At 66.1% G+C, this 115343-nt stretch carries 104 protein-coding genes, 3 tRNA genes, 1 pseudogene and 1 riboswitch (2 of these 109 only partly in view); of the genes and pseudogenes, 47 read left to right on the top strand and 61 right to left on the bottom strand.

All coding sequences use genetic code 11. The features are described from left to right. Positions 1 to 111 carry the 3' portion of a metallophosphoesterase family protein gene (locus tag O6Y00_RS04260; RefSeq protein WP_353441344.1) on the top strand. The gene continues 675 nt to the left of window position 1, outside the view, so only the last 111 of its 786 coding nucleotides appear in the window; its start codon lies off the left edge, out of view; the stop codon is at positions 109 to 111. 194 nt (positions 112 to 305) lie between these two features. Continuing rightward, a complete protein-coding gene (locus O6Y00_RS04255; protein ID WP_353441343.1) occupies positions 306 to 539 on the top strand; it encodes a hypothetical protein in 234 nt (77 codons plus the stop codon). Between the two features lie 347 nt (positions 540 to 886). Here the strand turns inward: O6Y00_RS04255 and O6Y00_RS04250 are convergent, their stop codons facing one another. Together O6Y00_RS04250 and rpsU are read right to left on the bottom strand one after the other, a co-directional pair. After that, on the bottom strand, positions 887 to 1459 hold the full coding sequence (locus O6Y00_RS04250; protein ID WP_353441342.1) for an FKBP-type peptidyl-prolyl cis-trans isomerase: 573 nt from the start codon (positions 1457 to 1459) through the stop codon (positions 887 to 889). A gap of 135 nt (positions 1460 to 1594) precedes the next feature. Continuing rightward, positions 1595 to 1801, bottom strand: a complete 207-nt coding sequence (gene rpsU, locus O6Y00_RS04245; RefSeq protein WP_055878578.1) for a 30S ribosomal protein S21 — start codon at positions 1799 to 1801, stop codon at positions 1595 to 1597. Between the two features lie 232 nt (positions 1802 to 2033). Here rpsU and O6Y00_RS04240 point away from each other — a divergent pair, with 232 nt between their 5' ends. The 5 genes from O6Y00_RS04240 (at position 2034) to O6Y00_RS04220 (ending at position 6913) form a co-directional block, all read left to right on the top strand. Then, the gene (locus tag O6Y00_RS04240; protein ID WP_353441341.1) at positions 2034 to 2504 is read left to right on the top strand and encodes a hypothetical protein; all 471 of its coding nucleotides are present in this window, start codon (positions 2034 to 2036) and stop codon (positions 2502 to 2504) included. A gap of 180 nt (positions 2505 to 2684) precedes the next feature. Then, a complete protein-coding gene (gene cysS / locus O6Y00_RS04235; protein WP_353441340.1) occupies positions 2685 to 4115 on the top strand; it encodes a cysteine--tRNA ligase in 1431 nt (476 codons plus the stop codon). Between the two features lie 230 nt (positions 4116 to 4345). Continuing rightward, on the top strand, positions 4346 to 5284 hold the full coding sequence (locus O6Y00_RS04230) for a D-2-hydroxyacid dehydrogenase (protein WP_353441339.1): 939 nt from the start codon (positions 4346 to 4348) through the stop codon (positions 5282 to 5284). A gap of 97 nt (positions 5285 to 5381) precedes the next feature. Next, positions 5382 to 6755, top strand: coding sequence for a class II 3-deoxy-7-phosphoheptulonate synthase (locus tag O6Y00_RS04225; protein ID WP_353441338.1), 1374 nt, complete (start codon positions 5382 to 5384; stop codon positions 6753 to 6755). A gap of 83 nt (positions 6756 to 6838) precedes the next feature. Continuing rightward, positions 6839 to 6913, top strand: a tRNA-Glu gene (locus tag O6Y00_RS04220). 613 nt (positions 6914 to 7526) lie between these two features. On the opposite strand, the gene O6Y00_RS04215 is transcribed toward O6Y00_RS04220, so the two are convergent. From O6Y00_RS04215 to O6Y00_RS04195, 5 genes and pseudogenes are all read right to left on the bottom strand, one after another. Further along, positions 7527 to 7784, bottom strand: coding sequence for a hypothetical protein (locus O6Y00_RS04215; RefSeq protein WP_353441337.1), 258 nt, complete (start codon positions 7782 to 7784; stop codon positions 7527 to 7529). 116 nt (positions 7785 to 7900) lie between these two features. After that, entirely contained in the window at positions 7901 to 8605 is a 705-nt protein-coding gene (locus tag O6Y00_RS04210; RefSeq protein WP_353441336.1) for a hypothetical protein, read from the bottom strand. A gap of 14 nt (positions 8606 to 8619) precedes the next feature. After that, positions 8620 to 9555, bottom strand: a complete 936-nt coding sequence (locus tag O6Y00_RS04205; RefSeq protein WP_353441335.1) for a hypothetical protein — start codon at positions 9553 to 9555, stop codon at positions 8620 to 8622. Positions 9556 to 9852: 297 nt separating this feature from the next. After that, positions 9853 to 11262, bottom strand: a pseudogene (locus O6Y00_RS04200) (Hsp70 family protein). A 248-nt stretch (positions 11263 to 11510) separates the two neighbouring features. After that, positions 11511 to 12176 (bottom strand): PAS domain S-box protein, encoded by a 666-nt coding sequence (locus tag O6Y00_RS04195; protein WP_353441334.1) that lies wholly within the window; start codon positions 12174 to 12176, stop codon positions 11511 to 11513. Between the two features lie 261 nt (positions 12177 to 12437). Here O6Y00_RS04195 and O6Y00_RS04190 point away from each other — a divergent pair, with 261 nt between their 5' ends. Beyond that, the gene (locus O6Y00_RS04190) at positions 12438 to 13019 is read left to right on the top strand and encodes an RrF2 family transcriptional regulator (RefSeq protein WP_353441333.1); all 582 of its coding nucleotides are present in this window, start codon (positions 12438 to 12440) and stop codon (positions 13017 to 13019) included. Then, positions 13007 to 13180 carry a hypothetical protein gene (locus O6Y00_RS04185; protein WP_353441332.1) on the top strand — a complete coding sequence of 58 codons (174 nt, stop codon included), beginning with the start codon at positions 13007 to 13009 and terminating at the stop codon, positions 13178 to 13180. Before O6Y00_RS04190 ends, O6Y00_RS04185 begins: the two co-directional genes overlap by 13 nt. A gap of 156 nt (positions 13181 to 13336) precedes the next feature. On the opposite strand, the gene O6Y00_RS04180 is transcribed toward O6Y00_RS04185, so the two are convergent. Together O6Y00_RS04180 and O6Y00_RS04175 are read right to left on the bottom strand one after the other, a co-directional pair. Beyond that, the gene (locus O6Y00_RS04180) at positions 13337 to 14587 is read right to left on the bottom strand and encodes a histidine-type phosphatase (protein ID WP_353441331.1); all 1251 of its coding nucleotides are present in this window, start codon (positions 14585 to 14587) and stop codon (positions 13337 to 13339) included. A gap of 8 nt (positions 14588 to 14595) precedes the next feature. Beyond that, positions 14596 to 17172: a TonB-dependent receptor gene (locus tag O6Y00_RS04175; protein WP_353441330.1), complete on the bottom strand. Its 2577-nt coding sequence runs from the start codon at positions 17170 to 17172 to the stop codon at positions 14596 to 14598. Positions 17173 to 17372: 200 nt separating this feature from the next. Here O6Y00_RS04175 and O6Y00_RS04170 point away from each other — a divergent pair, with 200 nt between their 5' ends. From O6Y00_RS04170 to O6Y00_RS04155, 4 genes are read left to right on the top strand one after another with little or no spacing between them, the layout of a single operon-like run. Continuing rightward, on the top strand, positions 17373 to 17672 hold the full coding sequence (locus O6Y00_RS04170; protein ID WP_353441329.1) for a hypothetical protein: 300 nt from the start codon (positions 17373 to 17375) through the stop codon (positions 17670 to 17672). A 55-nt stretch (positions 17673 to 17727) separates the two neighbouring features. Further along, the gene (locus O6Y00_RS04165) at positions 17728 to 18990 is read left to right on the top strand and encodes a TolC family protein (RefSeq protein WP_353441328.1); all 1263 of its coding nucleotides are present in this window, start codon (positions 17728 to 17730) and stop codon (positions 18988 to 18990) included. Next, complete coding sequence (locus O6Y00_RS04160) at positions 18987 to 20141, top strand: efflux RND transporter periplasmic adaptor subunit (protein WP_353441327.1); 1155 nt, start codon at positions 18987 to 18989, stop codon at positions 20139 to 20141. The genes O6Y00_RS04165 and O6Y00_RS04160 overlap by 4 nt, the downstream gene beginning before the upstream one ends. A 3-nt stretch (positions 20142 to 20144) precedes the next feature. Further along, positions 20145 to 23357 carry an efflux RND transporter permease subunit gene (locus O6Y00_RS04155; RefSeq protein ID WP_353441326.1) on the top strand — a complete coding sequence of 1071 codons (3213 nt, stop codon included), beginning with the start codon at positions 20145 to 20147 and terminating at the stop codon, positions 23355 to 23357. Positions 23358 to 23576: 219 nt separating this feature from the next. Here O6Y00_RS04155 and katG read toward each other — a convergent pair whose 3' ends face one another. The 4 genes from katG to O6Y00_RS04135 form a co-directional block, all read right to left on the bottom strand. Beyond that, on the bottom strand, positions 23577 to 25871 hold the full coding sequence (gene katG / locus O6Y00_RS04150; protein ID WP_353441325.1) for a catalase/peroxidase HPI: 2295 nt from the start codon (positions 25869 to 25871) through the stop codon (positions 23577 to 23579). 317 nt (positions 25872 to 26188) lie between these two features. Continuing rightward, positions 26189 to 26773, bottom strand: a complete 585-nt coding sequence (gene pnuC / locus O6Y00_RS04145) for a nicotinamide riboside transporter PnuC (RefSeq protein WP_353441324.1) — start codon at positions 26771 to 26773, stop codon at positions 26189 to 26191. Then, positions 26773 to 27882 carry a phosphotransferase enzyme family protein gene (locus tag O6Y00_RS04140; protein WP_353441405.1) on the bottom strand — a complete coding sequence of 370 codons (1110 nt, stop codon included), beginning with the start codon at positions 27880 to 27882 and terminating at the stop codon, positions 26773 to 26775. The genes pnuC and O6Y00_RS04140 overlap by 1 nt, the downstream gene beginning before the upstream one ends. Before the next feature lie 47 nt (positions 27883 to 27929). Continuing rightward, the gene (locus tag O6Y00_RS04135; RefSeq protein ID WP_353441404.1) at positions 27930 to 30233 is read right to left on the bottom strand and encodes a TonB-dependent receptor; all 2304 of its coding nucleotides are present in this window, start codon (positions 30231 to 30233) and stop codon (positions 27930 to 27932) included. A gap of 62 nt (positions 30234 to 30295) precedes the next feature. Next, positions 30296 to 30405: riboswitch (TPP riboswitch) on the bottom strand. A gap of 148 nt (positions 30406 to 30553) precedes the next feature. Between O6Y00_RS04135 and O6Y00_RS04130 the strand changes: the two genes are divergently transcribed. From O6Y00_RS04130 to crtI, 5 genes are all read left to right on the top strand, one after another. Beyond that, positions 30554 to 30820 (top strand): YrhB domain-containing protein, encoded by a 267-nt coding sequence (locus O6Y00_RS04130; RefSeq protein WP_353441323.1) that lies wholly within the window; start codon positions 30554 to 30556, stop codon positions 30818 to 30820. 240 nt (positions 30821 to 31060) lie between these two features. Further along, positions 31061 to 32584, top strand: coding sequence for an FAD-dependent oxidoreductase (locus tag O6Y00_RS04125; RefSeq protein ID WP_353441322.1), 1524 nt, complete (start codon positions 31061 to 31063; stop codon positions 32582 to 32584). Continuing rightward, positions 32569 to 33912 (top strand): alpha/beta hydrolase, encoded by a 1344-nt coding sequence (locus O6Y00_RS04120; RefSeq protein WP_353441321.1) that lies wholly within the window; start codon positions 32569 to 32571, stop codon positions 33910 to 33912. Before O6Y00_RS04125 ends, O6Y00_RS04120 begins: the two co-directional genes overlap by 16 nt. Next, positions 33909 to 35456: a GMC family oxidoreductase gene (locus O6Y00_RS04115; RefSeq protein WP_353441320.1), complete on the top strand. Its 1548-nt coding sequence runs from the start codon at positions 33909 to 33911 to the stop codon at positions 35454 to 35456. The genes O6Y00_RS04120 and O6Y00_RS04115 overlap by 4 nt, the downstream gene beginning before the upstream one ends. Before the next feature lie 680 nt (positions 35457 to 36136). Continuing rightward, a complete protein-coding gene (gene crtI / locus O6Y00_RS04110; RefSeq protein WP_353441319.1) occupies positions 36137 to 37801 on the top strand; it encodes a phytoene desaturase family protein in 1665 nt (554 codons plus the stop codon). Between the two features lie 23 nt (positions 37802 to 37824). Here crtI and O6Y00_RS04105 read toward each other — a convergent pair whose 3' ends face one another. Then, positions 37825 to 38814 carry an NAD(P)/FAD-dependent oxidoreductase gene (locus O6Y00_RS04105; protein ID WP_353441318.1) on the bottom strand — a complete coding sequence of 330 codons (990 nt, stop codon included), beginning with the start codon at positions 38812 to 38814 and terminating at the stop codon, positions 37825 to 37827. Between the two features lie 555 nt (positions 38815 to 39369). Between O6Y00_RS04105 and O6Y00_RS04100 the strand changes: the two genes are divergently transcribed. After that, positions 39370 to 41586, top strand: coding sequence for an ATP-binding protein (locus O6Y00_RS04100; protein ID WP_353441317.1), 2217 nt, complete (start codon positions 39370 to 39372; stop codon positions 41584 to 41586). Positions 41587 to 41804: 218 nt separating this feature from the next. Here the strand turns inward: O6Y00_RS04100 and O6Y00_RS04095 are convergent, their stop codons facing one another. The 5 genes from O6Y00_RS04095 to O6Y00_RS04075 form a co-directional block, all read right to left on the bottom strand. Continuing rightward, positions 41805 to 42452: an alpha/beta fold hydrolase gene (locus O6Y00_RS04095; RefSeq protein ID WP_353441316.1), complete on the bottom strand. Its 648-nt coding sequence runs from the start codon at positions 42450 to 42452 to the stop codon at positions 41805 to 41807. 14 nt (positions 42453 to 42466) lie between these two features. Then, positions 42467 to 43501, bottom strand: coding sequence for an AbrB family transcriptional regulator (locus O6Y00_RS04090; protein ID WP_353441315.1), 1035 nt, complete (start codon positions 43499 to 43501; stop codon positions 42467 to 42469). Position 43502: 1 nt separating this feature from the next. Beyond that, a complete protein-coding gene (locus O6Y00_RS04085; RefSeq protein ID WP_056064457.1) occupies positions 43503 to 44804 on the bottom strand; it encodes a CitMHS family transporter in 1302 nt (433 codons plus the stop codon). 229 nt (positions 44805 to 45033) lie between these two features. Beyond that, complete coding sequence (locus tag O6Y00_RS04080; RefSeq protein ID WP_353441314.1) at positions 45034 to 46515, bottom strand: OprO/OprP family phosphate-selective porin; 1482 nt, start codon at positions 46513 to 46515, stop codon at positions 45034 to 45036. Next, complete coding sequence (locus O6Y00_RS04075; RefSeq protein ID WP_353441313.1) at positions 46512 to 47594, bottom strand: ABC transporter substrate-binding protein; 1083 nt, start codon at positions 47592 to 47594, stop codon at positions 46512 to 46514. Before O6Y00_RS04075 ends, O6Y00_RS04080 begins: the two co-directional genes overlap by 4 nt. 110 nt (positions 47595 to 47704) lie before the next feature. Between O6Y00_RS04075 and O6Y00_RS04070 the strand changes: the two genes are divergently transcribed. Further along, positions 47705 to 48370 carry a response regulator transcription factor gene (locus tag O6Y00_RS04070; RefSeq protein WP_353441312.1) on the top strand — a complete coding sequence of 222 codons (666 nt, stop codon included), beginning with the start codon at positions 47705 to 47707 and terminating at the stop codon, positions 48368 to 48370. Continuing rightward, complete coding sequence (locus tag O6Y00_RS04065) at positions 48360 to 49742, top strand: sensor histidine kinase (RefSeq protein WP_353441311.1); 1383 nt, start codon at positions 48360 to 48362, stop codon at positions 49740 to 49742. Before O6Y00_RS04070 ends, O6Y00_RS04065 begins: the two co-directional genes overlap by 11 nt. A 12-nt stretch (positions 49743 to 49754) precedes the next feature. Here the strand turns inward: O6Y00_RS04065 and O6Y00_RS04060 are convergent, their stop codons facing one another. The 4 genes from O6Y00_RS04060 to O6Y00_RS04045 are packed head-to-tail and all read right to left on the bottom strand — an operon-like array spanning position 49755 to position 51259. After that, complete coding sequence (locus tag O6Y00_RS04060) at positions 49755 to 50108, bottom strand: hypothetical protein (protein WP_353441310.1); 354 nt, start codon at positions 50106 to 50108, stop codon at positions 49755 to 49757. Further along, positions 50105 to 50677, bottom strand: coding sequence for a 3'-5' exonuclease (locus O6Y00_RS04055; protein WP_353441309.1), 573 nt, complete (start codon positions 50675 to 50677; stop codon positions 50105 to 50107). Before O6Y00_RS04055 ends, O6Y00_RS04060 begins: the two co-directional genes overlap by 4 nt. Then, positions 50677 to 50967 (bottom strand): DUF1488 family protein, encoded by a 291-nt coding sequence (locus tag O6Y00_RS04050; RefSeq protein ID WP_353441308.1) that lies wholly within the window; start codon positions 50965 to 50967, stop codon positions 50677 to 50679. The genes O6Y00_RS04055 and O6Y00_RS04050 overlap by 1 nt, the downstream gene beginning before the upstream one ends. Positions 50968 to 50971: 4 nt before the next feature. Further along, on the bottom strand, positions 50972 to 51259 hold the full coding sequence (locus O6Y00_RS04045) for a hypothetical protein (RefSeq protein ID WP_353441307.1): 288 nt from the start codon (positions 51257 to 51259) through the stop codon (positions 50972 to 50974). A gap of 197 nt (positions 51260 to 51456) precedes the next feature. On the opposite strand from O6Y00_RS04045, the gene O6Y00_RS04040 reads away from it, so the two are divergent. Then, on the top strand, positions 51457 to 52245 hold the full coding sequence (locus O6Y00_RS04040) for a hypothetical protein (RefSeq protein WP_353441306.1): 789 nt from the start codon (positions 51457 to 51459) through the stop codon (positions 52243 to 52245). Between the two features lie 165 nt (positions 52246 to 52410). Here the strand turns inward: O6Y00_RS04040 and O6Y00_RS04035 are convergent, their stop codons facing one another. Both O6Y00_RS04035 and O6Y00_RS04030 read right to left on the bottom strand, forming a co-directional pair. Continuing rightward, complete coding sequence (locus O6Y00_RS04035) at positions 52411 to 53196, bottom strand: metallophosphoesterase family protein (RefSeq protein ID WP_353441305.1); 786 nt, start codon at positions 53194 to 53196, stop codon at positions 52411 to 52413. Between the two features lies 1 nt (position 53197). Next, positions 53198 to 54292, bottom strand: coding sequence for a catalase family protein (locus tag O6Y00_RS04030; RefSeq protein ID WP_353441304.1), 1095 nt, complete (start codon positions 54290 to 54292; stop codon positions 53198 to 53200). A gap of 106 nt (positions 54293 to 54398) precedes the next feature. Here O6Y00_RS04030 and O6Y00_RS04025 point away from each other — a divergent pair, with 106 nt between their 5' ends. The 5 genes from O6Y00_RS04025 (at position 54399) to O6Y00_RS04005 (ending at position 59176) form a co-directional block, all read left to right on the top strand. Further along, positions 54399 to 55073, top strand: coding sequence for a fumarylacetoacetate hydrolase family protein (locus O6Y00_RS04025; RefSeq protein WP_353441303.1), 675 nt, complete (start codon positions 54399 to 54401; stop codon positions 55071 to 55073). A 50-nt stretch (positions 55074 to 55123) separates the two neighbouring features. After that, positions 55124 to 56725, top strand: a complete 1602-nt coding sequence (locus tag O6Y00_RS04020; protein WP_353441302.1) for an OFA family MFS transporter — start codon at positions 55124 to 55126, stop codon at positions 56723 to 56725. Between the two features lie 58 nt (positions 56726 to 56783). Then, positions 56784 to 57677 carry an SDR family oxidoreductase gene (locus O6Y00_RS04015; protein ID WP_353441301.1) on the top strand — a complete coding sequence of 298 codons (894 nt, stop codon included), beginning with the start codon at positions 56784 to 56786 and terminating at the stop codon, positions 57675 to 57677. A 147-nt stretch (positions 57678 to 57824) separates the two neighbouring features. Further along, positions 57825 to 58955, top strand: coding sequence for a PepSY-associated TM helix domain-containing protein (locus O6Y00_RS04010; protein ID WP_353441300.1), 1131 nt, complete (start codon positions 57825 to 57827; stop codon positions 58953 to 58955). Next, positions 58952 to 59176, top strand: coding sequence for a hypothetical protein (locus O6Y00_RS04005; protein ID WP_353441299.1), 225 nt, complete (start codon positions 58952 to 58954; stop codon positions 59174 to 59176). Before O6Y00_RS04010 ends, O6Y00_RS04005 begins: the two co-directional genes overlap by 4 nt. Before the next feature lie 3 nt (positions 59177 to 59179). Here O6Y00_RS04005 and O6Y00_RS04000 read toward each other — a convergent pair whose 3' ends face one another. After that, a complete protein-coding gene (locus O6Y00_RS04000) occupies positions 59180 to 59782 on the bottom strand; it encodes a hypothetical protein (protein ID WP_353441298.1) in 603 nt (200 codons plus the stop codon). A gap of 141 nt (positions 59783 to 59923) precedes the next feature. Here O6Y00_RS04000 and O6Y00_RS03995 point away from each other — a divergent pair, with 141 nt between their 5' ends. Both O6Y00_RS03995 and O6Y00_RS03990 read left to right on the top strand, forming a co-directional pair. After that, the gene (locus O6Y00_RS03995) at positions 59924 to 60592 is read left to right on the top strand and encodes a response regulator transcription factor (RefSeq protein WP_353441297.1); all 669 of its coding nucleotides are present in this window, start codon (positions 59924 to 59926) and stop codon (positions 60590 to 60592) included. Continuing rightward, the gene (locus O6Y00_RS03990) at positions 60589 to 62022 is read left to right on the top strand and encodes a sensor histidine kinase (protein ID WP_353441296.1); all 1434 of its coding nucleotides are present in this window, start codon (positions 60589 to 60591) and stop codon (positions 62020 to 62022) included. The genes O6Y00_RS03995 and O6Y00_RS03990 overlap by 4 nt, the downstream gene beginning before the upstream one ends. Before the next feature lie 13 nt (positions 62023 to 62035). Here the strand turns inward: O6Y00_RS03990 and O6Y00_RS03985 are convergent, their stop codons facing one another. Then, positions 62036 to 63451, bottom strand: a complete 1416-nt coding sequence (locus O6Y00_RS03985) for a sugar MFS transporter (protein ID WP_353441295.1) — start codon at positions 63449 to 63451, stop codon at positions 62036 to 62038. Between the two features lie 159 nt (positions 63452 to 63610). On the opposite strand from O6Y00_RS03985, the gene O6Y00_RS03980 reads away from it, so the two are divergent. Then, a complete protein-coding gene (locus tag O6Y00_RS03980) occupies positions 63611 to 64759 on the top strand; it encodes an aldose epimerase family protein (protein WP_353441294.1) in 1149 nt (382 codons plus the stop codon). A gap of 37 nt (positions 64760 to 64796) precedes the next feature. After that, a complete protein-coding gene (locus O6Y00_RS03975; RefSeq protein ID WP_353441293.1) occupies positions 64797 to 66599 on the top strand; it encodes an IlvD/Edd family dehydratase in 1803 nt (600 codons plus the stop codon). Here O6Y00_RS03975 and O6Y00_RS03970 read toward each other — a convergent pair. The 5 genes from O6Y00_RS03970 to O6Y00_RS03950 all read right to left on the bottom strand — a co-directional run bounded on the left by O6Y00_RS03970 (position 66593) and on the right by O6Y00_RS03950 (position 72295). Continuing rightward, entirely contained in the window at positions 66593 to 67054 is a 462-nt protein-coding gene (locus tag O6Y00_RS03970; RefSeq protein ID WP_353441292.1) for a MaoC family dehydratase, read from the bottom strand. The two genes, O6Y00_RS03975 and O6Y00_RS03970, sit on opposite strands and share 7 nt — an antisense overlap. Beyond that, entirely contained in the window at positions 67054 to 68892 is a 1839-nt protein-coding gene (locus O6Y00_RS03965) for an acetyl/propionyl/methylcrotonyl-CoA carboxylase subunit alpha (protein ID WP_353441291.1), read from the bottom strand. Before O6Y00_RS03965 ends, O6Y00_RS03970 begins: the two co-directional genes overlap by 1 nt. Continuing rightward, complete coding sequence (locus tag O6Y00_RS03960) at positions 68889 to 69374, bottom strand: nuclear transport factor 2 family protein (protein WP_353441290.1); 486 nt, start codon at positions 69372 to 69374, stop codon at positions 68889 to 68891. Before O6Y00_RS03960 ends, O6Y00_RS03965 begins: the two co-directional genes overlap by 4 nt. A gap of 4 nt (positions 69375 to 69378) precedes the next feature. Beyond that, positions 69379 to 70980, bottom strand: a complete 1602-nt coding sequence (locus O6Y00_RS03955) for a carboxyl transferase domain-containing protein (RefSeq protein ID WP_353441289.1) — start codon at positions 70978 to 70980, stop codon at positions 69379 to 69381. Between the two features lie 148 nt (positions 70981 to 71128). After that, a complete protein-coding gene (locus tag O6Y00_RS03950; protein WP_353441288.1) occupies positions 71129 to 72295 on the bottom strand; it encodes an isovaleryl-CoA dehydrogenase in 1167 nt (388 codons plus the stop codon). A 94-nt stretch (positions 72296 to 72389) separates the two neighbouring features. Here O6Y00_RS03950 and O6Y00_RS03945 point away from each other — a divergent pair, with 94 nt between their 5' ends. Then, positions 72390 to 73286: a LysR family transcriptional regulator gene (locus O6Y00_RS03945; RefSeq protein WP_353441287.1), complete on the top strand. Its 897-nt coding sequence runs from the start codon at positions 72390 to 72392 to the stop codon at positions 73284 to 73286. Between the two features lie 37 nt (positions 73287 to 73323). Here the strand turns inward: O6Y00_RS03945 and O6Y00_RS03940 are convergent, their stop codons facing one another. Beyond that, positions 73324 to 73602 (bottom strand): helix-turn-helix domain-containing protein, encoded by a 279-nt coding sequence (locus tag O6Y00_RS03940; protein ID WP_353441286.1) that lies wholly within the window; start codon positions 73600 to 73602, stop codon positions 73324 to 73326. Between the two features lie 297 nt (positions 73603 to 73899). Here O6Y00_RS03940 and O6Y00_RS03935 point away from each other — a divergent pair, with 297 nt between their 5' ends. Both O6Y00_RS03935 and O6Y00_RS03930 read left to right on the top strand, forming a co-directional pair. Further along, positions 73900 to 75246 carry a gluconate:H+ symporter gene (locus tag O6Y00_RS03935; RefSeq protein WP_353441285.1) on the top strand — a complete coding sequence of 449 codons (1347 nt, stop codon included), beginning with the start codon at positions 73900 to 73902 and terminating at the stop codon, positions 75244 to 75246. Then, entirely contained in the window at positions 75236 to 75970 is a 735-nt protein-coding gene (locus O6Y00_RS03930; RefSeq protein ID WP_353441284.1) for a FadR/GntR family transcriptional regulator, read from the top strand. The genes O6Y00_RS03935 and O6Y00_RS03930 overlap by 11 nt, the downstream gene beginning before the upstream one ends. A 24-nt stretch (positions 75971 to 75994) precedes the next feature. On the opposite strand, the gene O6Y00_RS03925 is transcribed toward O6Y00_RS03930, so the two are convergent. The 8 genes from O6Y00_RS03925 to O6Y00_RS03890 form a co-directional block, all read right to left on the bottom strand. After that, complete coding sequence (locus O6Y00_RS03925) at positions 75995 to 77044, bottom strand: SMP-30/gluconolactonase/LRE family protein (protein WP_353441283.1); 1050 nt, start codon at positions 77042 to 77044, stop codon at positions 75995 to 75997. Further along, complete coding sequence (locus tag O6Y00_RS03920) at positions 77037 to 78554, bottom strand: tryptophan halogenase family protein (protein WP_353441282.1); 1518 nt, start codon at positions 78552 to 78554, stop codon at positions 77037 to 77039. The genes O6Y00_RS03925 and O6Y00_RS03920 overlap by 8 nt, the downstream gene beginning before the upstream one ends. A 7-nt stretch (positions 78555 to 78561) precedes the next feature. Next, positions 78562 to 79599 (bottom strand): cupin-like domain-containing protein, encoded by a 1038-nt coding sequence (locus tag O6Y00_RS03915; protein WP_435368579.1) that lies wholly within the window; start codon positions 79597 to 79599, stop codon positions 78562 to 78564. Further along, positions 79596 to 80330 (bottom strand): SapC family protein, encoded by a 735-nt coding sequence (locus O6Y00_RS03910; protein WP_353441281.1) that lies wholly within the window; start codon positions 80328 to 80330, stop codon positions 79596 to 79598. Before O6Y00_RS03910 ends, O6Y00_RS03915 begins: the two co-directional genes overlap by 4 nt. Positions 80331 to 80524: 194 nt before the next feature. Beyond that, positions 80525 to 83728 carry a TonB-dependent receptor gene (locus tag O6Y00_RS03905; protein ID WP_353441280.1) on the bottom strand — a complete coding sequence of 1068 codons (3204 nt, stop codon included), beginning with the start codon at positions 83726 to 83728 and terminating at the stop codon, positions 80525 to 80527. Between the two features lie 532 nt (positions 83729 to 84260). Further along, positions 84261 to 85550 carry an MFS transporter gene (locus O6Y00_RS03900; RefSeq protein ID WP_353441279.1) on the bottom strand — a complete coding sequence of 430 codons (1290 nt, stop codon included), beginning with the start codon at positions 85548 to 85550 and terminating at the stop codon, positions 84261 to 84263. Continuing rightward, complete coding sequence (gene manD, locus O6Y00_RS03895; protein ID WP_353441278.1) at positions 85538 to 86749, bottom strand: D-mannonate dehydratase ManD; 1212 nt, start codon at positions 86747 to 86749, stop codon at positions 85538 to 85540. Before manD ends, O6Y00_RS03900 begins: the two co-directional genes overlap by 13 nt. Before the next feature lie 10 nt (positions 86750 to 86759). Then, a complete protein-coding gene (locus O6Y00_RS03890) occupies positions 86760 to 89132 on the bottom strand; it encodes a glycoside hydrolase family 3 N-terminal domain-containing protein (protein ID WP_435368587.1) in 2373 nt (790 codons plus the stop codon). Between the two features lie 176 nt (positions 89133 to 89308). On the opposite strand from O6Y00_RS03890, the gene O6Y00_RS03885 reads away from it, so the two are divergent. The 4 genes from O6Y00_RS03885 (at position 89309) to O6Y00_RS03870 (ending at position 94373) form a co-directional block, all read left to right on the top strand. Continuing rightward, entirely contained in the window at positions 89309 to 91417 is a 2109-nt protein-coding gene (locus O6Y00_RS03885) for an alpha-glucuronidase family glycosyl hydrolase (protein ID WP_353441276.1), read from the top strand. Positions 91418 to 91572: 155 nt separating this feature from the next. Further along, the gene (locus tag O6Y00_RS03880) at positions 91573 to 92871 is read left to right on the top strand and encodes an SGNH/GDSL hydrolase family protein (protein WP_353441275.1); all 1299 of its coding nucleotides are present in this window, start codon (positions 91573 to 91575) and stop codon (positions 92869 to 92871) included. Next, complete coding sequence (locus O6Y00_RS03875) at positions 92868 to 93080, top strand: hypothetical protein (RefSeq protein ID WP_353441274.1); 213 nt, start codon at positions 92868 to 92870, stop codon at positions 93078 to 93080. The genes O6Y00_RS03880 and O6Y00_RS03875 overlap by 4 nt, the downstream gene beginning before the upstream one ends. A gap of 162 nt (positions 93081 to 93242) precedes the next feature. Next, a complete protein-coding gene (locus O6Y00_RS03870; protein ID WP_353441273.1) occupies positions 93243 to 94373 on the top strand; it encodes a glycoside hydrolase family 43 protein in 1131 nt (376 codons plus the stop codon). Between the two features lie 241 nt (positions 94374 to 94614). Here O6Y00_RS03870 and O6Y00_RS03865 read toward each other — a convergent pair. Together O6Y00_RS03865 and O6Y00_RS03860 are read right to left on the bottom strand one after the other, a co-directional pair. Further along, positions 94615 to 94690, bottom strand: a tRNA-Ala gene (locus O6Y00_RS03865). A gap of 83 nt (positions 94691 to 94773) precedes the next feature. Further along, entirely contained in the window at positions 94774 to 95100 is a 327-nt protein-coding gene (locus tag O6Y00_RS03860; RefSeq protein WP_031395784.1) for a TIGR02300 family protein, read from the bottom strand. Positions 95101 to 95199: 99 nt separating this feature from the next. Between O6Y00_RS03860 and aroA the strand changes: the two genes are divergently transcribed. Next, positions 95200 to 96534, top strand: coding sequence for a 3-phosphoshikimate 1-carboxyvinyltransferase (gene aroA, locus O6Y00_RS03855; protein ID WP_353441272.1), 1335 nt, complete (start codon positions 95200 to 95202; stop codon positions 96532 to 96534). Position 96535: 1 nt separating this feature from the next. Further along, positions 96536 to 97174, top strand: a complete 639-nt coding sequence (gene cmk / locus O6Y00_RS03850) for a (d)CMP kinase (protein WP_056051420.1) — start codon at positions 96536 to 96538, stop codon at positions 97172 to 97174. Between the two features lie 281 nt (positions 97175 to 97455). On the opposite strand, the gene O6Y00_RS03845 is transcribed toward cmk, so the two are convergent. After that, the gene (locus O6Y00_RS03845; RefSeq protein WP_254686751.1) at positions 97456 to 97713 is read right to left on the bottom strand and encodes an SWEET family sugar transporter; all 258 of its coding nucleotides are present in this window, start codon (positions 97711 to 97713) and stop codon (positions 97456 to 97458) included. 275 nt (positions 97714 to 97988) lie between these two features. Between O6Y00_RS03845 and rpsA the strand changes: the two genes are divergently transcribed. The 5 genes from rpsA (at position 97989) to O6Y00_RS03820 (ending at position 102176) form a co-directional block, all read left to right on the top strand. Beyond that, positions 97989 to 99707, top strand: a complete 1719-nt coding sequence (gene rpsA, locus O6Y00_RS03840) for a 30S ribosomal protein S1 (RefSeq protein WP_176501356.1) — start codon at positions 97989 to 97991, stop codon at positions 99705 to 99707. A gap of 160 nt (positions 99708 to 99867) precedes the next feature. Then, complete coding sequence (locus O6Y00_RS03835; RefSeq protein WP_176501355.1) at positions 99868 to 100146, top strand: integration host factor subunit beta; 279 nt, start codon at positions 99868 to 99870, stop codon at positions 100144 to 100146. Positions 100147 to 100213: 67 nt separating this feature from the next. Then, positions 100214 to 100297: transfer RNA gene (locus O6Y00_RS03830), tRNA-Leu, on the top strand. A gap of 68 nt (positions 100298 to 100365) precedes the next feature. Further along, positions 100366 to 101745, top strand: a complete 1380-nt coding sequence (locus O6Y00_RS03825) for an ABC transporter substrate-binding protein (protein WP_353441271.1) — start codon at positions 100366 to 100368, stop codon at positions 101743 to 101745. A 5-nt stretch (positions 101746 to 101750) separates the two neighbouring features. Further along, positions 101751 to 102176, top strand: a complete 426-nt coding sequence (locus O6Y00_RS03820; RefSeq protein WP_353441270.1) for a DUF4112 domain-containing protein — start codon at positions 101751 to 101753, stop codon at positions 102174 to 102176. A 146-nt stretch (positions 102177 to 102322) separates the two neighbouring features. On the opposite strand, the gene O6Y00_RS03815 is transcribed toward O6Y00_RS03820, so the two are convergent. Together O6Y00_RS03815 and nadC are read right to left on the bottom strand one after the other, a co-directional pair. Further along, positions 102323 to 103036, bottom strand: coding sequence for a ribonuclease T2 family protein (locus tag O6Y00_RS03815; protein WP_353441269.1), 714 nt, complete (start codon positions 103034 to 103036; stop codon positions 102323 to 102325). Between the two features lie 90 nt (positions 103037 to 103126). Next, a complete protein-coding gene (gene nadC / locus O6Y00_RS03810) occupies positions 103127 to 104035 on the bottom strand; it encodes a carboxylating nicotinate-nucleotide diphosphorylase (RefSeq protein ID WP_353441268.1) in 909 nt (302 codons plus the stop codon). 126 nt (positions 104036 to 104161) lie between these two features. On the opposite strand from nadC, the gene O6Y00_RS03805 reads away from it, so the two are divergent. After that, positions 104162 to 104311: a hypothetical protein gene (locus O6Y00_RS03805; RefSeq protein ID WP_353441267.1), complete on the top strand. Its 150-nt coding sequence runs from the start codon at positions 104162 to 104164 to the stop codon at positions 104309 to 104311. Positions 104312 to 104339: 28 nt separating this feature from the next. On the opposite strand, the gene nadA is transcribed toward O6Y00_RS03805, so the two are convergent. The 6 genes from nadA to O6Y00_RS03775 form a co-directional block, all read right to left on the bottom strand. Beyond that, positions 104340 to 105326: a quinolinate synthase NadA gene (nadA, locus tag O6Y00_RS03800; protein WP_353441266.1), complete on the bottom strand. Its 987-nt coding sequence runs from the start codon at positions 105324 to 105326 to the stop codon at positions 104340 to 104342. 15 nt (positions 105327 to 105341) lie between these two features. Next, positions 105342 to 106067, bottom strand: coding sequence for a DUF4230 domain-containing protein (locus tag O6Y00_RS03795; RefSeq protein WP_353441265.1), 726 nt, complete (start codon positions 106065 to 106067; stop codon positions 105342 to 105344). Next, a complete protein-coding gene (locus O6Y00_RS03790; protein ID WP_353441264.1) occupies positions 106049 to 106906 on the bottom strand; it encodes an MBL fold metallo-hydrolase in 858 nt (285 codons plus the stop codon). The genes O6Y00_RS03795 and O6Y00_RS03790 overlap by 19 nt, the downstream gene beginning before the upstream one ends. Positions 106907 to 107172: 266 nt before the next feature. Beyond that, on the bottom strand, positions 107173 to 107496 hold the full coding sequence (gene grxD, locus O6Y00_RS03785; protein ID WP_353441263.1) for a Grx4 family monothiol glutaredoxin: 324 nt from the start codon (positions 107494 to 107496) through the stop codon (positions 107173 to 107175). A gap of 10 nt (positions 107497 to 107506) precedes the next feature. Then, a complete protein-coding gene (locus O6Y00_RS03780) occupies positions 107507 to 107737 on the bottom strand; it encodes a BolA/IbaG family iron-sulfur metabolism protein (protein ID WP_353441262.1) in 231 nt (76 codons plus the stop codon). A gap of 1 nt (position 107738) precedes the next feature. Then, on the bottom strand, positions 107739 to 108062 hold the full coding sequence (locus tag O6Y00_RS03775; RefSeq protein ID WP_353441261.1) for a DUF1476 domain-containing protein: 324 nt from the start codon (positions 108060 to 108062) through the stop codon (positions 107739 to 107741). Between the two features lie 163 nt (positions 108063 to 108225). Here O6Y00_RS03775 and O6Y00_RS03770 point away from each other — a divergent pair, with 163 nt between their 5' ends. Further along, the gene (locus O6Y00_RS03770) at positions 108226 to 108363 is read left to right on the top strand and encodes a hypothetical protein (protein WP_353441260.1); all 138 of its coding nucleotides are present in this window, start codon (positions 108226 to 108228) and stop codon (positions 108361 to 108363) included. On the opposite strand, the gene O6Y00_RS03765 is transcribed toward O6Y00_RS03770, so the two are convergent. From O6Y00_RS03765 to O6Y00_RS03725, 9 genes are all read right to left on the bottom strand, one after another. After that, on the bottom strand, positions 108348 to 109388 hold the full coding sequence (locus tag O6Y00_RS03765) for an NADPH:quinone oxidoreductase family protein (RefSeq protein ID WP_353441259.1): 1041 nt from the start codon (positions 109386 to 109388) through the stop codon (positions 108348 to 108350). The genes O6Y00_RS03770 and O6Y00_RS03765 overlap by 16 nt on opposite strands. After that, the gene (leuD, locus tag O6Y00_RS03760; protein WP_132897718.1) at positions 109351 to 109980 is read right to left on the bottom strand and encodes a 3-isopropylmalate dehydratase small subunit; all 630 of its coding nucleotides are present in this window, start codon (positions 109978 to 109980) and stop codon (positions 109351 to 109353) included. The genes O6Y00_RS03765 and leuD overlap by 38 nt, the downstream gene beginning before the upstream one ends. Before the next feature lie 97 nt (positions 109981 to 110077). Continuing rightward, positions 110078 to 111529 carry a 3-isopropylmalate dehydratase large subunit gene (leuC, locus tag O6Y00_RS03755; RefSeq protein ID WP_435368578.1) on the bottom strand — a complete coding sequence of 484 codons (1452 nt, stop codon included), beginning with the start codon at positions 111527 to 111529 and terminating at the stop codon, positions 110078 to 110080. 170 nt (positions 111530 to 111699) lie between these two features. Next, positions 111700 to 112590: an alpha/beta hydrolase gene (locus tag O6Y00_RS03750; RefSeq protein WP_353441258.1), complete on the bottom strand. Its 891-nt coding sequence runs from the start codon at positions 112588 to 112590 to the stop codon at positions 111700 to 111702. Further along, a complete protein-coding gene (locus tag O6Y00_RS03745) occupies positions 112590 to 113273 on the bottom strand; it encodes a glutathione S-transferase family protein (RefSeq protein WP_353441257.1) in 684 nt (227 codons plus the stop codon). The genes O6Y00_RS03750 and O6Y00_RS03745 overlap by 1 nt, the downstream gene beginning before the upstream one ends. Next, the gene (locus O6Y00_RS03740) at positions 113273 to 113908 is read right to left on the bottom strand and encodes a 3-oxoacid CoA-transferase subunit B (RefSeq protein WP_120299824.1); all 636 of its coding nucleotides are present in this window, start codon (positions 113906 to 113908) and stop codon (positions 113273 to 113275) included. The genes O6Y00_RS03745 and O6Y00_RS03740 overlap by 1 nt, the downstream gene beginning before the upstream one ends. Further along, positions 113908 to 114228: a DUF5076 domain-containing protein gene (locus tag O6Y00_RS03735; RefSeq protein ID WP_353441256.1), complete on the bottom strand. Its 321-nt coding sequence runs from the start codon at positions 114226 to 114228 to the stop codon at positions 113908 to 113910. Before O6Y00_RS03735 ends, O6Y00_RS03740 begins: the two co-directional genes overlap by 1 nt. Beyond that, positions 114228 to 115106, bottom strand: a complete 879-nt coding sequence (locus tag O6Y00_RS03730; RefSeq protein WP_435368577.1) for a 5'-nucleotidase, lipoprotein e(P4) family — start codon at positions 115104 to 115106, stop codon at positions 114228 to 114230. Before O6Y00_RS03730 ends, O6Y00_RS03735 begins: the two co-directional genes overlap by 1 nt. A gap of 77 nt (positions 115107 to 115183) precedes the next feature. Further along, on the bottom strand, positions 115184 to 115343 hold the 3' portion of the coding sequence (locus tag O6Y00_RS03725; RefSeq protein WP_353441255.1) for a CoA transferase subunit A. It continues 551 nt past the right edge of the window; the window shows 160 of its 711 coding nt (coding positions 552-711); its start codon lies beyond the right edge, outside the window; it ends in the stop codon at positions 115184 to 115186.

Raw genomic sequence — 115343 nt, 5'->3', positions numbered from 1 at the left:
GGTATCGACACGGGCGCCTATTCGTCCGGCCGGCTGACCGCGTTGGGACTGGAAGGCGAGACGAGCTGGCACCTGCAAACCAAGCCTGGAACGGCCCCCAAAGCATCCTAGCCAAGTCCGCAACTTTGATCGGCGGACAAACTGACGCTTCCCGTAATGGCCGGGGTCGCTATAGTGACGGCGCGGTGGGTGCGTGTTGCACTGCCGCAACAGTGCGAAACGCTTCGCACTGAAATACATAGCTCGGTTGCCTTGCAGATGGTTTCGTGCCATTGGCGAGCTGACGAGCACAAAGGGAGTTCATCATGCGTCTTGGGAAGTATCTCCTGACCGCAGCAGCAGCCACGATGGCAGTTGCTCCGGCCATGGCAGCACCGGCTAATCTGTCGGTTGCTAAGTCGGTTCGTTCGGGTTCGGTTTCGGCTGACAAGAACGAGCTCGCTGGCGGCGGCATCATCGTTGCGATCCTCGCAGCAGCTGCTGTTGTCGCAGGCATCGTTATCGTTGCTGACAGCGATGACAATTCCGACAGCAACTAAGTCTTAGGACCTAGTTCGAGAAATAGCGGTCTTCGGGCCGCTATTTTTTTGCCTGCCGGACAGGCCGGGATGCGTGCCGCACCGAGTGAAGATACCCTGCACGGCACCGCAGGGCACGACCCTACCCCTAGCGGGTCGTCGAACCTCAGCATGCCTGACGATGATGATTCTCCCCTCGAATCCGCAAGGCTAAGTGCCGATGTGCAGCGGCAACGAACGCGTCGAGCCGGGCGGGCATCGCCACAAACGCCCTACACGCAAAATGCGCCCGGCGATGAATCGCGGGCGCATCCTACGCATCCAGAAAGACCGGGCCGAGCCGCCTGGCCCAGTAACGCCCGCTCCGCTTAGGGTTGGGGCTGGCCCGGCGTTGCACCAGGAGCGCCGCCCGGTGCGCCGCGACCCATCTGCGCCTGAGCCTGCATCTGCTGCACGACGCTCTGCGGCAGGAAGTCGAGCAGTTCGACGTCGAACACCAAAGCCGAATTCGGCGGAATAGGACCGGCGGCTTTATCGCCGTAGCCAAGGGAAGGCTTCAACCAGAAGCGGTACTTCGCACCCTTTGGCATCAGCTTCAGAGCCTCGGAGAAGCCGGGGACAACGCCACTCACCGGCATCGGCATCGGTTGCTGCGACTTGTCGAAGGTGGTGCCGTTGAGCAGCTTGCCCTCGTAGTTCACCAGCGCCACGTCGGTGTCGGTCGGCTTGGCAGCGCCCGCCTTCCCCGGCGTGATGACCTTGTACTGCAAGCCCGACGCGGTCACGACGACGCCCTTCGCGCGCGCATTCCGCGCCAGCGGATCGTCACCCTGACGCGCAAGTGCGACTGCGGCGATCAGCGCGAGCGCGATGCCGACCCAGAGATAGACGAGATAGCTGCGCTTGGTCGGCTGCAGCGGCACTGCGGTCACGGTCGACATCGGATCAGGGCCCCGGTCATCTGGTCACGCCGGAGCGCCGGGCGTGCCGTTGGAAAGCAAACGGGGGCGTCGTGATCGACAGCCCCCGCGAACATCGACCCTACCCGTCAGCCGGATACGGGCCGATCATTGATCTTAGCGTGCGCCGTCGCGCTCGGCGCGCTTGCGGTCGAGCTTGCGCGAGCGACGAATAGCCGCCGCACGTTCGCGAGCGCGCTTCTCCGAAGGCTTCTCATAGTGCCGGCGCAGCTTCATCTCGCGGTACACGCCCTCGCGCTGCAGCTTCTTCTTGAGCGCGCGAAGGGCCTGGTCGACGTTATTGTCGCGGACGATGATCTGCATAAACCCGTAAAGCTCCGGTCGAATAGATTTTTGCCGTCGCGAATAGGTCCGCGCCGCATGAACCGTGGCCTCTATCAGGGCTCCGCCAGGGTTTCAAGCCAAACCCGCCGCCGCGTCAGGCGGTGCTTGGAACTCGCTCGCGCCGTATAACAGCGGACACATTCGGCAAATTCGCGACGGAACCGCGAAACACGAGGGCCGCATCCTAGTGCCCCCCCTTGCTCGCTTAACCGTGAAACCATCATGCGACACGAGCAGGACGATCGCTGGCGCAGGCACGGCCGCGCTCGTCGCCAACGCCCGCGGAAGCGGGCCCGAGTCGGCGAATGCCGTCACTACGGTAGCCGCCAGCCCGGCGCGCGCCGCTACACCGACCAGGATCGAGACTCCCGCGCCGACGCCAATGACAACCGGCTGCGTCGCGGATCCAACCGATACCGCCGGTCCCTACCCAAACGACGGTACCAACACGGCAAGCGGGTCAGCTTCGAACGCACTGATCGTCGCCGGCATGATCCGCAGCGACATCCATTCGAGCTTCACCGGTACGACGACGGTGGCGACGGGAATTAAGCTATCAATCACGCTGATCGTGGTCGACGTCACCTCATTATGCGCGCCGCTGGTCAACTTTGCGGTTTATCTCTGGCAATGCGATCGGAATGGCGAGCGCCCCTCGATTCGCAAAGATCACGACCACTAGCGACAAAGTCTTCGGCGACAACACCGCTGCGTAGAGCGCGCAGCAGACCCCAACCTTCGCGGGATCGGTCGCCGACGGATACACAGCCAATGTCCTGATCAGCGTCGCGCGCTGACCACCGCGGGAAAAGCGGCGCGTGTGGGCTTTGCCGCCGCTTGCGCGCGTCGCTAAGAGGCACGCATGACACGCTCCCCCACGACCCTGTATAACAGCCTCTCGCGACTGCTCGAGACGTTCACGCCGATCGATCCCACGAACGTCGGCATCTACTCCTGCGGCCCTACGGTTTATAATTACGCCCATATCGGCAATCTGCGCGCATACGTCTTCACCGACACGCTGAGCCGCGTGCTGACGTGGAAGGGGTATCCGCTCACCCACATCATCAACATCACGGATGTCGGCCATCTGACCTCCGATGCCGACGTCGGCGACGACAAGATGGAAGCGGCGGCGCGCGCCAGCGGCCAGGACATCTGGGCGATCGCAAAGCATTATACCGATGCGTTCAAACAGAACCTCGTCGATCTCAACATCCGTCCACCCAGCAAATTCCCGCTCGCAACCGATCATATCGACGGTATGATCGCGTTCGGCGAGGCGATCGCCGAGAAGCATTGCTATCAGTTGCCGGACGGGCTGTATTTCGACACCTCGACCGTACCCGATTACGGCCGCCTCGCACGGTCTCAGGACGATGCGGGCGAGAGCCGGATCGATCCGGTCGCGGGCAAGCGCCATCCTCAGGACTTCGCAATCTGGCGGACGTCCGCCCCTGGCGAGAACCGCCAGATGGAGTGGGATTCGCCTTGGGGGCGCGGCGCGCCAGGCTGGCATCTCGAATGCTCGGTGATGAGCAAGCAGTATCTCGGCGAGACGTTCGACATCCACACCGGCGGGATCGATCACCGCGAGATCCATCACCCCAACGAGATCGCGCAGAACCAGGCGCATTGCGACTGCGGCGATACCGGCGCGACACTGTGGATGCACAACAACTTCCTGGTCGAGCGCTCGGGCAAGATGTCGAAGTCGGGCGGCGCGTTCACCACGTTGCAGACGCTCGTCGATCGCGGCTTCCATCCGCTCGCCTATCGGCTGATGTGTCTCCAGGCGCACTATCGCAGCGAGCTGGAATTCTCGTGGGAGAACCTCGCGGCGGCGCAGACGCGGTTGAAGCGGCTTGCGATGACCGTCGAGACGCTGGCCGCACGCGGGCCCGGCGGCCCGTCTGGCAGCCCGCGCGACTACTACGCTCGGCTCGACGCTGCGGTGTCCGATGACCTCGCCACCCCGCGCGCGCTGCCGATCCTCGACGAACTGCTCGCGGACAAGCGTATCGCACCCGCGGACCGCCTCGACACGCTGGTCGATTTCGACGCCGTGCTCGGCCTCGATCTCGGAACGATCCGCCGCGAGGACCTGCGTATCCGGCCGGTAACCGCAACGATCGACGAGGCCACCATCGCCGCGCGGCTTTCGGACCGCCGCGCCGCCCGCGCTGCAAAGGATTTCGGCACGTCGGACGCGATCCGCGACGAGCTGGCCGCCGCGGGGGTCGAGGTCATGGACGGCGACTCGCTAGGCTGGGACTGGAAGATCGCTCTCTGAGACGATCGATCCACCAGCGTCGCAACAAGCCGACGCCGCGTTCGGATCCTCCCCCGCCAGGGGGAGGTGGCAGGCCCTTGCCTGACGGAGGGGGAGGACGCGATAACCACCGTTGCGTGTCCGCCCCCTCGGTCGCCTACGGCGCCACCTCCCCCTCGCGGGGGAGGATCGTGAAGTCGCACGCCCCTCCGAAACTTGACATGCCCCGCGTCCGGCCGATGCTGCTATAAATGAAAGCCGTACTCCCAGCCGCCGCCCGCCTCCTCCTCGAACCGCACCTCCCCGCAGACCTCGACACCGCCTGGTTCACCAAACCCGAGGACGCGAACGCGATGATCGCTGATGCCGACATCGCTTGGGTCGACATGCAGCCGACGGAACTCGTCGCCGACGCGATCCGCCACGCCGGGCCAAACCTCAAATGGGTCTCGACGATCTACGCCGGGCTCGACGCGTTCCCGCTCGATATCCTGCGCGACGCTAACGTCACGCTGACCAACGGTGCCGGCATCAATGCCGTCGCAGTCGCCGAATACGCCGTGATGGCCGTACTCGTCGCTGCCAAGCGCTTCGACACGGTGTTGCGCGCGCAGGACCGCCACGAATGGCTGAAGGACGCGCCCGGCAAGATCGAACTCGCCGGCACCAGCGCGCTCGTCATCGGCTACGGCACGATCGGCAAGATGATCGGTGACCGCCTGACCGCGTTCGGCGTCGCCGTGACCGGCGTCACGCGCACCGGCCGCGACGGCACGATCACGCCCGACGCCTGGCGCGACCAACTCGGCGACTTCGACTGGGTCGTGCTCGCCGCCCCATCGACCGGTGCCACGCACGCAATGATCGGCCACAACGAACTCGCGGCGATGAAGCCGTCGGCCTGGTTGATCAACATCGCGCGCGGCGACATGATCGATGACGATGCGCTGATCTGGGCGTTGACCGAAGGCAGCATCGCCGGCGCAGTGCTCGATCCCACCCATCCTGAACCGCTGCCGAGCGATCACCCGCTCTGGTCGACGCCAAACACCATCGTGACGATGCACCTGTCGGGCCGCAGCCAGACGACGATGTTTGCACGCGGCGCCGCGCTGTTCCTCGAAAACCTCGCCGCTTTCATGGCTGGCACGCCGATGAAGAACGTCGCCGACCTCGATGCGGGCTATTGAACCGGCGCTTCCAACCGCCCCAAAGCTTTACTTCGTTGCGCAAAAAGCGGTTTTCCCGCATGGCCAGCGCCACATTTCACCAATCGGACGACATATCATGGCCGCGAACTGGGCCCCCGACAGCTGGACGCGTCACGAAGCACGACAGCTCCCCACCTATCCCGACGCGGCCGCATTGACCGCCGCGACCGATCAGCTGGCGACCTTCCCGCCGCTCGTCTTCGCCGGCGAGGCACGCAACCTGACCGCGAGCCTCGCCGAGGTCGCGGCCGGCAAGGCGTTTCTGCTCCAGGGCGGCGATTGCGCCGAGAGCTTTGCCGAGCATAGCGCGAACAACATCCGCGACACGTTCCGCGTCATCCTCCAGATGGCAGTGGTTCTGACCTTCGCGTCGAAGCTCCCGGTCGTGAAGCTCGGCCGGATGGCCGGCCAGTTCGCCAAGCCGCGCTCGACCGATACCGAGACGATCGGCGGCGTCGAGCTGCCCTCGTACCGCGGCGACAACGTCAACGACATCGCCTTCACCGCGGAATCGCGCGCGCCCGACCCGCAGCGGATGATCCGCGCCTATTCGCAGTCGGCGGCGACGCTCAACCTGCTGCGTGCGTTCGCGCAGGGCGGCTACGCGAACCTGCATCAGGTCCATCGCTGGACGCATGACTTCATGGGCCGCAGCCCCTGGTCGAAGAAATATGCCGAGACCGCGGACCGGATCGGCGAGGCGCTCGAGTTCATGGCCGCATGCGGGATCGATCCCGAAACCGTGCCGCAGCTCGCGCAGACGCATTTCTACACCAGCCACGAGGCACTGCTGCTCCAGTACGAGCAGGCACTGACCCGACAGGATTCGCTGACCGGCGACTGGTACGACACCAGCGCGCATTTCCTGTGGATCGGCGATCGCACGCGGTTCGAAGGCTCGAGCCACGTCGAATACCTCCGCGGCATCGGCAACCCGATCGGCATCAAGTGCGGCCCGAGCCTCGAGCCCGATGCGTTGCTGCGGATGCTCGACACGCTCAACCCCGGCCGCATCCCCGGCCGGATGACGCTGATCACGCGCTATGGCTATGACAAGATCGAGGCGAACCTGCCCCGCCTCGTCCGTGCCGTCACGCGCGAAGGCCATCCGGTGGTGTGGAGCTGCGACCCGATGCACGGCAACGTCGTCAAGGCCGCCAACGGCTACAAGACGCGGCCGTTCGACCGCATCCTCGCCGAGGTCCGCGGCTTCTTCGCGGTCCACCGCGCGGAAGGTACGCACGCTGGTGGCATCCATGCCGAGATGACCGGGCAGAACGTGACGGAGTGCACCGGCGGCGCGGTCGACGTGACCGAGCAATCGCTTGCTGACCGCTACCACACGCACTGCGACCCGCGCCTTAATGCCAGCCAAAGCCTCGAACTCGCCTTCTTGCTGGCCGAGATGCTCAACGAGGAAATGGCCGAGCGCAAAAAGGTCGCCGCCTGATAAAATGCGCGGGCGTCTCAGGAATGTGCGGCAACCGTCTTGACGCCTGCCACCCCATTCCGTAGACGCCCGCATCTGCTAACGGCCCCTTCGTCTAGCGGTTAGGACGACGCCCTCTCACGGCGTAAGCACGAGTTCGATTCTCGTAGGGGTCACCAGGCATCAATTCAGCGGCGTAAGCGTTTTGCTAAGCCACGTTATGTGCGTGAGATGCCCTCCCCTAAGTCTCGCCCCCGCATCCGTCGTGTATGACGTGATCTATGACTGTCGCGTCTTGTTCAAATCACCGACGCCTTGGTGGGCAGGGATATCGACGATCTGTCGATACCGATCGGGGCGGTGATCGGCGGGGCCAATCGCCAAGCCGAGCGACGATTACTCGAATCGAAGAGATCGGCCTACGCTCGGCCATGGAAAACACTGCATCTCCGCTCGACCTCTTTACCCTTCTCGAGATTGTGATCGAGGAACGTAGCGAGGCGCCAACGCGTTCGACATAGTCAAGCAGGACGCGATCATTGCCCTGCCCCGGCGCCAAATGATAAGCCTGCCGTAACCAGCGACGACGCCGCCGACGCGGCAGGCGAGGAAGTCGACTCCTTCAGCGCCGAAGTTCGCGCCCTATTGCGGGACGCGTCCGACACCGATCTGAACGACGCTTGTGAGCAATCGGGCGGCGAAGTTGGTCATCCGGTGGCGGAAGCCGTGCTCGGCGAGATGAAGCGCAGGGGTTTCAGCCTCTAATCGATGCCGCGATCGCGTGATGATCAGTCATGAACCGGAAGCGCCTCGCATGCGGATCGCTGAAGAATGGCTGACCGATATGTCGGACGCAAACCGGTGCCTGGTCGGGACAATGTGCATCGGAATCGTCCACTTCTCGATGTTTGGCGTTGCCGCGTCATGCGCCCGATATTCTTCCGCGCGTTCGGCCGGAACGACAGAGCGGTTGAGGCTGGCTTGGTCGGCGATCTGACGGACATCCGTTACCGCCTGCGCGGCCGGACAGCTTACAGCCTGTCCAGCCATGCGTCGCTCGTGCCGGAAATGGCAGTGCATCGACGCCCTGCGAAGTCGATTCTGCTTGCGGATACCGCCCGCGGAACACTCCGCTCGGGTTACGTATCCACCCGCCGGCCAGAGTGCTAAAAGTGCCGCAGTATCTCGTCCCCCTCCTTGGCTGGTAGTGTCAGCGCGGTTTCACCCAACGCGATCGTCGCCTTGCACCGGTCCTTCGTTGTGTTGCCCTCAAGGACCGCCTTGACGAATCCGGCGCGCGGAAGCCGGGCGCGCCTTGCCGCCTTGTCGACCACCGTACCGTTGACCTTGAAGGTATTCCCCAACGGCTTTGCAGGAGGATCGCCATCGGTTTCCAGCAGCACCCGGGCGACAAGCGCCCTGTTACGAGTCGCGAGATCCGGGGTCATCCAGAGCGGTTTTTCGGTACCCAGTACGAAGAAGTCGGCGCATGCGCCCGGATCGGGCACACGGATCGCCCGCGCCTTGTCTAGCCGCAGGGTCGCGAGATCGACCAACAGTGCGTGTGGCGCGCGGTTCGAACCCGCGACATAGCGATCGGATAACAGTTTGAGCATGCTCTCGGCGAACGTCCTCGGATCGGTCGCGCTGTCGCGGGTCAGCGTCCAATTGCTCGCCAACTGTCCGTACAGCTTGGCATTGCCCTCGCGGATGCTCGCCATAGTCAGGTCGGTTCCACCGAGCGTGGCGAGAACCGGATCGAGCGTCTTCGCCGGACTGACATAGGATGCCTCCTGAGAGTTCGGCGGCGTCGCGGAGCGCGTATTGGTGTCGGTAGAAAAGACCGCGCGCAGGATGAGCATACCCACCACGAAGATGGCCCACATCACACGCCAATTGATCGCGGAGCGAGCAGGACGCTCCCATAGCGCGACGCGGTACCAGTCCAGCTCCCGCTCCAAGGTCGGATGGTCGGTGCGGATGGTACCAAGCAATTGCCGTATTTTCGCGCGTCGGATGCCCAGCCGCGGCGGCTGGTTTCGGTCGCCGGCTTGCGCAACTCGCGCCAGGCTTGGTGCAGCGGATGCTTCCGGTTCTGCAGTTCGGTCACGTACACAAGCGCATCCCGGCGTGCGACGGCGGCGCCGACCGTTGGAGACTGATCGATCCGCCCGCGACCGGTCAACCAGCCGAAATGCTGGATCACCTGCGTCAGGATCGGGTCCGACCGCGGTGAAGACGCCGCGATCACCTCGGCGAACCAGCGTTCCGCGTCGGTGTAGAACTTCAGTTCCTGCAGCCTCTCATCCGCAAGCAGAACGTCGACATGGTCAGTAAGGTCGGCGGCGGTCTCGCGGTCGAGGACCTGTCGCTGCCGTTCGTCGCCGGGAAACAGGATCGTGACCACCGCATCGTAATGCTCCTGAATCGACGCGTCGTGCGCATTGGCGGCGTCGGACATCGGATGATCGTCCCGATCGTCCCCATCGACTGCGGAACGGGACGGGGTTTCGGGGGGCGCATGGGGAAACTCGGTATCGTCGTCGTCGGACCAGAGATCGAAGTCATCCGCGAATTCCAGGTCGGTCGCGAACTCGAACGAAGACACGGGATCGCCATCGTTCTTCCGCACGACATCGCCGTCCGAGCTCCGGGCTCGCGAGATCGCGGCATCACGTGCGTCGCGGAGCGCGATGTAGCGGTCGGGCTCGTCGTCGATGTCGAACGACTTCAGCCTGCGAGCATAGGCCCTGCGGATCGCCGCGGTATCGACGGTCGGTGCCAGGTCCAGCGTTTGCCAGATGCCCCGCAGATCGCCCACAGGTAGCGGTCGCCTTCGAGTTCCTTCAGCGCGGCATCGAACTGCGCGCGGGCGGGGTCAATGATGCGCGGATCCTGGGTCGTCAGCGCCGCCTCGAACTGCGTGATCCAGGTGCCGACAGGTCGCGCCGGTCGCCGATGAAGCCCTTGTAACAGCGCGCCGCGCGGGCGACCACCGCCCGATTGTGGCTCTCGTCACAGGGATGACGTTTCAGCGCCGCGAGTATTTCGCGACGCGCCGCGCCGCGATCGCCGCCTTGTCCGGCGCGTCCTCGTCGTCGACGATCACCAGATTGCGTTACGTACCCGCCTGCGGCACGCTGACATCGACCTCGAGCAGACCGCTGGTGTCGTAGCTGAAGCGCACCTCGATCCCGACCTCGCCGGCGCGCCCGGCCGGCACCGGCATGCGTACCGTGCCGAGCTTGACGTTGCCCTGCACCTCGCGCGCCTCACCCTGATAGATCTCGATCTCGAGATGGCGCTGGTTGTCGGCGATGGTCTGATACGCGCCGACCCGGCTAGCCGGGATCGGCGTGTTGCGCTCGATGATCGGCGAGAAGATGCCGTGGCGAAAGCCGCCGCGCCCGTCCGCAACGCTATGGTTGATGCCAAGCGTGTAGGGGCAGACGTCGGTCATGCGGATCTCGTCGAGCGCGGCGTCGCGCGCCTTGAGACCGGCCTGCACCGCCGCGCCGAGCGCGACCGCATGATCGGGATGGACCGCAGCACTCGGAAACCGCGCGAACATCCGCGTGATCGTCCGCCGCACCGCCGGCATCCGCGTCGACCCGCCGACCAGGATCACTTCGCTGAGAGAGTCGACGCGGATATCGCTGTCGCGCAACGATCGCAGCACGGGCTCGCGCAGCCGGGCGAGCAGCGGTGCGGCCTGCGTCTCGAATTCGCTGGTGGTGATCGTCGTCGAGAAATCCTGGCCCAGCGCGGTGACGGTGAACGGCGCCTCGTCCGAGTCGGTGAGTGCCCGGCCACACCGTTCGGCGGCGGCGCGGAGCAATTCGCGCAGCAAGACCGGGTCGACGACGGCAAGCGCGTCCTCGGGGTCGATCCGCGGTTTCGCCAGATCGATCACCGTCTCGTTGAAGTCCTCACCACCCAGCCGGTTGTCGCCGGCGGAGGCGCGGACCTCCATCACCCCGTCGAACATCTCGACGATCGAGACGTCGAACGTCCCGCCGCCGAGATCGAAGACAAGGAACGGCTCCTTCTCCTCGCGGGTCTGGATTCCTTAGGCGAGCGCGGCGGCAGTCGGCTCGTTGATCAGCCGCTCGACCTTCAGCCCCGCGAGCTCGCCCGCCCGCCGCGTCGCCTTGCGCTGGCGATCGTTGAAATAGGCCGGGACGGTGATCACGGCGCCGGTCAAGGGCTCGCCCAGGAACGTCTCGGCATCGACCTTGAGGCTCGCCAGCACGACCGCCGACAGATCCTCCGCCGTGAACGTCGTCGTGCCGAGCTTCACGGTCTGCCGCGTTCCCATGTACAGCTTGAACGCGGTTGCGGTGTCGGCCGGATGCGTCGACTGCCGATCGCGCGCCGCCATCCCGACGATCACCGATCCGTCGTCGGCGACGCTGACCGCGGACGGGGTCAGCGTATCGCCCAGCGCATTGGGAATGAACTCGGCCTGGCCATCGCGCCAGATCGCGATCGCACTGTTGGTCGTCCCCAGATCGATCCCGACGATCATCGTGCGCAAGCTCCCGCTAATGTCAGACATCCCGATATGTGCTGGACCCGAGCGCCGTCAAATATCGACGGAACGACACCGCGCCGGCTCTGCCCCCTTTCGTTAGCGGCAGGGCTAGGCTTTCTGGATCGGTCGAAGCAGCAGGTCGGCGGGCCGAGCGCATATAGAACGGCCTGTCGAAGAGCGTTACACTGAACAACCGGACGAAGCATCAGTTTCAACGCCGCCGGCCTGACATGTGGGGTTCGTCAGACGGTTCCTACGGCCAAGGCTTCGGGTGCTAACGTCGCGGCAAACAAGCGTTCCAGTCGCGAAACCCCGTTGGCGCTGAGCTGAACGTATTCGTCGGCATCATCCAAGGTCTCGAGAAGGCCACGTTGCGCCAGTACCTTGACCCAGCGGCTCATCGATTGGGCGGAGAGATCGACCGACTGGGCGATCTGCGACGTGGCAGCGACGCGCCCCTCCGCCTCCGTCAAATAGACGTGGACCAGGATAAGCCCGACATGATCGCCGAAGAGGTCGCGTCCGAACTCGATGATCCGCAGATCGTATATGTGCTTGATCCGCAACGCGGCCTGCCAGAGTCGTGACGGTGAGGTGTCTTGATGGCCCTCAGTCCAAGACAATGTTGATATGAGGCGCCCCTCGTCGCTGAACTTGGATACGAGCAGATCGGCCTCGATCAAACTACCGTCAGGACGCACGTATGTCTTCCGAAGGTAGGTTGGGACGGCCTTATCGATCAATCCGCTGAGCATCTCACTGCTCTTATGCAGGTCGGAGGCCGCGGTGATCGCCTTGTAGGACAGACCGATCAGTTCATCTGGCCGACGTTGAACGAGCTGACAGAACCCCTCGTCGAAATCCAGAATGATGCCTGCCATACTGGATACACAATGCGCGACGGGCATTTAGCACCCTCCAAAATCTGTTCGCTTCGGCTCGGCAGCAACCCGATTGCCCGAGACAATGTACCTTCCCGGTTGCCGCCTGCGAATGAAGCACGGGTACCAATATCGTTAGGACCCTCAAAATGATAGATATTTTGCAGAGCGATTATGCCGAGAATCCGTGCGCTCGACCTCCTTCATCGCTTTGATTGATCATTGCTGCGACGGTTGCGGCCGCCCTGTACCGAGCTATAACTACCACTACCTGGGTCGGAGTTTCGCTTGAGTCATATCAGCACGGCAGTCGAATATGCGCTACATACCCTTCTCTACATCATCGACTTGCCTGACGAAGCTGCCGCGCCCAGCTCGAAGGACTTGGCGACGCTTCGGGCGCTGCCGGTCAAGTTCATGGCCGGCGTGATGACCAAACTGAACAAGGCGGGTATCGTCGTTGCAACGGAGGGCGTGCGGGGCGGCGTTCGACTTGCTCGCCGCCCCGAAGAAATATCCTTTTTCGACGTCGTGATTGCAGTCGATGGCCGGAAGGCGCTCTTCGACTGTCGCAACGTACGGCACGCCTGCCCGCTATACGGCCCGGCACCACCCGCGTGGGCGACATCGGGCGTATGCGGCATTCACGCGGTTATGCTGGAAGCCGATGCGCGCATGAAGGACGTCCTCAAGGCGAGAACCCTTCGCGACATGGCGGACCACGCCGCGACGCGCATTCCCGGCGAATTCCGCGCTGAAACCCGGATCTGGTTGGAGGACCGGTCTCAAAAGAGACTGCAAAGGTCCCGTCCACCAAAAGCAATCGCAGAGTCCGCTGAAACGACGGAGACACTGACATGCCCGAAGTAAAATTGCGCTTGCAGCAACTCGCTTCCATCGAGCAAGCGGCCAAGAATGCTTTGGATCTTGCGGATCAATGCGATGAGCTTTTGATAGGCATCAAAGCCGACGAATGCCTCCAAACCATTCGTGAACGGATCGAAGAGATATCGCAGCACGGCCGGATCTAACTATTGGCAAGCGACGGCGTCGGGTCTGCGAGAGCGAAGGATAAACATGCACGCGCAGTGTTTCACGGTGCTGCCGTCATCCCCCGCAGAATGGGCGTGAAGCCTCGGGTGTCGTCGTTCTTCGCGAGCCACGACCGATCACGCGGATCGGCTCTGCTATTCCTGTTTTCCGACTAGGCGGGCGGTCATCAAGGCCTTGAACGCCGCCAGCGTGCACAGGCCGCGGACGCCGCGCGCAGAGCAGGTCGCGATCGGCATGACGAAGCGATAGGGTTTGATAGCGCCTCCGAATGTAGTCAGCGCGCGGATCTGGTCGAGCGTTTGCGAGCGATACACCGCGCGGACATAGCGCTGCCCGGCGGCGTCAACCAGCCGCTCGAACACGATCGCACCGCCGGGGGACGGGTCATCGGCGGCGAGACCCGGGACGTGCCAGTGCAAGTCGAGCAGACCGGCGAGGCTTGCCACGTTGGTGTCGTGGCCGGAGAGCATCGTGACCGCCGGCGCGTTGGCGGACATGTCGCCCAGCGCGTCGCGCACGACCGGTCCAATCCCCGCCATGTTGGCGGCAGCGACGTAGCGCGGGCGTGCCAGCAGGCGGAACTCGACGGCGTGAAACTCGGACGCCCGGGCGATGTCGGTAGCGCTGGCGCGTCCCCAACCAACCTCGCGCATGGGCTTGCCGTCGGCATATTCGAGCAAAAGGATCTGCGCGACGGTCGATGCACGATCGAGCGCGCCGCTGAGCTTCGGCCGGCTGCCGGGCTTGATTGGCGCGAGCGCAGACGGCACGCCCACGACACCGCATGCCGTTCGCGCCGGCCCGCACAGGATCTGATCGAGCCGCGACAGCACGGGACGCAGGCGACGCTCCTCGCCAGCCACGCCGTTCGGTCCGGCGCCCGCCAACACCGCGGCACGGGCCACGTCTGCGTCGAACGCGACCGCATGTTCGTCGATCGGCGAGAAGATCGGATCGCCGACATCCTGTGGTTGATGCGTCATGGCCACCGCGCAGCCGGGCGACACGGCAGCGCCCCAGACGCCAGCGGTTGCGATCGTCCGCTGATCACTATCGGCGACGATCCTGATCTTCGCGCATCCGCGGCGCGGGATCAGGCCGGCCATCATCAGATTCGCACGGTCGGCGGCCCCGAGGCGACGTAACGCGTCGGCGCCGTGCGGCGTCAGATAGCCGGGCTTGACGGGCCATGCGGGCCACGCTTCCGCCGCCGTTCCTGCAGGCATCGGCGGCGCTTTGGTCGGCGGGCGGACACCGTGCCGCATCAGCATCACGACGCGGTCGACGCGCAGCCCCGCGAGTGTACGCGTCTGGCCGAGCGCGACCGATCCGCTGGAGGCCAGGACGATCGCGCCGGCGACCGAAAGCAGTGGGACTGATCGCATGGCCATTCCTAGAAGTGGAGCTGCGCGCCCCAACGCACCGTCATATCGTAACGCTCGCGCTCGACTAGCAGAGTCTTCGTGCCGATATACCGCCGCCACGGCGCATCGGTAAGGTTGGTCGCGCTCGCGAAAAAGGTCAGCTCGGGCGTGACCTGATAGCTCGCGTTCACGTCGAGCTGCCCATTATTGCCGGTGTATTGATCGAGCGCCTCGGTCGCGCCCAGCGTATCGAGATAGGCAGAGCGATAGGAATAGGCCGCGCGGACCGCAAAACCGTATTTCTCGTAGAAGATCTGCGCGGTGCCGACATGCTTGGATTGCAGGAACAACGGGATGTCGCCGACCCGCGGCGTCGTGCCGAGGATCGTGCCGTTTCCGTTACCCCAGATCCGCGTGTAGTTGGCGCTGACGCCGAAACCGTCGAGCGGCGAAGGGAGGAAGGTGAACCGCGTCTGGAGATTGATCTCCACGCCATAGACCTTCGCCTTGTCGATGTTGAGCGCCGTCGAAACCGTCGCGTTGGTCAGCGCCTGACCCGCAAACGTGCCTGTCTGGCCAAGCAACGCCTGCTGATAGATCGGGTCGTCCAGCCTCTTGTAGAAGCCGCCGAGCGACAACAGCCCCTGGCCGGGAAGATAATATTCGATCGCGCCGTCGAAATTGAGCGCCTTGTAAGGCTTGAGGTTCGGATTCCCTTGCGCGACCGAGTTCGGCGACGTCGTCTGGTCCACCGACACGAACGGCGCGAGCTGCGCGTAATTGGGGCGCCCGATCGAAGTCGTCGCGGCGGCGCGCACAACCAGATTGTCGGTCAGGTCGTAGCGGGCGTTGAGGCCGGGGAAAACGTCCGTGTACTGCCGAGACCCGAAGCTGTTGAACCCCGAAGCGATCGATGACGTCGCGGTGATCAGCTTGGCCTTGCTTCGGTCGCGGGTCTGTTCGACGCGGACGCCAGGGACCAGCGTCAGTTTATCGAACTTAAGCGTCGCCATCGCGTACCCGGCGATGATGCGCTCCTTCACATCGTAATCATTGGCCAGGCTGTTGTTGATCGAGCCTGCGGTGTTCGGCGTGATCGTGCCGGGATTGGCGGCGAGAAAGGCCTGAGCGCGATCATAATCTATGCGCGGCCCGAACGTGTAGTCGCCGTCGTAGAAGCTCGTATCGCCAATATAGGACACATTCGCGAGCGTGAATGCACGCCCCGACGTCAGGCCATAAGTGACGTAATCGCGATTGTTCGTCTTGTGTCGATCGAGATATTTTCCACCGACCTTGATCGACGACCCGCCGTCGCCGAAGCCAAGCGGGATCGTGTAGTCGATCCGACCCTGCGCCAGCCGTTCGATCGCCAGCCGACGGTCGTAGTTCACGCTGTTGAGCGAATAGGCTGTCTGCGCGACGCTATTGGTCGGCACGAATTCATAGGGCGTATCGGACACGTCGTAATTGACCGTGAATGCCGCACCGCCGGTACGGAAATTGTATTCCGAGCGCAGCGGATCGCGTTTTTGCGCACGCGCATAGCCGCCGGTGATCGCGAGATGCCCCGGTCCTACGTCGAACTCGCCGCCGCCTTGCACCGACTTGGTGTTGTCGGACTCTTCGCGCCGCCGCACGCGGACGCTGCCGCGACCGCGAAATGTGCCCGTCGTCGCGGTCTGGTTGGTGAAGGCGGACTGGTTGTCGATGATGAACTGGTCGCGCGTCTCGTTGTCGTCGAACGCCGAATACGTCCCGCGCAGGAAGAGCGTAGTCGTGTCGCTCGGCCGCCAGTCGAGGTTGAGCACCGCGCCTTTCCGTGTCCGGGCCAGGTTATAGTCGCGCAGGCCATACTGGTCGGGCACGAGGAAGCCGTTCGCAGCGACCGGGACCCGGTAATTTGTCGAGCCCTGGAAGTTCTCCGACTCGATCGGACGTTTCGAATAGTTGACCGACAGCACCGCACCGAATTGCCGGTCGGGGCCGAACAGCCCGCCGACCTGGATGTCGCCCTCGTACGGGTGGCCGCCGTTGAGCTTCGACCAGCCATAGGCCAGCCGGGCGTCGGCGAAATACGGCTTGTTGCGGTCGAACGCCGACAGCGTGCGCACGTCGACCGACCCGCCGATCGCGTTGGCGTCCTGGTCCGCGGTCAGCGACTTGGTGACCACCACCGCGTTGATCAGCGCGGAAGGGATGTCGTCGAGCTTAACCTGCCGGCCCTCGGGCTCGGGCGCTGGCAGTGTCATGCCGTTAAGAGTCACGTTGACCAGATCGGGATTGATCCCGCGGATGATGACGTAGCGCCCCTCGCCCTGATCGTTGGCCACCGAAAGGCCGGGAATGCGGCGCACGGCTTCGGCGACGTTCTGGTCGGGCAGCTTGCCGACGTCGTTGGCATAGATGGCCTCGACGAAGTTGTCGGCGTTGCGCTTTTCCTCGATCGCCTTGCGCTCACCAGCCCGCGTCCCGGTGACGACGATGTCCGCGGATGCGGCCGTGTCCGCCGGTGCGGCAGGCGCGCTTTGCGCTTGCGCGTTAGCCGCGCAGAATGCGCCTGCCGCGACGCCGACCGCCAGGGCAGCCTTTGAAATACTGATCATATATGGTGCCCCAGGCCGTGCCTTCGCCTCGCCTAGGACGCTTCCGCGACACCGGAGCGACAAGGCGATGACAGTTCCGCGTCACGGCGCCGTTCCATTCCGTACCGGATTCGATCGTCCCGCGGTGACCGGTTACAGCGACGCCATTCTCTGCTATCCGAGGACCGATGCGTAGTCTCGTGCCCTTCCTTGCCTGTCTGATGCTCGTGCTGACCACTTGGGTCGGCGTGGCGCATGCGGCCGAGGTTGGTGGTTGCATCGAGACCAGCCAGTACGAAGCTGCCCTGCATATCGATAGCGATGGCGATCAGGTCGCGGCCGATGCCGACAAGGGCTATCCGCATCATCACGGCAGTTGCCACGCGCACCATATGAGCGCGCCGGACTCCGACGCATTGGACGGCATAACCGGTCCAACCGGCGCCACGCTCGTGTCCTTCGACGGCGCGGCGCTGGTCGGGCGGAACGCCGATACTGCGCTGAGACCGCCCCGGGCCTGACACGTCGATCGGGTGCGCCGAGCGCGCCTGAATCTACTTCGTCAGGAGCATTCCCATGCATCGTATTTTCGCGGCTATCGTGGCCGCAGGCGCCTGCGCATCGTCGCTGCAGGCCCAGACCCGTCCGCCGGTTTTGGCGGAACCAGTCCTGACGCTCGCAGAAGCGCTTGGCCGCGCCGGCGCGTCGTCGCCCTTCCAGGATGTCGCGTCCGCGGGCGTTCGCGCGGCCGAGGCGCAGCGCCGGGTCGCGGCGCTTCGGCCGAACCCGTCGATCGTCGCCGAGACCGAGAACGTCGCGGGGTCCGGGATCTATCGGGGCCTGCGCTCGTCCGAAACGACGCTGGGGTTGGCGCTGCCCCTGGAACGCGGCGGCAAGCGGCAGGCCCGGATGGCACTCGCCGACGCGCAGATCGGCCGCGCAGGTATCGCAGCAGCGATCGCGCGCGCCGACCTCCGACTGCGGGTCACGCAGGCATACGTCGTCGGGGTGGCCGCGCAACGTCGTGCAGCGGTCGCGCGCGATCAGGTCGGGATTGCCGCCGAAGTGCTCCGCGCCGCCAAGGTTCGGGTGCAGGCGGGACGCGCCTCACCGCTTGAGGAACAGCGTGCAGACGTTGCGCGTCTTGCGGCCGAGGGCGCCTTGGAACGTGCGGACCGTTCAGCCGCCGTCGCCGCGACGAACCTTGCCCGGCTTATTGGAATGCCGGTCGGCGCGCTCGACAACTCCTGGTTCCAGCAGGTGGACGCGCTCGGCCCCCTCCATACATCCGGTTCGACGGGCACACTTATCGCCGCGGCAGCCCGCGCGGATCTCGACACCGCGACCGCGCAGGTGCGGCTTGCGCGAAGCCAGCGGGTGCCGGACCTGACGCTCAGCGCCAGCGCCCGACGGCTCGAACAGACCAACGACACCGCCGCCGTCTTTGGCGTCTCGATCCCGCTGACCGTCTTCAACGGCGGCCGATCGGCGGTTGCCGTCGCCGATGCGCAGCGCGACCAGTCGGACGCACTGCAGCGCGTGGCCTTGCTCGATGCCGAGCAGGACATCGCGACCACGCAGGCCGAGGCGGCGAATGCCGCGACGACGGCGCGCAACGCGACCGGGCCTGCACTCGCCGCCGCCGCGGAAGCCGCGCGGATCGCGCGGATCGGCTATCGCGAAGGCAAGTTCGGGCAGCTCGACCTGCTCGATGCGGAACGGACGCTTCTCGACACACGGACGGCCGCGATCGACGCGCTTGCCGCCTATCACGACGCACGTGCGCGCCTCGAACGGCTGACTGCCGAAGCGCCGATTGCCAAGGACACCGACCGATGAATCGCACGTTCCTGCGCGCGATCGCGCCTGCCGCTGCAGCTCTGGTTCTCGGAGCCTGTGGCCCCTCGCCCGACCCGACGGCCGCAGCCAACGCTACGGCGAACGAGGACCGAGAGAAGGCTTCCGGCGATCCCACGGTCGCGACGCTGTCGGCACAGCAGATCGCCGATGCCGGTATCGAGGTCACGCGTCCGACCGTCGGCGGCGTCGCCGGCGCGATCGAACTGCCCGCGACGATCGAGGGCGATCCGCAGGGCGTCCAGGTCGTGGCCGCGCCGATCGGCGGCCGGCTGGTCTCGCTCACCCGCAACCTCGGCCAGTCCATCGGCCGCGGCGAGACGCTGGCGATCATCGAGAGCCGCGAGGCAGCCTCGCTCAACGCTGAGGTCGAGGCTGCCGGTGCGCGGTCCGCGCTTGCCCAGTCGAACCTACGCCGCGAGCAACGGCTGTTCGCCGAACGCGTGTCGCCCGAGCAGGACCTCGTCGCAGCTCGGACCGCCGCAACGGAAGCGAGCATTGCGCTCCGTCTCGCGCGGCAGCAGCTGTCGGCCACGGGAGGCGGGGGCGGCGCGCTGAACCGCATGGCGGTACGCGCGCCGATCGCGGGCCAGGTGATCGCCCGGTCGGCTACGCTGGGGCAACAGGTCGCGGCTGACGCCGAAATCTTCCGCGTCGCCAACCTCGCCAAGGTGTCGGTGACGATGTCGCTCGTGCCCACCGACGCCGGCCGCGTGAAGCCGGGTGCACGCGTGGAAGTCACGTCCGCCGGCCGCCGCCAGGACGGCCGCGTGACCTTCGTCTCGCCGATCCTCGACGAAACCACGCGCCTCGTCCCCGTGATCGCGACGATCGACAATGCGGGCGGCGTCTGGCGCGTCGGCGAGAATGTCGGCGTGTCGGTGCTGCTCCCGGCGAGCGGGGACCGCAGCGTCGCAGTGCCCTCGGCTGCCGTGCAGATGATCGGTGACCGGCCGCACGTATTTGTGCGCACCGCGACCGGCTTCCGGGTGACGGCGGTGACGCTCGGCCGTACCAATGGCGGCGCCGTCACCGTGACAGCCGGCCTGACCGGCGAGGAGCGCATCGCCTCGACCAACTCGTTCACGCTCAAGGCCGAACTCGGCAAGGGCGCGGCGAAGGACGAGGACTAGGCCATGCCCGCGTCCTCCCCACTCGCCCGCATCGTAACGCTCGCCGTCGAGAAGCGCTGGCTCGTCCTGCTGCTGACGCTCGCCGCGGCGCTTGCCGGCGTGTTCGTCATCCAGCGGCTGCCGATCGACGCCGTCCCCGACATCACCAACAACCAGGTCCAGATCAACGTCCGCGCCCCCGCGCTCTCGCCCGACCAGATCGAGAAGCAGGTCGCCTTCACCGTCGAGACCGCGCTCGCCGGCATCCCCGGTCTAGACTACACGCGGTCGCTCAGCCGCAACGGCTTCGCGCAGGTCACTGCGGTGTTCGACGAGAAGACCGATATCTACTTCGCGCGGTCGCAAGTGGCGGAGCGGCTGCGGACCGCGGAGGAGGACCTGCCGGATGACGTGGTGCCCGAGATGGGACCGATCGCCACGGGTCTCGGCGACATCTTCATGTGGACGGTCGAATACCGCGAGCTTGACCAGGTCCGCCACCGCAACGGTGAGCCCGGCTTGCAGAAGGATGGCAGCTACATCACGCCGGAAGGCGACCACCTCGTCAGCGAACCCGACAAGGCGACGTATCTGCGCACCGTGCAGGACTGGATCGTCACGCCGCAGCTGAAGAGCAGCGCGGGCCTTGCGGGGGTCGACAGCCTTGGCGGCTATACCAAGCAGTATCTCGTCGTCCCCGATATCCAGCGGATGGCGGCGATGAAGATCACGCTGAACGACCTCGCCACGGCGCTCGAACGCAACAATACCAGTGCGGGTGCGGGTATCGTCGACCGCAACGGCGAAGGCCTCGCGGTCCGCGCCGACGGCCGGATCCGCAACGCCGACGAGCTCTCGCGCACCGTGATCGCGACGCGCGAGAGCGTGCCGATCCTGCTCAGCCAGATCGCCACCGTCCGCACCGGCCAGGCATTGCGGATGGGCTCGGCGTCGGAAAACGGCCACGAGGTGGTCGTCGGCACCGCGGTGATGCGGATCGGCGAGAACAGCCGCACCGTCTCTACCGGGGTCGGCACGCGGCTTGAGGAAATCGGCCGCGCCCTCCCGGTCGACGTCGTGGTGAAGCCGGTGCTCAACCGCACCGAACTCGTCAATTCGACAATCGCGACGGTCGCCCGCAATCTCGCCGAAGGCGCGGTGCTGGTCATCGTCGTGCTGTTCGTGCTGCTCGGCAATTTGCGCGCCGCGCTGATCGCCGCGCTGGTGATCCCGATCACGATGCTGCTGACGAGCATCGGCATGCTGAAGGCCGACGTGTCCGCGAACCTGATGAGTCTGGGCGCGCTCGATTTCGGGCTGATCGTCGACGGCGCCGTCATCATCGTCGAGAACGCGCTCCGCCGCCTGGGTGATGCGCAACATGATCGCAGCGAGCCACTGCCTCAGCGACAAAGGCTCGACCTGGTCGCGGCATCGGCGCGCGAGATGATCCGCCCTTCGGTATACGGCCAGGCGATCATCATCCTCGTCTACGCACCACTGCTCACCTTCACCGGTGTCGAGGGCAAGATGTTCGAGCCGATGGCGCTGACCGTCATCATCGCGCTTGTCTTCGCGTTCGTCATGTCGATGACGTTCGTCCCCGCGGCGATCGCCGTCACGCTCAGCCGGCCCGTCGACGAGAAAGAGAGCCGGATTATTGACTGGCTGCGCCGACGCTACGAACCGGGTCTCGGCAAGGCGATGCACCGCCCGAGCGTCACGCTGGGCATCGCCGTCGGCGCGCTGGCGCTGGCGGGTGTCGCCTTCACCACGCTCGGCCAGGAATTCCTGCCGCAGCTCGACGAGGGCAACATCCTCGTCCAGGCGGTCCGCATCCCCGGCACCTCGGTCGACCAGAGCCAGGTGATGCAGTTCCAGGTCGAGAAGATGCTCGCGCGCCAACCCGAGGTCCGTTTCGCCTTCTCGCGCACCGGTACTTCGGAGATCGCCAGCGATCCGATGCCGCCGAACGCTACCGACACCTTCGTCATCCTGAAGCCGAGGGCCGAATGGCCCGACCCGAGCCTCGCTAAGGAAGCGCTGGTCGAGCGGATCGAAAACCGGCTCTCGACGCTGCCCGGCAACGCGTATGAGATCACGCAGCCGATCCAGATGCGCTTCAACGAACTGATCGCCGGCGTGCGCGGCGACATCGCGGTCAAGGTGTTCGGCGACGAATTCGGCGGCATGAACGCCGCCGCCGACCGCATCGCCGACATCCTCCGCAAGACCCGCGGCGCCGTCGACGTCCGCGTCGAACAGACCGAGGGCTTGCCGATGCTCGACATCCGCCCGAACCGCATGGCGATGTCGCGCATTGGCGTTACCGCGGGCGACGTGCAGGATACCGTGGCTGCTGCGATCGGCGGACGCGAGGCCGGCATGATCTTCGAGGGCGACCGCCGCTTCCCCGTCGTGATCCGCCTGTCGGAGGCGTCGCGCTCGGACCTTACCCAGGTGGCGCAAATCCCCGTCCCGACGTCGGCTGGCGGGTTCGTGCCGCTGTCGACCGTCGCCGACATTGCGGTCGTCGATGGACCCAACCAGATCAGCCGCGAGAACGGCAAGCGCCGCGTGGTCGTCCAAGCCAACGTCCGCGACCGCGACGTCGCCGGCGTGGTCGCCGACGCGCGTGCGGCGATCGATACGCAGGTGACGATGCCGCCCGGCACCTATGTCGAGTGGGGCGGGCAGTTCGAGAACCTCGCCTCCGCACGCGACCGCCTGATGCTCGTCGTGCCGGTCTGCTTTGCGGTCATCATGCTGCTGCTCTACGGCGCGCTTGGCTCGGGTCGCGACGCGGCGATCGTGTTCACCGGCGTGCCGCTCGCACTCGTCGGCGGCGTCCTCGCGCTCGTGGTTCGCGGCATGCCGTTCTCGGTCTCGGCCGCGGTCGGCTTCATCGCGCTGTCGGGGATCGCGGTGCTCAACGGACTGGTGATGGTCTCGTCGATCCACGACCTGATGGCACGCGGCATGGACCGGGTGCGGGCCGCGCATGACGGCGCACTCGCCCGACTGCGCCCCGTCGCGATGACAGCGCTCGTCGCCAGTCTCGGTTTCGTGCCCATGGCGCTCGGTCACGGCGCGGGCGCCGAGGTGCAGAAGCCGCTGGCGACCGTCGTCATCGGCGGGCTGATCTCGGCGACTCTGCTGACGCTCTTCGTCCTGCCGACGCTGTACGCACGGTTTGGGGGATGGCGGGAGTCGGAGGATTGTTCATCGAGAACATGACCGGTTGGGGGAGCGCGCGATAAGCGAAGATGATGAGAGCCTACTTCCGGACATTCAGGCGCCGTTTCCCGCAACTTCGAACGCTCGTTCATCACGGAGCGCTCCAAAGCCAATCAAGACGATCTGCGGTGCACGCCGGACGGATCGATCGGCTCGGGTAGAGGTCGTCTCAACCGGATCCGACCTCTACCGAAATATGACTGTACTGGCGGCGCTTAATCAGCGTCGAACATCGAACCTGTCGAGCATCATGACCTTGTCCCATACCTTGACGAAGTCCTTGACGAACCGTGTGTGCCCGTCGCCGCTCGCATACACCTCGGCGACGGCGCGAAGTTGACTGTTCGAACCAAAGATCAGATCGCTCCGCGTAGCCTGGAACCGCGACTGTCCGGTATTCCGATCGTCGAGCGAGAACGTCATTCCCGTCGCGTCGGTCTTCTTCCACTCATAGTCCATGCTCGTCAGCACGGTGAAGAAGTCGTTGGTCAGCACACCGACGCGATCGGTGAAGACCCCCTTTGCCGAATTGTCGTAATTCGCTCCCATCGCGCGCAGGCCGCCGACCAGCGCAACCCACTCGGGGGCCGTCAGCGCGAGCAGTTGCGCCTTGTCGAGGAACAGTTCCTCGGGGGCGACGTCGCGTGCGATCGTCTCGAACTGATCATCGACATAGTTGCGGAACCCGTCAACGACCGGCTTGAGCCAGGTAAACATCTCAATATCGGTCAGGTCCTGTGTTGTGTCGCGGCGACCTGGGGTGAACGGGACCGTCACGTCGACACCCGCATCCGCGGCCGCCTGCTCGACCGCGGCACACCCGCCCAGCACGATCAGATCGGCCAGGGAGACCCTGGCCGAGCCACCCTGCGCAGCGTTGAAATCCGCCATGACGCCGCGCAGCGCCGCGACGACGGGGACCGTCCGCTGGTTGACCACCCAATCCTTCTGCGGCGCCAGCGCCAGCCGCGCACCGTTCGCCCCGCCGCGCTTGTCGCTGTTGCGATAGGTGGCCGCCGCGGAAAAGGCGGTGAACACGAGATCGGACACCGACAGGCCGGTAGCCATGATCGCCTGCTTGAGCACGGCGATATCCGCGTCGCCGACCGGATCGTGATCGAGCGGCGGGATCGGATCCTGCCACAACAGATCGTTCTCCAGCGTCCGCTCAGGCCCGAGATAGCGTTCGCGCGGGCCCATGTCGCGGTGCGTCAGCTTGTACCACGCCTTCGAAAACGCCTGCGTGAAGGCATCGAAGTCGCCGAGGAACTTTTCGCACACAGCGCGATAGTCCGGGTCGAGCTTCAATGCGATATCGCTGGTCATCATCATCAGCGGGTTCATCTTGCCCTGCACGTGCGCATCGGGAGTCCTGGGCGCCGACGGATCGATCGGCGTCCACTGGCTCGCGCCGGCCGGGCTCTTGGTCTGCTCCCACTCGAACTTGAACAGGTTCTCGAGATAGCTGTTGTCCCACTGCGTCGGGTCTGGCGTCCAGCTGCCCTCGATGCCGTTGGTCATCGTGAACTCGCCCGATCCGGTACCGACCGGGTTGTGCCAGCCAAGGCCCATCGCCTCGATCGGCGCGATCTCGGGTGGCGCGCCGATCTGGTCGGCCGGCACCATGCCGTGGCTCTTGCCGAAGGCGTGACCACCGGCGATCAGCGCGACGGTCTCCTCGTCGTTCATCGCCATCCGCGTGAAGGCGATCCGGATGTCGCGCGCCGACCCGAGCGGATCGCCATTCGCATACGGACCTTCGGGATTGACGTAGATCAGTGCCTGATGCGTCGCGGCGAGCGGGTTCTCGAGATCATAGTCGGCATCGCCGTTCTGACCGTGCCAGCGCTTGTCGCGATTCACCATGCTGTCGGGCGACTGGACCTTGGTCGGATCCCAGACTTCCGGCCCCCAATAGGTTGCGGAATCGGCCTCCCAGGCGTCGTGGCGACCGCCGGCGAAACCATAGGTTGGAAAGCCCATGATCTCGAGCGCGCAATTGCCGGTCAACACCATGAGGTCGCCCCACGACAGCGCGCTGCCGTATTTCTGCTTGATCGGCCAGATCAGGCGACGCGACTTGTCGGTGTTGCCATTGTCCCACCAGCTGCTGATCGGCGCGAAACGCTGCAACGCCTCGCCCGCGCCGCCGCGGCCGTCGGCGATGCGATACGTCCCCGCCGCGTGCCACGCCATGCGGATCATCTGCGGCCCGTAATTGCCATAGTCCGACGGCCACCACGCGACCGACGACGTCAGGAACGTCTTGATCTCCTGTTTCAGCGCGGCGAGATCGATCCGGTCGAAGGCTGCGGCATAGTCGAAATCATCGCCCAGCGGATTGGCCTGCGGCCCGTTCTGGTGAAGCATCTCGACCTTGAGGCGATCCGGATACCAGTCCGATAGCGCTGGCGGCGTGCCGATCGCACCGCCGATCCGGTCACCGCCGAACGGGCATTTCCCTTCCATCTCATGGGTCCGCGTGTTGGTCTTGTCGTTCTGGATATCGAGCATCGATGGGAGTCCTCCGGGAACCGAACCGCCAACGCGGCGGGACGGTAAAAGCGTGGTGCTACCGGGAGAACGCAGCAGGAGCGGATAAAGTCGCGGTATTTTCTTTAACGATTACAGCGAAGTACGCAGCGCGATCAGGACCATCACAATTCCGGTCGTCAGGACCTTGTTGATAGCACGCGCCACGGCTTCGTTTGCCCACTGCCGATACGGGCCCGCCCCGCGCGTGTACGAGATCAGGTTTGCCGGTCTCGCGACGTTGCCGGAGCCCCGTCTCAATCGCCCAGCTCGGCCGCAGCAATTAGGAACCTGCAGCTTTAACCCGCCGTCGCGACGCCGTCGGGACCGGGCCGTCGCACCTGCTTCCAATCCCGGTAGCCCATGACCGCGAGGCCGATCATCACGGCGTAGAGCCCCGCCGTCAGCACCAGCCCCTTGAAGACGAACATCCCGACATAGGCGACGTCCACCACGATCCAGAGCAGCCAGTTCTCGCGGTGGCGACGGGCCGTCCAATATTGCGCGACGAGGCTGAAGCTGCTGAGCGTCGCGTCGATCCACGGCAGCGCCGCGTCGGTGTGGTGGCTGGTGAACCACCCGATCGCGAAACTGCCGACCGCGCCGGCGGCGATCCCGGTGAATAGCTGCGACCGCGCCAGCGGCATCACGCGGACCTCGCCGGTCTCGTGCCGGCCGCGCGCCCAGACGATCCAGCCATACAGGATGCCGATGCCGAACACCGCCTGCAGCGCCATGTCCGCATAGAGCCGCACGTCGAGGAACACTTTGAAATACAGCACGCAGGCGACGAGGTTGAGCGGCCAGCACAGCATGTTGCGCCGCGTCGTCAGCCAGATCGCCAGAAAACTGACCCCGACTGCCGCGATTTCGAGCGTCGACATCAGGCGTTGCCGGCCGTGCCGATGCGGGCGAGGAAATCCTGCCCCGGCGCCGACATGAACCAGTCCGCATGGCCGAGCAGATACTGGTCCCAGGCAAGCGACGCCGCGTCGAAATCGCCGAGTACACCGGCGAAATACGCGACCTCCGACAGCGCGAACTCCAGATGTACGAGCGGAACCAGCCGAACGACGGTTTCCAGTGCAGCGGGGGCCAGTGGCAGGACGCTGGTATAGCCCGCGATCAGGGATCGTACGGCTTTCGGGTCTGCGATCATATCGTCCGCCCCCTGCCCCAGTCGCAGCCACGCGATCGTGCTCCGTTCGATCGCGGTGGCCAGATCGTGTACCGCGCAGGTGCGGTCGGCCAGTCCGAAGTCGAATACCGTCGCGACCAGCCCGTCGCGCGACCATAACAGGTTCGAGGGATGCCAGTCGTTGTGCGTCCACAACGGCGGCTGGTCCGCGAGCATCGCCGCCAGTCCGTCTCCCAGCGCCGCGAATAGCGACTGCAGCTCTGGCCGCCACGCGCGCCCGGCAAGGAAACTGCCAAGCGCCGGATGCGCACGGACATAGGCCTCTGTCGCTGCCAGCGGATCCGCGGCCGGGAGGATGCTGAAGCTCGCGACCAGCGGCTGCGCAACCCGTGCCGGTCTGTCGTATCCGTATGATGCCCGATGGAGCTGCGCGAGCGCGATGCCGGCGGCATGAGCATGCCCGGAGGACCGAAACGGCGTCCACGACAGCCGATCGCGATACAGGTCGTCCCCTGCCCCCTGGCGATGGAGTTCATACGTCCATTCACCCGTCGCGACGACGCTCGCGCCGTCCGCAGTGAGCATGACTTCGGGCACAGGCGCGCCGGCGGCGGCGAGATGGGCTATGAAGTCATGTTCTTCCGACAATCCCGCGACGCTACGCACCCGGCGATCATGGCGCTTCAGGAGAACCGTGCCGCTGGCCGTATCGATCAGTGTCGCGGCGGAAAACGGACGCGGGGAATGCCAGCGCAGTCGCTCGATGCGCGCGATGGCGGGAAATTCGGCCAGCACCGCCGCGGCCTCGTCGTCCGTGATCGCGGGCCAGGTCGGCGCCTCCATCGTGAGCCCCATGCCGTGCACGAGGTGCCCGGTGGTCGGATCTTCAGCATCGGCCACGGTCAGAAGCCACGCGACACGGTCGCGACGACCGCAGCGCCGCTGCCGATATAATACGCCGGCGCCGAGCCGGAAACGATCGTGCCACCTGTTCCGACGACGTCGCGCGCGTTGGTGGTGACCGCCTGGACGCCCGCCAGGACATGGGGATCGGTCACGTTGATCGCGTTGACGCGCAGATCGGTGCGCTTGCCGTCGAACCAGTCCGCCATGTGAACGCCGATCGACACGTCGAGCGTCGCATAGCCCTTGATGCTCTCGTCGTTCGTGAACGTCGCATATTGGCGGCCGACATATTTGCCCGCGATGCTGCCGAACAGGCGCCCGTCGTCATAGGTCCCCCCGCCGCCGATCTGTACGGTCGGGCTGGACACCGCGCGCTTTCCGCGCGTGGGGAGAAAGTCCCCACCTGCCGGGAGATCGTCGTCGATCCGCGCGCGCAGATATTCGCCCGACAGATAGACGCTGACCCCGTTCGCAGGCCGATAATCGATCTCGGCATCGACGCCGTACGACGTCTGCCCCCCGGCGTTCAGCGTCGAATTGACCTGTGCGCCACCGACATCGATCACCGTCGCCAGCTGCCGGTTGCGAAAATTGTAGTGGAAGCCGGTAACCGACGCCGACAAGGTGGGCCCGATGTAGCGATAGCCGAGTTCCTGCGACACGGAATATTCGTTCTTCAGCGCGTTCGTGCCGCGCGTCGAAACCACACCGCCGTCGTAGCTGTCGTAGAGCGTGAATTCGTTGGGCGTACGGAAATTGGTCGTGATGTTGGCGAAGATCTGCTGGCGGTCGTCCACTGCATAATGGACCGCCGCGCGCGGCAAGGCGACGAAGCTGTCGCGACGGACGCGGGTTTGCGGCCCCGGTAGGTAGTTGCGACCGGTGCGGAGCAGATTGACGCCCTTGAACCCGGCATCGATCGTGAGCCGCGAACCCAGCGCGATGCTGTCGGCAAGGAAAAACGCCTTCGTGACTGTGACGGTGCGCTGGTTCTCATAGGCCAACAGGCGGCCGTCGGCGGTGCGGATCGCCTTGGCACGATATCCCCACCGGTCGGTCGGGCGCCCGTCTGCATCGATCGCGGTATAGGATTGGGCGACGCGGTCCGTTCCATAGTCGAACCACAAGCCTGCGGTGATACGGTGGACGCCGGCCTGTAGCGTCAATTTGCTGACGTTGCCGGTGCGGGTCTGGTCGCCCGTGTAATTGCCGAGCACCGTTGCGACGCCGTCGACGGCACCTGGCAGCGCGACCGGCTCCGCAAGTTCCTCGTTGCCAAGGTAGTTGCCGGTGGTCGCGAGCTGTGTGCCGTACGGCGAATTGCCATAGCCGAACTGGAGATAGGTCGTGCTGTCGAGCGTCAGCCGGTCGCTCAGTGCGACGTGCACGGGCGCCGAGGCATAGAGGTTGCGGAACGGCGCCCGGTACAGCCGCCAGTAACTGGTGCTCCCAGCAGCGTAGCGCGCGTCGTAGTTGAACCCGCGGCCAGAAGCTTGCCACTCGGCGAGCGTCGGACTGGGATAGCTCGACGAGTTCGCGTCGTTGAACGACACGGCCAGGCTTGCACGATTGCCGGCGCCCCATTCGCGCAGCAGCTTCGCGTCGATATGCTGACGCGTGTCGTAGCCTGCGCCCCGCCAATTGTCCGCCCGCGTGTTCGAATAGGACAGGAACGCCTTGAGCCCGGTCGCTGCATTCGTCCCCGTATCGAGCCGGACGAAGACCCGTCGCAGATCATATGCCCCGACCGAAAGATCGACGAGGGCCTGGCGCGTTGCCTTGGGATCGTCGAGCGTCAGCGACAACAGGCCGCCTGCCCCGCCGACCGTCGGCGAATCGATGTCGACCGACCCCTGCGCGAGCGCGATCTGCCGCACATTCTCCGGATCGGCGAACTGCGACGGATACGCGTAATAATAGCCGATATCGTTCTGCGGCGCGCCTTCCAGCAAAACGCCGATCTCGTCCTGCCCCAGCCCGCGCAGCGTCAGGCTCGAACTGGTCGACAGACCATAGGGATCGCTCGACGCGACGTTGGCGCCCGGCAGCAGGTTGACGAGCTGAAACGCGTTGAGCGTCGGCGCCTGCTTGACGATGAAGTCCGCGGAGATCGCGCTGACCGCCTTGGGATCGGTCTGATCGGGCAACAGCCCTTCGGGATCGCGGCGGCCAGTCACGCGAATGTCGGCTGGAGCGTCGGCGGGATCGTCGACGGGATCGTCGGCGGCGCGTTGTGCCCAAGCGGGGCAAGCGACCGTCAGCAGCGACGCCGCCAGCGCCAGGGCCCGTCCCCGAACCATCACGTTATCGCGCAAGATCACAACTGGCATCGTCTCGGGTCCACTCCACACGGAGGGACGACGGACATGCCGCCAACCCTCCCTACGCCGGTATCAACCGGATCAGGTTCAGCGGGTCATGGGCTGCTGCCCACCTCTCAGCCGCGCGTTAGCGGCCCCCCGGGGATGGCGCCGACTAGCCTGTAATGCCGCGCATGCAAACATCTATCGATGCGATCGGCGGAGATCGCTCAAACGGTCGCTCGACAGCCTTCCCAGGCTCGGAGTATCGATCTGGAAACACCGGTGGCGCCGGCCACGGCGCAGGTCTATCGGGCAGCATGGACGCAGATACGGCGAACAAGGCCTTCCTGGCGTTCCTCGCGCGCAAGGCGTCGCAGATCGGCGAGCCGCTGGCCGAGGTCCCGCACGCGAGCCAGCGCCTCTCCGGTGGCTGGGCCTTTTATTATCAATCGAAAACCTTCGTCGAGACGGGGGACGCGATGACCCGCCTGGTGGGGCATGGTCCGGTAGTCATCCGTGACGACGGGAGGATCATCGAGGGCGGCTCGTCGCATCACGACCCCGAGACCCTCTTATTGCGGTGAAATTCGTGACCGGCGGTCGGTCGGTCGGTCGGTCTGCGCCGCGACGGCGAGGCGTTCGCCTCCGCCCGATACGGCGACGCATGCGATGTTCGAGCGGAACATTTCCAGTGTTTCAAGCCGGCGACACGCGCGGTGCCCTGCCTTGCGGAAATTACGGAACGCGCACGATAATTCCTAGTCCCCCGCGGTACCTGATGTCGTTTTGCTACGTTCCAGCCGCGCAACACGGAGACTTTAAGCATGGCGGCGAACATGACGGCGATCGATCTCGGCAAGGGCATGTCGGCGGCGGACCTGCACGAGGACACACCGATCGCGGGATCGTTCGGCGGCGAGGATATCATCGTGGTCCGGCATGGCGGCAAGGTCTGCGCGTTCGCCGGAAAATGCACGCACCAGGGCGCGCCGCTCGAAACCGGCCTGGTGATCGACGGGACCGTGCGCTGCCCATGGCATCACGCGCGCTTTTCGCTCGACGACGGCGAGGCGGTGTCGGCGCCCGCCTTCACACCGCTCGACAGGTTCACCGTCGTCGAGGAGGACGGCGTCGTCACCGTGACCGGCAAGGACGAGCAATCGCGCCCCGCTCCATCAGCCCGGTCGATCGGCAAGGTCGTCATCGTCGGCGGTGGTGCGGCGGGTCATGCCTGCGCCGACATGCTTGCGCGCTCCGGGCTCGGCGGCGACGTCACGATCCTGTCCGACGATGCCGACGCGCCGTATGACCGGACCGCGGTCTCGAAGGACTATCTCGCGGGCGACGCGGAGCGCGACGACACCGCGCTCCCCGAACCCGGTCTCGGTCGCGGTCCTGCGCCAAAGGTCCGGACCGGCGTCGCAGTCGCGTCGATCGACGTCGAGGGTCATGCCGTGATCACCGCCGACCAGGACCGCGTGCCCTACGACATCCTCGTCCTCGCCACCGGCGCGACGCCGATCACGCCGGACACGGTGAAGGCCGCGGACAACGTGTTCGTCCTGCGCACGCTCGCCGACGCCGACGCGCTGAAAGCAGCGGCGAAGGATGCGAAGCGCGCGATCGTGCTGGGCGCGAGCTTCATCGGGCTGGAGGCCGCCGCATCGCTGACCCAGGCCGGGCTCGCCGTCACGATGATCACCAGGGACAGCGTCCCGCTCGCCAAGGTCGCAGGACCCGAGGTCGGCAAGTTCGTGCAGGCGCTCCACGAGGACAAGGGCGTCACCTTCCACCTCGACCGCGAGCTCACGCAGTTCGACGGCCACACCGCGACGCTCGACGACGGCACGACGGTCGACGGCGATCTGCTCGTGGTCGGCGTCGGTGTCGAACCGCGTATCGACCTCGCCAAGGCGGCAGGCTTGACCCTCGCCGGCAAGGACGCGGGCGGTGGCGTCGCGGTCGATGCGCAGTTGCGGACGTCGGCCGCCGGAATCTACGCGATCGGCGATATCGCGAGCTACCCCGACCCACGGCTCGGCCACCCGATCCGCGTCGAGCACTGGGTCCACGCGCAACGCCAGGGCCAATGGCTCGCCCGCTCGCTGCTCGGTGGTGTGACCGGCAGCTACGGCGACAAGCCCTTTTTCTGGACCGGGCAGTATGACACCAGCCTCCATTATGTCGGCCATGTCGCCAAACCCGACGATCGCCGGATCGAAGGCGACGTGGCGACGGGCGACTTTGCGGTGTTCCTGAAGGAAAACGGCAAGGACCAGGCGGTGATGACCTGCGGCGACCGCGACGAGATCGCGCTTGAAAAGGAGGCCGCATGGGACGCGGCATGACGCGGCCCACGCTGTTCTTCCTGCACGCGCTCGGCGGCAGCGCCCGGTCGTGGGACGCGGTGATCGCCCAACTGGGCGAGTTCGACTGCCGGCCGCTCGACCTGCCCGGCTTCGGCGCAGCGTCGGACGCGACGGGGTTCTCGGTCGAGGCCATGGTCGACACCATCGCCGCGCAGATTCGCGCGCACGATGCCGATCGCTGGATGCTCGTCGGCCACAGCATGGGCGGCAAGATCGCCACTATTCTAGCGCATCGATCGGAGGCGGGACGTCTCCCCGGATTGGCCGGCGTCGTCCTGCTGGCCGCATCGCCCCCCTCGCCCGAGCCTATCGACGACGAACGCCGCGCGACGATGATCGGCTGGGTGAAGCACGGCCCGATCGACACCAAGGACGCGCGCGCGTTCGTCGACCAGAACATCGCCGCCCCACTGCCGCCCGTCGCCTATGACGCCGTTGTCACCGACGTGCAGCGCGCGAATCCCCAGGCATGGCGGGCCTGGCTCGAACGGGGTTCCCGCGAAGACTGGTCCGACGAGGTCGGCATGCTCAACACCCCGGCGGTGATCGTCGCGGGCGCGGAGGACGGCGACCTCGGCGAGGCGAACCAGCGCAAGCTGAACATGCCGCATTACGCCCATGCTAGGTTCGAGAGCGTCGCCGGTGCCGCGCATCTGCTCCCGCTCGAACACCCCGAAAGCGTCGCCCGCCTGATCCGCAACCACGCCGATGCGGTCGGTGCGGCAAGCGTCCCCGCAGACTATGCCCGCCTGATCGCTTCCGATCGCGTCAGCGCCCGCAACCGTGCAACGCTTGCCGAACGCGCGATCGCCGACGACCCCGGCTATCAGCCCAAAACCATGACGATGCCGCAACTCGAGACCTTGCGCGCGATGGTCGACCGCGTGATCCCGCAAAACGGCATAGACCTCGCCGCACGGATCGACACGCAACTCGCGACCGGCGAAGGCGATGGCTGGCGGTTCGCCGCCCTCCCCGCCGACGCAGACGCCTATCGCGCCGGGCTCGATACGCTCGACGCGTTGGCGCAGGGATCGTTCGCCACCCTTGCTGACGAAGAGCGCGACGCTCTGCTCCACGCGATCGAAGCCGCCGACTGGTCGGCCGCGACGCCGCTGACGCCAAAGCAGATGACCCTGTGGTTCGAGGACGTCCGCGCCGACGCCGTCCGACTGTGGCTCGCGCATCCCGCGACGATGGCACGGGTCGGCTATGACGGCTTTGCCACCGGCGGCGATGGCGTCCGCAAGCAGGGCTATGCGCTGACCGCCGCCGACGAACGCGAAGGCTGGGAGCCCGCACAATGAACCTCGACCAGATGCGTGCCTATGCCGAGACCGATGTCGTCGACGTCGTGGTGATCGGCACCGGCGCGGGCGGTGCGCCATTGCTGGCCCGCCTCGCCAGGGCCGGGCTGAAGGTCGTCGCGCTCGAAGCCGGTCCCAATGGCGAGCCGGAAGACCACACGCCCGACGAACTCGCCGCGAGCGACATCTACTGGATCGACGAGCGGCTGAGCGACGGCGCGATGCCGCAGGCGTTCGGCGGCAACAACAGCGGCACCGGCGTCGGCGGTTCGACGCTCCACTGGGGCGCGTTCTGCCCACGTCCCGATCCGCGCGACCTGCGCTTGAAGACACTGACCGGCCAGGGCGAAGACTGGCCGATCGAGCATGCCGAGCTGATCCGCTACATCGAAAAGGTCGAGGCGTTCATCGGCGTCTCGGGCCCCGCCGACTATCCATGGGACCCGACCCGCCGCTACCAACTGCCCGCGGTCAAGCGCAACGCGCCCGCCGACGCGATGGCGGCCGGCTGCGCCGCGGTCGGCATCACCGCGACCGACGCGCCCGCCGCGTTGGTCTCGCGCGACTGGCGGCAGGAGGGCGGCGGGTTGAGGCAGGCCTGCATCAATTGCGGCGCCTGCCATCAGGGGTGCCGCAACGGCGCGAAGGCGTCGATGGACACCACATACCTCCCGCTCGCAGTCGTCGCCGGCGCGGAGATCCGCCCTGGCTGCCGAATGACCGGAGTCGAGCGCGACGCAACCGGCCGGATCGTCGCGGTGATCTACCGGCGCGGCCAGCAGGAGCATCGCCAGCGTTGTGCGGCGGTCGTGCTCAGCGCCGGCGGCGTCGAGACCCCGCGCCTGTTGCTCCATATGGGTATCGGCAATGCGAGCGGTCAGGTCGGCCGCAACTTCATGGCACATGTCGCGACGCAGGTCTGGGGTAGGTTCGACGCCGAGATGCGCTGCAACCGCGGCTATCCCTCGTCGCTGATCAGCGAGGACATGCTGCGCCCCGACGGTGCGGCGTTCGCGGGCGGCTATCTCATGCAGAGCCTCGGCGTGCAGCCCGTCACGCTGGCGACGTCGTTCGCGCGCGGCGGCGGGCGCTGGGGCCAGGGGCTGGTCGACGTGATGGACAAATACCTCCATTTGGCCGGTATCGGCATCAACGGCGAATGCCTGCCGAGCGACGACAACCGTCTGGTCCTCGCCGACGAAACCGACGCGTTCGGAATCCCCAAGGCGCGCGTGACGTTCGGCTACGGCGCCAACGAGCAGGCGATCGACAAACACGCGGTCGCGACGATGACCGCGATCTGGCAGGCGGCCGGCGCGCACGATATCGTCACCCTGCCCCGCGCCGCGCATACCATCGGCACCTGCCGGATGGGAGACAGAGACGACACTGCGGTCGTCGATCCGTGGGGTCGCAGCTTCGAGGTCGACAATCTGTGGATCTGCGACAATTCGGTCTTCCCGAGTTCCCTCGCCGCCAACCCCGCGCTGACGATCATGGCGCTGAGCCTGCGCACGGCAGACCGGATGCTGGCTGGCCAATGAGCGATTGGCGAAGGATCCGGACGCGGACCTCGGGTCAGTTATGACGATCGCTCCAATCCTGCCGCGCCCCAACGCCCCGCCCCAACGCCCCCGCCAGCAGGCTGGATCGAACGTTCGATCGAGATCGTCAGGTCAGCAGAAATCGGAGAGCGCTGTCTCGACGTCATCACGACCCCCGCTACGGTAAAGGCGGTAATGGTCGAGGCGGAATATGGGCCAAGGTCCGTATCGTGAATTGTTCGACCGGATCGTATGGAGGCTGCGGTCGTCACAGCGGCCAGGTCGCGAGCAGCAATAGCCAGCCGCTCGCTGCTCGGGTGGGACTCCCTCAAATACCCATCCAAGTCGTTGTGACGCCATACTGGGTGGGTGCCGAACCGATCCGTTCGAGACCCCCGCCTGCCGAGCAGCGAGACTGCAAGGTTAGCTGACAGGCGCCGACAGGCTTATGGAGACGCACGCTTAAATCTTGATTTCGGCCACCTATTTGGGGTTTGCAACGTGCTGTCGTTCGCGCCTGTCGCGATCAGCGGCCCAAAAGCCGTCTACAGGATTCGCATCGCAGTTTCCAAACCCGTCAGCAGCGCTCGGGTGTGTCAGTCCCTCATTTCGCGCTGGATCGAAAGGCTGCTCTTGCAGCACAGCATATGCCCAACCGACTCCCAGGAAAGACGACCGTCATGACCCGCCAGCGCGCTATCGTAATCGGATCGGGGATCGGCGGCATCGCCTGCGCGATCCGCTTGCAGAGCCTCGGCTTCGATACGCAGATCGTCGAGCAGCTCGCCGATGTCGGCGGCCGCGCCTATGTCCGCCGCGTCGACGGCTTCGTCTTCGACATGGGCCCGACCGTGCTGACCGTCCCGCATTTCATCGAGGAGCTGTTCTCGCTGGAGCGCGACGCGGCGATGCTAAACGAACCGGACTTTCCGCCGTCGGTGCTCGCGGAGGGCAGCCGCGTGGTTTCCGGCGCCAGCGGTGGTCCCAATACGCAGCGCTATGTCGACATCGTGCCGATCCTGCCGTTCTACCGGATCTATTTCGACGACGGCAGTTTCTTCGATTACGACGCCGACCCGGTCAACGTGCGGGCACAGATCGCACGGTTGGCGCCCGAGGATCTCGACGGCTACGAACGCTTCCACGAGGCCGCGCGCGCGATCTTCGAGCGCGGCTTCCTCGAGCTTGGCTATACCTATTTCGGCTCGCTCGGCTCGATGGTCGGCGTCCTTCCCGACCTGTTGAAGCTCGGCGCGATCCAGCCGCTGTTCTCGCTGATCTCGAAATATTTCAAGAGCGACAAGATGCGGCAGGTGTTCAGCTTCGAGCCGCTGCTGATCGGCGGCAACCCGCTGAAGGTCCCCGCAATCTATGCGATGATCCATTTCGTCGAAAAGACTTGGGGCGTGCATTTCGCGGTCGGCGGCACCGGTGCGCTGGTCAAGGCGATGGTTCGCAAGTTCGAGGAACTCGGCGGATCGGTGCGGTTAAACGCGAAGGTCGATCGGATCGAGGTCGAGAAGCGCGGTCGCAAGCGCGTCGCGACCGGCGTGACGCTGGCGAACGGCGAAACGCTGGCGGCCGATCTGGTCGTCTCGAACGCCGACTATGCGACGACCTATCTGAAGCTCGTCGACAAGGCGCACCGGCGGATCAATCGCGACGCGCTGGTCAAGTTCCGCAAGCAGAGCATGTCGCTGATGGTGATCTATTTCGGGTACCGGATGCAGGACGGCGACCCCGACCTGCGGCACCACAACATCATCCTCGGCCCGCGCTACGAGGAGCTTCTGACCGACATCTTCGAGCGCAAGATCCTCGCCGACGACTTCTCGCAATATCTCCACATCCCGACGATCACGGACCCCAGCCTCGCGCCGGCGGGGCACCACGCGGCGTACACGCTGATCCCTGTGCCCAACAACCAGAGCGATATCGACTGGGATGCGGTCGGCGAAGGCTTTGCCGACACGGTGCTGACGTTCCTCGACGAACGCGGCTACATTCCCGGCTTGCGCGAGCGGATCGTCCATCGCAGCTTCGTGACGCCGGACTATTTCGAGGAGGTGCTGGGGTCGCATCTCGGCAATGGCTTCGGGGTCGAGCCAAGGATGACGCAGACCGCGTTCTTCCGGCCGCACAACCGCAGCGAGGACATCGCGAACCTCTATCTGGTCGGCCAGGGTACGCAGCCGGGCGGCGGCACGCCCTCGGTGATGATGTCCGCCAAGATGACGGTGCGCGAGATCGCACGCGATTTCGCGATCGATCCGCGGATCGTCGGCGGCGTGCCGGCGGGCATCGCGGATGACCGACCGCTGGCGATGGAAAGGGCGGAAGTCTGAACGGTCCGGTCGCGGCGTGTCCGCTACGCGGTGGCCATGATCCGTTCGGCAAGCTGCCGCCCGGATAGCCAGGCACTCTCGATGCGCGGTGCGATCAGCCAGTCGCCTGCCGCACCGATCCGATTGCTGCCGTTCCACAAACAGCCGAGGTCGGTGGCCGTCGCGCGGGCATAGCGCCAGCGATGACCGGCACGCACGATCGGCGCAGGCGTGTCGGCGCCGCACTGCATCGCCAAGGCCGCGAGCAGACGATCGACGACGGTATCCGCCGGCTCCTCGAGATGCGCGGTCGACCATGCCGGCGTCGCGTGCACGACCCAGGCTTCCGGGCCGGTTCGTCCGGGCTTCGCGCTGTTGCGCGCGGCCCAGTCGATGATCCCTGCATCCCGGATCACGTCGTGCGCGATCGCCAGTGGACGGTCGAACGCGAGCATCGCCGTCCAGCACGGCGTCGATCCACAGGCGAGCGCCTCGCTCGCCATCGCCGGATCGTGCGGCGCGAGCAACGGCGCGGCCTGCTCGGCGGGCGTCGCGACGACGACGGCGTCGTAGGCCTCCGTCAGCGATTGGGTCACCGGCGCCTCGACCCGCCAGCCTTCGGCCGTATTGCGGATGTCCGTGACGCGGTAGTTCCAGTGCACCCTGGTTTGCGCCGCGAGATGCTTGACGATCGCGCTCATGCCATCGGTCCCGACCCACGCGTGTTCGCCGGCAGCGGGCCAGCGTGCGACCACCCCCGCGGCTTCCCAGCCCTGCATCGCTTCGGCGAACGCGGGGTCGCGCATCGTCAGATACTGCGCGCCGTGATCGAAGGCGACCTCGCCGCCGGGTCCCTCGCCGTTGGGCCCCTCGCCGTTGGGCCCCTCGCCGTTGGGCATCGCGATGCGCCGCGTCGACATCCGTCCACCGGCACCGCGTCCCTTGTCGAACACCGTGACGTCGCAGCCGTCCTGCTGAAGTCGTAGTGCGCAGGATAGGCCCGCAATACCGGCACCGACGATCGCAACCTTCACGCGTCTCTCCAACTGATGACACCGAGACATTGCTGCCCCGGGGCCGGATTGTACAGGGTCTCAGCCGGTCCGCAGCGGACCATTAGGGCGCGGCTGACGGTGACGCGTCGGTGGCATCGACAGGGGCAGTTGCATAGACTGTCGCGAGCAGTGTCTTAGACGAATTCTCGGCAACGGCGGCGTCGGCGATATCATGCTCGTTCTCGGTCATTCCCAGTCCTCGGTCAGAGCCAAAATTGCGCGCCGGCAAGGTTCCGCCCTGGGCCGCGAACCGCCCGGGCCGCTATCTCCGACCAAGGATCACAGGTTGCCGCGCCACGTCGTCAACCGACGTACCCCTCAGTCCAATTGGCCAACCGATCCGCGATAAGACCTTTTGATCGCATCGAAATCGACGAGGCGCACCCGATGTGCTAGCGCCGCCGCGAAAGTGAACCACAGCTTTTCCACCCTGTCGTTGCTGTGGAAATCGACGATACGGAGCGGAAGTTTGCCTTTGTCCCCCTGTTTGAAACCGAGTGCGTCCGCGTATTCGTTCCGTGCAGCCAAGTCGGCGTGACGGCCGACGCGAACGAGGTCCCCGGGTTTCTCCGTAGCGGTGGCGAACTCGGCAAGGTGATCGCCGCGCATGACTGGTCGGACTCGGTACTGGGCATGCCCGCCGATTGGCCGGCGCATCTGCAGACGGCGGTCGCGATCATGCTTCGCGCGCCGTTGCCGATGGCGCTGCTCTGGGGCGCCGACGGGGTGTTGCTCTACAACGACCCGTACGCCGAAATCGCCGGGCCGAGCCATCCGGCCATTCTCGGACGGCCGGCGCGCGATGCGTGGCCGGAGATTGCCACGTTCAACGACCATGTCCTGCGGACCGTGCTTACCGGCGAGACGCTGACCTATTCGCGTCAGGAGATGACGCTCGTGCGGGGCGGATCGGCGGAGCGTGTCTTCCTCGACCTGAATTATTCGCCCGTGCCGGATGCCGACGGCATACCCGCCGGCGTGATCGCGGTCGTCATCGACGTGACCCGGACCGTGTCCGCCGAAGAAGGTCTGCTGGCCGAGACGGAGACGCTCGAGACGCTGAACAAGACCGGCGCCGCGCTGGCGGCAGAGCTCGATCTCGAACCGCTGGTGCAGATGGTGACCGATGCCGCGGTCCAGCTGACCGGGGCGCAGTTCGGATCCTATTTCCACAATCTCATGGACGAGACGGGTGAGCGGCTCCACCTGTTCACACTGTCGGGCGCGCGGCGCGCCGATTTCGAGAGCCTGGGACGCCCCCGCGCGACCGCGGTGTTCGGCCCCACCTTCCGCAACGAAGGCGTCGTGCGCTCGAACGACATCCTCGCCGACGCACGATACGCCCAGAACGCGCCGTATGCCGGCATGCCGCCGGGTCATTTGCCGGTGCGAAGCTACCTCGCGGTGCCGGTCGTCTCGCGATCGGGCGAAGTGCTGGGAGGGTTGCTGTTCGGGCATTCCGACACGCATCGGTTCACGCTACGACACGAACGCCTGATCGTCGGCGTTGCCGCACAGGCCGCGATCGCGATCGACAACGCACGGCTGTTCGCGGCGGTGCAGGACAACAACGTGACACTCGAACGGCGCGTGGCGGAGCGAACCGACGAACTGACGCAAGTCCATGATGCGTTGCGTCAGGCGCAGAAGATGGAGACGCTCGGCCAGCTCACCGGCGGGATCGCGCACGACTTCAACAATCTGCTGACCGTCATCCGGGGTTCCGCCGATCTTCTCAAGCAGCCCGGCCTAGCCGACGATCGTCGCGGCCGGTACGTCGACGCGATCTCGAAGACCGCCGATCGCGCGGCCAAACTGACCAGCCAGCTCCTTGCCTTCGCCCGTCGATCGTCGCTCACGCCCGAAGTGTTCGACGTCGGCGATACGATCCGCAGCCTGAACGAGATGATGGAGATGCTGTCGGGCGCGCTGATCGAGGTCGATCTGCAGCTGCCCGACACGCGCTGTTTCGCGAACACCGACGTCAGCCAGTTCGAGACCGCGATCGTCAACATGGCGGTGAACGCGCGCGACGCGATGGGTCAGCAGGGTCGCCTGACGATCACGGTCAACCCGTGCGACACGATCCCCGCGGTCCGTGGTCATGACAAGCGCCACGGCGACTTCGTCTGCGTTTCGATCGCGGACACCGGCAGCGGGATACCGCCCGAGGACCTAGACCGGATATTCGAACCCTTCTTCACGTCGAAGGATATCGGCAGCGGAACCGGCCTCGGCCTGTCGCAGGTATTCGGTTTCGCCAAGCAGGCGGGTGGCGAAGTCGTGGCGACCAGCAAGCCCGGCGAAGGCGCGACGTTCACGCTCTTCCTGCCGCGCGAACGGCAGGTGCCGGCCGCCGAACGCGGCGACGTCGAGCCAAGTCCGGACCAGTCCGAACGCTTCCGGATCCTGGTCGTCGAAGACAATCCGGAGGTCGGCGCGTTCGCCTCGGCGGCGCTACGCGACCTTGGTCACGACATCGTCCTCGCGCGCCATGCGGAGGAAGCACTCGTCTGTCTCGACCTCGATCGAAAGGGGTTCGATTTCGTTTTCTCCGACGTGATGATGCCGGGCATGAACGGCATCGAACTGGCTCGCGAAATACGTCGGCGCCTGCCGAGAATGCGGGTCATCCTGACGAGCGGGTACAGCGAGATACTGTCGAAGCAGGGTGCAGGAGAGTTCAGGCTGCTTCGCAAACCCTACTCGATCAACAGCCTGAGCTCGATCTTCCGGCAGGATCCGCACTGATCGTCTGCTCGTCTCTCGAAAATACACTGACGCGCTTGATCCTGGCGATGCGCTCGAGCCACATCGCGCGTTTGATACTCGGCGATCCCGGTCCCCGCGGCGACCGGGTCGATGCAGCGCCTGCTGCTGTTCAACGCGAACGCCGGCTTCGCCAGCTCGACCCGATCACCCACGGGTCGAGCGGTTATGCCGTCATCGTGGCCGTGCGAAGCGTGACGTCAGCCGCGCAGCCATTCGCGCAGCAGCGCCGTGACTTCGCCCGGCCGCTCGAGCGGCGATAGATGGCCGCAGGAGCGCAGCAGATGAAAACGGGCGCCGTCGATCCTCGCGCTGAGGCCGCGGGCGTCGTCGGGGGTACATATCCGATCGCGATCGCCGACCGCGACGAGCGTCGGTACGTGAATCGCGGCGATAGCGTCGTTGATATCGGGTCGGGCCAGAAGCGCGCGTTGCTGGCGTTCGAACACCACCTGCCCGACGCGCTCGGCCATCGCCTGCGCGGGGCCGGCGACGATCGCGGTCAGGCGTGGGTCGGCATGCGGCGCGGTGGCGAGCAGACCCTGGCCAACGACGGTGCGCGGCCGCACCTCCATCGACGCGCGCGTGCCGAACAAGGCGATGCGGGTTATCCGATCTGGCGCCTGGCGGACCATTTCCATCGCGACATAGCCGCCCAGGCTGACACCGGCGACGGCGAAGCGCGGCGGTGCATCGGCCAGCACGCGCGCGGCCATCCCCGACAGGGTGTCGTCCTGCGACAGATCGCCGAATTCGGGTTGCGCGAGTTTGGCGAGATCCATGATCTGCCGCGCCCATAGCTGCCCGTCGCAGCCCATGGCCGGCAACAACACGAGGGGGGTACGCATGGCGGGATCTCCGGTCAGGAACGTGGGGTACGAAAGGCGAGCGGCGCCCCGATCAACACCAGCACGACGCGGGTGAGATGGTGGACGATGACGAAGGCAGGTTCGAGCGCGAGGCTGAGCGCGACCATGCTCATCTCGGCGAGGCCACCGGGGGAATAGGCGAGCACCAGCAGCACCGGATCGATGTCGGTGGCCGCCGCGATGCCGATCGCCCAGACAATGGTGAGCACCAGCAGCAGGATCGTCGATCCCGCCGCGAGCAGCAGCGTACGGAGCAATGCGCGAAGCGTCAGCCCGGCGAACCGACAGCCGATCGTCGCCCCCAACCCGACCTGTGCGGCAGCGAGCGCCCAGTCAGGAATGCGGAAGTCGGCGATCCCCGTCACGTGGACGATCGCCGAGACTGCAAGCGGACCGACCAAGTGCCACGCGGGTAACCGCAAAGCACGACCGAGGACGAGCCCGGTGACGACGCAGCCGAGCGCCCAGCCGAGCAGGGACCAGCTCGCGGTATCGCCGCCGACCGCGACCACGCGGTGAACCTCGACAGGTGCCGCGACGAGGCGGATCAGGAATGGCAGGGTGAAGACGACCAGGAAGATGCGCGCGGCGTGGATCAGCCCGATCGTGCGCTCGTCCGCGCCGGGCTCCGAGCCCATCACCACCATCTCCGCGATTCCGCCTGGCATCCCCGCGAAATAGGCGGTGGCGGGATCGAACTTCGCGACGCGGCGGAAATAGGTGACGCAGACCAGCGCAGCGCTTGCGAGGAAGACCGGGAGCAATGCGAGCGGGACGATCCATTCGCGCGCCTGCGCCAGCAGATCGGGGCGGAAGCTGCTGCCGAGCACGACGCCGATCACCGCCGCCATCGGCCTGCGGGTCGCCGCCGACGCCGCCACCGGCAGGCCTGCGATACTGGCGGCCGCGCATCCCGCCATCGATCCGAGCACCCATGGCAAGGGTGCGCCGATCGACCAGAACAGCGCGCCCCCACCTGCCCCGACGCCGAGCGCGGCGATGAAACGCAGAAGGGACGCGACGCTCACCTCAGGCGACGAACGGGAAGGCGAGCGCGATCATGCCGACGATCGTCATCACCACGCAGACCGCGATCGCGGGCACGAGCGTGAAGCGCTGGTGATCGGCGAGGTCGATCCCGACCAGGCTGACCAGCAGATAGGTCGACGGCACCAGCGGGCTGAGCAGGTGGACCGGCTGGCCCATCAGCGAAGCGCGCGCGATCGCCTCGGGCGCGACGCCGTAATGCGCGCCGGCCTCGGCGAGGATCGGCAGCATCCCGAAATAGAACGCGTCGTTCGAGATGAAGAAGGTGAACGGCATGCTTAGCACCGCGGTGATCGGCGCCATGTACGGCCCGAGCGCGGGCGGGATCACGCCAACCACCGCCTTGCTCATCGCCTCGACCATGCCGGTGCCGCCCAAGATGCCGGTGAAGATGCCCGCCGCGAAGATCAGCGACACCACCGCGAGCACGTTGCCGGCATGCGCGGAAATGCGCTCCTTCTGGTCGGCGACGCCGGGATAGTTGACGATCATCGCGATCGCGAACGCCAACATCATCAGCACCGACAAGGGGAGAATGCCCCACACCAGCAACGTCAGCAGCGTGATGACGAGGGCTGCGTTGAACCAGATCAGCTTGGGGCGACGTGCCTCGGGATATTGCGAGACGGCCATGCCGGTGAACTCGGTGTCCGCCGTGATCCCCGCTTCGCCCATCCGCACGCGTTCCTTGCGCCCGAAATACACCGCGAGACCGATCAGGAAGGCGAGACCGGCGATCATGCCGGGGATCAGCGGCAGGAACAGCGTCGCCGGATCGAGCTTCAGCGCACTTGCGGCGCGCGCGGTTGGACCGCCCCACGGCGTCAGGTTCATGATCCCGCTCGTCGTCATCAACAGGCAGACGAGGTACAGCCGGTTCATGTTGAAGCGCTTGTAGAGCGGCAGCAGCGCGGCGATCGTGATGATGTAGGTGGTCGACCCGTCGCCATCGAGGCTGACGAGCGCGCACAGCACGACCGTGCCGATCAGGATCCGCATCGGATCGCCGTGGACCATCCGGATCAGTCGTCCGACGAGTGGATCGAAGAGCCCTGTATCCGTCATCGTCGAAAAGAACAGGATCGCGAACAGCAGCATGACGCCGGTCGGCGCTAGGTTCTTGATGCCGTCGATCATCATCGGGCCAAGACCCGCGGCCTCACCCGCGAACACGCCGAAGATCGACGGAATCACGATGAGCGCGACCAGCGGCGTCATCTTCTTGGTCATGATCAACGTCATGAACGTGGCGACCATCAGGAAGCCAAGCAGGGCAAGGTTCATCGCATCGTCCTAGGAAAGGGCGTGAATAGGGGGGTGGGGGTGGCAGACCTCGCAGACGTCGCCGGAGTTACTGTCGCGGGGACCGCCACAAACACTCTGTCATCCTGACGAAAGTCAGGACCCAGAGCCACGCAGCACTGCACCCTGTAACCGTGGGTCCTGACTTTCGTCAGGATGACGGCGCGCGCGGGGCTGCTCGGAGCGCCAAATACAGGACCATCGGCCAGCATCAGAACGTCACCCCGACGCGGGCGCTGAGCGTCTGCCCGCTGTCGTTGCCGACATAGTCGCCGGCGCGGTTGTCGGTGTTCCACTGGATCGCGTTCACCTGGAAGCGGGTGAAGCTGTTCAAATACCAGTTGACGCCGACAGTAGCCGCCCAGCCGTCGCCGCCGGTCAGCAGGTTGTCGAAATCGAGGCTCTCGTAGCGCGCGGTGAGCTCGATCGCGCCGACCCCGCCGTCGAACGTGGGCTTCAACACCTTGGGCTGGCCGAAGCTGCCCAGCCGCGGGTTGTACGGCGGCAGGTCGCCGGTCAGGAACAGGCCGGCCGAGACGCTCCACGCCTTGCTGACGAAATCGGGACGCCCGCCGTCGAGCCGCGCGTTGCGGCGACCCGCTTCGCCCATCACCCACAATGGCCCGCGATAGCCGCCGAGCTCTACGCCGTAGCCGGTCGTGCCGGTGCCGCCGATCAGCGGCCCGGTCGATACGCGCAGCGCGCCGTTGAAGCGCCCGCCGATCACCGTGTTGCGCGTCAGCGTGCCGGCGACCGACGACAGCGACTCGTCGAAGCCCCATGCGCCGATATGCAATACGCCGGTATCGGACTTGATCGGGTTCCAGTGCGCGCGACCGAGCACCGTGCGGCTGTCGCCAACCGCCTGAGTGCCGTCGATCCGGTCGCCGGTGACCGTCAGCGAGGCGTGGCCGGTCTTCCAGAACACGCGCGGCATCACGCCGATACCGTAGAAACCACGCTGCGGGATGATCGCGGTGGCGACCGTGGTGCGTTCGAGGAACGGCGTCGAGTCCGAGCCGGTCGAGCCTTCGAAGCCGCGATCGTTGAACAGGTGGCCGGCGCGGACGTCGTAGTCGAGGCCCGGCTTGATCTTGTTGCGCCAACCGACGAACGCGGTGACGACGTCGATCTCGTTCTCCGAGAAATCGCTCTCGAACTGGTAGAAGAAGTGCGTGCCGACGCCGCCTTCGAGGCCGAGGCGCAGCGCGCGCATGCCCGTCGTGGTGATGTTGCGGCCGTCGTACTTCGAGCCGAAGCTGGAGCTGACGTCGGTCAGGATGCGACCGCGCGGCTTGAACGTGTAGACGCCGTCCGCGGAGTGGAACACGGGCAGGCCGGCGCCCCATTCGGTGGTCACGCCCGACGGATTGTCGCGTGCGGCGACCGCCTGCGCGACGCTGCGATCGGCGGGGCCGGGAGGGGCGAGCTGCGGCGCGAACGGCACGGTGCGACGCGGCTCGGTGTTCCGCGCGACTGCCTGCGGTGCGATTTGGACGGGCGGTACAGCCGCAGAAGCCTGCGCGACGGCGGCGTTGTTCTCCAGCCGGTCGAGCCGCGACTTCAGCGCGGCGATCTCGGCGGCCTGCGCACGGACCAGCGCGGCGAGGTCGGCGTCGGTCGGAGCTTGGGCCAGCGCCGGCGTTGCAGCGATCAGCGCGAGTGCGGCGCACCCGGTACGAAAGAGAGTCATTGTTGGGCTCCGGTGGCGAGAATCGCGGTCCAGTCGCGCAGGAAACGCTGGCGCTTGACGCGGTCGAGGTTGACGAGAAGTTGCGGCCCCACGCGGATCGGTCGCGCCTGGACTGCGGGAAGACGGCGGGCGGGGACGTCGGTGCGAACCGGCCACAGGCTGCGCTTGGCGAGCAGCGACTGGCCCTCCCGCGACAGCAGGAAATCGAGGAACAGCTTGGCCGCGGCAGGATGCGCCGCCTCGCGCGCGATGAACGCGATCCGCGACGTGACGAGCGTATAATCCTGGAGGAACGCCACGCCGAGCCGCGAATCGGTGCGCGCGCGTTCCAGCGCGTAGGAGCCGATGACGTTGTACGCGATCGCCTGACGCCCCTCGGTGACGCCGCGCAGCATCGGCTCGGTGGTCAGCGACAGGACCGGCCTGGTGGCGGCGATCGCCTCCAGCAGCGACCGCGTATCGCGCGTCGTCGCCATGTCCTGCGTCAGATACAGATAGCCGACGTTCGAGCGCGCGGGGTCGAACGTGGTCACCTTGCCGTTGAAGGCACGCGGGTTCTGCCGCAGCATCGCCTCGAGCGCGGCATGCGTGCGCGGCACGCGCGCGGCGGGGATCAGACGCTTGTTGTAGACCATCCCGATCGGCTCGGCGGTGACGCCGAAGCCCATGTTCTTCCATACCGATACCGGCGGCAAAGCGGGCTTTTCGGGGCTGGCATAGCCTTGCGCAAAGCCGTCGTTGATCAGCTTCACCTGGAGATCCATCGCCGACGACCAGACCAGATCGGCGGACATCCGGTGCGCGCGCGTCTCGTTGACGAAGCGGCGGTACATTTCGGTCGAGCCGAGATCCGCATAGAGCACCGTGACGCCGGGGTAGCGCTTGCGGAACGCGGCGACCACCGGCAACAATTCGGCGCGGTCGGCATTGCCGTAGATCCGCACTTGGCGTTCGGCGCGCGCATCGCTGATCAGCTGGTCGTAAGAGCGCGGGTAGCCGGTCGGGCGCTGCGCGACGGCGGGAACGGCAGACGCGACGAGGCCGGTGAGCAGCGCGATCCTCAGAAATATATGGGCCATCATCACCTCTCCTCGCCTTCCGCCTCGCTGTTCGGATAGACTGCAGTCGTGGAGTACGAACCGAACCTGTCACCAACCTTTCACGCCAGTCGGGCGAGGGATGAACCGTTTTGCGCATCCTGCTGATCGAGGACGACGCGGCCCTCGCGCGCAGTATCGCGGCATTGTTGCGCGCCGGCGGCAACGCGGTCGATTACGTCGCGACCGGTGAGGAGGCGTTGTCGGTGGTCGCCGGCGAGCCCTATGCGCTCGTCATTCTCGACGTCGGGCTGCCCGGTATCGACGGCTTTTCGGTGCTCGAAGCGCTGCGCCGTCGTGGCGAGCGGGTGCCGGTGCTGATGCTGACCGCACGCGATGCGCTCGACGACCGCGTGCGCGGGCTCGATCTCGGCGCCGACGATTATCTCCGCAAACCGTTCGAGCCCGAGGAACTGGAGGCGCGGGTCCGAGCGCTCGGCCGGCGGCGCGGCGGCGATCCGCTACCGGTACTCGTCGTCGGTACGCTGGCGATCAACCGCTCGACCGGCGACGCGGACATAGCCGGCCGTGCGCTCGACCTGCGTCGGCGCGAGCGCGCGGTGCTGGAGGCACTGGCAACCCGAGCCGGCCGGGTCGTCCCGCGCACGCTGCTGATCGGCGAGGTGTTCGGGTTCGACGAGCCGGTCGGCGACAACGCTATCGAAGTCCACGTCACGCGGCTGCGGACCAAGCTCGCGCCCGACGGCCCCGGTATCCGCACCGTCCGCGGGGTCGGGTACATGCTCGATGCCGGCTGAGACGCGGACTCCCGCGCTACGCACGCGCCTGCTGGTCGCGGTGCTCGGGCCGTTGCTGGCGGCGGCGATTCTGATCGGCGTGGTCGGCGCGACGCTGATCGCCGACGTCGTCCGCCGCACCAATGACCGCGTGCTCGGTGGTGCGCTTGGTGCGATCGCCGAGACGGTGCAGGTCGAACGCGGCGAGGTGACGCTCGACCTGCCGTCCGCCGCGTTCGGGATGCTGGAGAATACCGAACGCGACAACGTCTATTACCGCGTTGCCGTCGGGCCGGACCTGCTGACCGGCTACGCGGATCTGCCAGCCCCCGATCCCGCGACGCTCGACATCGACGTGCCGCGCTATCGGTTCGCGCGCTATCGCGACCAGGACATCCGCATTGCTGAGGTCCGCCGCTCGCTCCCCCGGATCGACAAGCCCGTGATCGTCCAGATTGCCGAGACGCTCGACAACCGCGGCGCACTCACGCGCCGCCTCATGCTCGCGCTGCTGATCGGCGAATGCGTTCTCGTCGGCGCCGCGGCGCTGTTGATTCGCCCCGCGCTAGGCTGGTCGCTCCGCCCCCTCGCCCGCCTCCGCGGCGCCGTCGAAGCGCGCGACGAACGCGCCCGCCCGGATTTCTCCCCGCTCGACACGGGGCCGCTGCCCCGCGAGCTTCGCCCGCTCGCGGGCGCGTTCGACCGCCTGCTCGCGCAACTCGACACCGCGACGGTCGGCGTCCGCCGATTCACCGCCGACGCCTCGCACCAGATGCGGACGCCGCTATCGGTGCTCAAGGTCCAGGTCGCACTTGCCCGCCGCGGCTCCGATGCCGAACGCCGTGACGCGCTCGACGAGATCGCCGACGCCGTCACCCGGCTCGAACGCCTGGTCACGCAGCTCCTCGCGCTCGCCCGTGCCGAGGAAGCCGGCGTGTCCGCGCCGCTGGAAGCAGTCGATCTGCGCGAGGTCGCCACCAGGGTCATCACGCGCCAGTTCGGGCATGCGGTCGAGGCCGGCATCGACCTGACCCTCGACGGCGACGCCCCGGTCGTATCCGGTCACCGCACGCTGATCTTCGAGATTCTCGCAAATCTGGTCGACAACGGCATCCGGTATAATCGGACGGGCGGGACCGTCGCGATCACGATCGATGCCAACGCCTCGGGCACGTCGATCACCGTCGCCGACGATGGCCCAGGCATTCCCCTCCAGCAGCGCGACACCGCGTTCGAACGCTTCGTCCGCCTGGGCAAAGACGGTTCGGACGGCAGCGGGCTTGGCCTTGCCATTGTAAGGTCCGCAGCGGCGCGGCTGGGCGCGACCGTGGCATTCGGCGAAAGCGCCCAGGGACTTGCCGTCATCCTGCACTTTCCACGCTTGGTGGGATGACACCGCCCGGCCTTATTGCTGCTCGACGACCGCAGGGGCGCCCTCTAGCGCGGCGAACCACTCGGCATAGGGTGTGTTGCGCGCCATATGGCGGTTGAGATCGGGGCTGCCATCGGTCCACCATACCGGACCGCGCTCGCCGAGCGCGATCTTGGCGACCCCGACCGCCTCGTGAGCCGACTGCTCTGCTGCAGCATCACCGCAGCGCTTGGCGATCCCGACCGCGCGTCGCGCGTCCATCAACTGCGTCACCAATCGTTGCCGTTCGTCGTCCGAGAGGTCCGGATTGGACGTTCGCCACAGTCGACCACGCACGACGAGATAGCGGCTGTCCGGTGTCTTCAACGGACCTTCGGCCTTGCTCACTTCTCCAGCGCCCTGCGCCGCGCCGCTTCGTCGCGTACCGCCATCCACCGCTGCCGCTCCTCCTCGGCATCGGCTAGCGCGCGATGGGCCGGTACACCGTGCCGATCCCGAACGCCCGTCAGCACGAGGACGTCCTCCACCTCCGCATCGATCGCGTCGGGGTGGACGACACCGGCGAGCAGGCGTCTGGCGATGTTGCGCTGCGCGTCCTCGGTGTCGCGCAGGCGGAGCGTGTGACGGGGAAACCCGGCAGCGCGTAGCAGTGCACTCAGCCACTTGCCGTCCCAGCTCGGTGCAGACGCCACCAGATCATGGTCCGCGAGGACCTCGACCATCCGGCGCGCGACGACGTCGTGGGGGGAGCCGTCGCGCTCCAGCACGTCGCGCGCGATGCCGTGGATGCGCTCCGCATCGGGATTCCAGTCGTCCCAGCCGGGCGCCGGGCGAATGAGATGCGCCTCGGACCGGCCATCCTCGAAGACCCACGCGACTTCGATCGGGAAACTCGATCTGGCGAGCGACGATGCCTCGAAGTCCATGAAGGCCAATGCGGGACAATCCGCGCCCATCAGCCGTCCAGATCGGCCGAGGTGAGCAGGATCGGCGGCTCTCCCCCCAGGCGCTTCACGAATTCGCGCAAGGCGATCGCGTGGATGTCGTCCTCATGCTCGTCAAACGCCTCCAGCGCGGTTTCGGGATCGATACCGTCCAGATCGGGATCGATCATCTCGGCCAGCGCATCGGCGGTGATCAGGAACTCGACATCGCCGAGATCGGTCACGCCGACGAACCCCACGCTGTCCCGCTGTGCGATCCAGACGCGGTCGCCACCTGCAAACCGAACGCTCGGCCGGGCCATGCCGTCAAACCTCCGGCTGTGCAGACGCCGGGAGGCGCTCTGCCAGCGCTGCGATGCCCTCACCGGCGAACGAGGTCGTCGACACGCCATCCAACTGCACGGGCCGTTCGGCCGTCAACGTGGCCGCCGCCTTGTGCACGGCGTCGAGGTCGATCCAAGCGCGGACCGCCGCTGCAAGACTGGTGACTTCGGCGACATCGCCATCACCGCGCGGAACATTCTCCAGCGCGGCGCTCATGCGCCAGTCGATCGCCGGCGTCTTCGTCGCCTCGTTCCAGGTCGCTTCCGTCATTGCCGTGTCTTTCCTCGATCTCGCTCGATACAGGAAAGATCGAGCGGCGAGATTGTTCAGACCGGCGAGTAATTCCGCCCCGGCGTGCCACCATGGATCGCCATGCGCGCGCAAGCCTGCACCAACCGGCGCACGCGTCGGATATTCGTCGCGTTGCGTGTTGCAGGCCGGTCATCGCGGGGCTAGGCGGACTGCCGATGCGGTCGGCGTACCACCTTTCGTCGGCCGAGATGCGCGGCGCAGCGCGCCGGCGCGGCGCGGCATTCGTGCTGACCGTCATTGCGCACATCCTGATCATCCTGCTGCTGCTTCGGCTGGCGCCTCCTGCCTTCGTCAAGCCGGAGGTGCCTAGCAATCCGGTCACGTTCCAGCTCGCGCCGGACCAGACCACGCCGACGCCGGAAAAGCGCACGCCGTCGCCGACCCGGCAGAAGCGCGCGAGCGGAGGCTCGCCGCAGCGGGCAGCACCGCGCGCCACGTCCGCGCAGGCGCCCCCTGCCCCGCCGACGTCACCGCCACCGCCGCCGATCAAGATGCTCGGCGGGATGGAAATGTTCGACGCGGCGGATATCTCGAAGATCCCGTCGCACCCAGACGAGCAGCTCGCCGGCGGCGATGGCGGCAGTGGATCGGGCAAGGGCAAGGACAGCGGTTCCGTCTACGGCCCTGGCGAAGGGCCGGGTGGCGAGCGGCTGTACAAGGTCGAATGGTATCGCCGGCCGACCGATGCCGAGCTCAACGGCTATCTGAAGAGCGCGCCGCCGCCCAACAGCTGGGCGAAGATCGCGTGCCGGATGATCGCCAACTATCAGGTCGAGAATTGCCGCGCGCTCAGCGAGTCGCCCGTCGGATCGGGGCTCGCCCGCGCCATGCGCCAGGCGGCGTGGCAGTTCCGGGTGCGCCCGCCACGCGTTGGCGGCAAGCAGATCCTGGGCGGCTGGGTCGAGATCGATATCGAGTTCAATTCCAGGACGGCACCGGACTGAGAGGCGGGCGGTGGGCGTAGCGCATCAAACTCCGTCATCCTGACGAAAGTCAGGACCGAGGGTTACAAAAGGCGTCCTGCGCGGCTCTGGGTCCTGACTTTCGTCAGGATGACGGAGACTTGAAGCCGGTTGGGCGCGATCTAATGCCTCAGACTGCCTCGCACCTCAAACCTTGCTCGTGATCGAGTGCTTGGCCTCGTCGGACAGCGTCCGCGCCAAGGTCTCGAACTGCCCTCCCACGACGCGGATTTCGTTGAACGCCGGCGGGCTGCCGCGCGTGCGTTTCGACAGCGTGCCGGCCCCGATCATGCGGATCGTCCGCCCCTCGCGCTCGATCGGCACGTCGAACGGATCGTGGACATGCCCGGACAGTACGGCATGCGCCCCGGCCTCGGCCAGCGCGGTCAGCGCCTCGTCGCCATTGCGCGTCTTGGCGGTGCCCATCGTCCCGCCCTCGATCAGCGGATGGTGCGCGCCGATGAAGATCAGATTGCCCTTGGGAACCTCGGCGATCAGCGCGAGCGCCCGCTTTAGCGAGCCCGCGCTCACCCGCCCCTTCGACCAGTTCCAGCGCCATTGCGCACGGGCTGTAGTCTTGAGCGGGACGACGGTGAGTCCGGGCAGTTCGAGCGGGCGTTCGATCATCTGCTCGACCGCCGCGTAGCGCTGATACGGCGCGAACAGCCGGCGGAACGGATCCCAGTAATAGGGGATGTCGTGATTACCGACTTCGAGCGTCACCGGCACGCCGAGCGACCGCAGCCAGTCCCCGCCGCGCTGGAACTCGTCCTTGGTCGCGCGCATCGTCAGATCGCCGGTCATGATGACCGCATCCGGCTTCTCATCCGCAACGCGTTCGGAGAACCAGGCGATTGCCGCCGGGTCCTCCGCACCGAAATGCACGTCGCTGACGTGGAACAGCTTCAAACCGGTGCCCCCCGAAACCGCCATGTCAGGCGAGTTCTGAAAGCTTGGCAGGCTCGTGCATCGGGCAGCCATTGAACGCGCCGCGGAAATCAGCCGACTGCTTGTACGTGTCCTTGCGCGCACGATTCACGCCGCCGAGCGGCTGATGCGCGGTGATGCCGTGCCAGATGCTGTACGACAGCGCATCGTCGGTGCGATCCGTCACCCCCTGTTCCCACGAAAGCTGCGCCGGGATTTCGAGCGTCGCTACGGTCACGAACGGACTTTGCTTCTCGTCCCAGACCACCGATGCATCCTCGATCGGCATCGTCTCGAGATCCGTGTTGAGCTGGACGCGGAATTCCCAGGTCCCGCCATGTTCGATCATCTCCTCGCGGACGACCTCGCGCAACGCATCGGGGCGCGAGGTGATATCGACGGTATCACCGGTCAGGCGCGTGATCCCGGGGGAAACGGGAAACAGCGCGACCTTCGCGATATACTCGCCGTAGCGGAACGGCGTCTGCGAATAATAGGTTTCGCCCAGCGGATGGACGGGCTTTGCGCCGCCGAGCGTCGTCAGCGTAGCAGACTGCCCGCCGACCGCTTCGAGCGCCGATTCGACGACGCGGAAGGTGGCCGACATCGCCTTCTTCACGCCCTCGAAGCGATCGGTCGTCTTCGACAAAAGCTTCAGGTTCTTGGCGAACGACTTCGCATCGGGTGCGGAAAACGCCGGTCCGTTGACCATGATGAAGTCCTGCGTCGTATCGCCTTCCGACCCCGGCAGGCGTGCGCCATCGACGTCGAGAATCTTCAACGCGAGACCACGCGGCAGGCTGATGCTGTCGTCGAGGATGTCGCCCGCGTTGGTCGAGATGCGAATGATCGCCTCGTGCGCGCCCGGCGTGGCGAAGATGCCCTGTGCGAGTTCGGCCGGCAGGCCTTCGGCGATCGTGAACGTGCCGCGGGCGATACCGTGCGCCTTCGCGTGAACCGAACGGACTGCGTGACCGTAATCCTGCGACGTCGTCTCGAGAATCTCCTGGAACGAGTCCTTCATGCCCTGCAACGTCTCTGGCTCATCGGGAGCGACCGTTTCGACGGACGGATCGAAACGGACGGGTTGAGTGCTGCGCATGGGTATCTCCTTTGGGTACGCATCGGTAACCCCTTGAGCCGGGGGACGTTCCGCTTCCGTTGCAAACCCGGCGCCGACGCGTGATGAAGGCGCGGAAGGAGCAACCATGCAGATCCCACGAATTCCCCCACCGACAATCGCGATCGCCGGGACGACCGACCGCTTTCCCGTCCGCCGGATCTTCTGCGTCGGCCAGAACTATGCCGATCATGCCCGCGAAATGGGCTCCGACCCCGATCGGCAGCAGCCGTTCTTCTTCTCCAAGCCCGCCGACGCGGTCGTTGCGAGCGGCAGCACGCTCCCCTTCCCGGTCCAGACCGAAGACCTGCATCACGAGGTCGAGCTTGTCGTCGCGCTTGGCGCCGGCGGTGCGTCAATCGCCGCCGGGGATGCCGCGGCGATGATCTTCGGTGCCGCGGTCGGGATCGACCTGACGCGCCGCGATCTCCAGGCCGCAGCCAAGAAGGCGGGGCGCCCCTGGGACATGGCGAAGGGCTTCGACCGCTCGGCGCCGATCGCCGCGCTGACCCCGGGGATGCCGGCCGCGGCCGGCAACATCGCGCTGAGCGTGGACGGCGAGACGCGCCAGTCGGGCGACCTGTCGATGATGATTTGGAGCGTGCCCGAGATCGTCGCGACGCTGTCGACGTTCGTCGAACTGGCCGCCGGCGACCTGATCTTCACCGGTACGCCCGCCGGCGTCGGCCCGATCCTGCGCGGCCAGCGGGTGCGCGCGACGATCGACGGGTTCGAACCGCTCGAGGTGACATTCGCTGCCTGACCGTCCACGCTCGACACGATGAAGCAGAGGCGCACATGTCCACCGACCACATGAAAAACAGCGGAGTCCTCAGTCGGGCACGCACCGTTGCCGCCCCCGGCTTCAACCGGTGGCTGGTGCCGCCGTGTGCGCTGGCGATCCATCTGTGCATCGGCATGGCGTACGGGTTCAGCGTGTTCTGGCTGCCGCTGTCGCACGCGATCGGCATCTCCGACCCGGTTGCATGCCCCAATCTGTCCCTGCTCGGCGCGTTGACGACCACGACCTGCGACTGGCGCGTCAGCGATCTGGTGTGGACCTATACGCTGTTCTTCGTCGTGCTCGGCGCGGCGGCGGCGATCTGGGGCGGCTGGCTCGAACGCGCCGGCCCGCGCAAGGCCGGCGTCGTCGCGGCGTTCTGCTGGTGCGGTGGCATGGGGATCGCCGCGATCGGCGTGTCGCTGCATCAGCTCTGGCTGATCTGGCTCGGGTCGGGCGTGATCGGCGGGATCGGGCTGGGCCTCGGTTACATCTCGCCCGTCTCGACGCTGATCAAATGGTTTCCCGATCGGCGCGGCATGGCGACCGGGATGGCGATCATGGGCTTCGGCGGCGGCGCGATGATCGGCGGACCGCTCGCCGACCTGCTGATGAAGCACTTCGCGAGCGCCACCGGAGTCGGCGTCTGGCAGACCTTCCTCGTGCTCGCGAGCGGCTATTTCGTGTTCATGATGGCCGGCGCGATCGGCTACCGCGTGCCCGCGGACGGTTGGGCACCGGCGGGCTGGACGCCGCCGGCCAGCGCGGACTCCGCGATCAGCCGCTTCAATGTGGCGCTGTCCGACGCGCACCGCACGCCGCAATTCTGGCTGGTGTGGCTGGTGTTGTTCTGCAACGTCTCCGCGTCGATCGGGATCATCGGCATTGCCTCGCCGATGGTGCAGGAACTGTTCGGCGGCCGCTTGATCGACGCCCCCGGCATCGTGTTCACCGCGTTCGACGACGACCAGAAGAAGGCGGCGGCGGCGGTCGGTGCCGGGTTCGTCGGGGCGATCAGCCTGTTCAACATCGGCGGACGGTTCTTCTGGGCGTGGCTGTCCGACCGGATCGGCCGCAAGCCGCTGTTCGCGACGATCCTGGCTGCGGGCGCGCTGCTGTACGGCGTGGCCGCGCCGGCGCTCGCGGGCACGACGCTAGGGCTGTTCATCCTCGTCTTCTGCGTGCTCGCGTCGATGTACGGCGGCGGGTTCGCGACCGCGCCCGCGTATCTCGCCGATCTGTTCGGGACGAAATATGTCGGCGCGATCCACGGCCGGCTGCTGACCGCGTGGTCGACCGCGGGGGTGGTCGGGCCGTTGCTGGTGGCGAACATGCGCGACGGCCGGATCGCGGCGGGCATTCCCCGCGACCAAGTGTACCAGCCGATCTTCTGGGTGCTGGCGGCGATGCTGGTCTGCGGGTTCGTCGCGGACCTGTTCGTGCGCCCGGTTGCAGCCAAATTCCACATGGCCGCCGACGACACGCCGCTCGCCGTCGAGCCGGCCGTCGCCGCCGATGGTCCGGCGACGAGCGGCACCGCGCCGATCGTCGCGCTCGCGTGGCTGGCGGTCGCGCTGCCGATCCTGTGGGGGGTCTACATGACGCTGTCGAAAGCGTTGATCCTGCTCAAGTAACGCGCAACTTATCCCCCCGGCATCGGTTGCCCTGCTTCACGACTGACAGGAGTATCCGATGGCCGACCGGCTCACCATGCAGGACCCGCGCACGCAATATCCGCAGCCCCCCTTCCCGCAGCAGCCCCAGGAAGCCCCGGGGATCGCCGCGAAGATGGAGCCGAAACCCGATCACGGCGAGACCAGCTACACCGGCTCGGGTAAGCTGAAGGGGCGCAAGGCGCTTATCACCGGGGGCGACAGCGGCATCGGCCGTGCCGCCGCGATCGCCTATGCGCGCGAAGGCGCCGACGTCGCGATCGTGTATCTTCCCGCCGAGGAAGCGGATGCAAAAGAGGTCATCGCGCTGATCGAGGCCGAGGGTCACAAGGGCATTGCGCTGCCTGGCGACGTGATGGACGAGGCATTCTGCCGCTCGGCGGTGCAACGGGCAGTCGACGCGATGGGCGGGCTCGACGTGCTGGTCGTCAATGCCGGGCGCCAGCAGACTCGGCCCTCGGTCGCAGAACTGTCGACCGAGGATTTCGACAAGACGATGAAGACCAACGTCTATGCGCTGCACTGGTTCGTGCAGGCCGCCGTGCCGCATTTGCCGGCCGGCGCGGCGATCGTCACCACTGCCTCGGTGCAGGGCTACGACCCGTCGGACAATCTCCTCGACTACGCCACCACCAAGGCCGCGATCACGGCGTATACCAAGGGGCTCGCCAAGCAGATGATCGAGAAGGGCATCCGCGCCAACGTCGTCGCACCCGGCCCGTTCTGGACGGTGTTGCAGCCGAGTGGTGGCCAGCCTCAGGAGGCGGTCGAGACGTTCGGATCGAAGAGCCAGTTCGGGCGGCCGGGCCAGCCGGTCGAGATCGCGCCGATCTACGTCCTGCTCGCCTCGCAGGAGGGAAGCTACATCACCGGCGAAGTCTACGGCGTCACCGGCGGCGCGGGTATCGCCTGACACGTATCGGATGCTTGCTCGCCTTCGTTAAAAGACGAGCAAGCTCCAGCCGACAACTCCCGCTATTGCACATCGTTATCATTACTGTACCAGTACGCCGATGGGTCACACCGCATCCGCACTGGCAGCCGCCGCCTTCCTGCCCGCATGACTCGCGGTACGATCAAGGCGTGGTACCTCGTCCACAAATGGACGAGCCTGATCTGTACCGCGTTCCTCCTGATGCTGTGCGTGACGGGCCTGCCGCTGATCTTTCATCACGAGATCGACGAATGGCTCGATCCGCCCGCCCCGCTTGCAAGCTTGCCCGCGACCACGCCAACGCTCTCGCTCGACGCGATCCTCGCCCGTGCCGCCGCGAAGGCGCCGGGCAATATCCCGCTGTATCTGAGCTTCGACGAAGAGCGTCCGGTCGTCTACGTCACCAGCGGCCCGACGCCCGACGCGGCGCCCGCGCAGATGCACTTCCTCGGCCTCGACGCGCGCACCGGGGATGCACTGCCGCCGTACGTTCCGGGTGTGATGGACTTCATCCTGAAGCTGCACACCGACATGCTGCTTGGCTTCTGGGCGGAAATCTTCCTCGGGGTCATGGGCCTGTTGTTCTTCGCCGCGATCGTTTCGGGAGTGGTGCTGTACGCGCCGTTCATGGCCAAGCTCGATTTCGGCACGCTGCGCCGCGGGCGCAGCGCGCGGCTCGGCTGGCTCGACCGGCATAACCTGCTCGGCATCGTCACGCTGATCTGGGCGAGCGTGGTCGGCGTGACGGGGACGATCAACACGTTCGTCGTGCCGATCACCGCGATCTGGAAAGCCAACGGCCTTGCCGAGATCATGGCGAGCGAGACGCGGACGCCGCTCGGCCGCCAGCGCGCGTCGGTGCAGGCCGCGCTCGACGCGGTGCAGCAGCGAGCGCCCGGGATGAAGCCGCAGTTCATCGCGTTCCCCGGCGTCGTCTTCAGCAGCAAGCATCATTATGCCGTCTTCATGAAGGGCGCGACGCCGCTCACCTCGAAGCTGCTGCTGCCGGGCTTCGTCGATGCGGCCACCGGGCGGCTCGACGCGGTGACGCCGATGCCGTGGTACATGCAGGCGATGCTGCTCGCGCAGCCGCTGCACTTCGGGGATTACGGAGGCCTGGCGATGAAGATCGTGTGGGCGGTGTTCGACGTGCTGACGATCGTGGTGCTCGGCAGCGGACTGTATCTGTGGATCCGTCGCCGGGGTGGCCCCGCCGACCAGCGCGTCCGCGAAGTCGTGATGGCGGGCGAGCCATGAGCCACAAGACGAACCGCCAGATCTTCGCCGTGCCGACCCTGCTCGGGATCGCGACGACGCTCGGACTCGGCGCAGGGCTGATCGGCGATGGCGGCTGGGATGGAGCCGCAGGATTGCTGCTGGCGACCCCGCTGATAGTGACGGGCTGGTATTGGTGGCGCCCCCCGGTCTCCAAGGCCCGCCGTGAAACGCGGAGCCGGCCGATGACCCGCTCCGCGTAACCTTCAGGTCGCTGGCGTCGCCTGTCGTGCCGGAGCAGCGGCAGGCGCCGTCGCCGGTGCAGGCAGAACGCCGGGTGTCGCGACACCCGCCTGCGGCATCATACCGGCGGGCGGCGGAGCACCCGGGCCGCGATCGGGGCCACCATCTGGCCCATCACGACCGGGGCCATGCGGACCACGCGGCGGGCCACCGATCGGACCGAGCGCGGTCACCTTGCCGCCAGCGCCGACCAGGAACGAGGCGTGGACGAAGCCATGCTCGAACCGGCCCTGGATCGTGACCGGCTGGCCGGCGGTGACCAGCGCGCCGTCTTCGCCTTCGCGGCCGAGATCGACGAGCGCGCGGCCGGTCGGGTCGGCCATCACGAACTTGGTGCCGTAGATTTCGGCGACGGTGCCGCGGATCGTGACGATCCCGTCCGACTGTAGCGAGCGGATCGCGACCGGCGTGGCGGGTGCCATCGTCACGCTCGGGCGGGTGGCCGCGACCGTGACCGCACCGGCAGCGCCGCCGACGACGAGCAGGCCGGCAGCGGCAAGCGCGAGGCGGTTGCGGCGAAAGTTGAAGCCCTTCGGGGGCAGAGGGTAGCCAGGGTGTTCGGACATTGCGTCGTTCCTCTCGTTGGTTGACGAATCACCGTTTAGGCGCACGCTGCCGACGCCCGCTGAACCAAGCCGTTCAGTTTCCGTTGGGTCCTCGGACATAGGACGCCACGGAAGAGGCTCGGCGAGCAGAGGGATTGCGGGATGCGGGTATTGTTGGTCGAAGACGATGCGGCGATCGCCGACGGGCTCGCGCGGGCGTTGCGCGCCGAGCATTTCGCGGTCGACGTGGCGCGGAACGGCGAGGATGGCGGTCATCTCGGCACGACCGAACTCTACGACGCCGCCGTGCTCGATCTCGGGCTGCCCAAGCGCGACGGGCTCTCCGTGCTGCGTGACTGGCGCGCGGCGGGGCGCGATCTGCCCGTCCTGATCCTGACCGCACGCGACGGCTGGTCGGAAAAGGTCGAGGGGTTCAAGGCCGGCGCGGACGATTACGTCGTCAAGCCGTTCCGCGTCGAGGAGGTGGTGATGCGCCTCCGCGCGCTGGTCCGCCGCGCGGCAGGCCACGCAGCCGCGCGCGTGACTTGCGGGCCGCTGGCGTTCGATGCGCAGCTCGGCACGTTCGAGCTGGACGGCCTGCCGCTGAAACTGACCGCGTTCGAATGGCGCGTCCTGTCCGCGCTGATGCTCCGCCGCGAAGTCGTGATCGAGCGCGCCGACCTGATCGAGCGGGTCTACGAAGGCGATGCGGACGTCGATTCGAACTCGATCGAGGTGATCATCGGCCGGGTCCGCCGCAAGATCGGCGCGCACATGATCGAGACGGTGCGCGGCCGCGGCTATCGTCTCACTGCGGACGGCGCCGCGTGACGCCGCGTTCGCTGATCCCAAGATCGCTGTTCGGGCGGATGCTCGGGATCGCGGCGATCTCCACCCTGTTCGCGCTGGTGTTCGCCGGCGTGACGATCGGCCATGTGCTCGAGCGTTTCGTCATGCGCGGGCTCGACGAGCGGCTCGACGCGCAGGTTGCGGTGATCGCACGCGCGGTGCGGCCCGATGCAACGCTCGATCGGACACGCGCGATCGACCTGCCCGACTTCGGCGAGCCCGGCTCCGACTGGTCCTGGCATGTCGAGGGACCGGCAGGCCGCATCGACAGCGGTTCCGCGCCTGCCCTGCCGCCGACTGCCCCGTTGCCCGCTGCCCCGTTGCCCGCTGCTGTCCCGCCCTCGCCCCCGCAGCCTTCAGCGGCCACCCCCTCGCCTGGCCGCGGTACCGGCCCGATGGTGCCTCGCCCCGACGACGATCGACGTCCGCATCCCGGCGATACGCATGATCGAGGCGGCAATCGGCTTCACTCGCGGACGCTCGAGGTGCCGACGCCGCGCGGCCCCGTCACGATTACCGCGATCGGCCCCCGCCGGATCGTCGAGGCGCCGCTTCGCGAGGCGATGATCCCGTTGCTCGGCTCGCTGGCGCTGCTGGGTGCCGGGTTGGCGCTGGCGACGGTCCTGCAACTCCGCGTCGGCCTGCGCCCGCTACGGGCGCTGCGGACGTCGCTCGCCGCGGTCCGCGCCGGCACCGCCCGCCACGTGCCTGCGGACCAGCCGGGGGAACTGCAACCGCTCGTCACCGAACTGAACGCGCTGATCGACCAGAACGCTGCCGGCCTCGCGCATGCCCGCCAGCATGTCGCCAACCTCGCGCACGGACTGAAGACGCCGCTCGCCGCGCTGGCGCTCAAGCTGGCGGAAGCGGGCGCAGACGACGACGTGCGCGACATGGTCGACCAGATCGACCGCCGGATGCGTCATCATCTGGGTCGCGCGCGCGCCGACGCGGCAGGCACCGGAGCACGCGCGCGGACGATGGTGGCGCCGGCGATCGCCGATCTCGTCGCGGTACTGCAACGGATTCACGCCGAGCGGTCGATCACGCTACGGAGCGATGTGCCCGATGCGGCGGCGGTGGCGATCGACCCGCAGGATCTCGATGAGATGATCGGTAATTTGCTCGACAACGCCTGGCGTCACGCCCGGTCGGCGATCTCGATCGACGCGACCATCGTCGATGCCACCATGGTGGTCGCGATCGTCGACGATGGTCTGGGGCTCGACGACGCGGCGCTGGCGGAGGCAATGCTGCCCGGTCGCCGACTCGACGAGCGCGGCGACGGGCACGGCTTCGGGTTGTCGATCACGCGCGAACTGGCCGAACTCAACGGCGGCACGCTCGCCTTGTCGCGCTCGCCCGAAACCGGGGGGCTTCGCGCCACCCTGATACTCCCCCTTCGCGGCTAGACCGGCCCGTTACTCAGACATGGGCTACGTGCGGCTCGGGCAGCGCATCGGTGACCCGCGAACCCCAGAGCGCGTAGAACAGGATGTAGAGCTCGCACGCCGCGGTCAGCAGGAACGAGATCTGCAGCCCGTAGGTATCGGCGAGCCAGCCCTGCACGATCACCAGCGCACCGCCTGCGATCGCCATGATCAACAGGCCGGAACCCTCCTCGGTCAACGGCCCCAAACCCTTGATCCCCAGCGTGAAGATCGTCGGGAACATGATCGAGTGGAACAATCCGACCGAGATGAGCGCCCACATCGCGACGTGACCGGTGGTGAAGGTGGCGATCAGCATCACCACGCACGCGCCGATGCTCGCGATCGCCAGCACACGCTCGGCCGGCACGGTGCGCATGACGTAACTGCCGACCAGCCGGCCGACCATCATCCCGCCCCACAGGATAAACAAATAGTGCGAGGCCTGCTCGTGAGTCAGGTTGCCGATCTGCGGCTGGCTGACGAAGTTGATGAACAGATTGGCGACACCGATCTCGGCGATCAGGTAAATGAAGATCGCCGGGATGCCGAGCACCAGGTTGCGGTGCGACCAGAGCGAAAGGCCCTTGCGGTCAGCCTTGGCCGAACGCTGCGTCGACGCGCCCATCGCCGGTAGCGGAAAGCGGGCGATGACGACTGCGAGCACCACCAGCACGGCGGCGACGATCAGATACGGCAACACCACCGACTGCGCATCGGCGAGCCGCTCGGCCGGTGTCAGCACCGCGGTCGAGCCGGCCGCAGCAGTCCCCGATGTGGAACGCCCGAGGATCAGATACCCGCCGAACAAGGGAGCCAGCGTCGCGCCCGCCGAGTTGAACGCCTGCACCAGGTTGAGACGCGACGATGCGGTCTCGGGCGGACCGACCACCGCCACATATGGGTTGGCGGCGACCTGCAACAACGTGATCCCGCTCGCGATCACGAACAACGCGACCAGCGTGACGCCGTAGGACGGCAGCCGCGCGGCGGGCACCATCATCAGCGCCCCGACTGCCATCAGCCCCAGCCCGAACACCATCGCGCGCTGATAGCCGACTCGCTCGATCAGTTTTGCCGACGGGATCGACGCGAAGAAATACGCGATGAACCACACGCTCTCGATCAGCGTCGTCTGCGTGTAGCTGAGGTCGAACACGCTGCGCAGATGCGGCAGCAATGTATTATTAATGACGGTGATGAAGCCCCACATGAAAAACAGGCTCGCCAGCAGCGTCAGCGCGGAGCGATAGCTTGGTGCCCCGCCCGAACCCCCGCCCGAACCCCCGCCCGAACCCCCGCCCGAACCCCCGCCCGAACCCCCGCCCGAACCAGCGCCGGCACTCGCGCCCTCGCCTAACGGCGTAGCACCGCGCTCAACCGGTCGTTGCGTCTGTATCGGCATCGCCATCGTCTTCATCCTCCGTGCCGTATCGGCGCCCTGTAGGCGCCATGTCGGTGACTGTATCGACAGTCTTTCACCGTATGGCTTGCTCCGAATTATATTGTCCGACTATATAGCGACACAAGGCGCGTCAACGGCGTCGAGCGATTAAGGACGGGAACCGGAATGCGCGCAATTGGAAAAACGGGGTTTGTGTTGGCGACCGCGATGGTGACCATATTGTCGTCCCAGGCGGCGACCGCAGCGACGGCCAAGCGCGCGGCATTCGGCACCCTCCCCGACGGCACCGCGATCGAAGCCGTGACGCTCACCGGCAGCAACGGCGTCAGCGCGCGGATCATGACGCTCGGCGCGACGCTCCAGTCGCTCAACGCGCCCGACCGCAACGGTCGCGCCGCCGACATCACGCTCGGCTATGACGACGCCGCAAGCTACGTCACCGCGCCGAATTTCTGGGGCCAGACGATCGGCCGCTATGCCAACCGCATCGCCGGTGGCCGTTTCGTGCTCGACGGCAAGACTTATCAGGTGCCGCTCAACGACAAGACGAACAGCCTGCACGGCGGCACGGTCGGCTTCGACAAGCATGTCTGGAAGATCGTCTCGGCCACGAATGGCGCGCAGGCGAAGGTCGTGATGACGATGACCAGCCCGGCGGGCGACCAGGGCTATCCCGGCACGCTGGCCGTCAAGGTCACCTACGCACTCGACGACAAGGGTGCGCTGACGATCGATTTCGACGCGACGACCGATGCGCCGACGATCGTCAACCTGACCAATCACGCGCTGTTCGATCTCGCCGGCGAGGGCTCGGGCACCGGCATCTACGGCCAGCGCATGACGATCCCCGCGGCGCGCTACACGCCCGTCAACGCGACGCTGATCCCGACCGGCGAGATGAAGCCCGTCGCCGGCACGGTGTTCGATTTCACGAAAGGTCGTTCGCTGTCCGACGGCCTGCGCGACGGCCGCGATCCGCAGATCGTCATCGCGCACGGCTGGGATCATAATTACGTGCTCGACAAGGGCGCCACTGCCGAGCCCGGCCTCGCCGCCCGTGTCGAGGATTCGGCGTCGGGTCGCGTACTCGAGGTGCTGACGACCGAACCCGGCGTGCAGTTCTACTCGGGCAACTTCCTCGACGGGTCGCTGGTCGGCAAGTCCGGCCACGTCTACCGGATGGGCGACGGGCTCGCGCTCGAACCACAGAAATTTCCCGATACCCCCAACCAGCCCGCGTTCGGGTCCGCGCGGGTCGATCCCGGCAAACCCTATCATCACCGCATGATCTACCGCGTTTCGGTTGCGCGCTGATACCGCTCTACCGATCCCGATCTCCAGAAAGCTCCTCATGACCGACTTGCCCAAACTGCCCTCGTCGCTTCGCAGCCGCGCATGGTTCGACAACCCCGAGAACATCGACATGACCGCGCTCTATCTGGAGCGCTATCTGAACTTCGGGCTGAGCCTGGAGGAACTGCGCTCGGGCAAGCCGATCATCGGCATCGCGCAGACCGGCAGCGACCTGTCGCCCTGCAACCGCCACCACCTCGTGCTCGCCGAACGTCTGCGCGAAGGCATCCGTGAAGCCGGCGGCATCGCGCTCGAATTCCCGGTCCACCCGATCCAGGAAACCGGCAAGCGTCCCACCGCCGGGCTCGACCGCAACCTCGCGTACCTGGCGCTGGTCGAGGTGCTGTACGGCTATCCGCTCGACGGCGTCGTGCTGACGATCGGCTGCGACAAGACGACGCCGGCCTGCCTGATGGCCGCCGCAACGGTCAACATCCCGGCGATCGCGCTGTCGGTCGGGCCGATGCTCAACGGCTGGCACAAGGGCGAGCGAACCGGTTCGGGGACGATCGTGTGGAGGGCGCGCGAGCTGCTCGCGACCGGCGCGATCGACGATGAGGGCTTCATCAAGCTCGTCGCGTCGTCGGCGCCCTCGACCGGTTACTGCAACACGATGGGCACCGCGACGACGATGAACAGCCTTGCCGAGGCGCTCGGCATGCAGTTGCCCGGCTCGGCCGCGATCCCCGCGCCGTACCGTGATCGCCAGGAAGTCGCGTATCGCACCGGCAAGCGGATCGTCGACATGGTCGCCGAGGATCTGAAGCCCAGCGACATCCTGACCAAGGAGGCGTTTCACAACGCGATCGTCGTCAATTCGGCGATCGGCGGGTCGACCAATGCGCCGATCCACTTGGCTGCGATCGCGCGTCACATCGGCGTCGACCTGCCGATCGACGACTGGCAGACGCACGGTCACAAAGTCCCGCTGATGGTCAACCTCCAGCCCGCCGGCGAGTATCTCGGCGAGGATTATTACCACGCCGGCGGCGTCCCCGCGGTGGTCGCCGAGCTGATGAAGCAGGGGCTGATCCACGAGGATGCGATGACCGCGAACGGCAAGTCGATCGGCGACAATTGCCGCAACGCGACGATCGAGGACGAGCGAGTCATCCGCCCGTTCGCGACACCGTTGCTGGAGGATGCGGGCTTCATCGTGTTACGCGGCAATCTGTTCGACTCGGCGATCATGAAGACCAGCGTGATCAGCCCCGAGTTCCGCGAACGGTATCTCTCCAACCCGGACGATCCCGAGGCGTTCGAAGGTCCCGCGGTCGTGTTCGACGGTCCCGAGGATTATCACGCGCGGATCGACGATCCCTCGGTCGGAATTACTACCGACACGCTGTTGTTCATGCGCGGCGCCGGCCCGATCGGCTATCCGGGTGCCGCCGAAGTCGTCAACATGCGCCCACCCGCCTATTTGATCCGCGAAGGCGTCGGCGCGCTCCCGTGCATCGGTGATGGGCGGCAGTCGGGGACTTCCGGATCGCCTTCGATCCTCAACGCCTCACCCGAAGCCGCGGCGATGGGTGGGCTTGCGCTGATCCGGACCGGCGACCGGGTTCGTATCGACCTTGCCAAGGGCAGCGCCAACGTGCTGATCTCCGACGAGGATCTTGCCGAACGTCGCCGTGCGCTGACCGAAGCGGGTGGCTATGCCTATCCGCGTTCGCAGACGCCTTGGCAGGAAATCCAGCGCGCCACGGTCGGCCAGATGGAAACCGGTGCGATCCTCGAAGGCGCCGAGAAGTACCAGCGGATCGCGCAGACGATGGGCCTACCGCGCGACAATCACTGAGGAGGACTTGCGCGCCGCTCGATCAGGGCGGTGCGCAGGCATTGGCAGACGATCTCGTCGCGCTGGTTGATGAGCCGGTGCGTGAAGGTGACGATACCCGCGTTCGGGCGCGACTTGCTGGGCTTCAGCTCGGTAACTTCGGTCTCGCAGCGCATCGTGTCGCCGATGAAGACCGGCTTCGGGTGTACCAGCTTGTCGTAGCCGAGATTGGCGACGAGCGTCCCAAGGGTCGTCTCGCCCACCGACAGCCCGACCATCAGCGCGAAGGTGAAGGTGCCGTTGACGAGGATCCGGCCGAACTCGCTCGCCTTGGCCGCCTCGATATCGAGATGAAGCGGCTGCGGGTTGTGCGTCATCGTCGAGAACAGGAGGTTGTCCGTCTCGGTCACCGTGCGGCGGATCTCGTGCTCGATCCGGTCGCCGATGCTCCAGTCGTCGAAATAGCGGCCGGCCATCAGGAATCCTTCTCGATGCGGACGAGCATGGTGCCCTCGGTCACCTGTCCGCCCTCGATTGCGTTGAGGTCCGCGACGGTGCCGTCGAACGGCGCGGTCAGCGAATGCTCCATCTTCATCGCCTCGAGCGTGACCAGCTTCTGGCCCTTGGTGACGGTGTCGCCGGCCGAAACGTCGACCGCGATGATACGGCCGGGCATCGGCGACAGGATCGCGCCATCCGCTGCTCCGCCCGCAGCGACACCCGACGCGCGCCAAGCCTTGAGCTGCCAGGTCTGGCCGGCTTCGGAGATCAGGACGTCTTCGAACGCCGACGTCGTTCCGGCCCGCCCGTCGAGATCGACTTCTACCGGTTCGCCGTCCAGCAGGAATGTCGCAGTACGGCGCGAAGAGGCGTTCAGACGGAAGCCCGAGATTGGATCGGTGGAGACGAGCGCTCCAGCAGCTTCAGCCAACGCCTCTTCCGTCGGGTGCGTCGGCGGCATGAGCGCGTCGCCTTCGCGGGCGATCAGCCCGGTGTCGAGCGTGCCCGCCACGAAGTCGGGATGGTCGAGCGCCTCGACGAGGAACCCCGCGTTGGAGCGGACCGGCCAGACGACCGCGCCGTCGAGCGCATACGCCAGGGCTTCGCGCGCGGTCTCGCGGTCTTCGCCCCAGGCGATGACCTTGGCGATCATCGGGTCGTAGAAGGGCGAGATTTCGGCGCCCTGCTCTACCCCGGTATCGACGCGCGCGGTGGTGCCGAGATCGAAGCGTTCGAGCGTGCCGATCGACGGCAGGAACCCCTTGGCGGGATCCTCGGCATATAACCGCGCCTCCATCGCCCAGCCGTCGATCGCCAGTTCGTCCTGACGCTTGGGCAAAGGCTCGCCGGACGCGACGCGGAGTTGCCATTCGACGAGGTCCTGGCCGGTGATCTCTTCGGTCACCGGGTGCTCGACCTGCAAACGCGTGTTCATTTCCATGAACCAGATGCGATCGGCGCGGAGGCCTTCGCTGGCGTCGGCGATGAACTCGATCGTGCCGGCGCCGACGTACTCGACCGCTTTGGCCGCCTTGACGGCGGCGGCGCAGATCGCCTCGCGGGTCGCTGCGTCCATGCCGGGTGCGGGCGCTTCCTCGATCACCTTCTGGTGGCGGCGCTGGAGCGAGCAATCGCGTTCGAACAGGTGGACGACGTTACCGTGGGTATCGCCGAACACCTGCACCTCGATATGGCGCGGCGAGAGGATGTATTTCTCGATCAGGACGTCGGTGTTGCCGAACGACGAGGCCGCCTCGCGCTGGCACGAGACGAGCGCGTCGGCGAACTCTGCGGCGGTATCGACGCGGCGCATGCCCTTGCCGCCGCCGCCGGCGACCGCCTTGATGAGGACGGGGTAGCCGATCGCGTCGGCCTCCGCCTTCAGCCGGTCGGGGGACTGGTCCTCACCGAGATATCCCGGCGTAACGGGCACGCCGGCGGCGATCATGCGCTGTTTCGCGGCGTCCTTCAGACCCATCGCGCGGATGCTGTCGGGGTGGGGCCCGACCCAGATCAGCCCGGCGTCGAGCACGGCTTGGGCGAAGTCGGCATTCTCGGACAGGAAGCCGTAGCCGGGATGAATCGCCTCGGCACCGGTCTCCTTCGCGGCGGCGATGATGCGGTCGCCGACGAGGTAGCTTTCGCGCGCCGGAGACGCACCGATGTGAACGGCTTCGTCGGCCTGGCGGACGTGGAGCGCGTTCGGGTCGGCGTCCGAATAGACTGCGATCGTGCGTATGCCGAGTACCCGCGCGGTGCGGACGATGCGGCAGGCGATCTCGCCGCGGTTGGCGATCAGGAGGGATGTGATCATTGCGCGGCGCATCCGGTGGTGCGCTTCGACCAGGTTAGATTGGCGATCTTCCAGCGGCCGGCTTCGCGGACCATGTCGAAATGGTCAGTGCCACAGTGCGCGACCTTGCCGTCGATGGTGAAGACGTAGGGCGACCAGACCATCGCGATGTCGCCGTCGATGTCGACCGCGGGATCGGTGAGGCGCTCGGCGTAGCGCTCGGGGCCGGGCTTGATCGATGCGGCGAACTCGGGCCAGCTCGTGCCGCGGACCGAGTGCGTGCCGTCGGCCTTTTCCTCGGCGACGGTGGCGCCGCCGTCGGGACGGACCTGGGCCAGGATGGCCTGCCCGTCGCGGGCAGCGAGCGCGGCGAAGAGCGCGTCGATCGGGACCATGACACCGGCCTCCTCGGTCGCGACGGCTGGCGGCAGGCCGGTGCCTTTGACGATCGGCTGGACCGGGGTGATCTGACCAGCGGCGAGAAGAAGTGACAGCAGGATCATCGGGTTACATCCGGAACACGCCGAACGCGGGGCGTTCGGGGATGGGAGCGTTGAGCGTCGCGGCAAAAGCCAGGCCAAGCACGTCTCGCGTTTGGGCGGGATCGATGATGCCGTCGTCCCACAACCGCGCGGTGGCGTACCAGGGGTTGCCCTCGTCCTCGTATTTCTGGCGGACGGGCGCCTTGAAGGCTTCGGCCTGTTCGGGCGTCCAGCTGTCCGCGTCGCGGTGGACGGTGGCGAGGACGGAGGCGGCCTGCTCGCCGCCCATCACGCTGATCCGGCTGTTGGGCCAGGTGAACAGGAAGCGCGGCGAATAGGCGCGGCCGCACATCCCGTAATTGCCCGCGCCGAAGCTGCCGCCGATCAGGACGGTGATCTTCGGGACGGTCGCGGTGGCGACGGCCGTGACGAGCTTTGCGCCGTGTTTCGCAATGCCTTCCGCCTCATACTTGCCACCGACCATGAAGCCGGAAATGTTCTGGAGGAACAGCAACGGGACCTTCCGCTGGCAAGCGAGTTCGATGAAGTGCGCGCCCTTCTGTGCGCTCTCGCTGAACAGCACGCCGTTGTTGGCGAGGATCGCGACCGGGATGCCCCAGATGTGCGCGAACCCGCAGACGAGCGAGGTGCCGTAGAGCGCCTTGAACTCGTGGAACTCGCTGCCGTCAACGAGGCGCGCGATGACCTCGTGGACGTCGTAGGGCGCGCGGACGTCGCTCGGGACGATGCCGTACAGCTCTTCGGGCGCGAACTTCGGCGGCCTGGGCTGCTGGAGATTGACCGCGGTCTGCGCCTGCGGTTGCAGCGTCGAGACGATGTCGCGGACGATGGTCAGCGCGTGCTCGTCATTCTCGGCGACGTGATCGACCACGCCCGAGCGGCGGCCGTGCGTGTCGGCGCCGCCCAGCTCCTCCGCCGAGATGACCTCGCCGGTCGCGGCCTTCACCAGCGGTGGGCCGGCGAGGAAGATCGTCCCCTGCCCGCGGACGATGATCGTCTCGTCGGACATCGCGGGGACATACGCGCCACCCGCGGTGCAGCTGCCCATGACGCAGGCGATCTGCGGGATACCGAGCGCGGACATGTTGGCCTGATTGAAGAAGATGCGGCCGAAATGATCGCGGTCTGGGAAGACCTGGGCCTGATGCGGCAAATTGGCGCCGCCGCTGTCGACGAGGTAGATGCAGGGGAGCCGGTTTTCCTGCGCGATCTCCTGCGCGCGGAGGTGTTTCTTGACGGTGAGCGGGTAGTAGGTGCCACCCTTCACGGTCGCGTCGTTGCAGACGATCATGCACTGGCGACCGGAGACACGGCCGATGCCGATGATCAGGCCGGCACCGGGGACTTCGTCGTCGTACAGGCCGTTCGCGACGAGCTGGCCTATTTCGAGGAACGGCGAGCCGGGATCGAGCAGGCGTTCGACGCGATCGCGCGGGAGGAGTTTGCCGCGGGCGGTGTGGCGCTCGCGGGACTTGGCGTTGCCGCCTAGCGCGGTTCGGGCGACGTCCTCGCGGAGGGTTTCGGCGAGCGCGCGGTTGTGGGTCGCGTTGGCGCGGAACGTCTCGCTGTCGGGGGACAGTGCGGAGGTCAGGACGGGCGCGGTCACGCAAATCCTCCCCGGCACGGGGAGGGGGACCGTTCGTCCGCTTGGGCGAAGGGTGGAGGGGGGCTTCCGCCGGCGTTGCGCGCGGGGTGAGCCGCCTCCACCGCTGCGCGGTCCCCCTCCCCGTGCCGGGGAGGATTTGCGGGGGCCATTACTGTGCCACCTTCGGGGCGGCACCTATCAACTCGCGGCCGATCAGCATGCGTCGAATCTCGTTCGTTCCCGCGCCTATGTCGAGCAACTTCGCATCCCGCATGAACCGCTCGACCGGCCAGTCCTTCGTGTACCCTGCCCCACCCAGCGCCTGGATCGACTCGAGCGACACCTTCACCGCGCTCTCGCTCGCCAGCAGGATCGCGCCCGCCGCGTCGAACCGCGTCGTCTTGCCGGCATCGCACGACTTGGCGACCGCATAAACGTACGCGCGCGCCGAACTGAGCGCGACGTACATATCGGCGACCTTCGCCTGGATCAGCTGGAACTGGCCGATCGGCGTGCCGAACTGCTTCCGCTCCCGGACGTAAGGGATCACGACGTCGAGGCACGCCTGCATGATGCCAAGCTGGATCCCGGCCAACACCGCGCGCTCGTAGTCGAGGCCCGACATCAGCACGCCGACGCCGCCATTCTCAGGACCCATCACGTTCTCGAACGGGACCTCACAATCGGTGAAGACGAGTTCGGCGGTGGGCGACCCGCGCATACCCATCTTGTCGATCTTCTGGCCGATCGCGAAGCCCGGCATGTCCTTCTCGATCAGGAACGCGGTGATCCCGCGCGAGCCCTCGCCGGTCTTCGCATAGACGACCAACGTGTCGGCATAGGCCGCGTTGGTGATCCAGAATTTCGTGCCGTTGAGGACGTAGCCCGTGTCGGTCTTCACCGCTTTCAGCTTCATCGAGACCACGTCGGAGCCGGCGCCCGCCTCGGACATCGCAAGGCTGCCGACATGCTCGCCCGACACGAGCTTGGGCAGATACTTCGCCTTCTGCTCGGGATTGCCCCAGCGGCGAATCTGGTTGACGCACAGGTTCGAATGCGCGCCGTAGCTGAGTCCGATCGAGGCGGATGCGCGGCTGACTTCCTCGACCGCGACGACATGCTCGAGATAACCAAGGCCGAGACCGCCAAACTCTTCCTCGACGGTGATGCCGTGGAGGCCAAGTTCCCCCATTGCCGGCCACAGCTCGCGCGGGAACCAGTCGTCGGCGTCGATCTTCGCCGCCAGCGGCGCGATCTTGTCGGTGGCGAACCGCTTCGTGCTCTCGCGGATCATGTCCGCCGACTCACCCAGCGCGAAATCGAAATCGGAAATCATTGCAGCCTCTCCAGACGCGTGTTTGGCCGATGCTACCGCGCCGCGCCTCTGTTGAGAAATTGATACGACCGAACACATGCGATAGATCCGGTCTATGATCGAACGCTATCTGCTGCGGTATTTCCTCGCGGTCGTCGACCAGGGCAATTTCACGCGCGCGGCGGCGCAGTGCCGGGTCTCGCAGCCGACGCTGTCGGTCGGGATCGCCAAGCTGGAAGCGGCGCTTGGCCAAACGCTGATCCTCCGGACCAACCGCCGCATCGAACTGACTCCCGGGGGTACGCGGTTCGTCCTGCATGCCCGTCGGATCGAGGCCGAATTCACGGAGGCCGAGCGCGATTTCCAGGATGCGGCCCCGACCAAGCTCATCCGTCTCGGCATCGCATCGACGCTCCCCCCATCATGGATCGCCCAGGCGCTGACGCGCGCGCAGCATGCGTCCACCGGCGAACGGCTCGAAATCGTCGAGGGGCGCAACAGCGAGTTGTCCGGCCTGCTCGATCGTGGCCGGATCGATTGTGCGCTCGGTATCGTCGGCGACGATCCCCGCGGCATGCTCCTGTTCGACGAAGGATTTGCGGTTGCGGTATCGAACGATCATCGGCTGGCGAAGCGGGACCGGCTCGGCATTGCCGACGTTGCCGGCGAGACCATGATCGTCCGCCGCCACTGCGAGGCGCTGGCCGAGACGAGCCGCTTCTTCACGGCGCACGGCGTCCGTCCGTTCATGGCCGCGCGCACCGTCAGCGACGACCGCGCGCTCGCCTATGTTCGTGCAGGGCTCGGCATCACCGTCATGCCGCGCTGCTTCGCGTCCGAGGGGATCGCGATGATTCCGCTGACCGGGTTTACCGCCACGCGTCGCGTCGGGTTGCTCATCGCCCCGGACGCCGCATCCCGACTGGCCGACAGCACGATCTTCCAGGCCATCGGCGAGACGTTTCGCGGACTGAACGCCCTCAATGACGGACAGGCTTCGTCCCGGATCTAGCCGGGATCGCAGGAAGGGCCGGCAGCAATCGCTGCGATCAGGACGCCAGCGCGAGCAGCGCCGGCGCCAGATCCTGCGCGGCGATCGCGACCTGCGTCCGGTTACGGACGTTGAGCTTGCGCATCAGCGCGGTCATGTGCGCTTTCACGGTCGCCTCCGCGATACCGAGGTCGAATGCGATCTGTTTGTTGAGCAAGCCGGACCGGACGCCGTGCAACACCTTGATCTGCGTCGGCGTCAGTCGCGGTTGCGCCACAACGGACAAAGACGCGGCGGCGGCGTGCTGCAATCGGTGTGCATAGACGGTCCCTTCCATGATCATCCTCCTCTGACGTCCTGCGATCGCGTCACGGTACATCGCTGCGACACGGCTGGATCGATCGTCCGTCCGATCCGATTATACGGATTCGGTTGGACAGATTTATCTATGGTCCGTGATATCGGTACCATTCAAGCATTTTTTGTGTCGTTGCAAAAAAACCTGTCCTACAGATGACATCGAGATACCGGCAGGCGAAGGCGCCGTCGGAACAGGGGAGGCATGGATGCCAAACGCAGTGAACGATTCACCGATGGTCACGATTGCCATCGGCGGTTCCGTGGCGGGCGCGCCGTGATCGGTAGCGACCTCCGGCTGGTGATCGCCGCGGTCTCCGGAATTCTGCTGGCCGTGCTGATGATCGTCCGCGGCCGGCTGCATCCGTTTATCGGCCTGTTGTGCGGGGCCTTCACGGTCGGGCTGCTCGCGGGCCTGCCGCTGCCCGATGTTGCCAAGGCAGTGCAGAAGGGTGTCGGCGACATCATCGGCGGCACCGGGCTCGTCGTCGCGCTTGGCCTGTCGCTCGGCGCGATGCTGCATCTGTCGGGCGCCGCCGCGTCGCTGGCCAAGGCGGCGCTGAACCTCACCGGTGCGCGAGCCGCGCCCTGGGCGACGCTTGGTATCGCGATCATCGTCGGGCTTCCGCTGTTCTTCGAGACCGGGCTTGTCCTGCTCCTGCCGATCGTGGTCGCAGCGGCGGAGGAGATGACGGGCAAGGACGGGGCCGAGCGCGATGCCGCCAAGCTGCGTCTCATCATGCCCGCGCTTGCCGGACTGGGCGTGGTGCACGCGCTCGTTCCGCCGCATCCGGGGCCGTTGCTGGCAGTCGAGGCGCTTGGCGCCAATCTCGGCCGCACGATGCTGTACGGCATCCTGATCGCGATCCCGACCGCGGTGATCGCCGGGCCGTTATTGGCGAAGTTCACGACGCGCGGCGTGCGGCTCGCGTCGCCGGTCATCACCGATACCGGGCTCGATATCGCGGTGCCGCCGCGGATGTTGTCGTTGTTAATCGTGCTGCTTCCCGTCCTGTCGATCGCTGTCGGCGAGATCGGCCAGATGGTCCCGGCGTTCAAGGGCGCGGCCGGGCTCGTCGCCGCGAGCAATCCCGTCATCGCGCTGCTGCTAACCAACCTGATCGCGCTGCCACTGCTGTTCGGACGGCGGCTGCGCGACGTCGCGATCCAGGAGGCGGTGTGGCACGAGACGATGGGCGCGGCGGGCGCCATCCTGCTGGCGATCGGCGCGGGCGGAGCGTTGAAGCAGGTACTGGTGACCGCCGGCCTGTCCGATCTGCTCGCGCGAACCGTGCTGATGTATGCTATCTCTCCGTTGCTGCTCGGCTGGCTGGTTGCGGTTGCGATCCGCCTCGCTGCGGGTTCGGCGACCGTCGCGACGATCACCGCGGTCGGGATCATGCCGGGCGTGGTCGCCAGTTCGGGCGTGTCTCCCGAACTGGTCGTGCTGGCGATCGGCGCCGGATCGGTGTTCTTCAGCCATGTGAACGATCCGGGCTTCTGGCTGGTGAAGAGCTATGTCGGGACCAGCACGGCGGACACGTTCCGTACCTGGTCGCTGCTCGAGACAACGATATCGGTCGTCGGCCTGATCTTCGTGATGGCGCTCAGCCATGTCGTATGAGACCCGCGAAGTCTCGGCGCCAGGCGAACCGGAAGATCGCCCGGTCGCGACCGAGGGGCGGCTGGCCGATCGCGCCTATACCGCGATCGTCGGGATCATCACCGACGACCACCTTGCCGTCGGCGACCGCCTTCCCTCCGAGACGCGTCTGGCGGCATCGTTCGGCATGTCGCGAACGATCGTGCGCGAGGCGCTTGCCCGACTGGCCTCCGACGGGATCACCCAGACACGGCTCGGTGCGGGCTCCTACGTCAAGCGGCGGCCGTCGGAACGGCTCGGATCGCACATGCCGATGGACGCGCTCGCAGCGACGCTCGGCACCTACGAAGTTCGCTTCGTCCTGGAGGCGGAGACAGCGCGGCTAGCCGCGCAGCGGCGGTCGACCCACCAGCTCGAGGCGATCGAGCAGGCCCTGGGGGCGTTGCGCGCCGCGTTGCTATCCAATGCACCTGCGCACGACGAGGACTGGCGGCTCCACCGCGCGATCGTCGAGGCGACCGCGAACGCCGCGTTCCTGCCGGTCTTCGATCATCTGCACGACGCGGTGATGCGGATCTTGCGCGCCGGCGTCGACATTTCCCGCTCGCGCGCGTCCGAGGTGATCGGCGCGATGATGGAGGAACACGACGCGATCGTCGATGCGATCCGCGAACAGGATGCGGACGGCGCCGCGCTCGCGATGCGCTGGCATCTGTCGCAGGGGCGCAAGCGATTGATGCCGTAACCGCGCCGCCGTCCGGGGCTCGCGTCAGTCCGACCAGCCCGGCTGGAGCGCGAGCCGCAGGACCCGGTCGTTGGCGGTCATGTAGAGCGCCCGTCCGCGTTCGCCGAACGCACAATTGGCGATCGGCGCGCCGGTCGAGACCAGCGCCAGCGGTTCCGCCTCCGGTGTCAGGACCATCATTCCACCCGGCACCGAACAGACCAGCGTGCCGTCGCGCGCGATCTTCATGCCATCGGGCAGGCCCGGTCCGCCGCGCGCCTGCATCGGTTTCGCATCGAGCCAGATCCGACTGCCGCGCGGACGACCGGATGCGTCGAGATCGTACACCATGATCCGCGGCGCCGAATCGTCGGATACCGAGACGTACAAATGTCGCTCGTCCGGCGACAACGCGATCCCGTTGGGCCGGGTCAGGCCGCCGTCAAGCAGGTCGACCGCGCCGCCCGGTCGCCACCGGTAGACGCCGTTGATCGCGAGTTCCTTCAGCGGCGAGGCGTCGTACCCGGTCAGGCCGTACGGTGGATCGGTGAAATAGATCGTTCCGTCGCGCGCGACGTGCAGGTCGTTCGGGCTGTTGAACCGCTTTCCCTCGTAGCGATCGATCAGCACCTCGCGGCGGCGGCTGACGAGATCGAACCGGTCGATCGACCGCCCGCCGCTGTTGGCGATCAGCAGCCTCCCCGCGTGATCGAGCGCCAGCCCGTTGGCGCCGGGTTCGCGAACGCGCGCCGGATCGGTGCCGCCCGCCCCCGACGGTTCGAGGAACGGCGTGGCGACACCACCCGCCTGCCAGCGTCGGATGATATTGGCGGGCGGGTCGGAGAACAGCAGATATCGGCCATCTTCCACCCACACCGGCCCTTCCGCCCAGCGAACGCCGCGCGCGATCACCGAGATCCGGGCATCGCGCGCCACCAAGCGGTCGAACGCCGGGCTCAACCGCAGGATCTGCGGATCGTCCGCCGCCGCGCTGGCACCCCCCGCGAATGTCGGCGTCGCGAGTAGCGCCAGCGCGCCGGCGAGCACCTTGCGTCGATCAGGCTCGATTTCAGTGCGCGCCGACGGCTTACGCATCGGCGGGGCAATAGCTGCGCAGGAAATCCTCGTGGGTCGGCAGGACGGCGACCTGCCGTGCGACGTTCGCCTTCATGTCGGCCATCACCTGGCGGAGCCGTGGCTCGCCCATGATCTGGCCCATTCGGTGATGCTGCCGGGGCGACAGTCGCTGGCCGGTCATCACCTGCGCCCAGGAATCGATGCGGAAGATTTCCTCGCCGTCCTGGAACACCATCCCGCTTTCGCGGAACAGCGCGATCCGGTCGCGCAGTGTGTCGGGAATCGCCATCGTCCGGCACCCATCCCAGAACGCGGTGTCGTCGCGCTCGGTCAGCACGTAATGCAGGACGATGAAATCGCGGATCCGTTCGAGATCGCCCGCCGCCTGTTCGTTGTAGCGCTTGGCGATCGCCGCATGGTTCCCAGCGAACGGAAACACCTGCAACAGCCGCGTGATGCCGATCATGGCAAGATGGATCGCGGTGGATTCGAGTGGTTCGACGAACCCGCCGGCGAGCCCGAGTGCGACGCAATTGCCGCGCCATGCATCCTGGCGGCGGCCGGGCTGGAAGCGGATCAGGCGCGGATCGAACAACACTTCGCCCTCGACCTCGGCGAGCAATCGCGCCTGCGCTTCGTCGGCGGAAAGATGGCGGCTGTCGTAGACGAGGCCGTTGCCGACGCGGTGCTGGAGCGGGATGCGCCAGCGCCACCCGGCACCGTGTGCGATGGCGCGGGTATAGGGTACCGCCGGCCCGACCGAGACGGTCTGGGTGACGACCGCGCTGTCGGTCGGCAACCAATGCCGCCAATTCTCGAATGGCGAACCGAGCGCCTGCCCGATCAGCAGCGCACGGAAGCCGGTGCAGTCGATAAACAGGTCGCCGGTGATCCGTTCCCCCGATCGCAGCACCAGCGCCGCGATGTCGCCGCTCTCGCCGTCCTGCTCGACGCGGTCGATATATCCTTCGATACGACGTGCCCCCGCCCCTTCGGCAAGCGAACGCAGGTGGCGCGCATAGCGACCGGCGTCGAGATGATAGGCGTAGTTCAGTTCGGGCATGCCGCCGGACTTCGCGGTCCCGTTGCCGCTCCCGGTGGCGAACCGCCCGGCGTCGGCGGCCTGAAGTTCGAGACAATAGTCGCCCAGTTCGCCGCCATAGCCATCCTCGCGCGCCTGAAGCCAGAAATGGTGGAATGCGCCCATCCAGGTCGACTGGCCCGTCTCGCCGAACGCGTGGATGTAGCGATCGCCGATCCGCGCCCAATTCTCGAACGATATGCCGAGTTTGAAGGTGGCGCCGGTCTCCGCCATGAACCGCTGCTCGTCGATCCCGATCAGCCGGTGGAAGGCGCGCGCGGTCGGGATGGTCGATTCGCCGACGCCGATCGTGCCGATCTCTTCCGATTCGACCAAGGTCACGTCGACCAATGCCCCCAGCTGCTGCGCGATTGCCGCCGCAGCGAGCCATCCGGTCGTGCCACCGCCGGCGATCACCACGCGCCGCAATTTCCGCCCGTCTGTCATGGCAATCCTATCGGTTGAGGCGTTGGAGGATCTGCGCACGCAGGCGGCGCGCAGTGCCGGCATCCAGTTCGCCGAGAGCACCGCGGGCATGCGGCGGCAGGTGCTCGGCGGGGCGGTCCGCCGGGCCGAACACATAATAGTCGAACAGCGCCCGCCACGCCTGTTTCTCACCCTCGGGACGGTCTCGCAGGCTCAACATCGCATGGAGCAGCGTGGTCATCGGCGTATCGACGAACGCTGGCACGTCGTTCCACCAATAATTGATCATCACGTTGAACGCGTCGAGCGCCTCGACCTGGTGCCACCACAAGGCGGGGTAGACGAGCATGTCGCCGGGTTCCAACTCCGCGACGCGTGCCGTGCCCAGCGCCTCGCGGAACCCCGGATGACGGGCGTAATCGGGATCCTGGAAATCGACCATGCTCACCACCTGCCCGCCCGGTGTCGGTTCGAGCGGTCCGGGATACAGGTTGGCGACCTGGTCCGGGGGGAACAGCGTAAAGCGGCGCCGTCCGACCATCGGGCAGGCGATGTTGTTCGACATATCCCAATGCGCGGCCGCGGTCGTGCGGTTGCCGATCCAGATGCTGGCGAGCGGCGTGCTGGCCGCAGCGATATCACCGTCCGCGACGACCGGGTTTTCCGCGCGCAAGCCGGGGAAATACGTGTCGAGATCGGTCGAACCAAGATAGACCGACTCCGCGTCGTCACCGTCGCCGCCACGCTGTATCCGGTCGAGATATTCGGCCAGCGGCGCGCGTCCGCCCGCGTAGTTCATGCCCTTGAGTTCGGCGTCGTAAAAGAAGCGTCCGTGGATCGCAGGTGCGCCGACGAAGCCGATCACCGGGCGCTTGGCATCGAACCGCAGGAGATAGTCCATCGCCGCATCCGCGCCCTGGCGGCCAGCCTCCACCAGCGGCAAATCGGTCGCCACGCCCTTCAGAACGACCGGTTCACCCGCCGCGACGAGAGCGCCGAAGTCGATGTCGCCGCGACGCAGTCCCTCGATCGTGCGGACGGCAGGCAGCGGGAGGCCCCCTTTCACCGCGCGAGCCTGGCGATCTTGAGGTCGATCAGCCGCGAGACGTTGCCGAGCGACGCCATCGCCCAGAATGCGGCCTGCAGGAACCCGCGCTCGTGCAATCGCGCCAGTGCCGCACCGTCGAGGCTCGCTATCCGATCGGCGGCGATCGTGAAGAGGTCGTCGAGCGTGTAGCGCGTCGCATCGTCGAGCGCGATGTCGAGCGCGACCGGCTCGACCAGGCCTTCCGCCTCGAACGCCGCGAACATCGCGTCGCTCGTCATCACGCCGACATGGATCCGTCTCAGAATCTCGGTGATGCCCTCGAGATACGGGGTGTTGCCGCCATGCTCGAGAAAAACCCTGTGTCCCGCGCCCCGCCCTTCGCCGTGCGCGATCCGGGGATGATCGAGGTCGACATGGATCATCGGCTCGCCATCGGCGTCACCCTCGTTCGAGCGGTGCAGGCCGATCGAAAACGGTCCGCGCTGCTGCAGCGCCGGGACATAACGGGCCTGCCAGCCGCCGTCTCCCAGGAACAGGTTCTCGTCGCGGTCCAGACCGAGCAAAACAACCGACTGGAACCGCCCGTCCTCGCTCCGGCGGAACAGGATGGGATATTCGCGTTGCAGATCCTGCCATTCGGTCGGGAAGACCAGAACCTGGTTTACCGCATCGCCGAACGCCGGCCCGTGTCCCATCGCGACGGTCAGATCGTGATGGTCGATATTGTTGAGAAGTACGAGTTGCGTCACGTCTGGCCTTTTTCCTGTCCGCAAGCGGCAATCGCCGTTCCGCAGCATCATGCCAGACCGCGAACCAGACGCAATCCGACATGGCCGTGGGTCGGCCAAGGGCACGACCAGCGCATCGACCCGGCTGGATCGAAGCCAACCGGAAAGCGAACGGGGCGGCCGTTTCGGACCGCCCCGTCACCCGTCGTTTTCGTTCAGAAGCGGAAGCGACCACCCAGGAGGAAGCGACGCCGCAGTTCCTGCCCGAACCAGAGCTCGCTCTCGTCGCGACCATAGGTCCGGAGCTTGGTTTCGGTCAGGTTGATGCCTTCGACCGATACCGCGAAGCTCGGCGTGATGTCGTAGCTGATGTTCGCGTCGAGCTGACCGAACGACTTGGTGAACTCCGGATTTTTCGAATTGCCGCGATTGATCCCCGACAGGAACTTGTCGCGCCAATTATACGCGATCCGTGCCGACAGACCGTATTTGTCGAAAATCAGCGTCGCGTTGAACGTATCCGACAAGCCGAGCAGTGCAAACTGGTTCTCGGTCGTCGGCCCCCCGATGTTGAACCCGACATCGCCGCGCACCAGCGTATAGGCGGCACTGACGCCGAACCCCGACGATCCGAAGAAATGCTGCCCCGCCGCTTCGAAGCCGTAGATCTCGGCGTCCTTGTTGTTGATCGGCTGGGTCAACTGGAACTGATAGAGCACATCCGTTCCGTTGGCGATCACGTCGCGCGAGCTGTTGATCTGCTTGACGAAATCGTCGTTGAGCGCGCGCGCAGTAGCACTGTAGTTCGCCTGGAACACCGTGGTCGCCGCGCCGATCGAGCCGGTCTGGTCGAGCAACGCCGTCATTGCGAACAGATTGACGTCGCTCTGGTCGGCCCCCAGGGCCTGCAACGCCGCCTTGGCTTGGCCCGAGCGCGTTCCCGCAGCACCCGAGCTCGGATCCCTCAGCCCGAACAGCGTGGTCGAGCTTTGGCCGTTACCGATGAAGTTGCGGACGCGCTTGTCGAACACACCGAACGACAGATAGCTGTCCGGCTTGTAATACCATTCGAGCGACGCATCGAGATTGTCCGATTCCAGCGGGATCAGTTTCGCGTTGCCCGACGTTCCGGTCGCTACACCGCCATTGGCGATCGGGCGCGATGGTCCGGCGACGCTGGTCGACGTGAACAGATTGCTATATTCCGGCCGCGCGATCGTTTTGCTGAACGAAAGGCGTCCGATCAGATTGTTCTTCAGCTCGACCTGAAAATCCATCGACGGCAGGAAATTATTGTAGGTCCCGCTGTCCGTCAGGAAGCTGCTCTGGTTCGAAAGCACGACGAGATAATCGTTGTCGGAAACCCAGTTTATCCCAGCGGGTACGGCCACGAGCGATGTCGACGTGGACTTCGTGTGCTCGTAGCGCACGCCGGCGACGAGCGTTGCGGGCAAAGGCCCGAGTTCCCCCTTCCACGTGACCTGCCCATAGGCCGACCAGATTTTCTCGCGGACCCGGTTGTCCTCGGTTGCGGTAGTTGCGACCGCATTTCCCGCCTTGCTGTAGAACGGCGACAGCGCCGAGTAGATGGCAGCGGCATCGCCGCGGAATGCCGTCTGTGATTCCGGATCGTTACCGGGGTCGAAATGCTTGAACTTGCACACCAGACAGAACGCCTGCAGCGCACCGGGTGCCAATTTCTCGACGTCGCCGGGACTGGTGATGCCCCAGTCGCCCAGAGTCTGCTGCATCGACGTCCGCGTCTGGTGCATGTTGGTATCGCGATAATTACCGCCGAAATCGAAGCGACTGCCGCCGCCCAAATCCCAGCCGAAATCGCCGCGCAGTTCCTTCACGCGCTGATCCTGCGCAGACGCGTAGGTGCGCGCTATCTGCGAACCGACCTGAGACACCGTCAGCGGGCCGTTGAGGGTCACGTCCTGTACCGGGATGGCCCCCGTATAATCGACGGAATGCGCGGTGACGACGTTGGCGGCCATGCCGACCAGCGTCGAGCTTTTGCCGTTGGGATTGTCGGGGCGGCTGGATGCCTTGCTGTAATGGCCGTCGAGGTTGAACGTGAAGTTGTCGGTAATTTCCCACTTTCCGTTCAGACCGAAATCCTGGATCCGGCTCTTCTGGCCGCGGTTCTGCGCCTCGAACCCTTCGTCCTTCGCGCCGTTGATCGTCTCGTGCAGATAATTTGCGGTGGCGACCACGGGATTGGCGTCGAACCGGACCTCGTCGAACGGCCGGCTGAACCAATTGGACAGATCCGAGCGGATTTCCTTCTGCGTGTTCTGGGCGAACAACGCGTCCGCGGTCAGCGTGAGCGTCTCGATCGGCTTGAACTGGACCACCGCCTGGCCGTTGATGCGCTCGCGGCTGCCCTCAGCATAATGGTAGCGACTATCATTGGGGAACGCGACGAGCTGGTTCGGATTGGTCGGCGCACCCGTGATCTTCGTGCTGCCATCGCCCTTGACGAAACCGCCCGCCAGGAAGTCCGTATACGACTGGACGTTCCAGTCGTTGGACGTCGCCGCGATCGAGGTGAAGTTGCGCTTCTGGTAGCTGCCGAACAGCGACACGCCGAACCGGTCGGTCGGGTCGGCCCAGCTCAGCACGCCAGACAGCTCCGGCGTCACCTTCGAGCCGCAATCGAGGCAGCCGTCCGTGCTGGTATCGTACACGCCCTTCGCACCGATGCTGCCGGTCAGCCCGCCCTTGCCGTCGAGCGGACGACGCGTGACGACGTTGATCGTCGCGCCGATGCCGCCGGTCGGCACCGAAGCGCGGCCGGTCTTGTAGACCTCCAGCGTGCGGACACCCTCCGACGCTAGATTCGAGAAGTCGAACGAACGGCTTGCACCCTGCGCACTGTCCGAATTCTGATCGCCGCCGACCACCTGCACGTTGGCGGTCGCGAGCTGGCGACCATTGAGCGTGACCAGGTTGTAGCTCGGTCCAAACCCGCGGACGGTAACCAGTGCGCCTTCGCCGTTGGTGCGGTTGATCGATACGCCGGTAATCCGCTGCAACGATTCGGCGAGGTTGGTATCGGGAAACTTGCCGATATCCTCGGCGGAAATAGCGTCGACGATACCGGTCGAGTTGCGCTTGATGGCGATCGACCGCTCAAGGCTGGCGCGGACGCCGGTCACGACGATCTCGTCGCTGCCGGGCGTCTGCGCCGCCAGCGCGGATTCCGAAGAGGGTGCGGTTTGCGGGGTGGTCAACTGGCCCGCTTCGGCGGCCGGATCGGCGGTCGTTCCCGGTGCGGTCGTCGGTTGGGCGTTGGTCGCGTCAGCGCCCGTCTGCGCCTGGCCCCAAGCTACACCCGATAGCGTAAGACACGTGGCAACCGCCACCACGGATGCCGAGCGCGCGAGCGCCGACGATAGACTTCCAGCCTTCATGTTCGTCCCCTCTTGATCGCGATCGCACTGACCGCGTAGTCGCCCCGCCGATCTTTATGTCGGCATGTGCGAGCGCTACCATAAAGCCTGACACAATGATGGCAAGCATCTTTCAAGCAGGGAGAGGATTGGTAATGGGTGTATTCTTATCAATGTTAATCTGGGTGAACGAGTTCATTTCTTCAGATGCTGCAACTGCGAAATCATGACATGCAAAGATTGTTCAGCATTAGCATAGGCATACCAATCGAAATTTAGAGTATGTCGATAATCATGTCTCAAGCGCCGTTCAACGTTCGCAGCCGCACAAGAATGCAGAGGGGCTGACTCGGTATACGACCTTAGTAGGGGGTCTCGATTTGTCGCTCGCATATCCACGGTTGAAGAAACGTTGATCGAGATCAACGATACTGGAACAGGCACCGTCTGACTGAACGCCGCTTCCCTAGCGGCGCAGCGCCGAACATACGCCTCGCTATGGATACTTTGGCAGGTTCGCGCCGATCGCGTCGTATGTCTGCCCGCAAGCGGTTCAGGCAAGCACAGCCGGATCGACCGGCGTATAATGCGGCACGAGCAGATGGATCACGAGCAGCGCGACCAGATACGCGCAGCCGGCGACGACGAAGATCGGCCCATAGCTGCCCACCCCAGCGAGTATCGTGCCGGCGAACTTGGCCATCAACATCCCGCCGAACGCGCCGGCCAGGCCACCGAGACCGATCACCGATCCGCCCACGCCGCGCGGGAACAGATCACCGGGGATCGCGTACACGTTGGCGGAGAAGCCCTGATGGCATGCGCACGCTAGTCCAATTGCCGCAACTGCCCACCAGAGTCCCGGTGCCTGCGCGGCGAAGATGATCGGCAACGCGAACAGCGCGCAGGCGAACAATGCGGTCTTGCGCGCGCGATTGGGCGTCTGGCCGCGTGCCAGCAGCCGCGACGAGAACCAGCCGCCCGCGACCGATCCGACATCCGCCAGCACGTACACGGCGACCAGCGGCGGGCCGAAATCGAGCATCTTCACGCCGTATTGTCGGTTGAAGAAGTCGGGCAGCCAGAACAGGAACGTCCACCATACCGGATCGATCAGGAAGCGGCCGAGCATATATGCCCAGGTCTGTCGCAACCGCAGCAGCGTGCGCCAGCGGACCGGCTTGGCGGCGGGTACGGGATCGGCCTCGATCCACGCCAGTTCCTCGGGCGTGACGCGCGGATGCTTGCGCGGCGATCGGTAGAAGGCGAGCCACGCCACCAGCCAGATCACGGTCAGCGCGCCGGTCGCGATGAACGCCATCCGCCAGCCGAACGTTACCGCGATCACCGGCACGATCAACGGCGTGAGGATCGCCCCGACGTTCGAGCCCGCGTTGAAGATGCCGATCGCCAGCGCGCGCTCGCGTTGCGGAAACCATTCGTTCGCGGCGGCCAACGCGGCGGGGAACGCGCCGGCCTCGCCGATCGCGAGCGGGATACGCGCGAAGATCATCATGCCGGCGCTGGTGAACAGCGCGTGCGCGACATGCCCGATCGTCCACAGCGTCACCGCAACCGCATAGCCGATCTTCGCGCCGACCCGGTCGACGAACCGCCCGAACAATACATAGGCGATGCCGTACGCAGCCTGGAACGCGATCGCGAGATCGGCATAGCCCTGCTCGCTCCAGTTGTAGCGCGCCTGGAGTTCTGGTTTGAGCACCGGCAGCACGAGCCGGTCGATGTAGCTGAGCGCGACGGCGGCGAAGAGCAGCGCGCAGACGCTCCACCGCACTTTGCCGCGCGGCTTCGCGGTCGCGGCGGCGGCGGTCACCAGTTGCACAGCGTGCCGTCCTCGAGACGCGCTACCGGGAGATAGGCGCGCTTATACTCGTAGGTCGTGGCGAGACCCTCGTCGATGTCGACCCCGAGCCCCGGTGCCTCCCCCGGATGCATCATGCCGTCGTCGAAGGTGTATGCATGCGGGAAGACCGCATCGGTCTCGTCGGTGTGCGGCATATGCTCCTGCACGCCGAAATTGGGTACCGACAGCCCGAAATGCAGCGCCGCCGCCATCGCCACCGGCGACAGGTCGGTCGCGCCGTGGCACCCGGTCCGCACCTGATAGAGATCGGCGAGCGACGCGATCCGGCGCAGGTGCGTGATGCCGCCGGCGTGGACGACGGTCGCGCGGATATAGTCGATCAGCTGGTTCTGGATCAGGTCCTTCGCGTCCCAGATTGAATTGAACACCTCGCCCACCGCGATCGGCGTCGTCGTATGATTCCGGATCAGCTTGAACGCGTCCTGGTTCTCGGCCGGCGTCGGGTCCTCGATCCAGAAAAGGTTGTATGGCTCGAGCGCCTTGCCGAGCCGTCCCGCCTCGATCGGCGTCAGCCGGTGGTGGATGTCGTGGAGCAGATGCACGTCCCAGCCCATCGCCTCGCGCGCAGCCTTGAACAGTTCGGGGACGACGCGGAGATATTTCTCGGTCGACCACACGCTTTCGCTCGGCAGGTCGGCATCGGCGGGTTCGTAGCGCGCGCCGTGCTTGGCAACGCCGTAGGTCGAGGCGAGCCCCGGCACGCCGCATTGCAGCCGGATCGCCTTGTAGCCCTTGGCCTGCTCCGCCTTGGCGACCGCGATCGTATCCTCGATCGTCGTGCCGTTGGCGTGCGCGTAGACCATGCACGCATCGCGCGCCGCACCGCCGAGCAACTGGTACACTGGCATCCCCGCAAGCTTGCCCTTGATGTCCCACAATGCCGTGTCGACCGCAGCGATCGCTGCCATCGTCACCGGACCTCGGCGCCAGTAAGCACCCTTGTAAAGATACTGCCAGATGTCCTCGATCCGGTGCGCGTCGCGGCCGATCAGGCACGGCACGACATGATCGGTCAGGTAGCTGGCAACGCTCAGCTCGCGGCCATTAAGCGTGGCGTCGCCTAGCCCTGTGGTGCCGTCGTCGCACTCGATCTTGAGCGTGACGAAGTTCCGCCCGGGTGACGTGACGATGACGCGGGCACTGACGATCCTGGGCATAAGCGGTCCCTCAGGCGATTTCGAGAATGGCGGTCTTCAGCTGTGCCGAACTCGGTCCAGCCATAATCGTGAACAGGCCCGGCTCGACGACCTCACGCATGTCGACGTCCCACAGAGCGAACGCATCCGGGCCGAGCGTGAAGCGCAGGGTTCGCCGCTCACCGGGCGCGAGCGTCACGCGTTCGAACCCCTTCAACTCCATCACCGGTCGCGCCACCGACGAGACCTGATCGCGGACGTAGATCTGTACGACCTCGTCGCCAGCACGCTGCCCGACATTGGCGACGTCGACCTCGACCCCGACGCTGCCCGCGATGCCGATCTTCGCCGCCGACAACCGCGGTGCGCCGATGTCGAAGCGCGTGTAGCTGAGGCCGTGGCCGAACGGGAACAGCGGCGCCGTCTCCGCGAACAGGTAACCGCGCTGCGTCGATGGCTTGCGGTTGTAGTAGAACGGCACCTGCCCGACTTCGCGTACCACGGTGACCGGCAGCTTGGCGCCGGGATTGATCCGGCCGAACAGCGCCTCGGCCATCGCGGTGCCGCCCTCCTGCCCCGGATACCAGCATTCGAGCACCGCGTTCGCCTTCGCGATGACGCCCGGCCAGCTCGGCGGACGCCCGTTGATCGCGGCGATCACGATCGGCTTGCCGAGCGCATGCAGCGCGTCGAACAGCGCATTCTGCTCGCCGACCAGGTCGAGCGTCGTGCGGTCGCCCAGATGATTGGCCGAGAACCCCTCGCGGCTGGTCTGCTCGGTATCGCCGATCGCCAGGATGATCGTATCGGCTTCGCGCGCGACCTCGACCGCTTCGGCGATCAGCGCGCGGTTCTTGGCGGGATCGGCGAGCAGCACCGCGTCCTGCGACCGGTCCTCGCTCTGGGTGATGAACACGCCCTGCGCATGGACGATCGTCGCCGCGCCGCCGACCAGCGCGCGTACGCCGTCGAGCAGCGACACCGTCTGGCGTGGCGGTGCGGAATAGCCGCCGAGCCGCGCGATCGCCGCATTCGGCCCGATCACCGCGATCCTGCCCTTGGGTGCAAGCGGCAGCGTGCCGTCGTTGGTGAGCAGGCACATCGATTTGCGGGCGGCCTCCAGCGCGACGCCGCGTGCTTCCGCGTTACCGGTCAGGCGATCGGCGGCGCGGGGATCGACCGCCGACTCCTCGAACAGGCCTGCACGAAACTTCAACGCCAGCATGCGCGCGCAGGCGGCGTCGACCTGCGCGATCGGCACCGTCCCCGCGCGCACATGGGCGGGGAGCGTGCGATAGGCCAAGCCGTCGGGCAGCGCGCTGTCGACCCCGGCTGCCAAAGCCAGTTTCGCCGCCCCGTTCAGGTCGCGCGCAACGTGGTGGATCGTGTCGAGCTCCTCGATCGCGCCGTAATCGCTGACGATCGCGCCTGAAAATCCCCATTCGCCGCGCAGCACGTCGCCGAGCAGCCAGTGGTTCGCATGGCTCGGCAAGCCGTCGATCTCGTTATAGGACGGCATCACCGCGCCGATCCCGGTGCGCGTCACGACGGCACGGAACGGCGGGAAGAAGCTCTCGCGCAGTTCGCGTTCGCCGATTGGTGCGGGGCCGATATTGTTGCCCGCCTGGGGCTGGCCATGACCGGTCATGTGCTTCAGCGTCGCGAAGACCTTGCCCGGTGCCAGCGTCGTGCTGTCGCCCTGCAGGCCCTCGACCGCGGCGACGCCCATCTCGCCGCACAGATACGGATCCTCGCCGAACGTCTCCTCGATCCGGCCCCAGCGCGGATCGCGCGCGATGTCGACGACCGGCGATAGCGAGAGGTGGCTGCCATGCGCGCGCACTTCGCGACCGATGATCGCCTGTCCGCGCCGCATCAGGTCGCGGTCGAAGCTGCCGGCCATGCCGATCGCCTGCGGGAACATCGTCGCGTCGGGCGCCATATAGCCGTGCAGCGATTCCTCGTGGAAGATCACCGGGATGCCGAGCCGCGTGCCGCGTGCCCAGCGCTGGACCGCGTTGACGAACGCGATCGTCGAGTCCGAGCCGCGAAATCGCGCGCCGGTGCCGCCTGCCACCGCCGCCACCGATGGTCCGCCGCGCAGATCAGATGGGCGCGTCACCTGCCCGAACCCGGCCGGATACACCGCGGTAGCCCGCGCAGGATCGAACGTCAGACCGCCGGGAGTCATCACGTCGGCCTTGGTCGCCCACAGCGAAATGGTCTGGCCGACCTTCTCCTCGAGCGTCATCCGCGCCATCAGATCGCGCACGCGCAAATCGACTGGCGCTCGCGGATCGCGGTAGATCGCGCGGGTGTCGGCGGCCAGCGCGACACCGGGTGCCAGAGCGGCGACCGATGCCGAGCCCAGCCATCCGAGCAGGCGGCGGCGAGTGGTCGCGATCGAGGAAACTCTTGTACCGGGCACCCGCATTCTCCTGTCGTCAACGCGGCATTGCTGTCGATGCCTTCGTCGTGATAGCGATAACATGTCCGAGAAACCGAGCCGCTGTCAATGCGGCGTGGGCCGACAGGAGAGGAAGACGTATGGGGTTCGCCAGGCTTTTCGTTGCGATGGCAATGCTGGTTGCGAGCGCGGGAACGGCACAGGCGGAGGACGGATACGACCTCTGGCTGCGGTATCGCCCGCTGGCGACAAACGACGCAGCGGCGCTCCAGCGCGATGCGCAATCGGTCGAGCGGCGTGACGATACGCCGACGCTTCGGGTTGCCGTAGACGAGGTGCGGCGAGGACTGGCGGGTCTGTCCGGACGCGCCAGCGCCGACGGTACGAGCGCGCATCCTGTTGTGTTGGCGACCGGTGCCGACCGCGACGTCGCGGCGCTTCGCCTGCCCCTCGCGACGCTCGGCGACGAAGGGTATCTGGTGCGGTCGACGACGTTCGGGGGTCGGCGCGTCACGCTGGTGACGGCGAACACCGATCGCGGCGTGCTCTACGGCAGCTTCGCGATGCTGCGGTACCTCCAGACCGGGGGCTCACTCGCGAGCATCGACCTGACATCGACACCGCGCGTAAAACTGCGCGTGCTGAACCACTGGGACAATCTGGATGGCGTGGTCGAGCGTGGCTATGCCGGTCAGTCGCTATGGGACTGGTGGACGCTCCCCGACTTCCGCGATCCGCGTTACACAGACTACGCGCGCGCCAACGCCTCGATCGGAATCAACGGGACGGTCCTCAACAACGTCAACGCCAAGGCGGAAAGCCTGACGCCGCGCTACATCGCCAAGGCCGCGGCGCTGGCTGACGTGTTCCGGCCGTACGGGATCAAGGTGTATCTCTCGGCGCGGTTCTCGGCACCGATCGAACTGGGGGGGCTGAAGACCGCCGATCCGCTCGATCCGCAGGTCGCGGCCTGGTGGAAGGCGAAGGCGGACGAAATCTACCGCGCGATTCCCGATTTCGGCGGCTTCCTCGTGAAGGCGAACAGCGAGGGCCAGCCGGGTCCGCGCGACTATCACCGCAGCCATGCGGACGGCGCCAACATGCTCGCCGCCGCCGTCGCGCCGCATGGCGGGATCGTGATGTGGCGCGCGTTCGTCTATGCCGACACCGATCCCGAGGACCGCGCCAAACAGGCCTATACCGAGTTCAAGCCGCTCGACGGCAAGTTTGCGGACAATGTCATCGTCCAGGTGAAGAACGGTGCGATCGACTTCCAGCCGCGCGAGCCGTTCCACCCGCTGTTCGGCGCGATGCCGAAGACGCCGCTGATGATCGAGTTCCAGATCACCAAGGAGTATCTCGGCTTCGCCACGCACCTTGCCTATCTGGGGCCGTTGTTCGCGGAGACGCTGGCAAGCGAGACGATGCAGAAGCCCGGCGAGACGGTCGCCAACGTCGTCGACGGCGTGGCGGAGGGCCACACCCTGACCGGGATGGCCGGCGTCGCCAATATCGGTCGCGACCGGGACTGGGCGGGCTCGACGTTCAATCAGGCGAACTGGTATGCGTTCGGGCGGATGGCGTGGGATCCGACGCTCGCCGCCGCGCCGGTCGCGCGCGAATGGGCGGCGATGACCTTCGCGCCGACGCCCGCCATCGTCGATCCGGTCGTCGGCATGATGATGGGATCGCGCGAGGCGGTGGTCGATTACATGACGCCGCTCGGCCTCGCGCATCTGATGGCGACGGGCCACCATTACGGTCCCGGCCCTTGGGTTGCCGACCTCAAACGCTCGGAGTGGAACCCGGTCTATTACCACCGCGCCGACAAGACCGGGATCGGTTTCGATCGGACGAAGACGGGCAGCGATGCGGTCGCGCAATACGCCCCTGCTCTAGCGCGCCGCCTGGCCGATCCGGCGACGACACCCGAGCGCGAACTGCTCTGGTTCCACCATCTCCCCTGGGATCGCCGCCTCGCGTCTGGCCGGACCGTGTGGGCCGAGATGGTCCACGATTACGATGCCGGCGTTGATTACGTTTCGACCATGCGGCGACAATGGGCCTTGCTCCAGTTCAGCATCGATGCGGAGCGTTGGACAAAGACGGCGACTTATCTCGCGGTCCAGGAACGCGAGGCCCGCTGGTGGCGCGATGCAAGCGTGGCTTACTGGATGTCCGTCAACCACCTGCCCCTGCCCCCCGGCGTCGCGCCGCCCGCACATGATCTGGCGTGGTACAAGGCGCTGAAAGTGCCATATGCCCCGGGCAATCCGCAGTGAAACGGGTACCATCCGGTAGAATCGCCGCCCGCGCCCCGCTCGGTCAAGGCTCGCAACCCCAGGCGAGCAACCGTGGCGCGCGACACGGGCTTGCTTGCGATCCGCTTCGTCCGGGCGCTAGGATACCGCCAACGACGACCATATGGGGTGGGACGATGAGACGGTGGTCCGCGGCGCTGATAGTCGGCGCGCTGCTTATCGCGGGTGCAGATGCCCGCCGCCCCTCACCATCCCATGGCGGGGCGAATCGGCCCGAACCGCACTGGATCGCGAGTTGGGGTTCTGCCCAGTTGAATTCGACCGGCGAGAACGCGCTTCCGATGGATCGGGCCGGTGCGATCACGCTGCGCCAGATCGTGCGGCTGTCGGTCGGCGGCGACAGCGTAAGGGTGCGTATTTCCAACGCGTTCGGCACCCAACCGCTGGCGATCGGCGCTGCGCACATCGCGCACGCCCTGAAGCCGGGGACGCCGCAGACCGATGGCGGCGCCACGGTGACGTTCGCCGGACGCGGCGATGCGGTGATACCGGCGGGCGCGGAAATCTATTCGGATCCCGTAACGCTGGCGGTGGGATCGGGTGCGGACCTTGCCGTCAGCATCTATCTGCCCGCCGCCGCGACTCCGCAGACCGGCCATCCAGGCGCCCGCGCGACGAGCTTCACACTGCCGGGCGCACATGTGTCAGACCCCATCCTGTCCGGCGCGCTCCCAACCACGCACTGGTATGCACTCGCCGATATCGAGGTCGCAGGCATCGCTGGCGCGCGGTCTGGCGCAGTAGCAAAGCCGGGAACGATCGTCGCGATCGGCGATTCGATCACCGATGGCTACGGCGTACTGCCCGAGCACAACAGCCGCTGGCCAGACATCCTCGCCGAGCGGTTGCGCGCCCTTCCTGCCACGCGCGCGCTGGGCGTGGTCAATACCGGCATCGGCGGCAATCGCGTGCTGCTCGACGGAACAGGTCCCAATCTGCTCGCTCGGTTCGATCGCGACGTGATCGCACGCAGCGGCGTTCGCTGGGCGATCGTGCTGGAGGGCGTCAACGATATCGGCGTGCTCACCCGCGACGCACCCGCCACTCCCGAACGGCATGCCGCCCTCGTCGCGCAGGTGACGGCCGCCTATACCCAGCTCGTCGCACGGGCGCATGCCCACGGCATCAAGGTGATCGGCGGGACGGTGATGCCGTTCGGCGGCAACGACTATTATCACCCGAGCGCGGCCAACGAAGCCGATCGGCAGGCGGTCAATACGTTCATCCGCACCGCGGGCGTGTTCGACGACGTGATCGATTTCGACCGGCTGATGCGCGACCCCGCACATTCCGATCGCCTGTTGCCCGCCTATGATTCGGGCGATCACCTCCACCCATCGGAAGCCGGCTACCGGGTGATGGGCCAGGCGGTCCCCCTGACGCTGTTCGCCGACAAAGGGCGATCGGACCCGTGACCGCCGCGGCCGCGCCGCATCGAAAGTTTGCGATCGCGTTCGACGGTCGCCCTGCACACGGTCCGCTGGCGCCGATAGAGCAGCGATCCTGCGCCATTCGCGACATCACCACCGCGCTCGGCACCGGCAAGTCGCCGGCGTTCGGCTTCCTGAACGCTGGCTTCGGGCTCGCCACGCGCGGCAACGCAGCGCGCGCGATCGCCGGATGATCGTCCGCGTTGGCGGCAACCATACCCATAGTCGTTTCGATCGCGCAGGGGTCGGCGCGATCAGCGCTTGTCCGGTTGCGACGCGCTGATATGGTAGCGCTATCTGTTGCAAGCACAGACTGTAGATCTCGCAGAAGATCGTTTTAGGAAGGATTACCTGGCATGCGCCTCCACCAAAAAACCGCGCTGTTCGCGGTATTGCCCGCGATGTTCGCCGCCGGCGTTACCATCGCCCAGATACCCGCCCGGCACGCCGGCGCCATCCCTCCGTCGACCTCGGTCGCCAAGGCCGAACCGCGCAGTCCCGAGGGGAAACGCTATCTGGCGCAGCCGCTCGTGACCACGATCTTTGCGGCCGATCCGTCGGCGCATGTCTTCAACGGCAAGATCTATGTCTATCCCAGCCATGACGTCGACGCCGGCATTCCCGACGACGATCTCGGCAATCAATATGCGATGCACGATTACCGCGTGCTGAGCATGGATCGCCCGGGCGGTCCGGTGACGATCCATCCGGTCGCGATCGACGTCGCGCAGATCCCGTGGGCGTCGAAGCAGACCTGGGCGCCCGATGCCGCGTACAAGAACGGCATCTATTATCTCTACATGCCGGCGCGCGACAAACAGGGCGTGTTCCGCATCGGCGTCGCGACGTCGAAATCGCCGACCGGCCCGTTCAAGGCCGAGCCACAACCGATCCGCGGCAGCTTCTCGATCGATCCGGCGGTGTTCAGCGACACGACCGGCGAGAGCTACATGTATTTCGGCGGCATCTGGGGCGGCCAGCTCCAGCGCTGGGCGACCGGCAAATTCGATCCGGCCGGCAGCGATACCGACCTGAAACAGGACGACAAGCCGGCACTCGCGCCCAAGGTCGCGCGCCTCTCCGCGGACATGAAGCAGTTCGCCGAAACCCCGCGCGACGTGCAGATCGTCGACAAGGCCGGCAAGCCGATCCTCGCCGGCGATCACGACCGGCGCTTCTTCGAGGCGTCGTGGATGTTCAAGCGCGGCGGCAAATACTACTTCACCTATTCGACCGGCGACACGCACTTCATCGCCTATGCGGTGGGCGACACCCCCTATGGTCCGTTCCGTTATACCGGCCGGATCCTCTCCCCGGTGCAGGGCTGGACCACGCACCATTCGATCATCGAGTTCAAGAACCGCTGGTGGCTGTTCTACCACGACACACAACTGTCGAACCGCAACCACCTACGCTCCGCCAAGATGACCGAACTGACCTTCAACGCCGACGGCACGATCAAGCCGCTCGACCCGTTCAAGGACTGACGCGGAAGATGACCGGGCGGCCGCGAAGGTCGCCCGGTTCGAAGACGTGACGGGGTGACAGGTAGGGCGCTGCTAAATGCGCTGTGACGTTCTACAGACGCGCCGCGAAAACGAAACGCTCGGCGAACGGAACGCGCGTGGACAGCAGACGCGCGAAAATTTGCGACGGTTACGTTGGTAACCGATCAGCCGAACCAAAGCTGGTGAGATACCCAATACCCGGGTCAGGCCAACGGAGGAATGGTGGAGCCGAGGGGGATCGAACCCCTGACCTTTCGCATGCCATGCGAACGCTCTCCCAGCTGAGCTACGGCCCCATTCCCGTTGGGAGGCGGGTCACTAACCGGACCCGCCCGGGTTGGCAAGCGGCGTAAATGCCGCCTGCCAAATTTCTTTTAGATTAACGCTCGTGCTCGTCCTGTGGCGTCTCGACGCCGAGGTCGTCGTCGCCGCCGAGATCGACTTCGTCGTCCGCCGACGGCTCTTCGTCCTCGCCGGTGATCGAGGCGATGTCCTCTTCCTCGTCACCCTCGAGATCCGCGTCGGGCTTCTTGGTGTCGGGCTTGGCGACCTCGAACGGCAGCGGCTGCTTCGACTTCAGGATGGGCTCGGGCTCCCACGCATACCCGCATTCGATGCAGGTCACAGGGTCGGCTTTTTCGAGGTCGTAGAAACGCGTCGCGCATTTCGGGCACGAACGCTTCGTGCCCCATTCCGGCTTGATCATGCCGATAGAACCTTTCGGATGAATGGATTGCGGGGGGATACCCTCGCAAAGTGGGCGCGCCTTGCCATAGCGCAAGGCCACTGTCAAAAGCCCGGCCCCATGGCACACCCCCTCCCCACTTCGATGGACGTCGTCGCGCGCGGTCCACTGGCCGGTTCGATCGCGGTCCCCGGCGACAAGTCTATCAGCCACCGCGCCTTGATGTTCGCGAGCCTGGCGGTCGGCACCAGCCGGATCGAGGGTCTGCTGGAGGGCGAGGACGTGCTCGCCACGGCTGCTGCGATGCGGGCAATGGGCGCGACGATCGAGCGCGGCGAGGACGGCATCTGGGTCGTCGACGGTGTCGGGGTCGGCGGATTGCTTCAGCCCGAAACCGCGCTGGAGATGGGCAATTCGGGGACGTCGACGCGGTTGCTGATGGGCCTCGTGTCGAGCCATCCGATCACCTGCACTTTCACCGGCGACGCGTCGCTGTCGGGTAGGCCGATGGGGCGCGTGATCGAGCCGCTGTCGCAGATGGGGGCGGACATCACGTCGTCGCCGCGCGGGCGGCTGCCGCTGATGGTGCGCGGGATGTGTCCGGCGGTGCCGATTGAATACACGCTGCCGGTCGCGTCGGCGCAGGTGAAGTCGGCGATTTTGCTGGCGGGGCTTAACACGCCGGGGATCACGCGGGTCATCGAGCCAGTTGCGACGCGCGATCATAGCGAGCGGATGCTGACGGGGTTCGGCGCGAAGCTGACCGTTGAAGAGACGAACCGGGGCCGCGTTATCTCGATCACGGGCGAAGCGGACCTTAAGCCGCAGGATATCGTCGTGCCGGGCGATCCTTCGTCGTCGGCGTTCTGGCTGGTCGCGGCGTCGATCGTGCCGGGGTCGGATATCGTCGTGCGCAATGTCGGGCTGAACCCGACGCGGATCGGGATCGTCACGGCTTTGCGGATGATGGGCGCGGACATCGCCGAGCTCGACCCGCGCACCGTCGGCGGCGAGCCCGTCGCGGACCTGCGCGTTCGCCACGCGCCGCTGACTGCGATCGAAGTACCGGCCGATCTCGCGCCGAGCATGATCGACGAATATCCGGTGCTGTTCGTGGCGGCGGCTTTCGCGACCGGAACGACCGTCGCGCGCGGCGCACACGAGCTGCGGGTCAAGGAATCGGACCGGATCACGACGATGCGGATCGCGCTCGAAGCGTGCGGCGTGGTGTGCGAAGAGTATGAGGATGGAATGGCGATCACCGGGTCGGGCGGCGCGGCGATTCGCGGTGGCGCTCGGGTGGCCTCGAAACTCGACCACCGCATCGCAATGAGCATGGTCGTGGCTGGACTTGGCGCCGTTCAGCCCGTCACGATCGATGATGTATCGCCGGTGGCGACGAGCTATCCCGTGTTCTTCCGGTCGCTCGATGCGCTGACCGGCCGGGGGAATTAAGATGATCATCGCAGTCGACGGTCCGGCGGCATCGGGCAAGGGCACGATCGCGCGTGCCTTGGCCAAGCATTACAAGCTGCCGTATCTCGATACCGGGCTGCTCTACCGTGCGGTTGCGCTGAGCGTGGCGCGGATGGGGCTCGATCCGGAGACCGAGGCCGACGCGGTCGCCGCGTGCGATTTCAGCGATGCGCTGCTGAGCGATCCGGCGTTGCGTGATGACGATATCGGCGCGCTGGCATCAGTGGTGTCGGCGCATCCGCTGGTGCGGGCGGCGTTGCTGCATCGGCAGAAGCGGTTTGCGGCACAGGAGGGGGGCGCGATCCTCGACGGGCGCGATATCGGGACGGTGATCGCGCCGGATGCGGATGCGAAGCTGTTCGTGAAGGCTACGCCGAATATTCGCGCGCAGCGGCGGCATGCGGAGTTGCAGGCTCGGGGTGGGACTGCCAGCAAGGATCGGGTTCTGGCTGATATTCGGGCTCGGGATGCTCGGGATAGCGGGCGGTCGACCGCGCCGCTGGTGATGGCGGCGGATGCTGCTTTGCTGGATACGAGCTTTTTGTCGATCGAGGCTTCGGTGCAGCGGGCGGTTGCGTTGGTTGAGGCACAGCGGGCGAAGAAGGCGGCTTCGGTTTAAGCTACTCCCCTCTCAGCAGCAGCGACCGCCCCGGCGGAGGCCGGGGCCCAGTTGGGGGACGTTGCTAACTGAGGGCAGCACTAAGTTACTGCGACCTTTCCAACTGGGCCCCGGCCTCCGCCGGGGTGGTTGCTCTGTTGGGGTTAGCTACCGTGAACCAACCCTGTTTCCCCGCGAAGGCGGGGACCCAGACTGGGCTCCCGCCTTCGCGGGAGAACAAGGAAGTTTAAGGGTCCGCCGTTACCTCCCCGCTGCCTACCGCGCAGCAGCTGCCCCCTCCACTAAAGCGCAGTAACCAGCGCGACCGCCCCGAACACCACCCCCGGAAAATTAGCCACGACGATCGGCCAGTCCCGCTTGTCCTTCAGAAACCCATACCCGACCCACAGCGCGCAATTCACCATCGTCGCGAACGGCTGAACCACCGATCCCTTCTGACCCGCAAGGTTCAGCAGGATCTGGTCGATGTACGACAGGTACATCACGATCGCCGTCACGGTGGCGACCCAGCCCAGCACGAGAATGCCGCGTTCGTTCAAATCTTCGCTCCTGTTGTGAGCAGCCCCCAACGAAGCCGAGCCGAACTTGCTCCGAGACCCGGTTTCGGCTATACGGAACCGTCCGGCGAGCGATGCTCGTGGAGGAAGGCGCGGAGACCCTCGAGTCTCACGCGCCGTTTTCGCATTCAGCGTCTACGTCCTCCGCGCCTCGTGCCGTCCGGATGCTGCGCCGGCGTTCGGTCGTCGCGGCAACGAAGGCCAAGACCAGCGGACCCAACCGCTTGGCCGGAAACAGACTAGGATTACTGAATTCTATGGCAACCCAGGTAATGCCGACCCGCGACGATTTCGCGGCGATGCTGAACGAAACGCTCGGCGACGCCGACAGCTTCGAGGGCCGCGTGGTGCATGGCACCGTGACCGGCATCGAGAACGACATGGCCGTCATCGACGTCGGTCTGAAGTCGGAAGGCCGCGTGCCGCTTCGCGAATTCGCAGCGCCGGGCCAGAAGGCTGACCTCAAGGTAGGCGACGAAGTCGAAGTCTATGTCGACCGCGTCGAGAACGTCCACGGCGAAGCGATGCTCAGCCGCGATCGCGCCCGTCGCGAAGCCGCATGGGACAAGCTGGAAACCGAATTCTCCAAGACGACCCGCGTCGAAGGCGTGATCTTCGGTCGCGTGAAGGGTGGCTTCACCGTCGACCTGAACGGCGCCGTCGCGTTCCTTCCCGGTTCGCAGGTCGATATCCGCCCCGTGCGCGATGTCACCCCGCTGATGGATATCCCCCAGCCGTTCCAGATCCTGAAGATGGACCGCAAGCGCGGCAACATCGTCGTGTCGCGTCGTGCCGTTCTCGAAGAGACGCGCGCAGAGCAGCGTTCGGGCCTGATCCTCAGCCTGGCCGAGGGCCAGATCATCGACGGCGTCGTCAAGAACATCACCGATTACGGTGCGTTCGTTGATCTCGGCGGCATCGATGGCCTGCTGCACGTCACCGATCTCAGCTACAAGCGCGTCGGTCACCCGAGCGAAGTCCTGAACATCGGCGACACCGTCAAGGTGCAGATCATCCGCATCAACAAGGACACCCAGCGGATCAGCCTCGGCATGAAGCAGCTGGAGAGCGATCCCTGGGATGGCGCGATGGTCAAGTACCCGGTCGGCGCGAAGCTCACCGGCCGCGTCACGAACATCACCGAATATGGTGCGTTCGTCGAGCTGGAAGCGGGCATCGAAGGCCTCGTCCATGTGTCGGAAATGTCCTGGACCAAGAAGAACGTCCATCCGGGCAAGATCGTGTCGACCTCGCAGGAAGTCGACGTCATGGTCCTCGAAGTCGATTCCGAGAAGCGTCGCATCTCGCTCGGCCTCAAGCAGGCTCAGGCCAATCCTTGGGAGGCATTCGCTGCCGCTCATCCGATCGGTTCGACCGTCGAAGGCGAAGTCAAGAACGCGACCGAGTTCGGTCTGTTCATCGGTCTCGACAACGACGTCGACGGCATGGTCCACATGTCCGACATCGCATGGGGTGTTTCGGGCGAGGACGCGCTCAACCTGCATCGCAAGGGTGAGACCGTCGAGGCCGTCGTGCTCGACATCGACGCCGAGAAGGAGCGTATCTCGCTCGGCATGAAGCAGCTCGAGCGCGGCGGGCCGTCGGCCGGCGGCATCGCAGCAGCAGGCGACAAGCTGAACAAGAACGCGATCGTTACCGTGACCGTTCTCGAAGTCCGCGATGCGGGCCTCGAAGTGCAGCAGGGCGACGATGGCGCGACTGGCTTCATCAAGCGCACGGATCTGGGTCGCGATCGCGACGAGCAGCGTCCGGAGCGTTTCCAGGTCGGCCAGAAGTTCGACGCGATGGTCACCGGCTTCGATCGTTCGAAGAAGCCGACCTTCTCGATCAAGGCTATGCAGATCTCGGAAGAGAAGCAGGCTGTCGCTCAGTACGGTTCGTCGGACTCCGGCGCGACCCTCGGCAACATCCTGGGCGAGGCTCTCAAGGCTCGCACGGAAGCCGATAAGAAGTAAGCTCAACAGCTTATCGATAAATTGGCCCGGCATGTCTCGAACATGCCGGGCTTTTTCTTGTAAGAACGCTTTTGGTTTTTGACTGTTGCGCAATTGGTGCTAATGCATCGCATGTTGACCTATATCAATGTTATGCATTTGCCGATGGGCGGGGGCTCGAATGATCCGATCTGAATTGGTCTTGAAGATTGCCGAGGCGCACCCGGACCTGCAGCCTAACGAAGTGGAGCTGATCGTCAGCACCTTCTTTGACGAGATATCGAAGCGACTAGCCGCCGATGGCCGGGTCGAACTGCGCGGGTTTGGCGCGTTCTCGACGCGCGCACGCGACGCCCGCACGGGCCGTAACCCCCGGACCGGCGAAGTCGTCGAGGTGGAAGCCAAGCGCGTGCCGTATTTCAAGCCTGGCAAGGAAATGCGCGCACGTCTCAACGTGTGATCGATCCGCGCAATTCTGCGCGGCATGGGTTGACCCGGCGGGCGACCTCGTCTTGTTGGCGCTGTGTGCGGACGTGGCGAAACCGGTAGACGCAGGAGACTTAAAATCTCCCTCCCTAGGAGTGCGGGTTCGAGTCCCGCCGTCCGCACCATTTTTGGCGCCTTGCTCGCTGGTTGCCTTGTCCTCGCGGGTTGCGATCGCCGTCCCGATACCGGGGCAGTGATCGTCAGCGCAATCGGCGCCGCGCCACGATTGGCCGACGCCAGTAGGGTCGCGCTGGACACACCGACCCGCCTGATGATGGATGCCACCGCGCAGGGGCTGGTTCGGTTCGATGCGGCGGGGCAGATCGAACCCGGACTCGCCGAGCGCTGGATCGTGATCGACGGCGGGATGAGCTATATCTTCCGCCTGCGCGAGGGCGATTGGGGCGATGGCACACCGGTCACCGCCGAACAGGTAGTGGCGATGCTCGAACGCCAGATCGGCAGCGCCAATCGCGTGTCGCACAATCCGCTCGCACCGTTCCTGACCGCGATCGACGAAATCGTCGTGATGACCCCGCAGGTGATCGAGGTGCGGCTGTCCCGCCCCCGCCCCGACCTGCTGAAACTGTTCGCGCAACCCGAACTCGCGTTGCTACGGCTACGGCCGACCGGCGGGACTGGCCCGTTCCGTGTCGCGCGTCGCGGTCGTGCGCCCTTGCTGCGGCCGGCCTTCGACCCGGGCCAGGCGGATCCCGACGACCAGCGCGAAGCCAGGCCCGAAGAAGACGTCCGGCTGATCGGCGAGCGCGCCGCGCGTGCGATCGCCCGATTCGCCAACCGTGACTCGGACCTTGTGAGCGGGGGCAGCTTCGTCGATTGGCCGCTGCTGGCGACGACCGACATGGCCCCTGCCAATATCAGAGTCGATCCCGCCGTCGGCCTGTTCGGGCTCGCGATCGTCCGGCGCGAGGGGTTCCTCGCCGACGCCGCCAATCGTGCCGCGGTATCCAGCGCGATCGACCGGACGGCGCTGACCACCGCGATCGCAACGGCCTGGGATCCCGCCGACCGCATCCTGCCCGATATCCTCGATTCCGCCGCGCTGCCGCAGGTACCCGCCTGGTCGCTACTCACGCAGGACGAGCGACGTTCGGCGGCGCGGCAAAGGGTGACGGCGTGGACGGAGGGACCGATCGCCGTGCGGATCGGGCTTCCGGACGGGCCGGGCGCGACCTTGCTCTACGCGCAGGTGGCGGCCTCGCTGATCGCCATCGGCATTACGCCCACGCGGGTCGGCATGGAGGATGCCGCGGATCTGAAGCTCGTCGACGCGGTAGCGCCCTATGACAGCGCGCGCTGGTATCTGGCGACCGCGTGCGTCGTATGCGGAGAGGCCGCGCAGAATGCGCTCGACGCGGCGCGCGAGGCGCCGACGCTGGCCGAACGTGGCGTGCGCATCGCGGCGGCCGATGCGGCGATGAACGAGGATGTGGCGTTCATTCCGCTGGCGCGCCCGCTGCGCTGGTCGCTGGTTGCGGCGCGGCTTCGACAGTGGCAGCCCAACACCCGTGCATGGCACCCGTTGAACAGGTTGCGCACCGATACCAACTGATAGTGATGACCCAGCGCCCTACCCGCCTCGCCCCCGGCCTTAACTTTGATTCGCTACCGATGGGACGCGACGCACTTTCCGTCCGCCGCCGCGTCGAGGCGATGGAGCGGGTGATGGAGGGGCTGTTCACGATCCCGGGCACCAACCGCAAGGTCGGCATGGACGTGATCCTCGACCTTATTCCGTTTGCCGGCAGCACGATCGCGGCGGCGATCGGCGGATGGATGGCGTGGGAGGCGCGCAACATCGGCATGTCGAAGATCCAGATGGCGCGGATGTTCGGCAATGTGGGCATCGACTGGGCGCTGGGCATGATCCCGTTCGTCGGCGCGGTGCCCGACTTCTTCTTCCGGTCGAACACGCGCAACCTGCGGATGATCCGGCGACATCTCGACAAGCATTATCCGTCGACGACTACCCTGGAGGGATAGCGCCGTCCGCTTCTGATCCCCCGAGGGATTTGGCTGGCCCTTGCCAGACGGGGGGGAGGCAAGCGATAACTGCCGTTCCGTGCCCTCCCCCTCCGTCGCCTCTGGCGTCACCTCCCCCTGGCGGGGGAGGATTGGCAGGACGGGATTCATCCTCGCCCGCGCCAGATTTGCAGCGGTGCGCTCGGCGCTAGTCCGCCCTGGTGCACCGGGCAGCGGCGGTAGCGGAAGCGGCGGTCGAGGCAGATCCACACCTCGTCCAGCCAGCCTTGCTTCGTTGCGGTCACCCGCATCATGTCCGCTTTCAGCCCGGGATTTGCCGCCGCCATCGCCGCGGCAAACCGCCCTGCCGTCAGCGACGTGCGCGACAATGCATCCATGTCTGGATAGCGCAGCCTGGCGTACAGCCCCGCCGACTGGTTGAAATACCGCGCCGGACGATAGCCGGGCATGCACGTGCCATGCTTGGCCCATTCATGCTGCAGCAGTTGCGCCGAGGGCGTGGTGCAAAGGTGCGCGCGGATCACCGGTGGCGGCACGAAATCCGCCGGGCGACAATATTGCGGCCAGTCCTTGTCGACGCCGTCCGGCCACAGCCCGTGCAGCGTAAAGCCGAACCGGTTGCCGGCACCGCACTGGAACGACGACGACGCGCGATCGCCATTGTCCTTGCAATATTGCGGAGCCCAGGTGATCGCGAGCGTGTAGCTGCCGATCGGGACATCGCGCTTCGGCTGGCTATCGGACGGCAGGTCCGGGCGGACGCGCTCGACCGTCGCGGGCGTCGAGCATTGATAGGCTTGCGCCTGCACTATGGTCGGTAAGGCCAGCGCCGCGGCGGCCAGGGTCAGTCTCGCGATCATGCTGCGTCCTTGTCGGGGTCATGCGGGAGCCTCACGCTACCGCACGCCATGTTCTTTTCAAACGCCAGACTCGCTCCCGGCACGTCGATCTCAGACCGATGCGAAATCCAGGCCGATGTCCGCTGCCGGCGCGGACTGCGTCAGGCGGCCTACCGAGACATAGGTGACACCCGTTTCCGCTATCGCTCGGATCGTGCCGAGCGCGACGCCCCCTGAGGCTTCGGTCGGCACCCGGTTATCGACCAGCGTTACCGCGTCCCGCAACATCGCAGGTGCCATGTTGTCGAGCAGCAGATGGGTAGCACCTGCGCCGAGCGCGGGCTCGATCTGATCGATACGATCGACTTCGACGATGATGCTGGCGATCCCCGCATCTTTCGCGCGGCGAACCGCCTCGGCAACCCCGCCCGCCACCGCGACGTGATTGTCCTTGATCATCGCCGCATCCCACAGCCCCATTCGGTGGTTCTGGGCGCCGCCCATGCGCGTGGCGTATTTCTCCAGCACGCGCAGACCCGGAATCGTCTTGCGCGTATCGAGAAGGATCGCTCCCGTCCCGCTGATCGCATCGACATAGGCCCGCGTCATCGTCGCGATCCCGGACAAATGCTGCACCGTGTTGAGGGCGGATCGCTCGGCGGTCAGCAATGCACCGGCACGCCCCTCGAGCCGAAGGAGTTCGGTGCCAGCCGTGACCGCCTGCCCGTCCTGCACGAGCCGCTCTATTCGAACATCGGGATCGAGCGTGCGAAAGAACGCGTCGGCGAGATCGAGCCCGGCAACGACGATCGGATCCCTGCTGTCCATCACCCCCGCGAACCGCGCATCAGCCGGAATCACTGCGGCCGACGTGATGTCACCGATCGTGCCCAAATCCTCCGCCAACGTCGTGGCGACGAACGCGGCGATGTCGAAACCGACGAGGCTGGTCGGGGGGGATGTTGGGTTCACCTGTCGTCTCCGAGAATATAGCGTAATATCACGGTCATGCGGATGCATAACCAACCGATCTGACTGCAATCTGACAACGCCGCCCGCCGATTGTCGGTTTGCAATTATTATTTTCAACCCGACGGAACCATATCCGCAATCGAGTGTTGCAGGTTCGATACCCGAGGAATTCCAATGCATATCCAGATGATGGCCGAAACCGCCCGCCTCAGCCAATTACTGGGTGAAGCGCTCGAACTCGCCGATACGCTCCAGTTGCCGATTGCCGCCATCCATATCGATCAGGCACTGGCGCTGCTCGATCCAGATACGCCTCAGACCTGAACCTAGAGGCGGTTGCGCCACCAGCGGGTTATCTGGACGGTCCCACATCGCCGTGCCCAACCGTTGCTGATGCCATCCGCAGCATCGCATCGAGACTTTTCTTGGCCTGCAGCCGCAGCCCCTCCTCGATCTCGATCCGCGGGCTCAGATCGCGTAGCGCGACGTAGAGCTTTTCAAGCGTGTTGAGCGCCATGTACGGGCAGATGTTGCAATTGCAGTTGCCGTCAGCGCCGGGTGCGCCGATGAAACGCTTGTTCGGCAACGCCTTTTCCATCTGGTGGATGATGTGCGGCTCGGTCGCGACGATCAGCGTGTCGCCCGGCATCGCCAGCGCGTAATCGAGGATGCCGCGTGTCGAGCCGACATAATCGGCGTGGTCGAGGATGATCGGGGGGCATTCGGGATGCGCGACGACGGGCGCGCCGGGGTGCTGCGCCTTGAGCTTCATCAGCTCTGTTTCGCTGAACGCCTCGTGGACGATGCACACGCCCGGCCAGAGCAGCATGTCGCGACCGGTTTTCCGGGCGAGATAGCCGCCGAGATTGCGGTCGGGCCCGAAGATGATCTTCTGCTCGGGCGGGATCTGCGCGAGGATCGTGTCCGCCGACGACGAGGTCACGATGATGTCCGAGAGCGCCTTCACCTCGGTCGAGCAGTTGATGTAGGTCAGCGCGATGTGATCGGGATGCTTGGCGCGGAACGCCGCGAACTGCTCGGGCGGGCAGCTGTCCTCCAGGCTGCACCCGGCATCCATGTCGGGCAGCACGACGATCTTATCGGGCGAGAGAATCTTGGCGGTCTCGGCCATGAACCGCACGCCGCAGAACGCGATCACGTCGGCGTCGGTCGCGGCCGCCTTGCGCGACAGATCGAGGCTGTCGCCGACGAAATCGGCGAGATCCTGAAGCTCGGGCTTCTGGTAATAATGGGCGAGGATGACGGCGTTCTTCTCCTTGCGGAGCCGCTCGATCTCGGCACGAATGTCGATGCCGGCGAAGTTCTGGTTCAATTCCATGGTCGTATCCCGAGTTTAGCGAGCATTCCCTAGCACGTCCTGCAGCGAGCGCGAGGTATCCCAGCGCTCCCCGTTCGCGACCGGCTCATCCGCGAATCGCACCGCGACGGTCGCGTCGATCCCGGCAGCCCGCAGCGGCATCGCGAAACTGCGTTCCACGGCCCTGCGCGTGGCATCACGCGCGAGCTTGATCATCGCCGGTTCGCGCGCCTGGCGGATCAGTTCAATCTGGCCCGCACGGCGGTTGGCGGCATCGAGGCGCTTCTCCGCATCGGTAAAAGTGGTCAGCACGCCGCCCGAGCCATATTCACGGACCGCGGTCAGATCGACTTGAGGCCCGTCCGCCTCGACCGCGGGAAGCCGGACGGACAGCGTCTTGGCATTGGCATCCCAGGCGACGTCGGCCTGCGTCAGCTTAGCCATGTCGACTTCATACCGCACCATGCCCGGCATTATCAGCGTCTTCTCGGTGGTGAAGCCGAGCTGCGACTGTTTCGAGGTGACGACCGCGACATAGCGCGCGGCGAATGCGGACAGGCGATTCTGCTCGCGCAGGCCTTCCAGGCTGGCGCTGGCGATCGTCGTCGGATCGGGGGTGAGCCGGTCGGAGACATAGCGTTGCACGCCCCACAGCGCGAGCAGCCCGGCAAGCACGAGAATGACGACGACGCCGATGGCCTTTGCCAGGAACGGGCCGACGCCGCCGTTGCGGACGGGGGGGGTTACGCGGTCGTCCGCCATGTTTCGCCTTCCTCGATCACCAGCCCGCGGGCTTGCAGGTCATACAGATGCGCCAGCACCGACCGCGCCGCCGCCGGCACCAGTCGCGCGTCGAGGCCGACATACATCCGCCCGATCATCGCCGGGATCGGCTGTGCGCCGTCTCGGAGCAGGCGGAGGATCTGGCCCTCGCGTTGCTTGCGGTGGCCGAGCATCCCACGAACGAGGCGTTGCGGCGTCTCGATCGCCTCGCCGTGGCCGGGATAATAGACGCGATCGTCGCGCCCCATCAACTTTTCGAGACTCGCCATGTAGGCTGCCATGTCGCCGTCAGGCGGCGAGACGATCGTCGTCGACCACCCCATGACGTGATCGCCCGAGAACAACGCCCTGGTCTGGGGCAGCGCGAAAGCGAGATGGTTCGAGGTGTGGCCAGGTGTCGCGATCGCTTCGAGTGTCCACCCGTCGCCGGTGACCGTGTCGCGTTCGGCCATCACGCGGTCGGGCACATAAGCGACATCGAACGATGCGTCGGCGCGGGTACCGGCATCGGCGCGGTCGAACGATGCGGCACCGACGATCGGCGCGCCGGTGATCGCCTGAAGCGGTCGCGTCGCCGGGCTGTGATCGCGGTGGTGATGCGTGACGACGATCGCGGTCACGGGACGTCCGTCGATCGCCCGGATCAACGCATCGATATGCCCCGGATCGGCCGGCCCCGGATCGATCACGGCAAGGTCGCGCATGCCGACGATGTGCGTTTGTGTGCCCGTATACGTGTAGGGCGACGGATTGGGCGCGAGCACACGCGTCACGAGCGGCTCGAGCTGGATCGGGATACCGGTCGGATGCTCGGCCATGGAGGCGAGATGGCGGCTCGGACCAGCGATGACAAGACCCTCGAATTTTCCGCCGAACGTCGCCGTTCTTTACAAGTGCAGGATCGCACGAATGGCCGTTAATCATCGAACACTGCAGGAATCTGCGACTGCTGGCTATTGGCACGCGCGGTGCAGATATAGAATTGTCACCGAGCGCCTTGCGCGCTCATGCAGGGTGGATCGACCGCTTCGTTCCGGTCTCGCGTCGATCCACCCTCACCCGGTGCCAACAGTTTAGAGTTGGCTCAGTTCGCGGCCTGCTTTTCGAGAAGCTGCGCCAGTTCACCGCTCTCGTACATCTCCATCATAATGTCCGAGCCGCCGACGAATTCGCCGTCGACATAGAGCTGCGGGATGGTCGGCCAGTCGGAATACGCCTTGATGCCCTGCCGGATGCCCTGGTCCTGCAACACGTCGACACTCTCGAACTCGACCTCGAGGTGGTTCAGGATCGCGATCGCGCGGCTCGAGAAGCCGCATTGCGGGAACAGCGGGCTGCCCTTCATGAACAGGACGACGGGGCTGGCTTTGACCAGGGCGTCGATGCGGGCGTTGGAATCGTCGGTCATGTATCGGTCCTCAGGAAATTGCGGTGGTAAGTTGTAGCGCGTGCAGGACGCCGCCCATGCGGCCGCCAAGCGCGGCGTAGACCGCCTGGTGCTGCTTGACGCGGCTGAGGCCTGCAAAACTCGCGGCCGTCACCTTGGCGGCATAATGATCGCCGTCGCCGGCGAGATCGGTGATCTCGACCTGGGCATCGGGAATTGCGTCGCGGATCATGGTCGCGATGTCGTCGGCAGCCATCGGCATGTTACTGCGCCTCCAGCAACTGGCGACGGGCCTCGATCATGTGCTGCGCCAGCGCACGGCGGACGGTCGCCTCGTCGTGATCGAGCCCGGCTGCGGTCAGATCGCCCACCAGCTTGCGTACGACGTCGTCGTCGCCGCCACCCTCCATATCGGCATGGACCAGCGCGGTGGCATAAGCGTCGGTTTCTTCGGGCGTAAGCTTCATCTCGTGCGCAGCCCATCCGCCGAGCAGCCGATTGCGGCGCGCGGTGATGCGGAACGCCATCTCCTCTTCACGCGCGAAATTCGCCTCGCTGGCGCGTCCGCGGTCCTCGAAAATGGTCATTGCGCACGTCCCCGTTCAGCCTCTTCGTAGCCTGAGAGATAGGTCGTGGACCGGCGCGGCGCAATAATCTGCGAAAGACGGTATATTACTACTAGCGCCCGACGATATTTGTAACGATATATAAGTCAGTCACGTGACAAACCGCACGGACAGGAGAGTGATCATGACCAGCATATCGGCATCCGCACCCACCATTCCGACACGATCGGCCCCGCGCGTCGTTCATGGGCTGGCGACAGGGGTGCTGGCGTCGATGGTGATGTGGGCGGCAATCGCCGCCGCCGTTTACGAATTCTTCTGAGATAAGACCCCGGGGTCGGCTGAGCGTGAGCCGACCTCGACAACGAGTTTGCCGATGGCGCCGCGTGCCGCCATCTTGGCGATTGCCTTGCCGCCGTCCTCGAACGCGAACACTTCCGTCACGCGCGGTGCGATCTTTCCGGCTTCCCACAGGTCGAACAGCGTTTCGATGTGCGCCTGGTTCGCTTTCGGATCGCGTGCCGCGAACGCGCCCCAGAACACGCCGCAGACGTCGCAGCTCTTGAGCAGCGTGAGGTTCAGCGGCAGGCGCGGGATACCGGCGGGGAAGCCGACGACGAGATACTTGCCCTCCCAAGCGATCGATCGGAGCGCGGGCTCGGCATAGTCGCCGCCGACCGGATCGTAGATCACGTGCGCGCCGTCACGACCGACTGCGGCCTTGAACTGCTCTGCGAGCGCTTTCGACTGGTCCTTGTCGAACGGGGCGCGGGCGTAGATCAGCGTTTCGTCGGCACCCGCGGATTTGGCGGCGGCGGCCTTCTCCTCGGAGGAGACCGCCGCGACGACCTTTGCGCCGAACGCCTTGCCGAGTTCGATTGCGGCGAGCCCTACCCCGCCGGCCGCGCCGAGGACGAGCAAGGTCTGTCCGGCCTCGATATGGCCGCGGTCGAGCAGCGCGTGGATCGTCGTGCCGTAGGTGAGGATCAGCGACGCGCCCTCGGCAAAGCTGCGACCTTCGGGGAGGCGGTAGAGCTTGGCGGGGTCGGCGATCACCTTCTCGCACAGCCCGCCGTGACCGAGCATCGCGATCACGCGGTCGCCGACTGCCCAGCCAGTGACGCCTTCGCCGATCGAGGCGATCGTGCCGGCGATCTCGCCGCCCGGGGCGAACGGGCGTTGCGGCTTGAACTGGTATTTGTCCTCGATGATCAGGACGTCGGGGAAATTGATCGCGCAGGCCTTGACCGCGACGACGACCTGTCCGGGGCCGGCTACCAGATCGGGCAGCTCGACCATTTCCAGAGTTTCAGGTCCGCCGACTGCCTTCGACACCAATGCTCGCATACCCGCTCTCCACCGTCGTCCAGGGGCGATTCGATGCGACCGCCTCCTCGAATTTCGAAATCTGGGTATCCCTTGCCAGCGTCAGACCGACTTCGTCCAGCCCTTCCATAAGACACTGGCGACGGAATGCGTCGAGTTCGAAGGTGAAGCGATCCTGGAACGGGGTGGTGACGGTCATCGTCTCGAGATCGACGGTGACAATCTGGTCCTTGGCGACTTCGATAAGCCGGTCGATCGCCTCCTGCGGCAGCACGACGGGGACGATGCCGTTCTTGAACGCGTTGCCCGAGAAGATGTCCGAGAAGCTCGGCGCGATGACCGCGGTGATGCCCATGTCGGCGAGCGCCCACGCGGCATGCTCGCGGCTGGAGCCGCAGCCGAAATTATCGCCGGCAATGAGGATCGGCGACCCGGCATAGCGCGGGTCGTCGAAGATATTGCCGGGTTGGGCACGCACCGTCTCGAACGCGCCACGGCCGAGGCCAGTGCGCGTGATCGTCTTCAGCCAGTGCGCCGGGATGATGACGTCGGTGTCGATGTTCTTCGCGCCCCACGGATAGGCGCGGCCCGAGACGGTCGTGACGGGGGTCATCGCTGTTCCGTGCGCTCCGGAACCACACGCGCCGATGCGACATAGGCCGCGACGCCGCTGATCATCGCGCCAGCCGCCAGCAGTACGAAAACCTTCTTCATGCTCTCACCCCTATCATATCACGCCCCATCAACTCTCTGACGTCGCTCAGCTTACCGGTCACCGCCGCCGCTGCCGCCATCGCGGGTGATACCAGATGCGTGCGCGCTCCGGGACCCTGTCTGCCGACGAAATTACGGTTCGACGTGGAAGCGCAACGCTCCCCCGCAGGGACTTTGTCCGGGTTCATCGCGAGGCACATCGAACAGCCCGGCTCGCGCCATTCGAAGCCTGCGGTGATGAAGATACGATCGAGCCCTTCGGCTTCGGCCTGCCGCTTCACGAGGCCGGAACCGGGGACGACGAGCGCGCGGACGCCGGTCGCGACATGGCGACCGTCGGCGATCGCCGCGGCAGCGCGGAGGTCTTCGATGCGGCTGTTGGTGCAGCTGCCGATGAAGACGTGCTGGATCGTGACGTCGCGCATCGCGGTGCCGGCGGTGAGGCCCATGTAATCGAGCGACTTCTGTGCGTCGGCCTGCTTGGCGGGATCGGCAAAGCTCGACGGTTCGGGGACAAATCCGGTGATCGGCACGACGTCCTCGGGGCTGGTGCCCCAGGTGAGACCGGGGGCGATATCGGCAGCATCGAGCGTAACGGACTTGTCGTAACGCGCGCCGGGATCGGTTGCGAGACTACGCCACCACGTCACCGCGCGGTCCCAGTTGTCGCCCGTCGGGGCCATCGGGCGGCCCTTGAGATACGCGAACGTCGTGTCGTCGGGCGCGATCAGGCCGGCGCGCGCGCCCGCCTCGATCGACATGTTGGCGATCGTCAGGCGACCCTCGATCGACATGTTGCGGATCACGCTGCCGGTGAACTCGATGACATGGCCGGTGCCGCCCGCAGCCCCGATCTTGCCGATGATCGCGAGGATGACGTCCTTGGGGCTGACGCCGAAGCCGAGTTCACCGTCGACGCGGACTTCCATCGTCTTGGCCTGCGACAACAGCAAGGTCTGCGTGGCGAGGACGTGCTCGACCTCGCTGGTGCCGATCCCGAACGCCAAAGCGCCGAGTGCGCCGTGCGCGGAGGTGTGGCTGTCGCCACAGACGAGCGTGGTACCGGGGAGCGTGAAGCCCTGCTCGGGGCCGACGACGTGGACGATGCCCTGCTCGATCGCGGTCGCGTCGATATAGTCGATGCCGAACTCGGAGGTGTTGCGGCGGAGCGCGTCGAGCTGCTGCGCGCTTTCGGGGTCGGCGATCGGCAGGACGCGGCCAGCGGCGTCTTTCCGCGCGGTGGTCGGCAGGTTGTGATCGGGGACGGCGAGCGTCAGGTCGGGGCGGCGGACTTTGCGGCCTGCCACGCGAAGGCCTTCGAAGGCCTGCGGGCTGGTGACTTCGTGGACGAGGTGACGGTCGATATAGATCAGGCAGGTGCCGTCGTCGCGGCGTTCGACGACGTGCGCCGCCCAGATCTTTTCGTACAGCGTTTGCGGAGTGGCCATGATGGAGCGCGCGGTAACCGAAAAGGAATGCGACGCCAAGGTTGTAAGTAATTTTCGGTCGTAGGAATGCTTCGGCGTGCCGCGTATCGGGACGAAGACCGTCATCCTGACGAAAGTCAGGATCCAGGGTTACGGAGGGCGGTGCTTTGTATCCTGGGTCCCGACTTTCGTCAGGATGACGGGAGGGGAGGCATCGCCGCGTTGAGGAACGCGACGCTGTCGGAGAGCACCGGCGCTTTCCCGCGGAACGGCTTCGAGAGTGCCATCGCGACGTTCTCGTGGCTCAGACCGGGGTAATCGATGTGCGTCACCGGCGCGCCAAGCGCCTTCAGCCGCGCGGTGAGATTGATCGCATTGTGCGGCTTGACCTGCGTGTCGTCGCCGGCGGTGATCAGCAGCATCGGCGGGGCGTCGGCGCGCGCGAAGTGGATCGGCTGGGTCATCACCGGGTCGGCGGCGCCCTGCATTGCGTCGATCGCGCGCTTGGCGGTGAAGGGGTAGAAATCATACGGGCCGCACAGGCCGACCGCGGCCTTGATGATGTGCGGGTCGACGCCTTCCGCCTTCAGCCAGCGCTCGTCGAGCGTCAGCATCGCGACGGTGTAGGCGCCGGCGGAATGGCCGGCGACGGCGATCCGGTTCGGGTCGCCGCCAGCTTCTGCGATGTGGTCGCGGGTCCATTTCACCGCTTCGGCACCGTCCTGGAGGAAGGCGGGGAAGCGCACGTCGGGCACTTTGCGGTAATCGGGCATGACGACGACGTAGCCTGCCTTCGCATAGGCGCGCGCGGCGAACGCGTAGGCGCCGCGCGAGCCGTGGACCCAGCCGCCGCCGTACCAAAAGATCAGCACCGGCAGGCCGGTCTTGGCACCGCCGGACGGGCGCCAGACGTCGAGCTTCTGGCCGTGCGTGCCGAACGGGACGCCTTCGCGGATGCGGGCGGTGCCGCGACCGCCGCCCATCACGCCGTCGAAGACGCTCAGTGTACCCGGCCCTGCGGTGAACGCCGTGCCTGCGATCAGGATCACGACGAGCGCTATGACGATCGCGGCGCGGCGCATCAGCGGCGAAAGTCCGCGGTGATCGACCCGCAGGTGAGGAGGTCGGCCTCGTGACTCTCCTCGCGCCATGTCTCGGCGAGCGCGGTCGCTTCCCATTCGCGCATCGCCGGGTGCGCGATGATCCGCTCGACCCAGGCCAGACCTGACGGGCCGACGTCGATCCCGTAGGTCCGCACGCGGAACGCAACCGGCGCATAGAAGGCGTCAACGGCAGTGAACTCTGCGCCTGCGAGCCACGGACCGCCGAACCGGTCGAGACCTTCACTCCAAAGCTCGGTGATGCGCGTGACATCGCGGTCGAGCGCGTCGCTACCGGGGGCAGCATCGACACGGACGCCGACGTTCATCGTCCGCTCGTTACGGAGCGCGGAGAACCCGCCGTGCATCTCCGCCGTCGCGCAGATCGCCCACGCGCGTGCCTCGGCGTCGATCGGCCAGACGCCGTCGTGACGCTCGGCGAGGTAGAGGACGATGCCGAGCGAATCCCATACCGTCCGCTCGCCGTCGATCAGCACCGGCACCTGCCCGGTCGGCGAGAAGGCGCGGAACGCTTCGTAATTGACGGGCTCCAGGAACGGCTCGATCCGGTCCTCGAAGTCGATGCCGAGCGCCTTCATCAGGACCCAGGGGCGCAGCGACCAACTCGAATAATTGCGGTTCGCGGTGACGAGGGTGTAACCCATCAGGCGGTGTAGCGCGCGGTGGTCTTCGCGGCGATCTCGTCCGCGGTGACGCCCGGCGCCATCTCGACCAGCTTGAACGGGCTGTCGTGATCGGGACGCTGGAACACGGCGAGATCCGTGACGATCATGTCCACCACGTTCTTGCCGGTCAGCGGCAGCGTGCAGGACGGGATGAACTTGGGGCTTCCGTCCTTGGCGGTGTGGTCCATCACGACGATGATCTGCTTGACGCCCGCGACGAGGTCCATCGCGCCGCCCATGCCCTTGATCATCTTGCCCGGGATCATCCAGTTGGCGATGTCGCCGCCTTCGCTGACCTCCATCGCGCCCAGCACCGTCAGATCGATATGGCCGCCGCGGATCATCGCGAAGCTGTCCGACGAGCTGAAATACACCGACGAAGGGAGTTCGCTGATCGTCTGCTTGCCGGCGTTGATCAGGTCGGCATCCTCCTCGCCCGCGTACGGGAACGGGCCGATCCCGAGCATGCCGTTCTCCGACTGGAGCGTGACGGTCATGCCCTCGGGGATGTTGTTCGCGACCAGCGTCGGAATGCCGATGCCGAGATTGACGTAATAGCCGTCTTTCAGTTCCTGCGCCGCGCGGGCGGCCATCTGGTTACGGTCCCAGGGCATCAGTGCATTCCTTCCTGGATGGTGGTGATGGTCGTGAATTGTTCGCGGAGCTCGGTGCCGACGCCGTCGACGATCGCCTGCAACGCGGCGTCCTCGTCGAGGCCCCAGGTGCCCGCATAGGCGCGCGCGGCGTGGCGGATCGTGTCGGCGAGGAGGTAGCCGAACACGGTCGGATCCTCGAGGATGCCCGCGTCGATCAGCACGTTGCTACCCGCGCGGTTGGTGATCCAGATGCGCGCGACCTCGACCGATTCGCTCGTCAATTGCGCGCCCTTGTCGAGCGCGATCGCGTTTGGGTGATTGGCGGGGTGATCGGCCATCAGCGTACGCCTCCTGTCGGGGCCCAGCGGACTGCTGGCGGGAATACCTCGTCGCGATTGCCTTTGAGCGCGGTGCCGTAGACGGGGTTGGGCAGGACGAACCACCCCGCTCCCCATTTCGCCGCGATCGCGGGCGACTGGACGACGGCGCGACGCGCGGCAGGGGTCTGGCCGGCGTTGAACAGGTCGCTGAAGTCGCCGAGCTGATCGCCACCCATCGCGACGACGCAGTACCGCGCCGCGATCGTCGCGCGGCGGCCGTCCTTCTTCGAGCCCATCGCATCGTCGCCGGCGAGGAACAGCGCCTCGCCGTGGCGGGCTGGACCGAGGCCTGCGGCTTCGATCGTGGCCTCAGTCTGTGCTGCGTTGGCGGCGGAGCGGTTGGTGTTGAAGATCACCGTGACGCCCATCGCGCGGAGTCGGGTGAGCGCGGCAAGCGCGCCGGGGACGGGGGCGACCTGCTTGATGCCGGTGCGCTCCCAGTCCTGCCAGCGGGGGTCGGACCAGGGTTGGCCGGAGGACGCGTCGTATTCGAAGCCGAGGTTGAGGAGGACGGTCTCGTCGACGTCGAACACCGCGGCTTTCGGCTTGGTGCCGCAGGTGGTCCAGGTGGGCGCGGCGAGCGAGGCGCCTTGCGCGAGGACGACGGATGTCGGCGTGCGTTGCGCGCGGACATAGCCGACGAGCGCGTTCCAGGCCTGGATGCTGACGGCCGCGGCTTCGCCCGAGGCGTAGAGATACTGCATGCCGGCAGGGACGCCGTCGACGGTGACGGGCGCGGAGACAGTCGGCGTGGCTGCGATCGCGGTCGGCGCGGACACGCTCACGCAGCCTTGGAGCGCCAGTGCCCCTGCGAACGCAGGGGTCCAGGATACCATGCGCAGCGCCTGTGACCCTGGGCTCCTGCGTTCGCAGGAGAACGGGGAGCGTTTGTGGTACATGGTCAGCTCTAGCTTCACGCGGAAACCCGCTCGCGGACGGTGCGGAACTCGATCTGCTTGTCGTAGGGCGCACCGACGATCATCCGCTTCACGTAAATGCCCGGCAGGTGGATCGTGTCGGGATCGAGGCTGCCGACGGGGACGATCTCCTCGACCTCGGCGACGCAGATCTTG

This window comes from Sphingomonas faeni, from assembly GCF_040407565.1.
Taxonomy (GTDB): Bacteria; Pseudomonadota; Alphaproteobacteria; order Sphingomonadales; family Sphingomonadaceae; genus Sphingomonas; species Sphingomonas faeni_F.
The sequence above is the reverse complement of the archived record's forward strand: the minus strand, read 5'-3'. Positions and strand labels throughout refer to the sequence as shown.

Coding starts and splice junctions, on each gene's coding strand:
- O6Y00_RS03745 (WP_353441257.1), bottom strand. CDS start 113,273: ATGGGTTACACCCTCGTCACCGCGAACCGCAATTATTCGAGTTGGTCG.
- O6Y00_RS03805 (WP_353441267.1), top strand. CDS start 104,162: ATGCATATCCAGATGATGGCCGAAACCGCCCGCCTCAGCCAATTACTG.
- katG (WP_353441325.1), bottom strand. CDS start 25,871: ATGCTCGATATCCAGAACGACAAGACCAACACGCGGACCCATGAGATG.
- O6Y00_RS04030 (WP_353441304.1), bottom strand. CDS start 54,292: ATGCGCAGCACTCAACCCGTCCGTTTCGATCCGTCCGTCGAAACGGTC.
- O6Y00_RS03965 (WP_353441291.1), bottom strand. CDS start 68,892: ATGATCACATCCCTCCTGATCGCCAACCGCGGCGAGATCGCCTGCCGC.
- O6Y00_RS04165 (WP_353441328.1), top strand. CDS start 17,728: ATGCATCGTATTTTCGCGGCTATCGTGGCCGCAGGCGCCTGCGCATCG.
- O6Y00_RS04230 (WP_353441339.1), top strand. CDS start 4,346: ATGAAAGCCGTACTCCCAGCCGCCGCCCGCCTCCTCCTCGAACCGCAC.
- O6Y00_RS04250 (WP_353441342.1), bottom strand. CDS start 1,459: ATGTCGACCGTGACCGCAGTGCCGCTGCAGCCGACCAAGCGCAGCTAT.
- O6Y00_RS04045 (WP_353441307.1), bottom strand. CDS start 51,259: ATGACGGAAGCGACCTGGAACGAGGCGACGAAGACGCCGGCGATCGAC.
- O6Y00_RS03815 (WP_353441269.1), bottom strand. CDS start 103,036: ATGATCGCGAGACTGACCCTGGCCGCCGCGGCGCTGGCCTTACCGACC.
- O6Y00_RS04185 (WP_353441332.1), top strand. CDS start 13,007: ATGCCCGAAGTAAAATTGCGCTTGCAGCAACTCGCTTCCATCGAGCAA.
- O6Y00_RS04115 (WP_353441320.1), top strand. CDS start 33,909: ATGAACCTCGACCAGATGCGTGCCTATGCCGAGACCGATGTCGTCGAC.
- O6Y00_RS04055 (WP_353441309.1), bottom strand. CDS start 50,677: ATGGGCGCGGATTGTCCCGCATTGGCCTTCATGGACTTCGAGGCATCG.
- O6Y00_RS04080 (WP_353441314.1), bottom strand. CDS start 46,515: ATGACTCTCTTTCGTACCGGGTGCGCCGCACTCGCGCTGATCGCTGCA.
- O6Y00_RS03970 (WP_353441292.1), bottom strand. CDS start 67,054: ATGGCCGGCCGCTATTTCGACGACTGGAGCATCGGCGACCGGATCGAG.
- O6Y00_RS03960 (WP_353441290.1), bottom strand. CDS start 69,374: ATGATCCTGCTGTCACTTCTTCTCGCCGCTGGTCAGATCACCCCGGTC.
- O6Y00_RS04160 (WP_353441327.1), top strand. CDS start 18,987: ATGAATCGCACGTTCCTGCGCGCGATCGCGCCTGCCGCTGCAGCTCTG.
- O6Y00_RS03795 (WP_353441265.1), bottom strand. CDS start 106,067: ATGGCGGACGACCGCGTAACCCCCCCCGTCCGCAACGGCGGCGTCGGC.
- O6Y00_RS04000 (WP_353441298.1), bottom strand. CDS start 59,782: ATGTCCGAACACCCTGGCTACCCTCTGCCCCCGAAGGGCTTCAACTTT.
- O6Y00_RS03790 (WP_353441264.1), bottom strand. CDS start 106,906: ATGGCCGAGCATCCGACCGGTATCCCGATCCAGCTCGAGCCGCTCGTG.
- O6Y00_RS03930 (WP_353441284.1), top strand. CDS start 75,236: ATGTCGTATGAGACCCGCGAAGTCTCGGCGCCAGGCGAACCGGAAGAT.
- O6Y00_RS03765 (WP_353441259.1), bottom strand. CDS start 109,388: ATGCGAGCATTGGTGTCGAAGGCAGTCGGCGGACCTGAAACTCTGGAA.
- nadC (WP_353441268.1), bottom strand. CDS start 104,035: ATGCATCCGCATGACCGTGATATTACGCTATATTCTCGGAGACGACAG.
- leuC (WP_435368578.1), bottom strand. CDS start 111,529: ATGGCCACTCCGCAAACGCTGTACGAAAAGATCTGGGCGGCGCACGTC.
- O6Y00_RS03775 (WP_353441261.1), bottom strand. CDS start 108,062: ATGACCATTTTCGAGGACCGCGGACGCGCCAGCGAGGCGAATTTCGCG.
- O6Y00_RS04180 (WP_353441331.1), bottom strand. CDS start 14,587: ATGCGATCAGTCCCACTGCTTTCGGTCGCCGGCGCGATCGTCCTGGCC.
- cysS (WP_353441340.1), top strand. CDS start 2,685: ATGACACGCTCCCCCACGACCCTGTATAACAGCCTCTCGCGACTGCTC.
- O6Y00_RS04005 (WP_353441299.1), top strand. CDS start 58,952: ATGAGCCACAAGACGAACCGCCAGATCTTCGCCGTGCCGACCCTGCTC.
- rpsU (WP_055878578.1), bottom strand. CDS start 1,801: ATGCAGATCATCGTCCGCGACAATAACGTCGACCAGGCCCTTCGCGCG.
- O6Y00_RS03740 (WP_120299824.1), bottom strand. CDS start 113,908: ATGCCCTGGGACCGTAACCAGATGGCCGCCCGCGCGGCGCAGGAACTG.
- O6Y00_RS03980 (WP_353441294.1), top strand. CDS start 63,611: ATGCGCGCAATTGGAAAAACGGGGTTTGTGTTGGCGACCGCGATGGTG.
- O6Y00_RS04085 (WP_056064457.1), bottom strand. CDS start 44,804: ATGAACCTTGCCCTGCTTGGCTTCCTGATGGTCGCCACGTTCATGACG.
- O6Y00_RS03995 (WP_353441297.1), top strand. CDS start 59,924: ATGCGGGTATTGTTGGTCGAAGACGATGCGGCGATCGCCGACGGGCTC.
- crtI (WP_353441319.1), top strand. CDS start 36,137: ATGACCCGCCAGCGCGCTATCGTAATCGGATCGGGGATCGGCGGCATC.
- O6Y00_RS04020 (WP_353441302.1), top strand. CDS start 55,124: ATGAAAAACAGCGGAGTCCTCAGTCGGGCACGCACCGTTGCCGCCCCC.
- O6Y00_RS03905 (WP_353441280.1), bottom strand. CDS start 83,728: ATGAAGGCTGGAAGTCTATCGTCGGCGCTCGCGCGCTCGGCATCCGTG.
- manD (WP_353441278.1), bottom strand. CDS start 86,749: ATGCCCAGGATCGTCAGTGCCCGCGTCATCGTCACGTCACCCGGGCGG.
- O6Y00_RS03920 (WP_353441282.1), bottom strand. CDS start 78,554: ATGACAGACGGGCGGAAATTGCGGCGCGTGGTGATCGCCGGCGGTGGC.
- O6Y00_RS04140 (WP_353441405.1), bottom strand. CDS start 27,882: ATGGGGCTCACGATGGAGGCGCCGACCTGGCCCGCGATCACGGACGAC.
- O6Y00_RS04035 (WP_353441305.1), bottom strand. CDS start 53,196: ATGGCGGTTTCGGGGGGCACCGGTTTGAAGCTGTTCCACGTCAGCGAC.
- O6Y00_RS03870 (WP_353441273.1), top strand. CDS start 93,243: ATGCGCCTCCACCAAAAAACCGCGCTGTTCGCGGTATTGCCCGCGATG.
- O6Y00_RS03770 (WP_353441260.1), top strand. CDS start 108,226: ATGACCAGCATATCGGCATCCGCACCCACCATTCCGACACGATCGGCC.
- O6Y00_RS04050 (WP_353441308.1), bottom strand. CDS start 50,967: ATGGCCCGGCCGAGCGTTCGGTTTGCAGGTGGCGACCGCGTCTGGATC.
- O6Y00_RS04255 (WP_353441343.1), top strand. CDS start 306: ATGCGTCTTGGGAAGTATCTCCTGACCGCAGCAGCAGCCACGATGGCA.
- O6Y00_RS03750 (WP_353441258.1), bottom strand. CDS start 112,590: ATGCGCCGCGCCGCGATCGTCATAGCGCTCGTCGTGATCCTGATCGCA.
- O6Y00_RS03950 (WP_353441288.1), bottom strand. CDS start 72,295: ATGATTTCCGATTTCGATTTCGCGCTGGGTGAGTCGGCGGACATGATC.
- O6Y00_RS03860 (WP_031395784.1), bottom strand. CDS start 95,100: ATGATCAAGCCGGAATGGGGCACGAAGCGTTCGTGCCCGAAATGCGCG.
- O6Y00_RS04130 (WP_353441323.1), top strand. CDS start 30,554: ATGGACGCAGATACGGCGAACAAGGCCTTCCTGGCGTTCCTCGCGCGC.
- cmk (WP_056051420.1), top strand. CDS start 96,536: ATGATCATCGCAGTCGACGGTCCGGCGGCATCGGGCAAGGGCACGATC.
- O6Y00_RS03735 (WP_353441256.1), bottom strand. CDS start 114,228: ATGGCCGATCACCCCGCCAATCACCCAAACGCGATCGCGCTCGACAAG.
- nadA (WP_353441266.1), bottom strand. CDS start 105,326: ATGGAATTGAACCAGAACTTCGCCGGCATCGACATTCGTGCCGAGATC.
- O6Y00_RS04155 (WP_353441326.1), top strand. CDS start 20,145: ATGCCCGCGTCCTCCCCACTCGCCCGCATCGTAACGCTCGCCGTCGAG.
- O6Y00_RS04120 (WP_353441321.1), top strand. CDS start 32,569: ATGGGACGCGGCATGACGCGGCCCACGCTGTTCTTCCTGCACGCGCTC.
- O6Y00_RS04010 (WP_353441300.1), top strand. CDS start 57,825: ATGACTCGCGGTACGATCAAGGCGTGGTACCTCGTCCACAAATGGACG.
- O6Y00_RS03940 (WP_353441286.1), bottom strand. CDS start 73,602: ATGGAAGGGACCGTCTATGCACACCGATTGCAGCACGCCGCCGCCGCG.
- O6Y00_RS04095 (WP_353441316.1), bottom strand. CDS start 42,452: ATGCGTACCCCCCTCGTGTTGTTGCCGGCCATGGGCTGCGACGGGCAG.
- O6Y00_RS03730 (WP_435368577.1), bottom strand. CDS start 115,106: ATGGTATCCTGGACCCCTGCGTTCGCAGGGGCACTGGCGCTCCAAGGC.
- O6Y00_RS04195 (WP_353441334.1), bottom strand. CDS start 12,176: ATGCCCGTCGCGCATTGTGTATCCAGTATGGCAGGCATCATTCTGGAT.
- O6Y00_RS04065 (WP_353441311.1), top strand. CDS start 48,360: ATGCCGGCTGAGACGCGGACTCCCGCGCTACGCACGCGCCTGCTGGTC.
- O6Y00_RS04125 (WP_353441322.1), top strand. CDS start 31,061: ATGGCGGCGAACATGACGGCGATCGATCTCGGCAAGGGCATGTCGGCG.
- O6Y00_RS03820 (WP_353441270.1), top strand. CDS start 101,751: ATGACCCAGCGCCCTACCCGCCTCGCCCCCGGCCTTAACTTTGATTCG.
- O6Y00_RS04215 (WP_353441337.1), bottom strand. CDS start 7,784: ATGGCTGGACAGGCTGTAAGCTGTCCGGCCGCGCAGGCGGTAACGGAT.
- O6Y00_RS04015 (WP_353441301.1), top strand. CDS start 56,784: ATGGCCGACCGGCTCACCATGCAGGACCCGCGCACGCAATATCCGCAG.
- O6Y00_RS04170 (WP_353441329.1), top strand. CDS start 17,373: ATGCTCGTGCTGACCACTTGGGTCGGCGTGGCGCATGCGGCCGAGGTT.
- O6Y00_RS03985 (WP_353441295.1), bottom strand. CDS start 63,451: ATGGCGATGCCGATACAGACGCAACGACCGGTTGAGCGCGGTGCTACG.
- O6Y00_RS03880 (WP_353441275.1), top strand. CDS start 91,573: ATGAGACGGTGGTCCGCGGCGCTGATAGTCGGCGCGCTGCTTATCGCG.
- O6Y00_RS03975 (WP_353441293.1), top strand. CDS start 64,797: ATGACCGACTTGCCCAAACTGCCCTCGTCGCTTCGCAGCCGCGCATGG.
- O6Y00_RS03835 (WP_176501355.1), top strand. CDS start 99,868: ATGATCCGATCTGAATTGGTCTTGAAGATTGCCGAGGCGCACCCGGAC.
- O6Y00_RS03885 (WP_353441276.1), top strand. CDS start 89,309: ATGCTGGTTGCGAGCGCGGGAACGGCACAGGCGGAGGACGGATACGAC.
- O6Y00_RS04025 (WP_353441303.1), top strand. CDS start 54,399: ATGCAGATCCCACGAATTCCCCCACCGACAATCGCGATCGCCGGGACG.
- aroA (WP_353441272.1), top strand. CDS start 95,200: ATGGCACACCCCCTCCCCACTTCGATGGACGTCGTCGCGCGCGGTCCA.
- O6Y00_RS04040 (WP_353441306.1), top strand. CDS start 51,457: ATGCGGTCGGCGTACCACCTTTCGTCGGCCGAGATGCGCGGCGCAGCG.
- O6Y00_RS04135 (WP_353441404.1), bottom strand. CDS start 30,233: ATGGTTCGGGGACGGGCCCTGGCGCTGGCGGCGTCGCTGCTGACGGTC.
- pnuC (WP_353441324.1), bottom strand. CDS start 26,773: ATGTCGACGCTCGAAATCGCGGCAGTCGGGGTCAGTTTTCTGGCGATC.
- O6Y00_RS04075 (WP_353441313.1), bottom strand. CDS start 47,594: ATGGCCCATATATTTCTGAGGATCGCGCTGCTCACCGGCCTCGTCGCG.
- O6Y00_RS04175 (WP_353441330.1), bottom strand. CDS start 17,172: ATGATCAGTATTTCAAAGGCTGCCCTGGCGGTCGGCGTCGCGGCAGGC.
- rpsA (WP_176501356.1), top strand. CDS start 97,989: ATGGCAACCCAGGTAATGCCGACCCGCGACGATTTCGCGGCGATGCTG.
- O6Y00_RS03780 (WP_353441262.1), bottom strand. CDS start 107,737: ATGCCGATGGCTGCCGACGACATCGCGACCATGATCCGCGACGCAATT.
- O6Y00_RS03945 (WP_353441287.1), top strand. CDS start 72,390: ATGATCGAACGCTATCTGCTGCGGTATTTCCTCGCGGTCGTCGACCAG.
- leuD (WP_132897718.1), bottom strand. CDS start 109,980: ATGACCCCCGTCACGACCGTCTCGGGCCGCGCCTATCCGTGGGGCGCG.
- O6Y00_RS04225 (WP_353441338.1), top strand. CDS start 5,382: ATGGCCGCGAACTGGGCCCCCGACAGCTGGACGCGTCACGAAGCACGA.
- O6Y00_RS03925 (WP_353441283.1), bottom strand. CDS start 77,044: ATGCGTAAGCCGTCGGCGCGCACTGAAATCGAGCCTGATCGACGCAAG.
- grxD (WP_353441263.1), bottom strand. CDS start 107,496: ATGACCGACGATTCCAACGCCCGCATCGACGCCCTGGTCAAAGCCAGC.